Genomic DNA, 110,563 nt, shown 5'->3' on the forward strand with positions numbered 1-110,563 from the left:
ACGCGGTGGAGGGACCCCGAGCCTTCGTCGAGAAGCGTGAACCGAACTGGAAGTCGGTCTGACTTCGCTCCGTCGCTCGCACCCCCGCGAGGTGGGGCGACGCGGCCCCACCTCGCGACGAGCTGAGTAAGCGGCCGCTACACGAGACCGAAGAATGTCTTCGCGTTGGTGGACAGCACCTTGCGCTTGGTTTCCTCGTCCAGGCCCTCGGTCGCCTTGTTGGCGACCTCGGTGCTCCGTGGCCAGTTGGTGTCGTTGTGCGGGTAGTCGGTTTCGAACATGAGCTGGTCGGTCCCGACCAGATCGAGCAACCGGAACCCGACCGGATCGCCGAAGGTGGAGAACCAGATGCGGCCGGGCACTTGACTGCTCGGCGGTTCCGTCAGCAGGGGATGAATACCGCCCCAGGCCCGACGGTCGTCCCAGACCTCGTCGACTCGCTGCAGGTAGTAGGGGATCCAGCCCGCTTGCGCCTCGGCGAACGCGATCTTGAGCTTGGGGAACTGAATGAGCTTGGCGGAGAACAGCCAGTCGACGAGCGCGATGGTGCAGTTGACTGCCATCAGCGCGCTGGTGACCACATGCGGAGAGTCGGGGGAGGACTTGGTGAGCGTGGAACTCGATCCGATGTGCAGCATGATGCCCACCTGGTTTCGCTCGCAGGCGGCGAAGAAGGGGTCCCAGTAACCGCTGTGGATGGACGGCAGGTCGAGCCGGGCGGGCAGCTCGGAGAAGCAGATGGCGTGCATGCCCTTGGCCGCCACCCTTTCGACCTCCTTCGCGGCGAGTTCGACGTCCCACAGCGGGATGATGCCGAGCGGGATCAGCCGACCGTTGGAGCCACCAGCCCACTCGTCGATCTGGAAGTCGTTGTAAGCCTGAACGCAGAGCAGGGCGAGATCCTTGTCCTTGCCGTGCAGGAAGCGTTGGCCGCAGAAGCGGACGAGGGTATTGGGGAAGCAGGCCGAGGCCTCGATGCCTGCGATGTCCATGTCGGCGAGCCGGTCCGCCGGACGGAAACAACCCGGACGCATCTCGTCGTAGGTGATTGGGTCGGTGGCCATCTCGTCGATTTCGTAGCCTGCGGCCGCACTGATGAGCGGGATCGGGATGATCGCGTCTTCGTAGTGCCAGATGTCCGCGGCACGACCGTCGGTGTCCTCGATGAACACGACGTCGGTCGTGACGGTGGGATCCATGCGCCCTCGGGTGCGAACGATCCGCGGCCCGATGTCCCGGTAGCGCTCGGGCAGGCGGCTGGTCCACAGATCGGCCGGCTCCACCAGGTGGTCGTCCGGCGAGACGATGGGGATGTCTACGGTCAACGCTCTACTCCTTCAACATGGGCCTGTCGGCTTCGGTATGTGGCGCACTCATTTCCACAAGCGAGAATGACCGTTTCCAGGCTACCTCATGGGACGGTCGGCCGCGGCATCGCAATCCGGATCCGGATGAATTCCCAGAGGGAGACAGGACGCCCCTAGTGACGTGCCTGACACGTGCCAGTAATGACCGCCGCCATGGTCGAGGCACCGTATGCTGAAACATGCAATACCAAGAACGGACAATGGTCGTACTCGAAACAGGAGGCGGGGACTCGCGTGCCTGAGAATGCAGCCGAGCGGACAGAACCCACACCGGAGCCGCCGGATACGGAGTGGCAGGAGCGCACCGTCGAACGCAGGCTGAGTTCGGCGCGCGCGCGGGCCCTGGCCCATAGCTCCCGCTTCCTTGCCGCTGCACTGGAACTCGTTCAGGAGACGGGTCGCGTCGACTTCACCGTGCAGAATCTCGTCGACCGATCGAAGCTCAGCCTGCGGTCGTTCTACCAGCACTTCGACGGCAAAGACGAGCTCCTGCTCGCGCTCTACGAAAACCTGACCCGGCAGTTCATCGCCGACATCCGCCATGAGGTGGGGGAGGCGAAGGAGCCGTTGGGCCAGCTGGAGGCCTTCTGTCGCGGCTTCCTGGCGCGTGCCTCGGAGTCGCGGTTCGCCGGCGGGCACGTGGTGACGATCTACCACCTCGGCCTGGAGATCGACCGGCCCGCCGACTTCGACAAGTTCTGGCAGCCGCAGATGCGGTTGCTCACTCAGATCTTGACTGCGTGCATCAAAGCCCGCGTCGTGCGTCATGACCTCACCGCAGCCCAGCTGACCATGCTGCTCAATTCGACCCTGCAGTCCTTGTCGCAGATCGGTGTCGTGCACACCCGGATCGAGGGCGGCGAACTCAGCGAAGACGAGATGTGGTCGTGGTGCCTTCACGCGGTGAGTCCGTACCCGCCGGCAACCGAGCTGGCGAGCCGACGGACGCCCACTCGACGCAGCGTCAAGGCTGTGAAAGCGGTCAAGGCCGTCAAGTCCACCCCGCCACGGGCGAAGGCCGCTACATCGCGGAAGAAGTCAACGGGGTAGTCCGAGTCCGCGCTCGGCAATGATGGATCGTTGGATCTCGCTCGTGCCTGCGTAGATGGTGGTACCCAGTGAGAACCGCATGAGTTGCTCAAACCGTCCGTGCTGGGGAGCCGACGGGTCGAAGTAGCTCCGCAGCGCGTCCGCGCCCACGAGTTCGTTGATGTCCTGCGCGGCGCGTTCGAGCGCTTCGGTGCTGAACAGCTTGGACATCGGGCCCTCCGCGGTTGCAGTCAGGCCCTGCTCGCCCATCCAGACGCCGCGCCGTTCCAGCAGTGTCGATACCTCGAGATCCATTGCGACCCTGGCCAATCGGCGGCGCACGTCGGGATCGGCGAGGCGAGGTGTCGCGGTGTCATCGAGCGCCGTACTCGCCCACTGCTGTGCATGGTCCAAGAGTCGCGCGATGTGTTGGCCCCACCCCGACGCATGCTCGTGCTCCAGTGACAACAGCAGCACCTGCCATCCTCGGTCGACCTCGCCGATGCGCCACGTGTCGCTGATCCGAACGTCGGAATAGAACGTGATATTGGTGCGCTCGCCCGATAGCGTCCAGACTCCCTGCGCCTCCACGCCATGATCGCGTAGCGGCACCAGGAACATCGTGAGGCCTTTATGTTTGGCAACCGTGGGATCCGTGCGCGCCAACAGGAAGACATAGTCCGCGATGTGACCGTTCGTAGTGAACATCTTGGAGCCGTTGATGATCCAGTCATCGCCGGCTCGCACAGCGCGGGTTGCCGCGGCGGCAACGTCGGACCCGCACTCGGGCTCGGTGAACCCCAGCGCGATGGTGGTTTCGCCGCGGAGGGCACTCGCGAGGACCTGTTGGTGCAGGGGGGTGCCGATATCGTGAATGATCGCGGCGACCATCTTCGTCGTCTCGATCAGGTAGATGGGTGCTTCCGCGCGCATGAGTTCTTCGTGGAATGCCTGAAGCTCCATCGCGCTGCGCTGCTGGCCACCAAATTCTTCGGGATACTCGGGAGCCAGCCAGCCCTTGGCGGCGAGGCCTTTGGCGAATTCGGCGTCATGGGAGACGCCGGTGCGATAAACCCGTTCCTCGAGTTCGAGTGTCATCACGGTGTCGAGGTGGGCGCGTATCTCGGCGCGGAACTCCTCTGCCGCGGGGCCAAGTTGGAAGTCCATGTCAGCTACCGGACCGCTGCGGCGTCGTCGCCACGCACCGGTGGGCATTGCGGGGGAGGGGGTCAAAGCGCCGGCCGTTCATGAACCGTCCTAGGATCGTCGATGTCGAGAGTATCTATTCTCGTTTATGAGAGTGTAGTTTTGTCCCGAAGAGTCTCGACGAGGAGGGTCCATGTCAGTCGCGGAGCACGCAGCCACACCGTCGGCGGTGAATGCTCGGCAAGCTCGCCTGCCGAGTCCGATGCGCGCGTCCTGCGGCGCCCGACCGGTCGCGTAGTCATGGACCTTCGGCTGTCCGATGAGCAGCAGCAGCTGGTGGAGGCATTTCGGGCGCTGTACGCCCGGGAGTCCTCCTGCGAACGGGTGCGCGCGGCCGAGCCCACCGGATTCGACGCGACGTTGTGGCGAGTGCTGGTTGCCAGCGGTGTGGTGGAGATGGCCGTCGGCGAGGCCCACGGCGGCTGGCAAGCCTCCGACCTCGATCTCGCCCTCGTCGCCGAGCAGCACGGTCGCGCGGTGGCGGCCGCGCCGTTGATCGAGGCTCAGACCGCCGCCAAGTTGCTGGCTGGGTGCAGCGACGGTGGAAACCGGCCTGCGGCAGACACATTGGCGACAGCGCTGGCCGGGGAGACGTTGATCACGTTCGCGCCCCGGGCATCCCGCGGCGGCCGTCTCGAACTCCTACCTGCCGGCGCGGTGGCCGATGCAGCGGTGGCCATGGTGGGCGACCGAGTGGTGCTGGTCGAGCTGACTGAGAATCGAGTGCCGGTGGAGAACCTGGGCTCGATGCCGCTGGCCGACGTCGACGTGCCTCCTGGCGCCGCCGTACTGGCCGAGGGAGAGAAGGCGAGTCAGCTGTTCTCTGACGCGGTGGACCATTGGCTCCTGCTGACCGGTGCAGCGCTGGTCGGCATCGCCGCGCGTGCGGTCGAGCTGGGCGTTTCCTACGCTCAGCAGCGACACGCCTTCGGCAAGCCGATCGGGTCGTTCCAGGCGGTGTCCCACCCGCTCGCCGACAGCGCCACCGCGGTCGACGGTGCTCGCTTGTTGGCCTATCGGGCTGCCTGCGCGGTGGTAGACCAGCCGCAGCGGGCCAGTGAGCTCGCGGCGATGGCCTTCGTCTTCGGCTACGAGACAGCACGCGATGCCACCTACCGCAGCCTGCACATTCACGGCGGCTACGGCTTCATGATGGAACAGGACGTCCAGCTCTACTACCGGCGGGCCCGCGGCTGGGCCAACGTATTCGCCGAACCCGGCGCGGTGCTCGAGCGAGTGGCAGATCGGCGTTACGGCACCGTCGCGAGCTGACCGCAGCAGGGGCGTGCGCGCCACCCCTCCGGGAGCGCGATTCAGCGGGGGTCAAGGACCGCGAAACTCAGCGTCGCCCGCGCGGCACAGCGGTCGCCACCGACGTCGGTGACGTCGACGGCCACCACGACGAGACGTTTGCCCGCGCGCACGATGGTCGCCACGGCACGCGCCGGTCCTTCACGGATGGGAGCGAGGAAGTGGACGTTCATGTCCGAGGTCGCAACCTCCTGTCCGTCCTTCACGGTGTCGAGAGCCAGGCGCCCGGCGGCGACGTCGATCAACGTGGCTACCAGGCCGCCCTGCAGTGCCCCACGGGTATTGGCGAGATAGGGCCGGTTGTGCAGCTCTACCGTCAAGCTGCCTGGCGGGCCTTCCACGTCGTTGAAGGGGAGCCCCGCAAACAGGTGCTCCCCAGGCCCCAACGCCTCGGTGTCGATGGGTGGCGGCGTCATACGTCGGAGCGCACCTTGTCCTTGACCGACGCGACAATGGGAGGGGCCTCGCGCCAGTTGGGTACCCCGTGTGCTTCATCGCCGACGGCCAGGCCGTCTTCGCGGACCTCGGCCCAATGCGAGTGGTTCAGTTGGTGCAGCGTGAAACACGCCTGCAGCGCGTTGTTGAAGCCCATGTTGTCGACGGTTTGATTCACCGACTCCTTGATCAGCAGCGCGGCCATGGTGGGCACCTTCGCAATTCGTCGAGCCATCTCCAGCGTTCGGTCGGCGAGCTCGTCGCGTTTGAAGACCTTGCTCACCATGCCCAACTGATGGGCTTCGTGGATGTCGATCGAGTCGCTGGTCAACATGAGTTCCTTGGTGCGCCGCGGACCGAACTCCCACGGATGCCCGAAGTACTCCATCCCGCACATCCCGAGCCGGGTGCCCACCACGTCGGCGAAGCGCACCTCCTCGCTACCCACGATCAGGTCACACGCCCACATCAGCATCAGCCCCGCGGAGTACACGTCTCCGTGCACCTGGGCGATGGTGATCTTCCGCAGGTTGCGCCAGCGCATGGTGTTCTGGAAGAAGTAATGCCACTCCTGCAACATGCGGCCCTCGGCGCCATCCCGAGTGCCGCCGTTGATCGACCTCGTCGGGTGCTGCTGCGGGCCCGGGCTGTACTCGGCGACGGCCTGTTTGGAGCCGATGTCGTGCCCCGACGAGAACATCAAGCCCTCGCCGGCAAGAATGACCACCTTGACCGTGTCGTCGGCCTCGGCGCGCAGGAACGCATCGTCGAGTTCGACCAGCATTCCGCGGTTTTGGGCATTGCGTTGATCGGGCCGGTTGAGCAGGATGCGCACGATCGCCCCATCGTCGTATGACTCGTACGTCACGAATTCGTAGTCGCTCACAGCTCTCCTTCAGGCGTCGCCGCCGCTAGTGAGGTGGGGATGACATATTCATGCGGCCCGCAGTCGACGTCGCCGAGGGCCAACGCGGGACCGAAGGAATTTTTGCCAAAACACACCGTCGGGTACCTGCTCGAGAGTACCGTTCTCAAAGTCGGAAACGGTAATTTACGGAGGTCGCCATGACTGTTGCGCATCAGCTGCTAGCCGGGCTGCCGCATGTCGTCTGACGCACGGCCCCGCGTAATTCTCTGGGGCCCAGGTCACGTAGGCGTCACGGCGCTTCGCGCGCTCATCGAGCATCCCGGCCTAGAACTTGTCGGCGTGGTCGTTCACAGTGAGGAGAAACGTGGACGTGACGCGGGCGACCTCTGCGGGCTGCCCGATACCGGTGTGATCGCCTCCAGCGACATCGACGCCGCACTGGCCCTCGACGCCGACGCCGTCGCATATTTCGCCTCCGGCGACTTCCGCTATGAGGATGCGGGACAAGACATCGCCCGTTGCCTGCGTGCAGGCAGAAACGTGGTATCCACGGCTCTGGTCCCGATGTGCTACCCACCTGCGGCGGACAAGCCGACTTTACGGTTACTCGAGCAGGCCTGCGCGGATGGCCGGACCAGCTTCTACAACAGCGGTATCGACCCAGGCTGGACCAACGACGTCGTCCCGCTCGTGATCGCCGGTTTGAGCAATCGGGTCGACACGATCACGATGCTGGAAGTCCTTGACTACAAGGAAGTAAATCAGCCCGACGTCATGTTCGACTTGATGGGTTTCGGGCGCCCCGCGGACGCGCCCATTCCCATGAACGAAGCCCGCCTTGAACGATCATGGGGACCGGTGCTGCACATGCTCGCCGATGGTTTGGGGTTACCGCTTGAGTCCATCGTGACCACCATTGACCGGTGGATTACGCCGGAGCGCTACGAGGTATCGGCGGGCTGGATCGAGGCGGGCACGACCGGGGGGATCCGGTTCGAGCTGGCCGGCATGGTCAACGGGGAGAAGCGCATCGTCGTGGAGCACATCACCCGGATGGGCGAGCACGCCGCCCCCGAGTGGCCGCAGCACCCCTCTTCGCGGGGTGGCTACCGCATCATCGTCGAAGGAATGCCGACCTACACGCTGGATCTCGCGATCGAAGCCGAGGGTGACACGCTGTCCGGTCTCACCTACGGCTCGGTGAGCCGGCAGCTCAACAGCATTCCCGCGGTGGTCGCTGCCTCGCCGGGCGTACTTTCCTCATTTGACCTCCCGCTGATCACCGGTCCCGTGCGCGGCGGCAACTGGCGCGGAGTACTACCGCCCCGGGCAGGCTGATCACGTGCACACGAGGAAATTTTCGTGGAGCTAGGCCTGCGCGACGCGAAAGCGGTTGTCACGGGCGGTAGTAAGGGCATGGGCCTTGCCATCGCGGAGTGTTTCGCCGCAGAAGGTGCCTCGGTGGCCGTCATGGCGCGCGATCAGACCGCACTGGACGCCGCGGAAGAGCGGCTTCGAGAAGCTGGCGCACCCGACGTGCTGGCCATCAGCGTGGACATGTCCAGGGCTGAATCCATCCAAGCGGGATTCGCCACGGTCGCCGACAGCTGGGGCGAACTGAACGCGCTCGTCCATACGATCGGACCGTCCTCCGGCTACTTCGACGACCTCGATGACGCCGGGTGGCAGAAGGCATTCGACCTCGGGACGATGTCGGCCGTTCGCTCCGTTAGGGCGTCGCTGCCGCTGCTGCGTGCGGCGGACTGGGGCCGTATCGTGACCCTGTCGGCTCACTCGATCCAACGACAGAGTGCCCGGCTGGTCGCCTACACCGCATCCAAGGCCGCCCTGAGCAGCGTCACCAAGAACCTGGCCAGAAGCCTTGGCGCCGACGGCATCCTGGTCAACAGCATCTGCCCCGGGACCATCGTGACCGCAAGCTTCACCGAAACCCTCAAGGACGTCTTGGCCGCCGGTGGCTTGGACTCGGCCGATCCGCACGACGTCATGAGGTGGGTCGAGGACACCTTTCACCACGGCTGTGACATCGGCCGCGCGGGGCTGCCGGAGGAGATCGCGTCCATCACGACCTATCTCGCGTCTCAACGAAACGGATACGTCACCGGTGCGACGATCAACGTCGACGGGGGTTCGGACTTTGTCTGAGCTCGAGAAGCGATGAACGTTGTGACAAAACATCATTCGCCCGGCGGCGGGATCACACTGAAGGGACTCGACAGTTGACCTACCGAATCGTTCAGTGGACGACGGGCAACATCGGCAAGCGCTCGGTGCTGGCTGTGGTGGAGAATGTCGCGTTCGAATTGGTTGGATGCTATGCCTGGTCGGACGACAAGGTCGGCCGTGACGTCGGCGAGCTGTGTGGCATCGAGCCGCTGGGCGTCACGGCGACGAACGATGTCGATGCATTGCTCGCGCTGAAACCGGATTGCGTCGTCTACAACCCGATGTTCACGGATGTCGACGAGCTCGTGCGCATTCTCGCCGCGGGGGTCAACGTGGTCTCCACGACCGGCTTCATGACCGGCCACTGCCTCGGCGATGGTCGAGCGCGCATCATAGAGGCGTGCGAGCAGGGCGGCTCCACCATTTTCGGTAGCGGCATGAACCCGGGCTTCATTCAGCTGCTGGCGATCGTGTCTGCTGGGCTAAGCGACCGGGTGGACAAGATCACCATCGTCGAGTCCGCCGACAGCACCATCTACGATTCGCCCGCCACCGAAAAGCCAATGGGCTTCGGACAGCCCATCGACAATCCAGACCTGCCGGCGATCGCCGAGGAGGGCACCCGACTCTTCGGTGACGCCGTGATCCTGGTCGCTGACGCACTCGGCGTCGAGCTCGACGCCATCCGGTGTGAGGCCGAGTTCGCTCAGACCACCGAAGACCTCCACCTTCCGGGCGACTGGACCATCCGGAAGGGCTGTGTCGCGGCAATGGATGTCCGTTGGAAGGGCTTCCTCCGCGACCGAGACGTCATCGAGATCCGGATGCGTTGGCGCAAAGGCCAGTCGCTGGAACCGGATTGGCAGATACAGACGGGATACGTCGTGGAAGTGCAGGGCCGACCAACGGTGAAGTGCACACTTGATCTCCTCCCGCCGACGGACTTCACGGCCAAATCCTCGTCGGACTACTTGTTGTTGGGCTTGATCATGACCGCAGTGCCGGCCATCATCGCTATCCCGGCGGTCGTATCTGCCTCGCCCGGTATCGCGACCTACAACGATCTGGTACCGCTCCTTCCCCGCGGAGTGCTCCGCACTGGCTGAGGTGTCGGCCCAACCATCCTCTTGAAAGGGAGTGGGAAGCTTTGATGTGTCAACCTCCAGCGAGGGGCGGATCGTTCGGTCTTCGTTTCGATTTCCGCAACCCGGAGATCGCCGGCACGGCGATGGCCGACCGTTACGCCACCGCTCTGGAGATGGCAGAGTGGGCCGAACGACTCGGATGCACCGCGATCACCGTCTCCGAGCACCATGCTTCGGACGACGGGTACCTGCCTAGCCCGATTCCCATGCTCGCAGCGATGGCCGCGCGCACGACTAACGTCCGTCTTCTCATCGGCGCGTTGATCGCCCCGTTCTATGAGCCACTGCGGTTGGCCGAAGACATGGTGGTGCTCGACAACCTGAGCAGGGGTCGCGTCGACGTGATCGTCGGCGCAGGCTATGTGCGCGAAGAGTTCGCGATGTTCGACGTCCCGCTGAAGGAACGGGTCGAGCGGGTGACAGAAGCGATCACCACGATGAAGGCAGCGTTCACCGGCGAGCCCTTTGAATATCGCGGCCGCACAGTTCATGTCACGCCAGCGCCATTCCGTCCGGGCGGTCCCGCCATTCTGCTGGGCGGCAGCAGCGAGCCAGCCGCCCGGCGCGCCGCTCGCATCGCCGACGGGTTCATCCCCTCGATACCCGAGGTCTGGGAGTTCTATCGCGACGAGGTGCAGAAGCTCGGCCGGGCCGACCCCGGTCCCAGCCCAACCGGCGACAACCGGACGGTCGTGCTTGCCGAGGATCCCGAGAAGGGATGGGAGCAGATGGCGCCGTACTTCCTGCACGAGACCAACGCCTACGGTGCGTGGCAGGCCCAGGACGATCTCGCGGCGCCGTACCGCACCGTCGCCGACATCGACATCCTGCGGTCGACCGGGCGGTACCAGGTCCTGACACCAGAGCAGTTGACGGCCGAGATGAAAGCCTCTGGGAGGCCGTACGTCTCGCTGCATCCGATGTGCGGCGGCATGCCGATCGAGCTGGCGTGGGCGAGTCTGCACCTGTTCGAGCGCGAGGTACTGCCCGCGCTCGCCTAATCGACGTTCAGACGCGCAAACATTCGAGATAAGGAGCGATCAATGGATGACATCGAGGCCATCAAGCAACTCAAGGCCCGGTATTGCCGCATGCTGGATACCAAGGATTTCGACGGCTTGCGTCAGGTGTTCACCGACGACCTGGTGGTAGACACGACTGGATCGGGCGGCGTGGTGTACACCGGAGCGGACACCTTCATGGACTTTGTGACTACTCACTTGGCCCCGGCAGTGACCGTTCATCAGTGCCACACACCGGAGCTCACCATCGCGTCGCCAACTACCGCAACCGGGATCTGGGCGATGGAGGACCGCCTCCGTTTCCCCGACGGCGCGGAGATCAGCGGTTTCGGGCACTATCACGAGACCTACGAGAAAGTCGCAGCTGCGTGGCGCATCAAGACTTTGAGGTTAACGCGACTCCGCCAGGACTTCATTTCGGCATCCGCCGGGTGATTCCGCAGCGCTGGCCGCGATCCGCTACTTCTTGGTGGTTCGCGGAGCAAAGTGCACGCTGTCCGTTACCACCGTTGGGTTGTCCCGTGCCGCTGTTATCAGCGACACCAAGGTGTTGGCAACGTCTGCGGCGCTGGACATTTCCACTGGCACTTGGCCGTTCCGGGCCCAGCCGTCGTACAGCTCGGCGAGCAGCTCCTTGTCTGCGCCGCGAAGGATCTCCGTGTCAGCGGTGGGGCCGACGCTTACCCGAATGACTGGCAGATGGGGGTGCTCACACCGCCACGAATGCAGGATCTCGTCCAGGGCAGCCTTGCTCGCGCTGTAGGCCGCAACGCCAGCACGGGGCCTGCCCACCTCATCGCTTGACGCGATGAGAATCACTGCCTGATCGGACAGATACGGCAGGGCCGCGCGCATGACGAGGGCTGGGCCAACGGCGTTGACTGCGAACGCTTCTGCCCATGTGGTGGGCTCTATGTGCTCGACCCGAGCCAGTGGGACGACCGCGCTGGTGAAGACCACGGCGTCGATGCCGCCGAGGGTCTCGGCCGTGTCCCGAACGACCGTCTGAATGGCGTTGGGCGCCGAGACGTCGAGTTCGTGCGCCGATCCGTCGACTTCGGCTGCTAGCTGGGTCAAGAGGTCGATCCGACGCGCCGCCACGGCAACTCGCGCACCATGGGAGTGCGCGGCCATCGCGAACGCGCGCCCGATCCCGGACGATGCACCCACGATCAGTGTCCGTACGCCGTCCAATTGTCGTCGCTGATCACTCACTTCAAACACCTCGCCGCGACCCCTACGGGTAGCTAGGTCGTATGAATCGCCGATGGTCCGGCGCAGAAAGCGGTGCTTCCGCAAATGAGAATAGTAGTTTACGGGCGGTCGCGTTCTATTCCGGACAGCACCACGGACGGTCGGGAGCAGACGCCGAGCTCACCTGAGCGCCGAGCGGACCCCATCGGGCGGAGTGGCGCTGGTCGGTCGCTCAGCATCGCCATCCAAATGGACTCCGTGATCAGGTCCACCCCATCGTATTTCGAGGCACGTTCACGGCCTCCGATCGGCGCGTGCCACGTGAATGTCACAGGTCGTCCTCGATCCACCGACGTTCTGGAAAGCCGGTTGGCGCGACTTTGGGAGTTTCTCCTATCAATTTCGAGAACCATGCTTTGCTTGTCCTCTCGGGAACCTAGAGGTACCGTTTGCAGCTTCGAGAACCGATGTTCTCGCGAAGACCGCAGGAGGAGATGTATGGCGGCAATGCAAACGTGCTCGGCTCGCGGGTTCTGCCCGACGACGGGGGCGAGCACCGTCAGCAGGCTGAAAGTACCCACGGCCAATGGCGGTTAAAGGGCTGGAGCGCTGGACCCGAGGCAGCTCACTCGGCAAGGGCGTATCGGGTGCGATGGGTGCCGTCGGCGGACTGTTCTCGATGGGTTTGGACGCCGTGAAGTTCATCTTCGTGCGGCCGTTTCAGTGGCGGGAGTTCCTGGAGCAGTGCTGGTTCGTGGCGCGGGTGTCGTTGGCGCCGACGTTGTTGGTGGCGATTCCGTTCACCGTGTTGGTGAGCTTCACGCTGAACATCCTTCTTCGCGAGTTGGGGGCGGCTGACCTGTCCGGGGCCGGTGCGGCGTTCGGTGCGGTGACTCAGGTGGGTCCGATCGTGACGGTGCTGATCGTGGCCGGGGCGGGCGCCACGGCAATGTGCGCGGATCTGGGCTCGCGCACCATCCGTGAGGAGATCGACGCGATGGAGGTGCTGGGCATCAACCCGGTGCAGCGGTTGGTGACACCACGGATGTTGGCCTCCGGTCTGGTGGCGTTACTGCTGAACTCGCTGGTGGTGATCATCGGCATCCTGGGTGGCTACTTCTTCTCGGTGTTCGTCCAGGACGTCAATCCGGGTGCGTTCGCCGCGGGCATCACCCTCTTGACCGGGGTGCCCGAGGTGATCATCTCTTGCGTGAAGGCGTTGTTGTTCGGACTGATCGCCGGCCTGGTGGCGTGTTACCGCGGGTTGAGCATCACCGGCGGCGGCGCCAAGGCGGTGGGCAATGCGGTCAACGAGACGGTGGTGTTCGCGTTCATGGCGCTGTTCGTGGTCAATGTCGTGGTCACCGCCATCGGCATCCAGTTGACGGCGAATTAGGAGTCGGGCGCACCGTGGCACTACGAACTACCTATCCGCGAGCCTTCCGCGAGTTTGCGCGCCCTGTCGGGGTGTTGGGCCGCATCGGGGACCAGACGTTGTTCTTCGGCAAGGCCATCGGTGGCACACCGCACGCGGCGGTGCACTTCCGCAAGGAGCTCGTTCGCCTCATCGCCGAGATCAGCATGGGGGCAGGCGTTCTGGCGATGATTGGTGGAACCCTGGTCATCGTCGGGTTCTTGACCCTGGCCACCGGCGGGACGCTGGCGGTCCAGGGGTACAGCTCGTTGGGCAACATCGGCATCGAGGCGTTGACCGGGTTCCTGTCGGCGTTCATCAACGTGCGCATCGCGGCGCCCGTGATCGCGGGGATCGGGTTGGCCGCGACATTCGGTGCCGGGGTGACCGCACAGCTCGGTGCGATGCGGATCAACGAAGAGATCGATGCGTTGGAGTCGATGGGCATCCGGCCGATCGAGTACCTGGTCAGTACTCGCCTCATGGCAGGGATGATCGCGATCACCCCGCTGTACTCGATTGCGGTGGTCCTGTCCTTCCTGGCCAGCCGGTTCACCACGGTGGTGCTGTTCGGGCAGTCGGGTGGGCTCTATGACCACTACTTCACTACCTTCCTGAACCCGATCGACCTGCTGTGGTCATTCCTACAGGCGGCATTGATGGCGCTCACCATTCTGCTGATCCACACGTACCACGGCTATTTCGCATCGGGCGGCCCGTCTGGCGTCGGTGTCGCGGTCGGCAACTCGGTGCGAACCTCGCTCATCGTCGTCGTGTCGGTGACCCTTCTGGTGTCGCTTGCGGTCTACGGCTCCAACGGCAACTTCAACTTGTCGGGTTAGGAGAGAAATGACAGCGAACATGGGTCCAGGACCGATCCACCGGTCCGAAACCGCCAGCGCCGCAACCCCGATCGGGGCCGAACCGGGCGCCAACTTCGGTGCACGCGGATATGTCCGCCCGTTGGCGGGGCTCGGCACCGTCATCGTGCTCGGGCTGATCATCGCACTGGCCGTCGGCCTGTTCGCCGGCCGGTTCACCGAATCCGTGCCGGTGACCGTGTTGTCGCCACGCGCGGGCCTGGTGATGGATCCGGACGCCAAGGTGAAGCTGCACGGGGTAGAGGTGGGCAGGGTCGCCTCGATCGAGATGCGACCAGACGGCCAGGCCTCCATTCGCCTCGCCATGGATCCGTCGCAGTTGCCCATCATTCCCGCGAACACCGTCGTCGACATCGCCTCGACCACGATCTTCGGCTCCAAGTTCATTCGGTTGGTGCCGCCCGAAGACCCTTCGCCGCAACGGATGCACGCCGGGCAGATACTCGACGCCAAACACGTCACCGTCGAAATCAACACGGTATTCCAGCAACTCACGTCGGTGCTGGGATCGCTGCAGCCCGAGAAACTCAACGCGACTCTGAGTGCGCTCCAGCAGGGGTTCAACGGCCGCGGGCAGCAATTCGGTCAGACACTGTCGGACTTCAACGCGTTTCTGGCCAAGATCGAACCCGGTCTGCCGGCGCTGAGCCACGACCTCGACGTCGCTCCCCAAGTGTTCAACGCCTATGCCGACGCGGCGCCCGATCTGCTCAAGACCATGGACAACGCGACACGGGTGAGCCAGACGATCGTCGACGAACAGCAGAACCTCGACGCATTCCTGGTGAGCGCGATCGGCCTGGCCGACATCGGCAACGACGTGATAGGCGGGAACAGACAGGCTTTGACCGACGTCCTGCACCTCTTGGTGCCCACCACTGAGTTGCTCAACGAGTACCACGAGAACCTGAACTGCGGCCTCGCCGGAATGGTGCCGTTGTACTCGGCCGCACCGTTCCCCAACCCGGGTGCCATGGTCTCGATCAGCTTCACGTTGGGCCTGGAACGGTATCGGTATCCGGCCAACCTTCCCAAGGTCGCGGCAAAGGGCCCGCCGACGTGCGGTTCCCAGCTGCTTCCGAAGGTGCCGAACGAGACGAATCCGCCGTTCGTCGTCGCCGACATCGGTGCCAACCCTGCGCAATACGGCAATCAGGGCATCCTGCTCAACTCTGACGCCCTCAAACAAATGCTGTTCGGGCCGATCGACGGACCACCACGCAACTCCGCACAGATCGGACAACCGGGATGACCGGCTCACGTTCGACGATCGTTAAATTCGGCGTGTTCGCCGTGGCCATGGTGCTCCTGACCGGGGGCCTCTTCGCCACCTTCGCGCAGGTGCGCACCGGATCGACGACGGCCTATTCAGCGATCTTCACCGACGCGTCCAGGCTCAAGTCAGGAGACACCGTACGGGTTGCCGGCGTACGGGTGGGCACGGTGGACAAGGTCTCGTTCGCGCCCGGTCACAAAGTCCGGGTGACCTTCGACGCCGACCGCACGGTGGTCCTGACCACCGGGACCCGGGCCGCCGTCCGCTACCTCAACCTGGTGGGTGATCGCTATCTGGAGCTCATCGACGGCCCGGGGTCGACGCGGGTACTTCCGGCCGGTGCCGAGCTCTCGGTCGACCGCACCGAGCCTGCCTTGGACCTGGACCTTCTCCTAGGTGGGCTGAAACCCGTTGTCCAGGGCCTGAATCCGCAGGACGTCAATGCGCTCACCGGGTCGCTGGTGCAGATTCTGCAGGGGCAGGGCGGAACCCTGCAGTCCTTGCTGTCGAAGACCTCGTCGTTCTCGAGCGCGCTGGCCGACAACAACCAAGTAATCGAACAACTCATCGACGACCTCAACACGACGGTGGGCACGGTTTCCAAAGACGGGGCGCAGTTCTCGGGTGCGGTGGATCGTCTCGAGCAGCTCGTCACCGGCCTGTCCGCAGACCGCGATCCGATTGGCGACGCGATCACGTCCCTGAGCGCGGGAACCGCTTCACTCGCCGATCTGCTGGGCGACGTCCGGCCTCCGCTGAAAGGCATGGTGGAGCAGCTGAGCCGGATCGCCCCCTTGCTGGATCAGGACAAGGATCTCATCGACGTTGCGCTGCAGCGGGCTCCGGGCAACTACCGAAAGACGGTGCGGCCCGGCTCATACGGCAGCTTCATCAATTACTACATCTGCGGAATTCGAGTCCGCGCGACGGACCTTCAGGGCAGGACCGCGGTGTTCCCTTGGATCCAGCAAACTGAAGGCAGGTGTGCGGAGCCCGATGCTTAGATACCGCGGATCCAATCTCGTTCGGCCGGGCCTACTCGGCGTCGTGCTGATCATTCTCATCATCGCCGTGGGGCTTCAGCCCGAGAAGCTTTGGTCGTGGGCGACGTCACTTCGGTACCAGGCGCTCTTTACCGAGTCCGGCGGCATCGCCGTGGGCAATGAGGTGATCCTCTCGGGTATCAAGGTCGGTTCGGTGTCCGATGTGGCACTGCAGAAGGGCAAGGCGCTGGTGACCTTCACCGTCGCGGGGTCGGAACCGCTCGGGCCGGAAAGCACCGCGCACATCCGGACCGGCTCCTTGCTGGGCGAGCGGGTACTTGCGCTGGAGTCCGTTGGTAGCGGCAGGATGCGGCCTTCCGAGGTCATCCCCGTCTCACGGACGTCCTCGCCGTACTCGCTGACCCAGGCGGTCAGCGACTTCACGGCGAACACCGCAGGCACCAACACCGAAACGCTCAACCTGTCCCTGGACACCCTGTCGGACACCATCGACCAAATCGCACCGCAGCTGGGGCCGACTTTCGACAGCTTGAGCCGGCTGTCGCAGTCGCTCAACAGCCGCAATAGAACGCTCAGCGACCTGCTCAAGAGCGCCAGCGACGTCACCGGAATCCTTTCGGAGCGAAGCGAACAGGTCAACACACTCATCCTCAACGCCGACGACCTGCTCGGGGTGCTGGTGCAGCGCCGGCAGGCGATCGTCGATCTGCTGGCATACACCGCTGCCGTGGCCCAGCAGCTGACCGGCCTGGTGGCCGACAACGAGAAGCAACTCGCGCCGGCGCTGGAGAAGCTGAACTCGGTCACCGCGATGTTGGAGAAAAATCGCGACAACATCGCCAAGGCACTCCCGGGCCTGGCGAAGTACGAGATCACCCAGGGCGAGACCGTGGCCAACGGCTTCTACTACAACGCCTTCGCTTCGAACCTCCAGCCTGGGCAGCTGCTGCAGCCGTTCTTCGACTACGCATTCGGCTTCAGGAGGGGCACCAACGCTGGGCAACCTCCCGACAACGCAGGGCCACGGGCGGAATTGCCCCTGCCCTACAACGGAATTCCCGGAGGCTCACGATGACCCGGAAAAGACTGGCCCGCGGAGTAGCCGCAGTCCTGGCGGTTCTGCTTGCTGGCGGCGTGGTGCTGGTGATCCGGCAGACGTTCTTCGCGCCGATGACGATCACGGCGCTCTTCCCGAGCGCGACCGCGGTCTACCCAGGCGACGACGTACGAGTCTCCGGTGTCAAGGTCGGCACCATCGACTCCGTCCAAGCGCAGGGAACGCAGGCCAAGTTGACGATCGAAGTCGACCGCGACGTACCCGTCCCGGCAGACGCCAAGGCGATCATCGTCGCCCAGAACCTGGTTGCGGCGCGCTATGTCCAGCTCACACCGGCATACGAGTCGACCGGCCCGACGATGCGTGACGGCGCGGTGATCCCACTCGAACGCACCGCCGTACCCGTCGAGTGGGACGAGGTCAAAAGGCAACTGACAAGGCTGGCCACGGATCTCGGCCCACGAAGCGGCGTGTCGACCACCTCGATGGGACGGTTCATAAACAGCACCGCCGACGCGTTGGCCGGCAACGGCGACAAGCTACGGCAGACCTTGTCCCAGCTGTCCGGGGTCGGGCGCATCCTCTCCGACGGCAGCGGCAACATCGTCGACATCATCAAGAACCTGCAGATCTTCGTCACAGCACTCCGCGACAGCAACGAACAGATCGTCTCGTTCCAGAACCGGTTCGCCACACTGTCGAGCGTGCTGGACGGCAGCAGGTCCGATCTGGACGCGGCGCTGACCGAGCTGTCGTCCGCAGTCGGCGACGTACAGCGCTTCATCGCGGGGAGCCGTAACCAAACCTCCGAGCAGATTCAGCGACTGGGCAACGTCACCCAGAATCTCGTCGATCACCGCGCGGATCTCGAACAGGTCCTGCACGTGGCTGCGAACGCGTTCGCCAACGGCTACAACATTTACAACCCCGACACTGGTGACCTCGCGGGAACGTTCGTGCTCAACAACCTTTCACGTCCAACGGATTTGATCTGCGGGGCGATCGGAGCCGTCGAGAACGTGACCGCAACCGAATCGGGGAAGCTGTGTGCCCAGTATCTCGGTCCATTGTTGCGCATATTCAATTTCAACTATCTGCCGCTACCGCTCAACCCCTATCTGGCGAAGTCGATAGACCCGAACAACGTCCTCTACACCGATCCGGCACTGGCACCCGGGGGCTCAGGTGCGCCCCCGGGGCCGCCCGAGCTGCCACCGGCGGTGTCGGCGTATACCGGGCTGCTCGGCGATCCGTACCCGGCACCTGGACAAGAATCCGCACCATTCCCGCCGGGCCCCACCGCCCCGAGTCATCTGCCGGCATTCCCGTCACCTGCGTTGTTCCCCGGAGCGCCCATACCCGTGCCGTCGCCCATCTTGGGGCCTGCCCCGTCGGCGGTTCCCTCAGCCTCGACATTGCCGGAACTGCTGCTACCCGCCGAAACCGCACCGCCACCCGGTAATCCGAACGCCGGCGCACCGCAACCATCCGAAGGGACACCACCGTCATGATCGGCTGGATGATCGTGCGCCGAGTGCTCGTCGCCGGCTCTTGTGTCGCACTGACAGCGACGGGATGCGCATTCGACGGGGTGAACTCGTTGCCCCTGCCCGGTGCCGCCGGTCGCGGTCCCGGTGCGAACGTCTATCACGTCGAGATCGCGAATATCGCCACGCTGGAATCGAATTCGCCAGTGATGATCGACGATGTCATAGTCGGCAGCGTCCGCAAGATGGCGGCCAAAGACTGGCACGCCGACGTCGAGGTGTCGGTGAACCCCGACGTCGTGGTGCCGGCGAACGCAGTGGCCAGCGTGGGCCAGACCAGCCTGCTCGGGTCGATGCATCTGCAGCTCAATCCGCCGGTCGGTGAAGCACCGAGCGGACGCCTCCAGCCGGGCGCCACCATCCCCCTGAACCAATCGTCGACGTATCCGTCGACCGAGAAGACGCTGTCGTCACTGTCGGTGGTCGTCAACGGCGGCGGATTGGGACAGATCGGGGACATCATCCACAACTTCAACGCGGCACTTTCCGGTCACGAAGGTGACGCTCGCGAGCTGATCACCCGGCTGGACACCTTCGTCGGCACACTAGATGCACAGCGCGACAAGATCGTTGCGTCCATTCAGGGACTGAACCGGCTCGCCAGCACGTTGGCCGGGCAAAGCGACGTGATCACGCGGGCGCTGGACGGGATTCCGCCCGCGCTGGACGTCCTGATCAAGCAGCGACCGCGGATCACGACCGCACTGACCAAGCTCGGTGAGCTCAGCGCCACCGCTACCCGCCTAGTCAATGACTCTCAGGCTGACCTCGTCAAGAACCTCGAAGGCCTGGGGCCGACGATCAAAGCGCTCGCCGACCTCGGGCCAAACCTCGACCGCATATTGGCCTACACGACGACGTTCCCGTACACCCAGGACTACATCAACCGGGCCATCAGAGGCGACTACGTGAACATGTTCCTCGACCTCGATCTGACCGTTCCCCGGCTCAAACGGACCCTGTTCCTGGGGACCCGCTGGGGTCAAATGGGCGCACCGCTGGTGCCGGCGCCGGGGGAGCCGTGGCAGCTGAACTACACCTACGATCCGCTCGGTGTGCCAGTCGCGCCGCCGCCGCCGGACGCGCCACCGGCGGACGCTGCGCCGCCGCCGGACGCTGCACCGGCACCTGATACAACGCGACCGGCGGCGGTTGCCGGGCCCCCTGTGGCTGACCCGGCGCCGGGTGCAGACGACTCGCCGTCAGTCGGTGCTCCCGCGGTTGCCCCGACCACCGGTGGTGCGTAGATGCTGTCGCGATTGGTCCGAATCCAGCTGGCCATCTTCACGATTGCGTCGATCATCGGCGTGTGCGTAATGGCCTTCTATTACATGCAAGCACCGACCATGCTGGGCGTGGGCCGCGTCAACGTGAAGTTGGAGTTGCCCGCTTCGGGCGGCTTGTACCGGTTCAGCAACGTGACGTATCGGGGGGTGCAGATCGGTAAGGTCACCGCGCTGAGAGCCACCGCCGATGGCGCCGAAGCGACCCTGTCCCTGGACGCGTCGCCGGCGATACCGGCCGACTTGCGGGCCGAAGTGCGCAGCATCTCTGCAGTGGGCGAACAGTACGTGGACCTGTACCCACGCACCGACTCGCCACCGTACCTTCACGACGGCTCGGTCATCGCTGCACGCGACACCACGATCCCGCAGGAGGTCGGGCCGATGCTGGACCAGGTGAGCGCGCTGGTCGACAGCATTCCCGAAGGCAAGCTCAGCGGGTTGCTCGATGAGTCCTACAAGGGCTTCAACGGCGCCGGCTACGACTTGGGTTCGCTGTTCGACTCGGCATCACAGATCTCCGGCGACTTCAACGCGGCTGCTGACCAAACGCGAACCTTGATGGAGGACACCGGGCCCCTTCTGGACTCGCAGGCCGACACCGCCGACGCCATCAGGCAATGGTCACGTAGCCTCGCGGGCTTCACCGAGCAGGTCGCGATCAACGACCGGCAGGTGCGGACGCTGCTACAGGCCGGGCCCGGTGCCTTCAACGAGGTGTCGCGGCTGATGGATCAGGTCAAGCCGACGCTGCCGATCCTGCTCGCCAACCTCACCAGCATTGGCCAGGTCGGCCTCACGTACCACGACTCGATCCGCCAACTCTTGGTCTTGCTACCTCCGTACGTCGCCAGCCTGCAAGCCGGTGGGCCGAACAACAATGCGACGGGGATGGCCTTGGGTGAGTTCGGTATGTCGATCGGTGATCCGCCAGCGTGCACGACCGGTTTTCTGCCGCCGTCGCAATGGCGATCCCCGGCCGACCTCAGCGACATCGACACCCCGGACGGGCTCTACTGCAAACTGCCGCAAGACTCGCCGATCGCCGTTCGCGGTGCCCGCAACTACCCCTGCATTGGCGTGCCAGGGAAGCGGGCACCGACGGTCCAGATGTGCAACAGCGACAAGCCATTCGAACCGCTGGCGCAACGCCAGCACATGTTCGGCCCCTATCCGATCGATCCGAACCTGATTGGCCAGGGCATCCCACCCGATAGCCGGGTCAACCCCGGCGCGAACATCTACGGTCCGCTCGAGGGCACGCCACTGCCGCCGGGTGGTACGCCACTGCCTCCGGACGGCGGCACGGCCCCCGCACCGCCGGGGGCGCCGCCGCCCGTGCCAGCAGAGGTGCCGTTCCCCGTACCGATGGACGTGTTGCCGCCAGCCGGCCAGGACGGGGGCCCGCCCGCGGCCGCTCCGAGTTCGTTCACCACGCAGGGATCCGGCCCCGTTCCGTCGGTTGCCGCCGCTACCTACAACCCGAGCACCGGGCAGTATGCAACGCCGGACGGCGAAGTGTTCCGGCAAGCAGACCTAGTCGCATCCGGCGCCCCCAAGTCGTGGAAGGAATTGGTCCTACAGTGAATTGGGTGCGCCGACGGTGATGTCCGCGCTGACACTTCAAATTTGGCTTGCGCCAACTGATCCGGCGTCCGAAGTCACCGGTCACGCCCTAGGCGATCTTCTCCATCCGGAACGGCATCCTGATGACAAGTGACTTGTTTCTGCCACAGGCGCCACTGGGGCCAGTCGTGATGTCCTCACCGGCGAACGTCGTCCCCTCGGGGGTGGTCATCCCATTGGCGTCTACCGAATAGAACCGGAACAGCTGAACTGCGTCCGCTGCGGTGCCGTCCGGACAGGGTTCCCAGTTCGCGATGGTGCGCTTGGCGTACCACAGGCCGGTTGTCGTCTTGATCGGTGTACTCCAGCCATGGTCACTCGTCACGGTGCCGGTGCACTCAATGGAACTGGTACACGTGGTCGTGATCGTCCAGGTGCTCCGAACGGTGGCCTCGTCCTGATAGCGCTCACCCGTCTTCGCCCAGTCGCCGAGCGATGTGGCGACGTACGTGCCATTGAGTCCCCAGTCACCGTCTGACGCAAGGGCCGACGATGAGGTGACGAGACTGGCGGTTAGTCCGACCGTGGCCATCACCGCGGCTGCCGCCCCGCTTGTCCGCATCATCCTGCTCGCCCTTCATTCGATCGGTGCCTCGACCGCGCGACTCTCGAGATGTGTTGGCGCCATTGTCAATGGTGGGAGAATACCACCGTGTTCCAAACGGAATGATTGATTCTTTAGTTTGATAACGATGACTCTCACGTTACGGGTATATATGGATCGTTCGACCCGCCCGACTACGAGGGGATCCTGATGGCACGCACACAGCGTCGCTCGGAGAGCGAATCGTGGCCTTGAGGGTGGTGCACTGCGGCACGGGCAACATGGGTACGGTCGGACTGAAGTACCTACTCCAGCTTCCCGATCTCGAATTGGTCGGCCACTACGTATGGTCGCCCGGCAAGGTCGGGGTCGACTCCGGCTCGCTGTGCGGTCAACCCCCGACTGGCGTCATCACCACCAATGACTGGCAGGATCTCATTCGCCTCGATGCCGATTGCCTGGTCTACTTCGGCGATTCCATCGGTCGCGAGGAACAGGCGATCCAGGACGCGATCGCCTTCCTCGAGCGCGGGACGAACGTCGTGTCGTTCTCCGCCTTCGAGCTTGCTCATCCGGCGACGGCGCCCAACGAGCTGCGCGATCCGATCGAGGCAGCGTGCCGTGCCGGTAATTCGTCGATGTTCTTCACGGGTATCGATCCCGGCTGGGCGACGACGGACTTGGCCATCGCGGCGCTTGCCCCGGCCGGTCGGGTGGACTGTGTGCGGGTCCTTGAACTGGGCTGGTGGGGCAATTACACAGCGGAGTTCGTCTGCCGCGAGTACTTCGGCTTCGGCAAGCCGCCGGGGTTCCAGCCCATCCTGATGACCGGAGGGTTCCTCCAGAAGATGTGGGCGCCGACCCTGCAACAAATCACCGAAGCGCTGGGCGTGGAGATCGAGGGCTGGGAGACGTCCTATGAGACCGACTGCCTCGACCACGACACCGAAACCGGCTTCGGGACAGTATATGCGGGCACCGCCGCGGTCGTGCGTTTCGAACTACGTGCCATAGCCGGTGGACGGCCGATCGCCATCGTCGAGCACGTCGACGCCGTAGCGCGAGGGGCCGGCAACGACTGGAAGGCGCCGTTCGGCCCCTACGACGTAACCCACCGCGTCGAGATCGAAGGCGATCCGAGCTTCACCGTGGAGATCGGCTATCCGCCCGGGACTGGCACGGCTGCCAGCGTCATGCCGGTCCTGAACTCCATCCCGGCGGTGTGCGCCGCACGCCCGGGCCTCCTCGGGCCCCTCGACGTTCCGCGCTACTGGACGCGCAACGTCCGCGACATGGGAGGGAACTCATGAACTACGCATTCGACCCAGAGCTCGCCGCCGTCGCCGGGCTGATTCCGGACCTCGCGACGGTCGACATCCCGACCATGCGCGCCGTGACGGCTGAGATGTTCTCCTCGGCGATGGGCGAACTCGACCATTCCGGGTTGGACGTCCGCGACGAGCTAGTCCCCGGCGCCGCCGGCGATCCCGACGTGCGGCTGCGCATCTATACACCCGACCAACCGATGGGACCCGCAGCGGTCTACTACGTCCACGGCGGGGGCTTCATCATCGGTTCAATCGACATGTTCGACGGCGAGAGTGTGCGTCTCGCGCGACAACTCGGCGTCGTGGTGGTCAGCGTCGAATACCGAATGGCGCCCGAACATCCCTACCCTGCTGCGCTGGAAGACTGTTACGCCGGTCTGCAGTGGATGGCCGAGAACTCCGACACGCTCCACATCGATGCCAGCCGGATTGCGATCCACGGATCCAGCGCTGGCGGTGGCCTCTGTGCTGGGCTGACGTTGCTCGCCCGCGACCGCGGGGGCCCGTCGATCGCGTTTCAGGCCCTGGGTGTCCCCGAGCTCGATGATCGGCTCGAGACGGCCAGCATGCGGGCCTTCACGGACACGCCGATGTGGGCCCGACCCCAGGCCATCCTCAGTTGGGACGCCTATCTCGGTTCCGGACGGCGTGGCACGTCAGACATCCCGAGCTACGCGGCCCCGGCTCGCGCCACGGATCTGATCGGCTTGCCGCCCGCCTACATCTCGGTCATGGAGTTCGATCCGTTGCGCGATGAAGGAATCGCCTACGCCCAAGCGCTCATGAGCGCGGGTATCTCGGTGGAGTTACACGCCTATCCCGGAACGTTTCACGGCTCGGGCATCGTCGAGCAGGCCGCTGTGAGTCGCCGCGAGGCGGAAGAACTTCTCGTCGTCCTGCGCCGCGCCCTCAAGCTGTAGCTAGCCGTCCCTGCCTCGCGCGAACACATAGGAGCCCGTCGTAATCACCTTGTCCCCGGCTCCCTCATCGTGAATCCGTAGCCGTACCGCAACCGCTCCGTCGGCTCCGGCGAACGGTTCGCCATCGACGCGAAAGGGGCCGATCTTGCCGCGGGCCACGAACATCACGTGGGAGGAGACGCCCTGGAGGACGTCAGTGCCGGCGATGCGCGATGCGATGTCGCAGCCAGCCGTCTCCAAGAGGACGAACTGCGGTCCGATGTGCAGCGCCGCGTCCGGCGAGGCCAGCTCTTGCCTCAACTCGGGTAAGCCCCACACCCCGTCGTCCCTGCGATGTCCGCCAAACACCTGCCACAGCGGCGGCAGGTCGGCGGAGTCGCCGAGCTCGATGGCTTCAACGGCCATCTTCTCCAGACCGTCCGGTGGGACTCCGATGCTAATGCCCTGTCCCTCGGTGAGGGCCAGCACGCGATCACGCTGATCGGCGTCAACGATCCGTGATCGGCTGTAGGCCATCTGCCGGCCACGCCTGATCCCCTCTGACACGATCTCGATACGCGACACATCGCGACCGGCGTCCAATACCTGACAGCTATGGATGACGGGGTTGGGGACCGCTTCGAGATCGGTGATGTTGCCCCCCTCGGGGGAGGCGATTCCCAGCACGGCCAACAGGATTCCGCCCGCTGGATTGCGCATGTCGCGTCGGAGGATGACGGTCTCCTCGACCGGGCCGTCGTCTATTACCCCGAAGCGGCGGCCGATGTAGCGATAGCTCAAAAGCCCGCCCCAGCGTCGATCGAGTTCGGCTGCATATGCCTCGGGCTGGTCGGTCAGCTCGCGGATATCGCGCAACACAGTCCTCCGTCCGGTCGCCGGTCCCGGCCATCGTGCGCCGCTGCGGACAACTCCCCACCATGTGGCGCGTGACACACCGATTGATGAGAATGTATGTTCTTCTTATCGAGAATCATACTCCGTCCCACGTATGCGTCGGGCGATCTCTTTCGTCGACGGTCGCGGTGCCGCCCCTCTGCCCATCGCGGCGGGCAGCGAGAGAGGAAAGGGCATGACACGTAGGACGATGCGCCCATACGTGTTGGCGGCGAACTTCCGGGTCGCACAGCCGGACCGGGTGTGGACGGTGTTGCAGCGCTATTCAGAGAGTCTGGTGGATGTCGGCGCCGACTACGTCTGCCTCTTCCGGTCGACTCTCGATCCGCAACGGGTCCTCGTGACGATCGGCATCCACACCGAGCAACCGATCCTCAACCAATCGAGATCGCCCTACCTGCTCGATTGGTTCGACGCCATGGGTGTCGACGACGTCCCGGCCGTATTCATCGGTCGGTCGGTCGATCGATTCGAGATCGGCGGTGACCCGACGTCGCCCGCGCCCACGATCGTCGTCGCCGCAGTTACGCCTGTCGACGACGTGGTGACGTTCGTCAACCACGTAAGGCGTTCGACCGACGAGTTCCGTGCCGCCGGGATTCAAAGGACACTCGTCTATCGCGCTTTCGACGATGACGGCGAAGTGATGTTCTTGCAGCAACTGGTGGACAAGGACCACGCGCAACGCTGGGCACAGCGATCCGACGTCGCGGCAGAGTGGCTGGCCCAAGCCGGGATAGGCGCCTACCCACCAGTTTTCGTCGGGGAGTTGCAGCACATCGTGCGCTTCCCCGACTCGAGTTGGACGGAATCGCGCCGATGATCGTCTGCCTCTGCTTTGGGATCACCAACCACGTCGTCGTTGACGCCGTCAGGGCAGGAGCGTCGACGTCCAAGCAGGTCGCTCGGGATTGCGACGCGGGGTCGCAGTGTGGACGTTGTCGGCACACGATACGTGCGATCATCGACGGCGAAAGACGTGCCGAAGCGGCCGCCGATGACAGCACGAGGTCGTGACACCGAGCAACGCGGGATTGGACGGATGGCATATGCGTCGTCGGTGGCTAGCCATCTCTGGTAAAGATATTGCGGGACAGCATCTTTAACGACCAACCACACGGGTTGGGGAAGCGTCACGGCGACGAGATGAGTGCGGCGCGTGCTGGTTGCTTCGCCGGCACTGGGTCGTCGCATCAAGCACCAGGTGACGTAGTCGGGTGTTACCGGCAAGCCCGACCCAAGCCGAAGTGCACGAACGACTCGACCGACGCGACGCATTTGGGCGTTATCGGCGGTTCACCCTCGGCGGTAACGAGCCCTCCGAATTGTGGGCGTCGAGGTGCCACGCCCGATTCCGATCGACCGGGTTGCGAGGCCGCCACCATGCGGGCGTGACCGTGCACATTCATCATGAGCCCCATTTTGATGGCCTCGGCGGCAAGGGGGGTGCTGGCAGTACATGGATAAGCAGGCACTGCCACCGAGGCGCTGTCGCCTGTTCACTAGTGGATGTACCACAAATCCACGACCCTCTCGACGAGCCTGCAAAGAACAGGATAGGCAACTGAAATCATGAAGAAACTCACGCAGTATGCAATCACCGCCGCTGCCTCGGTCGCGACGGCCCTGGGTCTGGCGGCGCCTGCCATGGCCGCACCGAGTGGACCGTCCAATGCGCTGGAGACAGTGAAATCGCTTGAGGCCCAGGGATACAACGTAGTGACCAACAAACTTGGTAGCGCTCCGCTCGACCAGTCCGCGGTGATTGCGGTCCGCCAGGGACAGGACGTCACCCACCACGTCGCGCAGCCTGGGGAAGCCGGCGCCACAGAAGTTGTTCGCTACCGCACCGTCTACGTCGACATCGCCTGAGCACGACGCTGGAGTGGACTGCGCAATGCCGCGCAGCGACCCAGCCGCGCGGCACCACCGCAAGAAGAAACAGAACACCAACACAGAAGAAATTGAGCATCGGAGCTATTGATGAAGCACATCACGCTAGGCAAGTTGGACGTCTCCCGTATCGGTCTGGGCGCCATGTCGATGTCCGGCTTTTACAACGTCGGTGAGGGCAGCGAGGCCGAGTCGATCAGCACTATCCACCGGGCGTTGGAGCTGGGCGTCACCTTTCTCGACACGGCCGAGATCTACGGCCCTTTCCTCAACGAGGATCTGGTCGGTCGGGCCATCAAGGACCGCCGTGATCAGGTAGTTGTGGCGACGAAGTTCGGGCTAGTTTCGCATTCCGGGGGCGGGCCCGGCGTCCGCGACAGCAGTCCAGCCAACATCCGTACCGCGGTCGAGGGTTCTCTGACGCGGCTTGGCACCGATCGCATCGACCTGTACTACCAGCACCGGGTCGACCCGAATACGCCGATCGAGGACACCGTGGGCGCGGTTGCCGAGCTCGTGGCCGAGGGCAAGGTCCTCCACATCGGACTGTCCGAAGCCTCCGCCAATACGATTCGCCGGGCCCACGCCGTGCACCCGATCACCGCACTGCAGACCGAATACTCCCTGTGGACCCGCGACGTGGAGGCCGAGCTGCTGCCGCTGCTGCGCGGGCTGGGCATCGGTTTCGTTCCGTATTCGCCGCTGGGGCACGGATTCCTGACGGGCCAAATCCGTTCCGCCGCAGATATTTCCGACGACGACTGGCGCAAGACCAATCCACGCTTCGTCGGTGAGAACTTCGAACGCAATCTGCGGATCGTCGACGAGGTCAAGGCAGTCGCCGACGAGGCGGGTGCCACTCCGGCACAGATCGCGCTGGCATGGTTGCTCGCGCAGGGCAACGACATCGCCCCGATTCCCGGCACCAAGCGAGTTGCCCGAGTCGAGGAGAACACCGCCGCCGACGGCATCGAGCTCAGCGCCGAACAGATCGAGCGGCTCAACAACCTCACCCCCGCGGCTGGTGAACGCCACGAAGAAGGGGTTATGGCCGCCATCGAACGGTGACCTTGGCCTTCGTGCGCAGTCGCGGTGAGAGCGCGACTTAACGCGCCGAAGTCACGCGGGTGCCCGGAACCCGCAGCGCCTCCCACAACGGCGTGAATCCGGTCAGGACCTTGATCAATAGCGGCGCCGCCGTGGCGCTCCCCCCAACGTAAAGGCAAAAGATGATGATGCAGAAGCTGTTCCGACACATGACGAGGGTGCTCGCGCTGACGTTGAGCCTCGTGTTCGCGGTGCCCGCCGCGATGGCGTCGGCCGAACCATATGACCATGAGGAAGCCCGCAACCTGACGATCGTGCGCAACGGCATGGAGGCATGGCGCGACGGCACGGGTGGAATCATCGACTCGCTCGCCGACGACGCGACCTGGGACATCACGGGCAACGCGGTGACGTCGCGGATCTACACCAGCAAGGAGGACTTCCTTGCCAACGCCATCCGGCCGTTCAATGCGCGGTTGTCGACGCCGTTGGTTCCGACGACGGTGCGCGATTTATACGCCGACGGTGACACGGTGGTGGCATTCTTCGACGCCGAGGCCACCGCGCGCGACGGGCTGTCCTACCGCAACACCTATGCGTGGTTCCTGACATTCCGCGACGGCCGGATCGTGAAGGCGGCGTCGTTCTTCGACCCGATCGCGTTCAACGACCTTTGGCAACGGATCTCCCCGTAGCGATCTGAGTGCACGAGCCTGTTCTTGGCTACCTACCCGATTGGTATCGAATTCGTACCGAGGAGAAGCTCATGGGACCGTTGCCCGACCCGTCGCCCACCACCACCGCCGTCGTCACTGGCGCATCGTCCGGTATCGGCGCCGACATCGCGCGCGAACTCGCCTCTCGCGGTTATGGCGTCACCCTGGTCGCGCGCCGCGAGGATCGACTTCGCGACCTGGCCGAGGAACTCAACGACAACGAAGGGGTCCGCGTCGAGTTGATCGCCTGCGACGTCGCCGACCCTGAAGCGCGCACCGGCCTGTTCGACACCGTCGCCGACCGTGGGCTGACCGTCGACATCCTGGTCAACAACGCAGGCATCGGCACCGTCGGCCCGGTGGTCGAGTCCACGGTCGCCGACGAGATCGCCCAGGTGCGTGTGAACGTCGAAGCCGTTATCGACCTGACCACCCGCGCGGTTCAGCAGATGGTCCCGCGCGGTCGTGGCGCCATCCTCAACGTGGGTTCCACCGCCGGATTCCAACCGTTCCCCGGCCAGGCGGGCTATGCCGCAACCAAGGCGTTCGTGATCGCCTATACCGCGGGGGTCCGCGCCGAACTCGCAGGCACGGGGGTCACCGTCGCGACGCTCAACCCGGGGCCCGTGCACACCGAGTTCCTCGAGGTCGCGGGCATGGACCAACGCACGTTCGCGGAAGGCTTCCCCAAGTTCATGTGGATGCCGTCGCGGCAGGTGGCCAGAGTGGGTGTTGACGCGCTCGCGGGTGACCGCGGCTCAGTCATCGCGGGGCTGCCGAGCCGGTTGAGCACGCGGCTTTTTCAGGTCATCCCGAACCGTTTCCTCATGCCGCTACTGGTCAAGCAACACCCAGCGCTGAAGAACCGCGGTTCAACGAACTGACGCGCTCGACCTCGATGCATGTGTCAGCTCATAGGACCGAGTGGTGCCCTACACCGCTGATCCGTTGGAGCCCGCTGGATTTGGTCGCGCTCGTTAGAGAAGCTTGTCGAGTGTGATGGGTAGGTCGGTGATGCGTCGGCCGGTGGCGTTGAACACGGCGTTGGCGATGGCGGCGGGCACTCCGACGAAGACCAGCTCGGCGAGGCCCTTTACGCCGAGGGGGTCGGCGATGGTGTCTTCGGCGGGTAGGTAGGCGGCGTCGAGTGCGGTGACGTCGGCGTTGACGGGGACTAGGTAGTCGGACATGTTGGCGTTGAGGATTCGGCCGTCCCGGTGGTCGAGGTCGGTTGCCTCTAGTAGTGCCATGCCGATGCCGCCCACCATTCCGCCGATGGCTTGGCTGTGGGCCAGAAGGGGGTTGATGACTCGGCCCGCGTCATACACCCCGTACATGCGGCGGACCCGCGTGGTGCCGAGTTGTTCATCGACGGCAACTTCGGCGAAGACTGCGCCGAAACCGTGCATGGAGAACCCCTTAGCGGCCTCGTCGGGTGTCCAGGTCTGCTCGGCGTCGAGCGGCCCCCACCGACGGCGGCGTAGTAGGTCCTGATAGGACTCGCCGCGTCCCGGCTCGGTGGTGGCGTACATCCGGCCATCGGCCACGGAGACTTGTTCGGGGCGCAATCCATTGAGGGGAGATCCGGGGTCGACAATTGCGGTGCGGATGAATCGGTCGCGCAGCATCAGGCCCGTCTTCTGGACTGCGGAGCCGACACTGGCCATCGTCGTCGACCCTCCGTGCACGGGTGCCGGTGGCATCGTGGAATCGCCGAGGGCGAAGCGGACGCGGGCCAACGGCAATCCGAGTGCGTCGGCGGCGACCTGGGTCATCGAGGTATAGGTGCCCGGACCCATGTCGCCGGTCGCGGTTTGCACGTCGGCGGTGCCGTCGGGATTGATCCGTGCTGTCACGGTGCACGGGTTGACCAGGGTGTGATAGACCCCCGCTGCGGTACCCATGCCGATGAGCTGGTTACCGTCGCGGGTCGCGCGGGGTGTGGGATTGCGTTTCGTCCAGCCGAATGTGGCCGCGCCCTGCTGGAAGCAGTCGGTGAGTCGTCGTGTCGAGAACGGCTGGTCGGTGGAGGGGTCGCGCTCGGGTTCGTTGCGCAGCCTCAACTCGATGGGATCGATGTTGAGCCGGTGGGCGAGTTCGTCGATCGCGGATTCCAGGGCGAAGGCGCCGCTGGTGAGGCCGGGGCCACGCATGTAGGTAGGCGGATTGATGTCAAGGGGCACGACGCGATATGTCGAGCGCATGTTGGGTGAGCTGTACATGAATCGTGGGACCGCAGGCAGGTTGTCTTCGTAGCCGTCGTAACGCGAATTCTCGACCCGGGCTTCGTGAACGATCGTGTTGATGTGTCCGGACTGATCTGCCCCGATGGCCATCCGCTGCCGACTGGTGGAGCGGTAGCCAACGGTGCTGTAGTACTGCTTACGGGTCAATGCCAGCTTGACGGGACGGCGCATTTGCCGGGCCGCGAACGCGGCCAGGAGCTGATGGGGCCAGGTCTTGCCGGCGGAGCCGAACGCTCCGCCTATGAACGGCGAGATGATGTGGATCTGATCGACCGGAATGTCGAAGGCCGCGGAATAGGCGTCTAGCGCCCATGTGATGCTCTGCACCTTGTCCCACACGGTGAGCCGGTCGCCGTCCCAGCGGGCGATGGTAGCGGGGATTTCCATCGGGTTGTGGTTGTTGCGGGCGATCGAGTACTGCAGATCGGTGACGACCGGCGCGGCGCGTAGCGCGGCGTCGGCGTCACCGCGGGCATAGTCGGCCACCCGCGCCGTCTTCCCCGCTTCGGGCACTGCGTGCGGGGAGTCGATATCCGTCAGTGGTGGGATGCTACCGCTGTAGCGGACTTTCACTAGTGCCGCGCCGTGGGAGGCGGCTTCGAGCGTGGTCCCCACCACGATGGCCACCGGTTGCCCGAACGCCGCCAGCTGTTGGGGGTCGTAGGGCAGCGTCACCCCGGTGAAGTCGGTCAGTACCCGGAGCACATCGGGATGCCCAAGTGCCTCGTCGCTGTCCACACCGTCGACTCGCCCCCGCGCGACAGTGCTGCACACCAGCACTGCGTGCACCAGATCGGGGATGGGGTTGTCGGCGGCGTAGAGCGCTCGACCGGTGACCTTGAGTCGGCCGTCGACCCGGGTAATCGGCTGCCCCGACAGCGGTGCGGGGACAATGGGCTGCGTCATGTGCGTGCCGCCACGGTGGCCAGTTGTCTTTCGACCGTTCGCTTGATCAGGTCCAGCTTGAATCCGTTGCCGGAAAGCGGTCGTGCGCCGTCAGCCGCCAAAGACGCTGCAGTTCTCCACAACTCCGCGCTTACGGGCCGCCCAGCCAGTGCCCGCTCGACCGCGGGAAGTCGCCAGGGCACGGTCCCGACACCGCCGACAGCGACCCTCGCAGAGCGCACCAAGCCGCCGCGGATGTCCATGGCGACCGCCGCCGACGTCAGCGCGAATTCATAGGACTGTCTGTCGCGGACCTTCAGATAGCCCGATTTACGTGCTTCGGGGCTGACCGGGACTTCTATCCCGGTAATGAGCTGACCCGGACGAAGATTGTGCTCGCGATCGGGAGTGTCTGCTGGCTGCCGGAAGAAGTCGGCGATACGAATCATGTCTTGCCCGTTGACATCCCGTACGAGGATGGTTGCGTCCAGGGCAACGAGTGCCACCGCGAGGTCCGAAGGGTGGGTGGCCACACACGCATTGCTGGTACCGAAGATGGCGTGGGTGCGGTTGTGGCCGTCCACGGCCGAACAGCCCGCACCATGAGTGCGTCGGTTGCACGCCGCGGTGACGTCACGGAAGTATAGGCACCGGGGACGTTGCATGAGGTTGCCGCCGATGGACGCCATGTTCCTCAACTGCGCCGATGCGCTCAATTCGAGGGCTTCGGCGATGACCGGGAACTGCTCGCGCACACCAGGATGCGCGGCCAGGTCGGACATCCGGACCAGTGCTCCGACGCGTAGGACGTCGCGCTGCAGCTCGATCTGTCCGTACGGCAGCGCGTTGATGTCGACCACCGACTGCGGGCGTTCGACGGTCTCGCGCATCAGATCGATGAGGGTCGTGCCACCTGCGATGTACCGCGCCCCGGATGCGCCGGCTTCAAGCGCCGACACCTCGTCGGTGGCTTTGGTGAAGCTGAAGGGGAACATATTGGTTACGCCTCTTTCGCCGCGCTGGCGATGGCGTCGACGATGTTGGTGTACGCCCCGCAGCGACAGATGTTGCCGCTCATCCATTCCCGTATCTCGGCAGGGGATCCGGTGTGACCCTCCTTGATGCACCCGATGCCGGACATGAGCTGGCCCGGCGTGCAGTAACCGCACTGGAAACCGTCATTGTCGATGAACGCTTGCTGCAACGGATGCAGCTGACCGTTGCGCTCCAAGCCCTCGACGGTAACGATCTCGGCACCGTCGTGCATCACCGCCAGTGTCAGACACGATGTGACGCGTCGGTCGTCGACCAGAATGGTGCAGGCGCCGCATGCACCTTGGTCACAGCCCTTCTTCGTGCCGGTGAGGCCGGCCCGTTCGCGGAGCATGTCCAACAGCGAACTTCGGTTGTCGACGTCGATCTCGCGTTCTTCGCCGTTGATCCGCAGCCGGATGGCCGACGAACGAGCATCAGTGTCGGGTTCGCCGTCGCCGCATCCAGCGAGCAGCGAACTGGCCGCAATAGTTCCGCCGACTGCGATCGACCCACCGACAAAGGTGCGTCGATCCAATTCGAACCGGTGACCGGGACCTGCTGATGGCACTTCGTCTGACATGTCTCGCTTCCCTCCAGCTCATCTGACTGTGCGACACGTCTTGTCTTTGCCGCTTGGGTCGCAACCCTGTTGGGTAGAGCCACTTGTCGGGCACAGTGCATGGCGAATACCAGGCTCGGCGCCTAGCGGTCATGATCTGCGCCAGACCAAGGCAACCACGCCTGAGCACGGGGTGGGAGTGCCCGGTTATCCAGGTACTGGCAGTACCCCCATGTGGCGCCGATCAGTTCGCGTCAGGACAAGCCGAGTGCGTTGGCCACCGCGGCGAGGTAATCGATGTGTGCGTCAACGGTGTGGAACCCGTGACCCATCGTCGCGACCGAGGCATGCGTGCCACCGGCCTCCCGCCAACCGTCGATGTCGGCGAAGAGGTCCTCGCCGCGACGGAGCGCCACATACTCCGACCCGAACTCATCGACCGACCTACCGAGTTCTGCGACTCGTCGATACATGCGTTGCCTGGCGTCGATGGCGTTGTCGAAACCGCGGCCGCCGAAGAACATGAACCCATCCGCGAGTCGGGCGGCCCGCTCGTATGCTCGCTCGCCTGACCCGCCAAGCCAGATTGGAACTCCACCAGCCGGTTTCGGCATGAGCGCTGCTCTGTCTATGTGCTCGAAGCGCCCCGAGAAGTCCACGACAGGTTCGGTGAACAACTGGCGAAGCAGCACGATCTGCTCCTCCTGCCGTGCGCCTCGGGTCCGAAAGTCTTGTCCGAGGGCGTTGTACTCGACGTGATTCCAGCCCACACCCACGCCAAGGCGCAACCGGCCTCCCGACAGCAGGTCGACATCGGCGGCCTGCCGGGCAACCAGCGCTGTCTGGCGCTGCGGAAGGACCAAGACCCCAGTGGTGAAACCGATTCGATCCGTGATGCCAGCCAGGTAGGCGAACATCACGAACGGATCGTGGAACGGGTCGTGTTCGGTGTACGGGCCCGGCAGCTGCGGTGTTCGGTCGGCGTGGACGGCGCCGAGCACGTGGTCGTAGGCAACAAGATGGTCAAAGCCCAAATCCTCCACAGCTCTTCCGAACCGCCCGACTGCGTCAGGGTCTCCCCCGAGCTCGTTCTGCGGGTACACGGCACCAATCTTCATGGCTCTCAATCTCCTTTGATCTGCGCATTCGGCGCGTCCTATGAGCGATCGCCCCGGCAGCGGTCTAGTGCTCGGTCCCACCGCGCACCGACGAACTCCGCAGCATCCCGCAACACCGTCTGTCCGATGAGCACCACCCACTGTGGCGAGAAAACCATCATTGTGGTCGGCCACCGACGAGAAGTCTGCGGTATGAGCCGGATGCGAGGCCGGCGAGATCAGCAGCAGCACTGTGGCTCAACAGATTTGATCTCGCGGTGAAACTCTCGCGGCTGCCAGTTCGCGCCCGCCGAACCGCACTGCGGCGGTGGCGTCAAATCGTTCCATGCCTGCCAGTCAACGGCTTGCTGGTCGGGCGAGGAAGGGTCTGTTGATCCAGGTGCTGGCAGAACTCCCTTGCACTGCAAACCGACTGTCCGTTGAGGGTACGCACTAGCGGGCCCTACGATGCTGGCTCACCGCAAGGACGTCGCTAAAGTGTGGCTGCACCTTCTGACGTACGTGGGGCCGACCGAGGCTGGGCTTCCGTCGGTTAGCGCGTTGCTGGACGGCTCTGCTTGGTGCTGTGTGTGACTGCCCAGCTGGCCAGCACTTTCAGTGCGTCTTCGCTCGCCGAATTGGGTTCGGCGGCATAGACGAACATCGTCAAGCCAGGGTCGGACGGCAGTTCAAATGCCTCGAACTTCAGTTCGAGGTCGCCAACGACGGGGTGGTGCAGCTGTTTGGTCCCGCTGCGGTGGAGTCTCACGTCGTGCGTTGCCCACCGGGTACCGAATGTCTCGCTGCGAGTGGATAACTCACCGACCAGATTGGACAACTCCTTGTCATAGGGGTTGCGCCCGGCGGCGCCGCGCAGGTTCGCAACGACGGTGTCGGCGACGGCGTCCCACTCGGGGTAGAAGTTCTGAGAGCGGGGGTCAAGAAATACGAATCGAGCAATATTGGGGGCGTGACCAGGGTCGTCGAACAACTCGGCATGCATGGCGTGCCCAAGCTTGTTCGTCGCCACGATGTCCATTCGCTCATTGCGCACCCATGCCGGCGCGGAGATCATCGAGTCGAGCACGATCTGGACACCGGGTCGAACTTGCCGCGCGGGTGGGCGCCGCCGTCGCGGGGGGCTGCCACTGGCAGACTGCGCCAGATCGAAGAGGTGCGCACTCTCAGCCTCATCGAAGTGCAGAGCCTGTGCAACAGCGTTGAGCACACTCTCGGATACACCAGCGAGGTTGCCGCGTTCAAGTTGCGTGTAGTAATCGACGCTGACGCCGGCCAGCATCGCGACTTCCTCCCGGCGCAGACCAGGCACCCGCCGCTTCCTCACACCGGGTGCTAAGCCAACGTCCTCTGGCGCTAGCTTCGCCCTCCGGGAGGATAGGAATTCACGAACAGTGCTGCGATTATCCACACTCGTCACGGTAACCCGTTTCGGGTAGCCAAGCGAGGTACTGGCAGCCCACTCTTGGGGAGATCTGTTCACCGGAAGGCCTGGGCCGGGCCGATGACGGCTCTACCGTGCGGGTTCAGGTGGATATCGGTGCGGCGGAATGTGGTTCACGCGGCTAGGGAAGGCGAATCTCGGAAAGTCTTCCGGAACGGCACTATGTGCGACTCAATGCGAATGGGAGTCACCGAGCTAGCCTGCGGGGGCAGCGGCGGAGGCTAGCGGCTGTGCGGCTCCGCGTCGGGCGGTCATCAATCATCAATGCGCGCATAGCTGTCCACCGGGTAGGTCCTCGCCACGTTGTGCCGAAAGTTCAAGCAGCCGATCTGCGTGGCCTATGGCGCCCGTACTAGTTGCTCATTTTCCGCCGGAGATTTCATTGACATGCTGGGCTTCGGCTTCGTTCTGCGGGCTGGATTTCGGAATCTGTTGATCCAGTGTGGCCGCCCAGCTAGCGAGGAACGTCAAGGCGTCCTGCGATGGACTTTGGGGCTCGGCGCTGTAGATGGTGATGGTTAGGCCGCTGTCGGCGGAAAGGTCCAAGACCTCGAAGGCCAGCGTCAGGTCGCCAACGACCGGATGGTGAAAATGCTTCGCGCCGGCTCGATGCAGGCGAACGTTGTGGCGGGCCCAGCGATCTCGGAAGGTCTCGCTGCGGGTGGACAATTCCCCGACCAGATCCGACAGGTCGCGGTCATACGGATTGCGCCCGGCTGCGGTGCGCAACATGGCGACCACAGTGTCCGCGGCTTCATCCCACTGCGGATAGAGCGCCTTCGCTTCGGCGTTGAGGAAGCAGAACCGCGCCAAGTTCACCGGAGGGGACGGATCGGCGAACACCGGCGAGTAGAGGGCGCGTGCCAGCCGATTGCTGGACAGCACATCGAGCCGTTCGTTGACAACGATCGCCGGGAACTCGGTCATTCCATCGAGGATGCGTTGCACGACGGGACGAATCCGCTTATGCGAAGGTCGGCGACGGGTGCGAGGCGAGGGGTGAGCGGCGCGAGCCAGGTCATACAGATATGTGCGTTCGGCTTCGTCTAGTTGCAGTGCGCCTGCGATGGCATCGAGCACGCTGTCGGAGACGCCGGCGAGGTTGCCGCGTTCAAGTTGGGCGTAGTAGTCGGTGCTGACGCCGGCAAGTACGGCGACCTCCTCGCGGCGCAATCCGGGCACTCGCCGTTTGCCGTAACTGGCTAGACCGGCCTGCCCTGGGGTGATCCTGGCGCGTCGGGTCGCCAGGAAGTCGCGTACATCATTCCGAGAGTCCACGAACTCAGGTTACGTTCGCCCGCCGCGCGATGGGATGTGCCGTTGGTCCACGGATAGGCAGCCACTGTCATCGGCGTGGCGTCCGCGGTGTTCTGGGCTCAGATCACCGACAGCCCACTGGATTGACCCCGCCCAAACGATGCAGGCGATAGTCATTGTTCCGATCATCGTCGCGTGGCTTACGAAGCAGGTGAAGGGCTTGATGTGGTGGGATCCACGAATCGCGTCTCGGTCCAATCAGTAAGTGCGTCACGGTGTTTGATGCGCCATTCGCCATCAACCCGCGTATACCGGTCCTGGTACCGCATGAACCACACGTAGTCGGTTCCGTGGTGCTCGCCGCCGGCGGTCAAGTGATGTGCCACTCCGTAGACCTCGCCTGAGGCGGCGTCGCCCTCAACGACGAACTGCGCGTTGGCCACCAAGTGGAAGCTGTTCGTGCACATCCGAGGGATGATTCGATCGACGATCACGGCGAGCTCATCATGTCCCGTTCGCTCCATCGTGGGGTTCTCCGACTGTCCCGGAGGATAGGAACGAACGGTTGCATCGGGGTGGAACACCGCCAGGAACGCATCGCGGTTGCGACGGTCGATGGCGCTGGCATATGCGTACGAGAGATCCAGCAGTGCGTCCTTATCCGTCCTACCCGTGACAGCCATGGCGCCCCCGTGTTTTGTTGAGCCCCGCGGTGTCCATGGAGCGAGAACAGGCATTGTTAGTAGACGATCAAGAACCAATGTTTCTGCGCACCGTACGGTCAGGCCGTCAAGTCGGGCAGGTTGATGGTGCCGGAACGAATCGCCGCAGTGACGCCGCCGTCGACGAGCAGGTCAGTGCCGGTGACGAACGAAGACGCGGGTCCAAGGAGCCATTCCGCGGCGGCGGCGATGTCGTCGGCCGTGCCGAGACGCCGCAAGCCGGCATTGTCGGTCATCATCTGGATGAGACGCCCCGACTCACCGGCCAACTCTTGCCTCCCCATGTCTGTGGAAATGATCCCAGGGCTGATGGAATTGATCCGTGCCCTGCGAAGGCCCCAGGAGCTGGCCGCGGCTGACACGCGGATCTGATTGGCGCGCTTGGCGAATGGGTAGGCGTGTGCACCCGTAGGAAGGCGGGCGGGCGAACAAGCCTCGAGGTCGAGCAGCTCGTCGGCAGGCGTGCTCGCGAGTTGGAGCTCTACGCTGGGATCCAAGATGGGATTCATGTGGCCGGCCATGCTGGCGATCACGATTGCGGCGCCACCCGGCTCGATGATGCGACCGAACTCGTCGATGACGAGGGCGACGCCGAGGAGATCGACTGCCATGATCGATGCTGCAGAGGCCTGTTCGGGTGACAGGCCAGCAGTGTGCGCGACCGCAGTTACGCGGCCGACGGACGTCGCCAATTCCACCAAGGCTGCGATCGAGTTACGGGAAGTGACATCGACCTCGTGTGTGACAACGTGATGACCCTCGCGTTCGAGGGTCGCCGCCGTGGAGTCCAAGAGGCCTTGGTTGATGTCGGCAAGCACGATGACCCGGCCCGCCCCGACGCGGCGGGCAATGGCATGGCCCATGCCGCCGACGCCGATGACGACTAGGGCTTCCTCGCCAGTTGTTGGTGACGCCATGATCCTCGATCCATCGATGTCGGTTGTACCGGAAACAGCTGCTGCGCAGAACGATCGGACTCAGCGCTGGCGGGCTAGGTCACTCCGTGTGGCTGATCGCCTGGGCTAGCCGAGACCCGAAGGCAGCTACGTCGTCGCCGGTGCCTCTGTCGTGCTTGCTGAGCGCCTGGATGGTGACGTCATGGCCCTCAGCGGACTTGCGCAGCGCGCCGACCGTGGCCTGCTCGCGGCTGACGTGAGTGAACGGATCGAAGCTGTACCAGCGCATCGCGTTCTCGTAGGTCATCTTGTTGGTCTCGTCGTCGGTGACGTCGTTGGCGGTCAGCACCTCGTGCAACTGTTCGGGCGCATTGGGCCACATCGAATCGCTGTGCGGGTAGTCCGCCTCCCAGCAGATGTTGTCGATGCCGATGTCGTTGCGCAACTGAACGCCGACCGGATCGGAGATGAAACATGTCAGGAAGTGATCGCGGAACACCTCGCTGGGCTTCTGCTTGCCGAAGTCCTGACCCGTCCACGTCGAGTGCATCTCGTAGGTGCGGTCAGCCCGGTCGAGGAAATAGGGGATCCACCCGGTGCCACCCTCGGACAGCCCGATCTTCAAATCCTTGTATTTCTTGATCGGCTTGGACCACAACAGATCCGCCGCCGCCTGCACGATGTTCATCGGCTGCAGCGTGATCGTCACGTCCATCGGCGCATCGGGCGCGGTGATCGCCAGCCGGCCCGAGGACCCGATGTGCACGTTCATCACGGTGTCGGTGTCCACCAACGCCTCCCACAGCGGCGTCCAGTAGTCGTCGTGGAAGCTCGGGTAGCCCATCGCTGACGGATTCTCGCTGAACGTCAGCGCATGTACGCCCTTCGCCGACACCCGCCGCACCTCGGCCGCGCACAACTCCGCATCCCAGATCACTGGCAACGCCATCGGGATGAACCGCGCCGGATACGCGCCGCACCACTCGTCGATGTGCCAGTCGTTGTAGGCCCGAACCAACGCCAGTGAAAACTCCGAATCCTCGGTGGCGAACAGTCGACCCGCGAAACCCGGGAAGGACGGGAAGCACATCGAACCCAGGATCCCGCCGGCGTTCATGTCCTTGACCCGTTCGTCGACCTGGTAGCAGCCCGGCCGGATCTCGTCGAGCCCCTGTGGTTCCAGCCCGTACTCCTCTTTGGGCCGACCTGCCACCGCGTTGAGCGCGACGTTAGGAATGACGATGTCGCGGAACTGCCAGGTGTCCGACCCGTCTGGGTTGTGCACCAACCTCGGCGCGTCGTCCTGGTACTTCGCCGGCAGATGATTCTTGAACATGTCGGGCGGCTCAACGATGTGGTCGTCCACGCTGATCAAGATCATGTCGTCCTTGTTCACGATCGTTCCTTTCCAAGGGGCGGCGGTCTATGGAGGCACGCCCTGGTGTCGGCCTGATCCGAGACCGGATGGCAAGATGCATTCACACTAATCGAGAATCAGCGTTCCGCAATGCGCGCAGGACGTACGCCCTGCGCGGCGGCGGTCACCTCAGCTGCCCGTCCAGCGCGGCGGGCGTTTCTCGGAGAACGCAATCGCCCCCTCCTTGGCGTCGTTCGACGTCAACACGGGCTTGAAGATCCTCCACTGCTCGCGAAACATCGCATCGGGATGCCACCCGCGGGATTCGGAGATGATCTGTTTGGAGGCGGCAACCGCGAGCGGGCTGTTGGCGGTGATCTGTGCCGCCAGCGCCAGCGCGGCCTCCACGGTGGTGCCCGGCTCGACCACAGCGTTGACCAGACCCAGGTCGTAGGCCCTGGTTGCAGCAAGATTGCCGCCAGTCAACGCCAGCTCCATGGCGATCGCATACGGGATGCGTTGTGGCAGCCGCAGCAATCCACCACCGCCGGCGATGAGTCCGCGCTTGACTTCCGGAATGCCGAACACGGCGTCGGTGGCTGCCACGATCAGGTCGGTGGCCAGCACCATCTCCGCGCCGCCGGCGAGCGCGTAGCCCTCGACGGCGGCGATCACCGGCTTCACCGGCGGCCGTTCGGTGAAGCCCATGCCGCGACCTCGGACCACGACATTCTCGCCGCGGGCGAACGCCTTGAGGTCCATGCCGGAGCTGAACGTTCCCCCCGCTCCAGTCAGCACCGCTACTGACAAACCTGCATCGTCGTCCAGTCGGTCCATCGCATCGGCCAGGCCCTGGCTGACCGCTGCGTTGACGGCGTTCTTTGCATGCGGCCGGTTGATGGTGATCAGCAGTATTCGATCATGCTGCGCTACAAGGACTTCCGGGTCATCGCTCATATCGTCCCAAGCTCCTCGACAGCCTTGGTCGCCGCCGCCACGATTTCAATCTGCACAAGCGTAAAGGTACGGTGCCGGTTTGTGGAAATAAACACTCTCTTTTCAGAGAGCAGACTTTCGCATAGGATGTGCCGATGCTCTCCGTCCCCGAATCGGGCGTGGCCATGCCGCGGAGGCAGGTGCCGTTCATGCGGTTCGAGGTCGATGCGCCCATCAAACGTCGATCGACGTGACGCAGACGATCGCCTGTAAGACCACTAGCGCGACCCCGAACGCAGCGGTGAAAAGCGGTTGGGGACAACGTCAACTCCCATGTGCCGTGGTGGTCAGCATCGAGTCCCGGTCGGCCCGGTCGAGCAGACGTACTTTGCGTCCGCACTCTCCGCGGGCTCAACTTCGAGAAGGAGATGGCAAGGTGCTCAACGTTCGGTGTACCCGAGTGGCCCGACCACGTGCATCGGTCGAGGTGGGACCTCCGGCGCCCCGTTCGGCAGGCGAACCGACATGACCGTGGCATCGTCCGCCGGCCAGCCCGCGAGCACGTCCCCGCCACCGTCGAGTGCGGCGCTCAACCGCCGGGCTGCCGAGGGCGCGGAAACGCGGATGCTGATCAACGGGTGGCTATGCGAATCGGGGTCAGGAGCTCGATTCGACAACGTCAGCCCGGCCACTGGTCAGGTCCTCGGGTGGACCTCCGCTGCGTCCGCCGATGACATGGACGCAGCGATCGCGGCTGCGCGTAAGGCCTTTGACACCACCACGTGGTCGACGGACCGATCGTTGCGCCAGCGATGCCTCCGGCAGCTCCAGTTTGCGCTGGAGCGCGAGCGGGAAAAGCTACGCGACGAGATCATCGCCGAGGGCGGTGCACCGCTGATGACGACGACGATGGCTCAACTGGATTGGCCGCTGTCGGACGCGCTGACTGGCCCCGCCGAGTTGATCGACCGCTTCGGCTGGGAGCGCGACCTCGGTCCCGGCACCACCATGGGTGGTCACAATCGGCGGCGCGTCTACAAGGAGCCCATCGGTGTGGTCGCGGCGATCGCGCCGTGGAACTTCCCATTCGAGATCGTGCTGAACAAACTTGGCCAGGCGTTGGCCACGGGCAACACGGTGATCGTGAAGCCCGATTCCAACACGCCATGGAGTTCCACGAGGATCGGGCGGCTGATCGCCGCGCACACCGACATCCCACCAGGTGTCGTCAACGTCGTGCCCACTCCGGACAACGCGGTCGCCCAGCGGCTCGTCACCGACCCGCGCGTGGACATGATCTCGTTCACCGGGTCTCCGGAGGTGGGGCGGTTGATCGGAGAAAAGGGCGCTCAAACCTACAAACGGGTCTTCCTCGAACTCGGCGGCAAGTCGGCGATGGTCGTCCTCGACGACGCCGATCTCGACACCGTCGTCCCCAGGGCCGCACAGGTGTGCATGCACGCCGGTCAAGGCTGCGGGATCAACACCAGGGCGCTGGTGCCGCGCCGCATGTACGACGAGTACGTCGACAAGGCAGCGGCCATGTTCAACCACATCAGTGCGGGTGACCCAGCACGACCCGACACGGTATTGGGCCCGGTGATCAACGCCACCCAGCAAGCCCGGATCCTGGGATTCATCGATCGCGCCCGCGCCGGCGGAGCGGAGATCGCCGTCGGTGGCACCGCCCCGCGGGACCTCGATGCCGCACTCGCAGGCGGAACCTACGTGTCTCCCACACTCGTCGTCGGTATCGACAACTCCTTCGAAATCGCTCGGCGCGAGGTCTTCGGCCCGGTCCTTGTCGTGTTGCCCTACGACGACGACGAGGAGGCGCTGGCCATCGCCAATGACAGCGACTACGGACTGTCGGGGTCGGTGTACTCACACTCGCCAGAACGCGCGCTGGCCTTCGCCAAGCGGATGCGCACCGGGTCGGTGAACGTCAACAATGGCCTGTTCTACGGAGCCGACGCGCCCTACGGGGGATACAAGACCAGCGGCGTCGGCCGCCAGAACGGCATCGAAGGTTTCGAGCAACACCTGGAGACCAAGGTCATCGGATACGGGTGATCACCGCCTCGAACAACGCGCGGTCAGTATCGAGACACGACGAACAAGGAGCGGACATGGGCAGAATGGCCGGCAAGGTGGCAGTGGTCAGCGGAGCGGCACGCGGACAAGGGCGCTCGCATGCTCGCATGCTCGCCGCCGAGGGCGCAGACATCATCGCTATCGACATATGCGCAGACATCGCCACCAACGAATATCCGTTGGCCCGTCCGGAGGATCTCGACGAGACCGCCCGTCTGGTGGAAAAGGAGGGCCGCACCGCCATCACGGCGATCGCCGACGTGCGCGACCGCGTGGCGCTGTCGGAGGCCATCGACCGGGCAGTCGACGAGCTCGGACATCTCGACGTGGTGGTCGCCAACGCAGGCATCGCTCCGTTGAGTTCTCCAGAGGCACAGGCCTGGGTCGATGCGGTCGATGTCGACTTGATCGGCGTCATGAATCTGATTCACGTCAGCCTCAAGCATCTTCAGTCGGGCTCATCGGTTATCGCGACCGGATCCCTCGCTGCCTATCTGTCGATGATGCGCAGCGATGGCGGCGGTCCCTCGGGCGGTGCGGGCTATCAGTTCTCGAAGCAGGTCATCGCCCACTACGTCAATGACCTGGCACTGACATTGGCGCCGAACGGGATTCGGGTCAATGCCCTGCACCCCACCAATGTGAACACCGACATGCTGCAGAGTCCGCCGATGTACCGGGCGTTTCGGCCCGACCTGACCGATCCCACCCGTGCCGACGCCGAGCTGGCGTTTCCCGTGATGAACGCGATGTCGATTCCCTATGTCGAGCCAGAGGATGTCAGCGAGCTGGTGCTGTTCTTGGCCTCGGATGCGTCCCGCTACCTCACCGGCCAGCAAATCAAGATTGACGCCGGAGGCTATCTCAAGAAGGTGCCCTGGTCGGGGACGTAATCACCGCGAGTACGTCCCCATCGGTCGAAAGTTGCACCGTAGGGCGGTGTTAGCGACGGGGCGGCGCGGATCTCCGCATCGTGGGGCGAGCGGCGGGAAGTGACGTATCCAACAGACAGGCCTGAGATGAGCTTTGCATTACTAGTGCGGAACTGGCATTCTCGTATAGTGCCAACGCCAGTTACCCAAGGGGCATCCGTTGCCCGGTCAGTTCGCCGGATCGCCGTTTCGGCGGTCCGCCGCGGTACCTCACGGTCGGCCCAGGGAGATCCGCGAGTGTGCGGGCACTGCCAGCCGAGGTGGACGTCGTGATCGACGGTCAGGTGGCCAGGGCTGGCGGTGATGACGGTGGGCGTGTCGTGGTTGTCACGGGCGCCTCGTCGGGGATCGGGCTTGCGACCGCCGAGCAGCTGGCGCTGTCCGGCCACCGCGTCGTGCTCGGCGCCCGTCGCACCGAGGTGTGCGAGGAGGTAGCGGCGAAGCTGCGGGTCCGAGGCGCATCTGCCGTTGCAATCGCGCTGGATTTGGCAGATGAGTCATCAATAAGTCGGTTCGTGTCGCGCGTCCAAGACGACCTCGGCCCAGTCGATGTGTTGGTGTCCAATGCAGGTAACTCTTTTCCTGACCCGTCGACCAACACAGACCAGGCGCGGCTCCGAGAGTCTCTCGCGGTCAATTTCATGGGACCCCAGCACCTGGTGTCCCACGCGCTGCCGGCGATGATCGAAGCCGGGCGCGGTGACCTCGTCTTTGTGAGTTCGCAAGTGGTTGGGGGAGTCCCGAGGCGGTGGATGAGCGCGTACTCGGCGTCCAAGCATGCTCTTGAAGCCTGGATTGACGTGCTGCAGGCCGAATTGGAGGGCACCGGAGTGCGGTCATCGGTTGTGCGGCCGGGGCCCACTCGCACTGAACAGGGGACTAACTGGAGTGCCGAAGAGATGCAGTTGATGATGTCCGGTTGGCATGGACAGAGCGGCGTCCGAAATACCGAAGCGCTGCAGCCCGAGGACGTGGCGCAGGTAATCGCGTCAGTCGTCGAGCTGCCCGAGAACGTGCACATGAAGCTCGTCGAAGTCGTTCCGTCGATACCACGCAAGGCGGCGGCCCAAGGATGACTGTCGATCGAGTGATGAGCGGGGTACGGGTACTCGAGGTCGCGGCGTGGACGTTCGTGCCCGCGGCGGGCGCGGTGCTCGCCGAGTGGGGCGCAGAGGTCATCAAGGTCGAGCCCCGCGTCGGTGGCGATCCCCAGCGGGGCCTGGTCACCATGGGCCTGGTGGATCCCGGCGGCGCGGTCAACTACATGATCGAACTGCCCAACCGCGGGAAGAAGTCCATTGCGGTCGATCTGACCACAGAAGGTGGGCGCCAGGTCATCCTCGACCTCGCCAAGACCTGCGACGTGTTCCTCACCAGCTACCTGCCGAGCCGCCGCAAGCGCTTCGGCATCGACGTGGACGACATCCTCGCGGTGAATCCCAACATCGTCTACGTGCGGGGATCCGGTCACGGCCCGCAGGGCCCTGACGCCGATCAGCCGGGCTATGACGGCGTTTCGTTCTGGTCGAGGGGCGGGATCGCCGACGCGATCACTCCCGAAGGGGCCGGACCGGGTCGGCCCCCCCCCGCCGTCGGCGGGTTTCGCGGAGGAATGACGATAGCGGGTGGGATCGCCGCGGCACTGTACAAACGTAAAGCGACCGGCGAGGGGTCGGTCGTCGATGTCTCTCTGCTGGGGCTGGCCGCCTGGACCATCGGTCCGGATGTGTCCATCAGCCAGCTTCACGGTGGCGCGGCGGCGCCCCAGTTCGAGCATGTCGACGCGCCCAATCCGCTGGTCGGCAACTACCGCACGAAGGACGACCGCTACGTCACATTGATGATGCTGCAGGGCGATCGGTTCTTTCCCGAGTTCATGAACATCATCGGGCGCCCCGACCTCATCGATGACGACCGCTTCGCTGAAGCCGGGCCCAGGTTCGACAATCGAGTTGCGCTCATCGCCATCCTTGACGAGGAGTTCGCCGCGCGAACACTCGCTGAGTGGCGCGATGTCCTCGGCCCGCTTTCGGGAGCATGGGGCATCCTGCAAACCCCCGGCGAACTCCGCACCGACCCGGCTATTGTCGCCAACGGCTACATTGCAACGGCCGCCACCATGGGTGGGGTGTCCTACGAGCTGCCCGTGAATCCGGTGCAGTTCAACGAATTCCACGTAGTTCCCACCGGCGCGCCAGAGCACGGTCAGCACACCGAGGAGGTGTTGCTTGACGCCGGGATGGACTGGGACGTGATCGAGCGCTATAAGGAGACGGGAGCGATTGGATGACCACACCACGCGGCGTGATTGAAGGTGGCCCACTGGAATTCGACCCCTTCTCCGATGATTTCTTCGACAGCCCGTACGGCACCTACCGCCGGCTGCGCGACGAAGCGCCGGTCTATCACAACACCAAATATGACTTCTGGGCGTTGTCCCGCTACGACGACGTCGCGCCGGCGTTGAAGGACTTTGCGACGTACTCGTCGGCCATGGGCGCCACGATGGACATGATCAAAGATCCGGAGCGGTCCATACAGCGGTCGAAAGCGATCATCATGCTGGACCCGCCCGAGCACGATTTGATGCGCAAGTTGGTGAACAAGGTCTTCACTCCTCGGGCGATGGCGTCGATGGAATCGATGATCCGCCAAACGATTCAGGATGTCGCCGCTACCTTGGATCCTTCGTCATTCGATGTCGTGGCCGACTTCTCGGCGCTGTTTCCGGTCGAGATCATCACGACGATGCTGGGGGTGCCAGCAGAGCACCGCCAGCAGATCCGGCTATGGAACGACAAGATCCTCGAGCGCAAGCGCGGTTCGATCCATACCACCCCCGAAGGGATGGAAGCGTCGACCGCGACGGGAATGTTCTACTACCAACTCATCCAGCAGCGCCGAGAGCATCCGCAGGACGACATGATCAGCCGTTTGATCGAGGTAGAGATCGAGCGCGACGGTCAGGTAGTGAAGCTCGATGACGCCGAAATCGCATCATTCACAACGCTGCTCGGCGGCGCCGGTGCCGAGACGGTCACCAAGCTGATCGGCAACGCGGCGGTGATCTTCGCGGACAATCCGGGCGAGTGGCAGAAGCTACGAGCCGACCGCAGCAAGATTCCGGCAGCCATTGAAGAACTACTTCGGTACGAGGGACCTTCCCAGTACAACGTGCGATACAGCATGCGGGAGGTGACGTTGCACGACACCACCATCCCCGCAGGCTCAGCGGTGATGCTGATCAACGGCTCGGCCAATCGCGACGAGCGCATTTTTCCCGATCCAGATCGGTTCGACATCGACCGTGACCGAAAGTTCGGCCTCAACCTGGCTTTCGGTTACGGAATCCACAGCTGTCTCGGCGCGGCGCTTGCGCGGTTGGAGAGTCGGATCGCCCTGGAAATCCTGCTCGACCTCATCCCCGAGTATCAGGTCGACCGCTCGGGTCTACGCCGGGTCGAGATGTCCAACGTGTGCGGTTGGTCGAACGTGCCGGTGCGCGCCGACCGCTGACGTCGCTCCTGGGCCTATGACTCCGCCACCATCCTGATCCGCACCTCCGGGGCGACTCCGTCCCGCGACACCTCTTCGAACCCGAGCCGTCGGTACAACCGATATGCCCGTCGATTGACGTCGAGCACACTGAGAGCTACGTGCTTGCCGTCGGCGCGGGCCTGGTCGAGGAGGTCGCGGATTAGCCGACCCCCGATGCCGCGGCTCTGGTGGTCGGGTTGCAGTTCGATCAGCCCGAGGAAGAGCTCGTCGTCGCGTTCTTCGACGTCGAGCCTGCCGACGTCGACGCCGTCCACCACTATGACGCGCACCTGTTCCATCACCAGATTCCTTGTCAGATAGGCACGTTGGACTCCGTCGTCCCAACCCCAGATCTTGCTCACATACGGACCCAACGATGCTTCATGCAGCGTGAACAAGAACTCGACGTCGTGCGCGGTCGCGGGGCGCAAGGAGATGTGGTCCATACCTAGAGCCTGATGCCGTCGGGCGGGGAACGGCAACCGAATTCGGCAGTGCGATTACTTTCGGTACGCCGCATGGTCCATACACACATGACCACAGACACGATGATCGTGACAACCATCATTGACGCACCCGCTGACACGGTATTCGGCGTACTCGCCGACCCGGCGACGCACGCGGCGATCGACGGCACCGGCTGGGTGCGGGAATCGCTCGACGGCAAGCCGATCGAGGAATCCGACCAGGTGTTTCGCATGGGGATGTATTTCCTCAACCCCAACGAGCCCGAAAACTTCTACGAAGTCGCCAACAAGGTGGTCGTCTTCGACCCGCCGCATGCCATTGCGTGGGAGCCCGGCCAGGACGGACCCAACGGTTGGCTCACGGCTGGCGGCTGGATCTGGCGCTACGACCTCGCGCCGGTCAGCGAGGCCCAGACCGAGGTGACGCTCACCTACGACTGGTCGGCGACGTCGCAGGAAGTGCGTGACGAGATTCAGTTCCCGCCATTCCCGGTCACTCACCTGGAGAACTCGCTGGGCCACCTCGCCGAACTCGCCGAGGGCCGCTAACCGCGCAGCGAGCGGACCGCTTCGATGCGCGCGGTGATCTGTTCGGAGTTCGCGGCCGCGAGCACCGGGCCGCCGCAGATCCTGCGCAACTCGTTGTGAATCCACCCGTGCGGCTTGCCCGTTCGGTGATGGGCCAGCATCACCAGCGCGTTGAGCTCGCGGCGTAGCTCGCGCAACTGACCATGGGTGGTCGAGACCACCGGCAGGGTGCCGCCCGCGGCGGTCCGCTTGTCCAGTTGCTCTTCCTGCCTGCGCCGCAACAGATCTCGCATCTGCGTGGCATCCAACAGGCCCGGGATGCCGAGATAGTCGGCCTCCTCGTCGCTGCCTGCCGGGGTCGCGGTGCCGAACGACGAGCCGTCGAAGATCACCTGGTCGAGTTCGGCGTCGGCGCCCAGCATCTCGAAGCCGTTGTCCAGCTCGCTCGGCTCGGACTTCTGCTTCTCTTCGTATTCCTCGAACTCATCGCCCTGCGACTCGCGGTGCGGCTTGCCGAGGACGTGGTTGCGCTGCGCTTCGAGCTCGCTGGCCAGCAGCAGGAGGTTCGGTACCGAGGGCAGGAAGATGCTGGCCGTCTCACCGGGCCTGCGCGACCGCACGAATCGGCCGATCGCCTGGGCGAAGAACAGTGGGGTCGACGCGCTGGTGGCATACACGCCCACTGTCAGGCGCGGCACGTCGACGCCTTCGGACACCATGCGCACCGCGACCAGCCACCGACTGGTGCCCTCGGAGAACTTCGTGATGCGGTCCGAAGAACCCTTGTCGTCCGAGAGCACCAGAGTCGGCGGCTCACCCGTGAGCTCCGTCAAGAGCTTGGCGTAGGCCCTGGCCGCCGTCTGGTCGGAGGCGATGATCATGCCGCCCGCGTCGGGCACGTGCTGCCGCTTCTGCTCCAGCCGGGTGTCGGCCGCCGCGATCACCGCGGGCATCCACTCGCCGGCGGGGTTCAATGCGGTACGCCAGGCGCGCGCGGTGTGTTCGGCGGTCAGCGGCTCACCCAAGCGCGCGGCGTGTTCCTCGCCCGCGCTGTCCCGCCATCGCGACTCACCGGAGTAGGCGAGGAACACGACCGGTCGCACGACGCCGTCGGCGAGCGCGTCGGCGTAGCCGTAGGTGTGGTCGGCCTGTGAGCGCTCTAGCCCGTCGGGTCCGCGTTCGTAGGTGACGAAGGGGATGGGGCTGTCGTCGCTGCGGAACGGTGTGCCGGTCAACGCGAGTCGACGGGTCGCGTCGCCGAACGCCTCCCGGATCGCGTCGCCCCAACTCTTGGCGTCCCCGCCGTGATGGATCTCGTCGAACACCACCAGCGTCTTGCGGTTCTCGGTGCGCACGCGGTGTCGGCCGGGGTGGCTGGCCACCTGGGCATAGGTGACGACGACGCCGTGGTACTCGTCGGAGTTCTGCGCCGACGAATTGCTGAACTTGGGATCGAGCGACATGCCGACGGTCGCGGCAGCCTGCGCCCACTGGACCTTGAGGTGCTCGGTGGGCACGACGACGGTGATCCGCTCGACCACGCCCTCGGCGAGCAGCTCCCCGGCGATCCGCAGCGCGAATGCCGTCTTGCCTGCTCCTGGGGTTGCCACCGCGAGAAAGTCGCGTGGCGCCGCCGTCAGATACCGCACCAAAGCCCGACGTTGCCAGCCCCGCAACGCCTGGGTGCTGGGCGCTGCGTAAGCCCGCACCCGACGACTCCTATCTGGTCGAAGGGCAGTCTAGGGCAAGGGGATTCACGTGTGCATCATGGCGCCGCGTGTCGCGCATGTCGCGCGTGTCGGCTGCGGTCCCGTCCAGAGGTTTGCCACCGGCTTGACAAGCTGCGGCCAGGCTCGGCCCCTAACCTGCGCGCATGCCCAACAGGAGAATCTTCCTGGCGGCGCTGGCCGGGACCGCTGCCGCGTTGGGTAGCGGAGTCCGTATCCCGGTCGCCGCCGCCGCTCCGACGGCTGCCGACCCCGGTGACGTCGCAGCGCGCTACGCCAACCGGCAGCCCACCCAATGGGGCATGGCGCTGCCCGGGATCGCGACGACGTTCGCCACCACGGGCCGCCAGCTCGCGCTGACCTTCGACGCATGCGACCGGGCGTGCGACGACGCATTGTTGAACGTCCTGGAGCGCAACGCCGTCCCGGCGCTGCTGTTCGTATGCTCGAAGTGGATCGACGCGAACCGCGGCCGGACCGAGCAACTCGCCGCGAATCCGTTGTTCGACATCGGCAACCACGGGACGCGGCACGTTCCGCTATCGGTGACCGGACGGTCCGCCTACGGCATCGCCGGAACGAAGTCGGCGAACGAGGTCGTCGACGAAGTCTGGACCGAACAGACCCGACTCACCGCACTGACCGGCAAGCCGCCGGCCTTCTTCCGCACCGGCACGGCGCACTACGACGACGTCGCGGTGCAGATCGTTCACGACCTCGGCCTGATGCCCGTCGGCTTCTCGGTGAACGCCGACAACGGGGCGACGTCGCCTGCCGAGGCGGTCGGAGCGGCGATCAGTCGGGCGGCGGCGGGCTCGATCGTGCTGGCGCACATGAACCACCCCGAGTCGGGCACCGCGGCCGGGGTCGGTGCCGCGATCCCCGCGATGCTGTCGGCCGGGTGGCAGTTCGTTCCCGTGGCCGGCCAGTCGGTTCAGTAGCTCAGTCGACGAAGTGGTTGTCGTTGGCGACGAACCACGCCGCACGTTCCTCGTCGGTGAGCTCGTGCAGCTGGGCGAGGCCCTCGAAGTAGTGCTCGCGCGGTGCGCCTGGCGCGAACAGCATCAGGACCGAGGCGGGGTCGTCGGCGACGTTGCGGAAGCCGTGGATGCCGCCCGGCGGGACGTAGAGGAAGTCGCCCTGGCCGCTCTCGACCCAGTCGGTGCCGTCGTAGAGCTCCATGGTTCCCGACAGTACGAAGAAGGCCTCCGACATCGCGCGGTGGAAGTGCGGGCCTGGCCCGCCGCCCTTGGGTGCGATGTCGACGCGGTAGAGCCCGTAGTCGCCGTCGGTCTTCTGCTGGGTGGCCAGGTAGTGGTACTTCACCAGGCCGAAGGAGTCGTAGTCCGCCGGTGCGTCGCCGCGACGCAGGGTGGCACTGACCTCCGGCTCGTCTTTGGTGAAGCGCGGCGGGGGATAGGGCGGCACGATCAGCGACATCGGGTTCGACGATACGACGCGCGCCGGCGCTGAACTAGACGGGGAAGGTGACTCCGGTGAGTTCCTCCGACACCGTCCACAGCCTGCGTTGGACGTCGACGTCGTGGGACCGCTTGTTCGACGCGACGACCTCCGGGTAGCCGCCCAACTCCAGGAACCCGCTCGGGCCGTAGTACTGGCCGCCGACCGCCATGGGGTCGGTTGCGGCGCGCAGCGTCGGCAGCGCGCCCATGTCGGCACCCTGAACCTGTAGCGGGCTGAACGCGATCTGCACGAACCCGGGCACGTTGCGTCCCAGCTCGGAACGCGAGCTTCCGGGATGGGCGGCCAGCGCGCTGGTGCTCGTGTCGGTCAGTCGCCGCTGCAACTCGTAGGTGAACAGGAGGTTGGCCAGCTTGGCCTGCCCGTACGCGCCGGCCCGGCTGTAGCGGCGTTCGGACTGCAGGTCGTCGAAGCGGATGCGCCCGAACTTGTGCCCGTTGCTGCTGACGGTCACCACGCGTGAGTCGGGTGTGGACAGCAGCCGGTCCAAGAGCCTGCCGGTGAGCGCGAAGTGGCCGAGATGGTTGGTGCCGAACTGCAATTCGAAGCCGTCCTTCGTGGTCGACTTCGGCGTCATCATGACGCCCGCGTTGTTGATGAGCAGATCGATGCCGTCCAAAGCCGCGCGGAGTGCGTCGGCGGCTTCGGCGACCGAGGCGAGCGAGGTGAGGTCGAGTTCCTGGACCGAGACCTCGGCGCCCGGGTGGGCCCTGGTGATCAGATCTGCCGCGGCCTTGCCCTTGTCCAGGTTGCGCACCGCGAGGACGACGCGGGCTCCGCGCGCGGCCAGTGCGTCCGCGGTTTCGTAGCCGAGCCCGGTGTTCGCGCCGGTGATGACGGCGGTGCGGCCGGTCTGGTCGGGAATGTTGGCGACGGTCCAGCGAGTCATGGAAGCTCCTTAGTACGATGGATTCGGAACCTGCGCTCCGGTTGCCGTTAACTATACGGAACGCGCGCTCCGCTTTGTCAACTGGAAGGTTCGAGACGTGACCGAAACCGCACGACCGATGCGCGCCGACGCGGCCCGCAACCGGGCGCGTGTGCTCGCGGTCGCGTACGAGACGTTCGCCGCCGAGGGACTCGCGGTGCCGATCGACGAGATCGCGCGCCGCGCCGGCGTCGGGACGGGAACCATCTACCGGCACTTTCCTACGAAGGAAGCCCTGTTCGCGGCGGTCATCGACGATCGAGTGCGCAGCATCGTCGGCACCAGCAAGACGCTGCTGGCCGCTGATCCGGGCACGGCGCTGTTCGAGTTCCTGCGCGCGATGGTCCGCGCCGCCGAAACCGACCACGGCCTGGCCGACGCGCTCGTCGGGTACGGCATCGAGCTCGACGCCGCCACCTCCGGCGCCGAGGCGGCGTTCCTCGGGGTGCTCGATGACTTGCTGACGGCCGCCCAGCGGGCCGGCACCGTTCGCCCCGACGTGGGACCGGCCGAACTGAAGGCACTGCTGTCGCTCTGCAAGTCAACCCAGGGGTTCGGCGACGGCGTCGCGGACCGAGTGGCGAGCGTCGTGGTCGACGGACTGCGCGCTTCGCGGTAGGCCGACCTTGCACTCGCCCTGGTCGAGTGCTAAAAATGACATTGGCACTCGCGATCGGTGAGTGCTAGGTCGGGACGGTGAGGCTGGGGCCGCACCTGCGGGAGCACACCCAGTCGTCCGTCGCGGGCACTGATCCCGACTACAGACGTGCAATTCCCTAATTCGGAGGAATCACTTCGCAATGGCCAAGACAATTGCGTATGACGAAGAGGCCCGTCGCGGCCTCGAGCGGGGCCTCAATGCCCTCGCCGACGCGGTAAAGGTGACGTTGGGCCCCAAGGGCCGCAACGTCGTCCTGGAGAAGAAGTGGGGCGCCCCCACGATCACCAACGATGGTGTGTCCATCGCCAAGGAGATCGAGCTGGAGGATCCCTACGAGAAGATCGGCGCCGAGCTGGTCAAGGAAGTTGCCAAGAAGACTGACGACGTCGCGGGCGACGGCACCACCACCGCCACCGTGCTGGCTCAGGCCCTGGTTCGCGAGGGTCTGCGCAACGTTGCAGCCGGCGCCAACCCGCTCGGTCTGAAGCGCGGCATCGAGAAGGCCGTCGAGAAGATCACCGAGACGCTGCTGAAGTCGGCCAAGGAGGTCGAGACCAAGGAGCAGATCGCTGCCACCGCGGGCATCTCCGCAGGCGACCAGTCCATCGGCGACCTCATCGCCGAGGCGCTCGACAAGGTCGGCAACGAGGGTGTCATCACCGTCGAGGAGTCCAACACCTTCGGGCTTCAGCTGGAGCTCACCGAGGGCATGCGCTTCGACAAGGGCTACATCTCGGGCTACTTCGTCACCGACGCCGAGCGTCAGGAAGCGATCCTCGAGGATCCGTACATTCTGCTGGTCAGCTCCAAGGTGTCGACGGTCAAGGATCTGCTTCCCTTGCTGGAGAAGGTCATTCAGTCGGGTAAGCCGCTGCTGATCATCGCCGAGGACGTCGAGGGCGAGGCCCTGTCGACCCTGGTGGTCAACAAGATCCGTGGCACCTTCAAGTCCGTCGCCGTCAAGGCCCCGGGCTTCGGCGACCGTCGCAAGGCCATGCTGCAGGACATCGCGATCCTGACCGGTGGCCAGGTCGTCAGCGAAGAGGTCGGCCTCTCGCTGGAGACCGCTGACGTCTCCCTGCTGGGCCAGGCCCGCAAGGTCGTCATCACCAAGGACGAGACCACCATCGTCGAGGGCGCCGGTGACTCCGACGCCATCGCCGGCCGGGTGGCTCAGATCCGCGCCGAGATCGAGAACAGCGACTCCGACTACGACCGCGAGAAGCTGCAGGAGCGCCTGGCCAAGCTGGCCGGCGGTGTTGCGGTGATCAAGGCCGGGGCTGCCACCGAGGTGGAGCTCAAGGAGCGCAAGCACCGCATCGAGGACGCCGTTCGCAACGCGAAGGCCGCCGTCGAAGAGGGCATCGTCGCCGGTGGCGGCGTGGCGCTGCTGCAGGCCGCTCCGGCGCTGGACGAGCTCGAGCTCACCGGTGACGAGGCGACCGGCGCGAACATCGTGCGCGTCGCACTGTCGGCCCCGCTCAAGCAGATCGCCTTCAACGGTGGCCTGGAGCCGGGCGTCGTCGCGGAGAAGGTGTCGAACCTGCCCGCCGGACACGGCCTCAACGCCGCGACCGGTGAGTACGAGGACCTGCTGAAGGCCGGCGTCGCCGACCCGGTCAAGGTCACGCGTTCGGCGCTGCAGAACGCGGCGTCCATCGCGGCGCTGTTCCTCACCACCGAGGCCGTCGTCGCCGACAAGCCGGAGAAGGCGTCCGCTCCTGCGGGCGACCCGACCGGTGGCATGGGCGGCATGGACTTCTAAGTCCGACGCTTCAACGGGAAGGCCCGGTCTGCTTGCAGGCCGGGCCTTTTCGTTGTTCGGGTCACCGCTGCTGCATGACGGGGGGTTGCCCGTTGACGTTGGCTTGCGGCGTCTTGTAGTAGTTCGGGACCCTGTTGCGGTCGTAGGTCACATACGATCCGTCGGGGCGGAAGTACTTGCAGAGCTGGATGAGGTCCATCTTGTCCATCTGCTCCACGTACTGGTTAATCAGGACTGGGCCGTTGTATTCCTGCTGCACCGTAGTGGCGCAGTAGTGCTTGAAGGCTTCGTACGACTGCGCGGCCTGGGCGCCGGGCGCCAGGGTCAGTGCACCGACGGCGATGGCACCGGTGGCGACGACGAACTTGGCGGTGGTGGCGAGCCTGCTGGTCATGAGCTTCTCCTATCGGTCTTCGCGGCTCCCGTGAGCCACGTTCACCAGCTAGGAGCAGTCAGTGGTCCTGATTCCCTCACTTTTTTCGTGACTTTTTTCGACGAGTTTGTCCGCGACCTTCATCTCGCGTCGAGCGGCGCGCAGTCGTCGCCGCAACCGGAGGCCGTCGGTGATCAGCGTGAAACCGCCGCGTTCGCGCCTCGCAGATCATTCCGTAGTGCGCGCCGCCGTCGCCGAGCCCGACCACGACATCGTCCGCGTGGCGCTGTCGGCTCCGCTCAAGCAGATCGCCTTCGACGGTGGTCTCGATCCGGTGTCGTGGCCGAGTTCAGCCGTCTTCGAGGGGCACGCAGTCGTGCAGGCATCCGGTTGATGCGGCAGGGGAGTCCGGCGTCGCCTTCCGATGCAGCACCGCGCGACTCGGCGCTACTCGTAATGCTGCGCCGTCGGTGGTGAGCTCGCCCCGGCCGTCGACGATCAGCGTGTACCCGCCGGGTTCGCGAGGCGGCCAGACGAGGGTGACGTCGGGGTGCTGGGATGCGTTTCGGCGGGTGCTGTTGCCGACCCGTCCGACGTCGAAGGATCCGTCGGCGAACAGCGGGTCGACCGCGACCGTGTGGGCGTGGAAGTCGTCTCCGACGGTGATCAGGTACGCGAACGTGAAGTCGGCCAGCGCGTCGGCCAGCTGATCGAGATCGACCTTGACGCTCATGCAACGAGACTACGACCGCGCTCGGCGGAATGGGGGAGCGCAGGCGCACGTTAGTTTCTTGACATGGCGCTACCCACACCCACACCAACTACCACCGCCCTCGTCACCGGGGCGTCTTCGGGCATCGGCGCCGACCTTGCCCGTGAACTGGCCGCCCGCGGCCACGGTGTCACTCTGGTAGCGCGTCGTGAGGACAAGCTGCGCGAACTGGCCGACGAGCTCCGCGCGGCGGTCCGCGTCGAGGTGATCGCCTGCGACGTGGCCGATCCCAATGCGCGGGCGGTGCTATTCGACGAGGTCGAGCGCCGCGGGCTCACGGTCGACGTGCTGGTCAACAACGCGGGCATCGGCACCCTCGGGGCGGTCGCCGATTCGACCGTTGACCGCGAGATCGCCCAGGTACGCGTCAACGTCGAGGCCGTCATCGACCTGACGACGCGCGCCGTGCAGCAGATGGTGCCGCGCGGTCGTGGCGCCATCCTCAACGTCGGGTCGACGGCAGGCTTTCAGCCGTTCCCCGGGCAGGCCGGCTACGCCGCGACGAAGGCGTTCGTGATCGCCTATACCGAGGCGGTTCGCGCCGAGCTCGCGGGCACCGGGGTCACCGTCGCCACGCTCAACCCAGGCCCGGTGCGGACCGAGTTCCTGCAGTCGGCGGGCATGGACGAGCGCACGTTCGCCGAGGCGTTCCCGAAGTTCCTCTGGATGCCGTCACGCGACGTCGCGAAGGTGGGCGTCGACGCGCTCGAGCACGATCGCGGTAGCGTGATCGCCGGATTGCCAAGCCAAGTCAGCACGCGGCTTTTCCAGCTCATCCCGAATCGATTCTTGATGCCGCTACTGGTCAAGCAGCACCCCGCCTTGAAGCGACGTTAGCGGGCCGACGGCCAGGCCCGCATCCAGCCCTCGACGGGCAGCGCGAGCCCGTTGCACAGCGTGCAGATGGTCCGATACCAGCCGACGGCGATCAGCAATTCGATCCGTTGCTCGTCATCGAGGCTGCGGCCCAACGCATTCCACGTGGTGTCCACCCAGGACCCGGTTCGTTCCAGTTCATCGACGGCGTCGATCAGCACGCGTTCGTCGTCCGTCCACTCCGCGCCGTCGCCGGTGACCAGCGCGTCGCACTCGTCGTCGGACACCCCCGCGATGGGTCCCCAGAACGCGGCCTGACCGCCCCATTCGTAGGCGCATCCGACCAGCGCGCAGATCCGCAGGATCGCGATGGTGCGCACGCGCGGCGGCAGCTGCGTGTCGACGTACAGCGCCTCGCCGAGCTTGCGGAGTTTGGCCGCCAGCGCGGGATGTCTTTGCAGGCACCGGACAAGCAGCAGCGGTTCGTATGTCCGGTCGGGGTGACCCCAGCTGGTGATGCCTGCGGCGTCCTCGTCGCTCCAAGGCGGTGCCAGCGGCGCGACCCGCGTCACGCAGGCGCCGCCTGACGCCCGCGCACCAGCTTTCCGGGCCGTGCGTCGGTAGGAATGCCGTGCTCGGCGATGACCTCGCCGGACACGATGGTCGCGACGTAGCCGTCCGCCGTCTGGTCGAGCCGCCGGCCACCGCCGGGCAGGTCGTGGGCGATGACGGGCCGATGCAGGCGCAGCGCGTCGTGGTCGATGACGTTGAGGTCGGCCTTGAAGCCGACCGCGATGCGGCCCCGGTCGGCCAGCCCCGCGACCCGGGCCGGGGCCGACGTGAGCTCGCGCACCGCCTCGGACACCGACAGCCGACCGGACGCGCGGTCGCGGGCCCAATGCTCCAGCATGTACGTGGGAAAGCTTGCGTCGCAAATCATTCCGTAGTGCGCGCCGCCGTCGCCGAGGCCGAGCACGACGTCGTCGCGACGCAGCAGTTCGGCTACCGTGTCCAGCGAGCCGTCGCGAAAGTTGGCCAGCGTGATGAGCAGCATGGCGTGCCCGTCGTCATCGAGCATGCGGTCGTACGCCTCCTCGAGTGGGCTCACGCCACGTGCCTTGGCCCTGGCTCCGATGCTCTCCGAGCGGGCGGGCTCGTAGTTCGGCGGGTCGCCCAGCGGGAACATCCAGTCCCATGCTTGGGTCGCGAACATGAGTGGATGCCCGTCGCTGGCCGGCGTGTCCGACAGAATGCGTTCGCGCACTTCGGGTTTGCGCAGCTCGACGACCCGTTCGGCCAGCGGCAGATGGGCGAGCGCGCGGTAGCTCGGGTACAGGACGAACGGGTTGCCGGACAGTTCGAGTCCGATCACCAGGCCGATGGGTCGGGGGAAGACCTGCGCGGTGATGTCGCCACCCGCGGCGTTGGCCTTCTCGACCATGTTCAGTCCGTCGACGAAGAACGGGTCGCCCATGTTGCCGATCGCGAGCGTGAACGTCACCGGTAGCCCGACGTCCTCGGCGACGTCGAACACCGTCTGCAGCGCCGGCCCGTAGTCACCTGCGACGAGGTCGGGCACGAACTGAATGAGGCCGCCACCCGCGTCCTTGACGCCCTGCGCGATGGCTTCGATCTCGGCGTGGCCAGCTTCGAAAGACGGTATCGGATGGCCACTTTCGCTCTTGTGCAGGGTCAGCCGCGACGACGCGAAGCCGAGTGCGCCGACCTGCACGGCCTCCGCGGCAAGCTTGCGCATCAAGGCCAGGTCCTCGGCGGTGGCGGGTTCGCGGTCGACGCCACGCTGGCCCATCACGTAGACCCGAAGGGGGGAGTGGGGTAGGAACGCGGCGACGTCGATGTCCCGGTGTCGGCCGTCCAACGCGTCGAGGAACTCGGGGAACGTCTCCCACGTCCACGGCAGCCCGTCGACCATGACGACGCCGGGGATGTCCTCGACGCCGGCCATCAGGTCGACGAGCGTCTCGTGGTCGTCCGGGCGGCACGGCGCGAAGCCAACGCCACAGTTGCCCATCACCGCGGTCGTCACGCCGTGCGCCGACGACGGCGTGAGGCGGTCCGACCAGATGGCCTGGCCGTCGTAGTGGGTGTGCAGGTCGACGAAACCGGGCGTGACGAGCAAGCCCGTCGCGTCGAGCTCGCGTTCGGCGGTGCCCTCGACCGTCCCGACCGCCGCGATGAGTCCGTCGGCGATCGCTACGTCCCCGACGAAGGGCTCACCGCCGAGCCCGTCGACGATCGTGCCGTTGCGAATGATCAATTCGTAGGCCATCTCCTGAATGTACGACCGTGTCGGGCACCCATGCCAGGATGGGCCCGTGATCGACCACTTCGGAATCATCTGTACCGACTACGAGACGTCGAAGACGTTCTACGACAAGGTCCTGGGGGTGCTGGGCTACTCCCGACAGATGGACGTCGGCCCCGCCATCGGCTACGGCCGCGACGGCAAGCCGGACTTCTGGCTCGAGGACAGCATGGGCAGGCCGGCAGGAGACGGCATCCACTTCGCATTCCAGGCCGCCGACGTCGACGCGGTCAAGGCCTTCCACGACGCGGCGCTGGAACTAGGCGCCGAGTCCTTGCATGCGCCGCGGATCTTCCCCGAATATCACCCGAACTACTACGGGGCGTTCGTGCGCGATCCCAACGGCAACAACGTCGAGGCCGTGTTCCATCGAGCCTCGCCCGACAGTTAGAGCTGCGACGCGTACCGGTCGCGCAGCGACTCCCAGCCGACCGCCAACGCGTCGGGTCCGACGATCCGCTTGTCGTCACCGCCGTCGAGTACGGGTTCGAGCACGTCGAGACAGACGTGCCAGCCCGCCGCGCTCATGGCCGCGGGATCGGGCTCGGCCATCGACTGTTCGAGGGTGAGCACACAACCGGTGTCGGTGTCGGTCAGCTTCCACCGCAACACGTTTGGGCCCCAGCGGTGAACGAGCACGTGTGGTGCGTCGACAGACAACACCTCGCCGTCGACGGGCTCGTCGCCGGGCTGCTCCCTGACTAGGCGCGCCCCGACGGCGTCGAAGGCCGCGTCGGGCACGACGGGCGACCAGCGCGCCAACCGTGCCGGGTCCGTCAGCCACGGCCACACCACTGCGGCCGGGTGGCGCAGGCGGCGCGACATCGTCAGCACCCATGTTCCGTCCCGGTGTTCGAGGGTCGCGTCCAGGCTCATGATTGCTCCTCGTCTATTAGTCGGGTCAGCTGGTCGAGGCTCATCGCCCACTTGCGGTGGAACGGCGTCACCCAGGCCAGCACTTCTGGTAGCGGATCGGACGCCAGGTGGTACACCCGCCGCTTGCCGTCGACCTCGACGTCCACCGCGCCCGCGTCGCGCAGCACCGCCAGGTGCTTCGACGCCAGCGGTTGCGAGATGTCAAGCCGCGCAACGAGAGTGCCGACGTCGGTACCGCCCGACCGCAAGGCGTCGAGGATGCGACGTCGGGTGGGGTCGGCGATGACGGTGAAGGCGTCCACCCCCGTTATATAACCAGAAAAACATATGATTGGCAAGGCATGTGAGCCTGTCGGAGCGCAGGCGTAACTTTGGCGAACATGGCCGCCTCCGATTCCGACGCCGTCCGCGAACTGCTCCGCGACTCCTTCACACGCGTCATCGAACACGTCGACGACGTCACCGACGGGCTCACCGATGAGGTGTCGTTCTACCGTCCGACGCCAGAGGCCAACAGCATCGCCTGGCTGGTCTGGCACAGCGCGCGCCAGCACGATGTCCAACTGTGCGACATCGCAGGTACCGAGCAGGTGTGGTTTCGCGACGGCTGGGTCGACCGGTTCGGCCTCGACCTCCCGCGGGACGCCATGGGATATGGCCACACGCCCGATGAGGTCGCCAAGGTGCGCGCGTCGGCCGACCTGCTCTCCGGGTACTACCACGCCGTACACCGGGTGACGCTCGAATACGTCGCGTCGGTGACGCCCGACGAGTTGGCCCGCATCGTCGACACCCGCTGGACGCCCGCAGTCACCGCGAGCGTGCGGCTCGTCAGCATCATCGACGACAGCGCCCAACACCTCGGAACGGCCGCCTACCTGCGCGGCGTCGCACCCGCTGAATGACGACCGCCACCCGCTGGTGGCCGTTGGCCGGACTGGCAGGGCTCGTCGCGCTCGGGCTTGCGGTGGGCACGGGCTCGACACCGCTGGACGACTGGTTCAAGCACACGGGTGGGGCCAACGCCTACCTCGGCTGGCTGTTGTTCTTCACCGACGGCCGCGTCGTGGTGGCCGCGTGGGCGATCGTGTTGATAGTGGCGCTGGTGCGAAGGCGCCGCAGGCTCGCGATCGTCATCGTCGCGACGCCACTGATCGCGGTCGCCGCGGCCAGGATCTGCAAGTGGCTGTTCGGCAGGTACAGCGGCGACCAACTCGCCTACCCGAGCGGGCACACGACGCTGGCGGTCGTCGTGCTCGGGCTGGCGGTCCTGGTGGTCGGAGTGACGACGTGGTCGGTCGTGGCGGCCGCGGTGGTGGCGGTGCTCGGGATGTTGGGCCAGGGCGTCACCTACCACTACTTCACCGACACCGTCGGCGCGCTGTTCCTCGGCACCGCGCTGGTATGCCTGGCGGCAACGGCCGCCGGACTTGACAGGTGTCAACCCCGCTGCGATCTGCGTCACAGTGGCGGCTAGCATGGGGTCATGACAGCTACGCCCGAACTGGCCGCCTCCGACACGGCCACCATCAACAACCCCGCCACCGGTGCGGTGGCAGGAACGGTGCGCTGGACCGACCCTGCCGACGTGCCCCGCATCGCCGCCGGACTGCGGCAGGCGCAGCGCGAGTGGGAGGCGCGCGGCGCCAAGGGTCGTGCGAAGGTGCTGGCCCGCTTCGCCGTCTGGATGGGCGAGCACCGCGACGAGATCGAGGCGCTGCTGATCAAGGAGACCGGCAAGTCGGCCACCGATGCGGCGCAAGAGGTTCCGCTGCTCATCATGATCGCGTCGTACTACATCAAGACCATGGAGAAGGCACTGGAGCCGGAGTCTCGGCCGGCGTCGCTGCCCTTCCTGAACATCAAGAAGGTCACCGTCCACTACCGGCCACGCCCGGTCGTCGCCATCGTCGCGCCGTGGAACTACCCCGTCGCCAATCTGCTGATGGACGGCATCGCCGCGCTGGCGGCAGGCTGTGCGGTGCTGCTCAAGCCGTCGGAACGCACTCCGCTGACCGCCGAGCTGTTGCTGCGCGGCTGGATCGACTCCGGCGCCCCCGAGGTCATGGCGATCGTGCAGGGCGCCCGCGAGGCCGTCGAGGCCGTCGTCGACAACGCCGACTACGTCCAGTTCACCGGCTCGTCGGCGACGGGCGCCAAGGTGGCGGAGCGCGCGGCGCGGCGGCTCACGCCGATCAGCCTGGAACTCGGCGGCAAGGACCCGATGATCGTGCTCGACGACGCCGACGTCGACCTGGCCGCGCACGCCGCGGTGTGGGGTGCGTTCTTCAACGCGGGCCAGACGTGCGTGTCGGTCGAGCGGGTGTACGTGCTCGAGTCGGTGTACGACCAGTTCGTCGCCGCGGTCGTCAAGGACGTCGAGAACCTGAAGATGGGTGCGGGCGAGGGTCACGACTTCGGCGCGCTCATCGACGACACCCAGGTGGCCGTGGCGGAGCGCCACGTCGCCGACGCCGTCGCGAAGGGCGCCAAGGTGCTGGCCGGTGGCAAGCGTCCGGCCGGGCCGGGCAGCTTCTACGAGCCCACCGTGCTCGTCGACGTCGACCACTCGATGGCCGCCATGATGGAGGAGACCTTCGGCCCGACGCTGCCGATCATGAAGGTGTCCTCCGTCGCCGAGGCTGTGCGACTGGCCAACGACAGCCCGTACGGCCTGAGTGCGTCGGTGTTCTCGAAGGACATCGGGCGGGCGAAAGACGTTGCCGTCGAACTCGATTGCGGTGCCGTCAACATCAACGACGTGATCTCCAACCTGATGTGCACCACCGCGCCGATGGGTGGCTGGAAGACGTCGGGCATCGGCGCTCGCTTCGGCGGCGCCGACGGGGTGCGCAAGTTCTGTCGTCTGGAAACGGTCGTGGCGCCGCGCACCAGCGTTGGCGCGGGCGGCAACTACTACAACAACTCGCTCAAGGCCATGAAGCGGATGAACACCATGATGACGAAGGTGGCGCTCATCCGGCCCAAGCGCGTCGCCAAGTAGCGCCAAGGGCCGTCGCCGAGACTGCTGACAGATCGCGAAATCGTCGAGTTTCACGATCTGTGCGCAGTTTCGGCGTGGGGAGCGCGGCTCGGTAACTCGGGCGGAGCCGCGCTACCTTCCGTTCACCCTGACGTCACCCTCGCGTACGGGTACCTCGCTACGTTCTGTCCGTGACCGCGCTCAAGGGGACCGAGTTCTACACCGTCCGCGACGATGACGACGACGACCCGGTGCTGGTGCACCACCCCAGCGGATCGGACGTCGACACCTGGCGCGAGGGCTACCCGTACGAGGAACGCATGTCGCGCCACGAGTACGAGGAGCAGAAGCGGCTGCTCCAGATCGAGTTGCTGAAGCTGCAGGTGTGGAGCCAGGCCAACGGGCTGCGGCACGTCATCGTGTTCGAGGGGCGCGACGCGGCAGGCAAGGGCGGCACGATCAAGCGGTTCATGGAGCACCTCAACCCGCGCGGCGCCCGCGTCGTCGCGCTGGAGAAGCCCACCGATCGCGAGCGCACCCAGTGGTACTTCCAGCGCTACGTCAACCACCTGCCCGCCGCCGGTGAGCTCGTGCTGTTCGACCGGTCCTGGTACAACCGTGCAGGCGTCGAGCGGGTGATGGGCTACTGCACGCCCGACCAGCACGCCGAGTTCATTCGCCAGGCACCGCTCTTCGAGCAGATGCTGGTCAATGACGGCATCAGCCTCACCAAGCTGTGGTTCTCGGTCACGCAGGCCGAGCAGTTCACCCGCTTCACCATTCGCCAGGTCGACCCGGTGCGCCAGTGGAAGCTGTCTCCGACGGACCTCGCGTCGCTGGACAAGTGGGAGGCCTACACCTCGGCCAAGGAAGACATGTTCGAGCTCACCGACACCGACGTCGCGCCATGGACGGTGGTCAAGAGCAACGACAAGAAGCGCGCCCGCATCAACGCCATGCGCTACGTGCTCGGTAAGTTCGACTACGACAACAAGGACCGCGAGGTGGTCGCCACAGCCGATCCCCTCATCGTGGGACGCGCGCTGACCGACTGACGCGTCCAGACAGGAGGACGCGCCCGTGCGGTTCGTGGCGACCCTGCTGTTCTGGCTGATCACGACCGCGGCGCTGGCAGTGGCAGTGCCCACGATGTGGGCGCAGCACACCATCGTCGACCGCAACGGATACTCGGCCTTCGCAGCGTCGGCCGCCAAGGACCCAAACCTGCAGCAGGCGATGGCCGCGGAGCTGACGAGCCAATTGGTGATGCTCGCGGCCAACTCCGGTTTCGACGTCAACGAGAACCTCTTCAGCGGAGCGGCCACCGCGTACACCCGCAGTTCTGCCTTCCCCGGTCAGTTCGCACTGGCCAACCAGCTCGTGCACCGCTACATGTTCACCGAAGCGGTTCAGCAGACCGATTCATCGGGACGTTGGCAGCTCGATCTGTCACCGATGTTGTCCGACAGTTCGTTCAAGCAGACGCTCCAGGACTTCGGTATCCAGCCGCCGTCGACGTTGACCATCCCGCTGACCGAGAACGTGTCGGAGTCGTTGCGCCCCGGACAGCTTCGTCAGGCTACGAAGTGGGGGCCGTGGGTGAGCGTCGGCTCGGCCATCGTCGCCGGAGTGTTCGCGCTGCTCACCATCGCCGCGGCCAAGAAGCGCGGCAAAGCGCTTGCTGCGCTGGGCGTTTCGGCGTTGTTGGTCGGCGCATCGGGGTGGGCCGCCATCGAGGTGTTGCGCGGCCGGATCAACCAGGGCCTCGACGCCACCAACGGTGACATCCGTCAACTCGCCGCGGCGATGGTGGACCATGCCATCGGCAGCCTGCACTTCTGGCTCAACCTGACGCTGGCCGCAGGCGCGGGGCTGGTGCTGCTCGGGGTGCTCGCCGCGATGTTGGGCGGGCTGGGCCGGCGGAGGGTCATCGAGCCGGTCGAGCGCTGAGCTGGGGCATGCGGATCACCGCCCCGACCACTGGGGTGCCCGACGCTCGAAGAACGCGCTGACTCCTTCCTGGAGGTCGGCCGAGTTTCTCACCGTGTCCACGGCACGGGCCGTCGCCGCCCACCCGGCCTCGTCCGCCGGGTCGAACTGCGCGGCGATTCCTGCGAGCACCGCCTGCACCGCGACAGGACCGGACCGGCAGACATCCTGGGCCAGCGTCATCGCCACCTCCAGCGCGGCGCCGGGCGCCGCAACCTCGTTGACCACGCCGAACGCATGTGCCCGCTCAGCCGTCAACTCGGCGCCGGTGATCATCAGCTGCTTGGCGACGTGCACCGGTAGCGCGCGGATGGCCCGGAACAGGGCACCGGACGACGGGATCAGTCCGCGCCGGGATTCCGGCAGCCCGAACCGGGCCGTCGTCGACGCCACGATCAGGTCGCAGGCTAGGGCGATCTCGAAGCCACCCCCGAGGCAGGGGCCCTCGACCGCGGCGATCAGCGGCTTGCGTCGTCGCCGTCGGATCAGCCCGTACTCACCTCCCCGTTCGGTTCGGGCGTCGGCGCCGTCACGCAGATCGGTACCCGCACTGAACACGTCGGTGGTACCGGTCAGCACGCCTACCCAGAGCTCGTCGTCGTCATCGAGCGTGTCCAGCGCGGCGCTGATGCCGAACGCCAATTCGCGGTTGACGGCGTTGCGCTTCTCCGGTCGCTGCATCGAGATCACCAGAATCCGGTCCCGCCGCTGTACGTCCACGATCATGGGGCGCACCTTGCCATTGCGGCTTCGGGGTGTAAAGCTCGAGGTCGATGCGACGTGTCGTCGGCAGGTGCCAGCCGACCCGTCGAGTAGCCCGAAAGGCCAAGTCATGCCCTTCGTTTCGGACATCGCCGGACCGCAGCAGCCGGTCGCGGCGTGGCCGCCGCTGCGCCCGGGCATGGTGCGCCGGACCAGCACGATCGACACCCATCCGGACGGCCAGGGCGCGGCCTTCGTCGAACTACGCGCCAGGGATGTGCAAACCGACGCATCCGGTGCGGTGCACGTGGTCGAGGACGTCGTCGTGCGGGCCCATCTCGCCGACCGGGTGATCGACGACATCAGCGGCGACGACGCTCGGCTGAGCCAGTTGCGCGGGGTTCGCGTTGGGCCAGGCTTTCGCGCGAAGATCAGCGCGCTGCTCGGGCCCGACGTCGAACGGGCGACGCCGCTGCACCTGCTGCTGGACGACTGGGTCGGCGCAAACCTGGTGTCGGGGTACGGCATTCAGCATGCCGCCATCACCAACGGCGTCGAGGAGAAGATGGCCGACGTCGTCGCCGATCACCTCGCGGGCATCTGCTCGGGTTTCGCGCCCGACGCGGCCGTCGTCGACTTCACCCGGCGCAACCTGCTCATGCCGTGTGTGCACGGGCCGGTCGCTCCACCGCTACCGCGGGACGTTGCGATGCATCCCACGGAACCGCTTCGCGCCCATGGCATGCGACGCGCGCGCAGGCTGGACGTGAGCCCGACGGACGGCGTCTTCGACGCGCACTTCCGGGACAGCCACGTCGACGGTCAGGGCGCCGAGACCATCGTCCACGAGTACACCGTCGCTGGCGAGGTCGACCTCGCGTCGCGCACCATTACGCGCGTTGATGCCGCCGCTCGCGTGCTGCCGTGGCAAGAGTGCCCCGGCGCGCTCGGTAGCGCAGCGCGGGTGGTTGGAATGACGTTGGGAGAGTTGCGCAATCGGATCCGAACCGAGTTCGTCGGCATCTCGACGTGCACCCACCTCAACGACACGCTGCGCTCGTTGGGTGACATCGGTGCGCTCATCGACGTCCACGAGGAGTCGATCGAGGCGCCCGTTTAGCGGGCTTGGCCTTGGCGAGTCCGGCGGCGACCTCGAGCTCGCGCAGGGCGGGTTCGACGAGGTCGGCCAATTCGTCGATGTCGGAGGCGATCTCGGGAGTGGTGATGAATCCGAAGTCGACTGAACCGCAATAGCTGAAGCAGGTGACGTTCAGCGCGACGTCGAACAGCAGTGGACCAAGGGGCATCAGGCTCTCGACCCTCGCGCCACAGAGGTAGAGCGGAAAGTTGGGTCCGGGCACGTTCGAGATGACGACGTTCATCGGCGAGACGCTGCGGCCGATCCCGCTGGCGGCATAGGCGCGTGACGCCAACGCCAGAAGTCCCGGCGGCGTCGTCTCCGTATAACCCATGATCTGATGTGCGGTAAGGGCTTTGGCCATCTCCTTGGCGCCCTGGGTGTATGTGTAGATGGCCTTGATGCGCTCGCCCGCGTCGGCGATGTCGGACGCGAGCACCACCGTCATCGCCGAGACCTGATTGCCGACGGCGTTGTCGGCATCGGAGCGGGTGGATACCGGCACCTGCGAGACCAACGACTTCTCCGGAAGTTCCTTGCGCTGCTTTAGGTACTCGCGCATGGCTCCCGAGACGAGGGCCAGCACGACGTCGTTGAGCTTGACGCCGTAGGCCTCCTTGACCGCCTTGACCCGGTCGAGCGGCACCCTGGCCCCCGCGACCCGGCGGTGAGGTGAAATGGTCGAGTTGAAGCGAACATTCGGGGAGTCGAAGTACCGTGGCGGTTTGTTCTCGATGTTGCGAACGGCGATCTGTTGACGAACCGTCTGCTCCACCAGGCGCATGATGCGATACGGCGTCTTGACCCCGAGGTTGATCAACCCGTTGACGAAGCGCAGTTCGGGCCGCGGCAGGTCGACCCCGACCAGTGACCGATCGACGTCGACGGCGGGTGCGCGTGGCTCCGGCGTGACGTCGAACAGGATCTCGGTGAGGCCTGCGCCGGACACCCCGTCGACGACGGCGTGGTGCATCTTCGTCACGATCGCGACGCGACCGTTGTCGAGCCCCTCGATGAACCACAGCTCCCACAGCGGTTTGGACCGGTCGAGCTTGTACGACATCAGCCGTCCGACGAGCTCGTCGAACTCCTTGCGACCGCCCGGCGACGGGACGCCGATTCGCCGGATGTGAAAGTCGATGTCGAGGTCTTCGTCCTCGACGAACCACGGTCGGTCCATCCCCATCGGGGAGCCCGACACCCGCCATCTCAGCTGCGGCAGTTCGGGCAACCGGCTGGCGACCAAGTCGCGGACCGCGTCGAAGCTGAAGTTCGGAGCATCCGTGGGGTCGCATACCGCCGATGCACCGATGTGCATGTGCCAGCTCGTGGTTTCAGCGGACCAGAAGGCCGAGTCGACGCTCGACAGCCTGCTCATTTCAGGAAGGGTACGGACCCGCGCGGCAGCGCGACGCAGAATGCGCTGGAGGTCTGAGAGTGACGCGGCCTGCACCCGGGGGACGTCTCCAGTGAGAGTTACGGTAAAACTCTCGGTAGGAAGCGTCGTCGAAGGTGCGGAGGGATGCGTTGGTCGACCAAGGGGTCACGTCGGAGGCTTACTTCGCGTACGACGGCGACCGGTTCATCCCGAGCCGGTTTGCCAAGGGCGGATGGGGTGAATCGCTCAGCGGCCACGTCGTCGGCGGGCTGCTGGGCTGGGCGGTCGAGGGCGCGGTCGACGATCCGGAGTGGCAACCCGCACGGCTCACCGTCGACCTTCCGCGGCCGACCGCTCTCGAACCGATCGAGGTGCGCACCCGCGTGCTGCGCGACGGCCGGCGCCTGCGGCTAGTGGAGGCCACGCTCAATCAGCGTGGTACCGAAGTCGCCCGCGCGAGCGCATTGTTCCTCCGCCGATGCGAGCAACCCGCAGGGGAGGTGTGGTCGCAGGAGGTATCGATGCCACCCATTCCGCCCGAGGAGGAAGTCGCTGACGCAGCCTTGTTCGTCCGAACCTACGGCTGGGGCGCCCCCGTTCAGAATCCGGAATCCGGGTGGGTCGGGGAAACAGGGGCGAAGTACACGTGGTTGCACCTCGTGCAGCAGCTGGTCGACGGCCAACCGCTGACTGCGTTTACCCGCGCCGCGATGGCCGGGGACATCACGGCATCCCTGGCGAATTGGGGGACGGGAGGCCTGGAGTTCATCAACGCCGACTACACGGTGACGTTGAGCCGACTGCCAGAAGGGCCGGTGCTTGGCCTGGCGTCGCACAGTCACTACAGCGATGCCGGCGTGGCCACCGGATCGGCGACGCTCGTCGACGCACGCGGCCCCGTCGGGACGTGCGTAGCCGTCGCATTGGCGCACTCGGGTTTTCGTCCCCCGTCGCCCTAGGGCTCGATTACGTTCGACGGATCCGGGCGCCGCTCCGGCGGCGCCTGGCTGTAGTCGCCCCAAGGACCGTCGCGGCGCTCGACGGCCGCGCGCACCCCGTCGGTGGACGCAACGTCGATGAACGCCAATGCTTCTGGAGTGTTGCGCATCAGCCCGTCGAGGATGCCGCCAAGCGTCTGCGTCGACGCCAGCCCCATGTTCTCGTAGGCCTGGTTGACCATCATCTTCTGAGCCTGTAACTGCGACAAGGGAATCCGAGCCAGGCCCGCAGCGACTTCGGCCACGCGGGCCTCCAGCCGCTCGAACGGCACTGACTCGTTGATCAGTTCCACCGCGGCGGCCTCCTTGCCGGTGAACGGCTCCCCGGTCAGGGCGTGCCACTTGGCCTTGGCCAGGCTCAGCCGGTAGAGCCACATGCCGGACAGGTAGGCGCCCCACATCCGGCTGTACGGGGTGCCGATGACGGCGTCGTCGCTGGCGATGACGATGTCGGCGCACAGCGCGTAATCGCTCGCCCCGCCCACGCACCAGCCGTGCACCTGCGCGATGACGGGTTTGGTGGCGCGCCAGATCGCCATGAACTTCGGCGTCGGGCCGGTCGCCCGACCGGACACCATCGCGAAGTCCTTGCCCGGATCCCAGCGGCCGTCGGTGTTCATCGCGTCGCCCCAGTGCTCGAACCCGCCGCCGAAGTCGAATCCGCCGGAGAACGAGCGGCCCGCTCCGCGCAGCACGATGACCTTGACGTTCGGATCGCGTTCGGCCAGCCCGATGGCGGCCTCGAGCTCGTCGGGCATCGGCGGGACGATGGTGTTGAGGTGCTCGGGCCGGTTGAGCGTGATGGTCGCGACGGGCGGCTCCGTCGTGTAGAGCACGGTTTCGAAGGCTTGCGTCATGTAGCGCAGTCTGCCTGGTTCGGCGCCGCCGGTGACCGATCGATCCAAAAGCAGCCCGCTACTAGTCACCCTTACCGTAAGTTCATCGACATGTTGCGCATCGTGCAGTGGGCCACCGGTAGCGTCGGCCGCCACGCCGTCGCCGCCATCGCCGACCACCCCGAACTCGAGCTCGTCGGCGCGTTCGTCTACAGCGACGCCAAGGCCGGTCGCGATGTCGGTGAACTCTGTGGCATCGGCGACGTCGGCGTCGTCGCGACAAAGGATCCCGACGAGATCCTCGCGTTGGACGCCGACTGCGTGCTCTACATGCCGCAGGGCGAAATGAACCCGATGGGAGCGCTCGACGACATCTGCCGGCTGCTGGCATCGGGCAAGAACGTGGTCTCCACGGCGGTGACGGCGTTGATCTACCCGGCCAGCATGGGCTCTGGCGTGGTCGACAAGTTGGAGGCTGCCTGCGCGAAGGGCGGGAGTTCGTTTCACGCCACGGGCATCGAACCTGGTTGGGCGGCAGAGGTTTTACCGCTGACGATGTCGGGTTTGTTTGGGCGAATCGACTCACTACTAGTGCAGGAACTCCTCGACTACACCACCTACGACAGCGCCGACATGCTGTTCGACATCATGGGCTTCGGCATGGCGCCCGACGCACCCGTGCCGCTGGCCGATCCCGTGCTTGCCGGTTCGACGTTCAGGGCCTCGCTGATGTTGGTGGCCGACGGGCTCGGCGCCGCCATCGACGACTTCGACTACGACCGGCAGGTCGCCGTCGCCGACGAGCCGTTCGACGTGAAGGCGGGCCGCATCGAGGCGGGAACCGTTTCGGCACAACGGTTCAGCTGCACCGCGATCATCGGCGGAAGGCCCGCACTGACCATCGAGCACATCACCAGGCTCGGCGACGAACAGGCGCCCGAGTGGCCGACCGGTCGCGGCTGGAAGGTGACGGTGGAGGGCCGGCCGTCGATGGTGCTCGAGTCCCGCATCGCCACGCACGGCGAGGACGAGACGGAACAGGGCTGCCTGGGCACCGCGATGCACGCCGTCCACGCGATCGCGCCGGTGTGCGCCGCGGCGCCGGGCATCCGCACCTTCCTCGACCTGCCGACGATCATGGGCCGAGGAGTACTCGGCTAGCACTTCGCGTCGACGTACACCGTCATCGAGACGACCTGGCTCATCGGATCCCTCTGGGCGCCGGGAAAGCCGGAGTCGTAGCGCGAGTACGTCTGACCTTCGCGCACACCGGTCACCGTGCACTCCGAAAGCGGTTGCGTGCCGGTCCGGTTGACGATCACGGTATTGCCGCGCGCCTGCAACTGCATGACGATGTCGGAGGCGTTCGACGGGCTGACGGGCGCCGCGTTGGCGGTCCCGGCGAATGCCAGTCCTGCGGCGATGATGGCGGTTCCTGCGACGGTGGTCAGGACGGTCTTCATGGTTCCTACTTTCGGGTCGGTTGCGACACCGTGTGGCGCGCTTGTGAATTGGTAGTGCGCCGACCCGGGCTCTCCGTTACGCCGAATTAACGCCAATCCTTGAAGGCGGACATGAGTCGACTCCGAAATGCCGGATCCAGTTCGTCGAACGGGACCTTGCCGACGGTCGACACGGTGGCCCGGAACTGCTGCAGGTAGTTCTCGCAGCCGTCGCACTCGAGTAGGTGTACGTCGAACCGCGCTCGCTGGTCCAGGTCGAGGGAGCCGTCGAGGTACGCCGTCACGAGCTCGACGAGCTCGTTGCAGTCCATTGGTCCGGTAGTCACGTCGTTTCCTTCAGGTAGTCCTCGAGGACCTGCCGTACTGCGGCCCGGCCTCGATGTAGCAGCACGCGTTGATTGGCGACGCTGACGTCGAGCAGTGCGCAGACCTCAGCGGAGTCGAGTCCCAGCATGTCGCGCATCGTCACGACGACGCGTTGACGTTCGGGGAGTTTGTCGAGTTCCCGGCGGGCCAGCGCGATCAGCTCGTCGCCGAGCACTGACCCCTCTGGTGTATCGGGAAACGCGGACGGGACCTCGGTGGGGCGCCAGTGACCGGGGTACGGATCGTCGGCGTCGCGAAAGCGGGCCGGATCGACGGTGCCACCGGTGAACGCCATGACGGCCACGTCCGAGTCCCGCCGCTCTCGCACCCCCCGGCGCTTGGCGATGTTGATGAGCACCGTGAACAGCCAAGTGCGCAAGGATGATCGGCCCTCGAACGAGCCAATCCCCTTGAGCAGGGCGATCCACGTCTCCTGCACGACCTCTTCGGCGATCTCGCGGCTGGGCACGTAGCCACGTGCCACCCGCAGCATCGCCGGGGTGTGGCGGTCGACGAGTTCGGCGAAGGCTGACTCGTCACGGTCCTTCAGCGCGGCGACCAGCGCCGCCTCGTCCTCCGCCGTCCTAGTCATGACGATCAAGAGCGTAGTCCCTCAGCGGTACTCGGGGTTCGCGAAATCGTAGCGACAACCCGCATCCCATCCCGTGCGCAGGTTTCCGTAGGCCGGGACCCCGCCGGCGGCGCGCAACATCCGCGCGAAGTGCATGAGGTTCCACGTCATGAACGTGGTGTTCCGGTTGGTGAAGTCGTTCTCCGGCCCCCCGGACCCTGAGTCGAGGTACGACGGACCCGGGCCCGCCTCGCCGATCCAGCCGGCATCCGCCTGAGGCGGGATGGTGTAGCCGATGTGCTGCAGGGTGTACAGCACGTTCTGGGCGCAGTGCTTCACGCCGTCCTCGTTGCCGGTAATAAGGCACCCGCCGACCCGGCCGTAGTACAGGTACTGGCCGGCCGTGTTCAGTAGGTGCGAGCCGCCGTAGAGCCGCTCGTGCACCTTCTTCATGACGGAACTGTTGTCGCCCAACCAGATCGGTCCCGCCAGCACCAAGATGTCGGCGGCTAGCACCTGCTCGAAGATCGGTGGCCAGTCGTCGGTGGCCGACCCGTGTTCGCGCATGTCGGGCCACACGCCGGTGGCGATGTCGTGGTCGACGGCGCGCACCACGTCGACGTCGATGCCGTGGGCCGTCATGATCCTCGACGAGACGTCGATCAGGCCTTGGGTGTTGCTGGGCTCGGGCGACGGCTTGAGCGTGCAGTTGATGAATAGCGCCCGCAGCCCGGAGAAGTCCGACGACTCAGACACGACGGCCCGCCGCGCCGCGCAGCGCGTCGCCCAGCGTCCACACCGCAATACCAAGCAGTGCAACGTCTTTGATCAGGAACTGGCCGGTGGACGACAGAATGGGAAATCCGCCCGCGGAGGCCTCACCGATGCCCGGCGTGGTGAACAGGAAGCTGATCGTCGCCAGGAAGAGCCCGATGGCGATCACGCTGCCGACGGCCGACACCTTGGGCCACCACGGCTTGACCGCGAGCAGCACCGCCGTCGCCACTTCGAGGACGCCGAGCAGGGTGGAGAACGTCGTCACGGAGAACACGTCGTACATCCAGCTCATGAACGGGCTGTTTGCGACGAGGGGTTCGATGCCCTGCGCCTCGTAGGCGGTGAACTTCAGCAGGCCGATCCAGCCGATGACGACGACGAGGCCGTAGCGGGCGAGCGGGCCCCCGAGTCGCGTGACGGCAGACTCGACTGCGTGGAATCCCTGGGTGTGTTCGTTGACCGTGGTCATGTGCATCCTTCCGACGAATTTGGGATCGTTCGAATGTGCAGTGCTCCGAGATCGGCCAACCGTTACAGGCCGCGGCTACTCGGCCAGCATCCGCCACAGGAACTCGTAGGTCAGCGCCGCCTTGAACGCAGCCTGCGAGTTGTCGGCGGCGCCACCGTGGCCGCCTTCGATGTTCTCGTAGTAGTAGACCCGGTGGCCGAGTTCTTCGAGCGCCGCGGCCATCTTGCGCGCGTGGCCAGGATGCACGCGGTCGTCGCGGGTGGACGTGGTGAACAGCACCGGTGGGTAACGCTTCTCGGCCGAGATGTTTTGGTAGGGAGAGTATTTCGAGATGAACTCCCAGTCGTCGGGATCGTCGGGATTCCCATACTCGGCGACCCACGACGCGCCAGCCAGCAGCAGGTGAAAGCGCCGCATGTCGAGCAGCGGAACGCTACACACCAACGCCCCGAACAGCTCCGGGTACTTCGTCAGCATGACGCCCATGAGCAGACCGCCATTGCTGCCGCCCATGGCACCGAGCCGGTCCACCGTCGTGATGCCGCGGTCGACGAGATCGCTTGCCACGGCGGCGAAGTCCTCGTACACCAGGTGGCGACCCTCTCGCAGGGTCTGGGTGTGCCACGTCGGCCCGTACTCGCCGCCGCCGCGGATGTTGGCCAGCACGTACGTGCCACCCCTTGCCAGCCACAGCGATCCGACGACGCCGCCGTAGCCGGGGGTCATCGAGTTCTGGAAGCCGCCGTATCCGTACAGCAGGGTCGGCCCCGGCCCGTTGTCCCGTGACCGCCCGACGACGAAGTAAGGGATGGCGGTGCCGTCGGCCGACGTCGCGAAGTGCTGTGCGACGTCGATGCCCTCGGAGTCGAAGAACTCCTGCGCCGACTTGAGTTGGGTGAGCTCGCCGCCTGCCGTGCCGTACAGCAGGCGCGATGGGTTGGTGAATCCACTCGAGTCGTAGAAGACCTCGTCGCCCTCGTCGTCGACGTCGACCACGACGGTGGTGGCTGCCGGCGGGATGTCGCGGGCCGGTTCGGACTGCCATGTTCCGGGCGTGACGATGTGCACCTCGGTCGAGACGTCGCGCAACGTCACCACCACCAGCTTGCTCAGCGTCCAGCCGTAGTGGTTCAGGCAGGTGTGCGGATCCGGCTCGAATACGACGTGCAGTTCGCGGCCGCCGGAAAGGAAGTCCTCGAAGGTGGTCGCCAGTAGCGCACCTGCCGCGTACGTGGTGTCACCGACGGTCCAGTCGGTGCGCAATTCGATCAACATCCATTCGCGGTGAAGCGAGATGGACGCGTCCGAGGGCACCTCGATGTGGATCAGTTCGCCGTCGCGCACCTCGTAGCGGGTGCGGTGGTAGAAGTCGGTCCACCGCCCGAGCCGGAAGTGCTCGTAGCCGGGTGTCCGGTCGACGCCTGCGATGACGCGGACGTCGGTCGGTTCGGCGGTGAAGATCGTCTCCGCGGCGTCCAGCGGTTGCCCGCGCCGCCAGCGCTTGGCGATGCGCGGGTACCCCGACTCGGTCATCGAGCCGTCGCCGAAGTCGGTGCACACCAGCAGCGTGTCCTCGTCCTCCCACGACGTGCTCGACTTGGCCTCGGGCAGCTGGAAACCGCCGTCGACGAATTGCCGTGTGATCATGTCGAATTCGCGCAACACCGCGGCGTCCGCGCCGCCGCGCGAGAGCGTCACCATCGCCCGCGTGCGCTCCGGGTAGATGACGTCGGCGCCGCCCCACACCCAGTTCTCGCCCTCGGCCGCCGCCAACGCGTCGAGGTCGAGCACGACGTCCCAGTCCGGGTTGTCGGTGCGGTAACTCTCCAGCGTGGTCCGTCGCCAGAGCCCCTTCGGGTGCTCGGCGTCCTTCCAATAGTTGTAGAGGTGGTCGCCGCGGCGGCGGGTGTATGGGATGCGGGTGTCGGTGTCGAGCACCTCCAGCGCTTCGGCGCGCATCCGTTCGAAGCGCTCGCCGGAGAACGTGGCCACCGTCGGCTCATTGTGTCGTCGCACCCAGTCCAGGGCGTCCTCGCCGGTGACGTCTTCGAGCCAGAGTTTGGGGTCGTCGTCCACGAAAGCATTGTGGCCTGCGAGCGTAGTGTGAGCTCCGTTACACCGACCACAAGTCAGGGAGTCACGCAATGACCGTGTACGCACGTCCGGGTACCGCAGACGCCTCGATGGCCTACGAATCGCGGTACGCCAATTTCATCGGCGGGGAGTGGGTAGCACCCGTCGGCGGCGAATACTTCGAAAATCTGACCCCGGTGACGGGCCAGCCGTTTTGTGAGATCCCGCGGTCCACCGAAGTCGACGTCGAGTTGGCGTTGGATGCCGCCCACGCCGCGGCGCCGGGGTGGGGTAAGACCGCGCCGGCCGAGCGGGCCGTGATCTTGAACAAGATCGCTGATCGCATCGAGGCGAATCTGGAGTCGATCGCGTTGGCCGAGTCGTGGGACAACGGCAAACCGATCCGCGAGACGCTGGCCGCCGACATCCCGTTGGCGGTGGATCACTTCCGCTACTTCGCCGGCGCGATCCGGGCGCAGGAGGGCTCACTGAGCCAGGTCGACGAGGACACGGTGGCCTATCACTTCCACGAACCGCTCGGTGTGGTGGGGCAGATCATTCCGTGGAACTTCCCGATCCTGATGGCCACCTGGAAGCTGGCGCCGGCGTTGGCGGCCGGCAACTGTGTGGTGCTCAAGCCGGCCGAGCAGACCCCGGCCTCGATCCTGTATCTGATGTCGTTGATCGGCGATCTGCTACCCGCGGGCGTTTTGAACGTGGTCAACGGTTTCGGCGTGGAGGCGGGCAAGCCGCTGGCGAGCTCGAATCGGATCGCGAAGATCGCGTTCACCGGGGAGACCACCACCGGCCGGTTGATCATGCAATATGCGTCGCAGAACCTGATCCCGGTGACGTTGGAGCTCGGTGGCAAGAGCCCCAACATCTTCTTCTCCGACGTGATGGCCGCCGGCGATGACTTCCAGGACAAGGCCCTGGAGGGGTTCACCATGTTCGCGCTGAATCAGGGCGAGGTGTGCACGTGCCCGTCCCGGTCGCTGATTCAGGCCGACGTCTACGACGAATTCCTCGAGTTGGCCGCGATCCGCACCAAGGCGGTGCGCCAGGGCGATCCGTTGGACACCGAGACGATGATCGGGTCGCAAGCCTCCAATGATCAGTTGGAGAAGGTGTTGTCCTACATCGAGATCGGCAAGGACGAAGGCGCGAGGATCGTCACGGGTGGGGAGCGCGCCGAACTCGGCGGGGATCTGTCCGGGGGCTATTACGTGCAGCCGACCATCTTCACCGGGCACAACAAGATGCGGATCTTCCAGGAGGAGATCTTCGGACCCGTGGTCGCGGTCACCTCGTTCACCGACTACGACGACGCGATCGCCCAAGCCAACGACACCCTCTACGGGTTGGGTGCCGGGGTGTGGTCACGTGACGGCAACACCGCGTATCGGGCCGGACGTGACATCAAGGCCGGCCGGGTGTGGACCAACTGCTACCACGCCTACCCCGCACACGCGGCGTTCGGCGGCTACAAGCAATCCGGCATCGGGCGCGAGAACCACAAGATGATGCTCGATCACTACCAACAAACCAAGAACCTGCTCGTCTCCTACACCAACAAGGCCCAAGGCTTCTTCTAATGCCCGACGTCCCCAGTCGGGCGTTGGTCACCGCATCCGCCGCGGACCTACTGGAGAAGCTGCAGAAACGCCACGGCGCGTTGATGTTTCACCAGTCCGGTGGCTGCTGCGACGGCTCGTCGCCGATGTGTTATCCGGACGGTGAGTTCATCGTCGGCGACCGCGACGTGCTGCTGGCGATCCTCGACGTCGGGGACGGTGTGCCGGTGTGGATATCCGGTTCGCAGTTCGAGACGTGGAAGCACACGCAGCTGGTCATCGACGTGGTGCCCGGCCGCGGCGGCGGGTTCAGCCTCGAAGCGCCCGAGGGCATGCGGTTCCTGTCGCGCGGGCGGGCGTTCAGCGAGACAGAGAACCGCGTGCTCGACGAGCACCCGCCCGTGACCGGCGTCGGCTACGAACGCGGCGAGCGGCCACCCGACACTGGCACGCACGTCGTCGCCGAAGCGGTGGATGCCTGCCCGATTCCCGCGGCCCGCATTGCGCACTAGCGGCGACTATTAGGGTGGACGCGTGACTCACTATGACGTCGTCGTTCTTGGAGCAGGCCCTGGCGGGTACGTCGCGGCCATTCGGGCCGCCCAACTCGGGCTGAACACCGCCATCGTCGAACCGAAGTACTGGGGCGGGGTCTGCCTCAACGTCGGTTGCATCCCGAGCAAGGCGCTGCTGCGCAACGCGGAGCTCGCCCACATCTTCAACAAGGAAGCCAAGCAGTTCGGCATCAGCGGGGAGGCGACGTTCGACTACGGCGTCGCGTTCGACCGCAGCCGCAAGGTCGCCGACGGCCGCGTGGCTGGCGTGCACTTCCTGATGAAGAAGAACAAGATCACCGAGATCCACGGCTACGGGAAGTTCACCGACGACCACACGCTGGCCGTCGACCTCAACGAAGGCGGCACCGAGACCGTCACGTTCGACAACGCCATCATCGCCACCGGCTCGTCCACTCGGCTGGTGCCCGGCACGTCGTTGAGTGAGAACGTCGTCACCTACGAGGAGCAGATCCTGTCGCGGGAGCTGCCCGGATCGATCGTGATCGCCGGCGCGGGCGCCATCGGCATGGAGTTCGCCTACGTGCTGAAGAACTACGGCGTCGACGTCACCATCGTCGAGTTCCTGCCGCGTGCGCTGCCCAACGAGGACGCCGAGGTCTCCAAGGAGATCGAGAAGCAGTACAAGAAGCTCGGCGTGAAGATCCTCACCGGCACCAAGGTCGAGTCGATCGTTGATGACGGAACACAGGTGACCGTCACCGTCAGCAAGGACGGCAAGACCGAGGAACTCAAGACCGACAAGGTGCTGCAGGCGATCGGCTTCGGACCCAACGTCGAGGGGTTCGGGTTGGAGTCGACGGGCGTCAAGCTCACTGACCGCAAGGCCATCGCCGTCGACGACTACCTGCGCACCAACGTGCCGCACATCTACTCCATCGGCGATGTCACCGGCTTGCTGCAGCTGGCCCACGTCGCCGAGGCACAAGGTGTCGTCGCCGCCGAAACCATCGCTGGCGCCGAGACTTTGGCGCTGGGCGACTACCGGATGATGCCTCGTGCGACGTTCTGCCAGCCGCAGGTGGCCAGCTTCGGGCTGACCGAGCAGCAGGCCCGCGACGAGGGCTACGACGTCAAGGTCGCCAAGTTCCCGTTCACGGCCAACGGCAAGGCGCACGGGCTGGGCGACCCCACCGGCTTCGTGAAGCTGGTCGCCGACGCCAAGTACGGGGAACTGCTCGGCGGGCACCTCATCGGCCCCGACGTCGCCGAGCTGCTGCCGGAGCTGACGCTGGCGCAGAAGTGGGACCTCACTGTCAACGAGCTCGCTCGCAACGTGCACACCCATCCCACGCTGTCCGAAGCGCTGCAGGAGTGCTTCCACGGCCTGGCCGGCCACATGATCAACTTCTAACACCTTGAGAGCCACGATCGTCGCCGGGCTCGGCGGGCTGGTGATCGGTCACGTGCTGTGGCTGGTCGGGATCAAGCTGGCCACCAACTCGCAGAGCGTCAGCTTCTGGGTGTTGGTGGTCGCGGGCATCAGCTTCGCGCTTGCGCTCGGCGGCGGCTTGTTCGGCTGGGTGTTCTACCGCCGCAAGGCCTTTGCCAAGGCGGCGTTCCTGTGGGGGTTGCCGATCTCCCCGCTGCTGTTCTCGGTGGCCGTGCTCGGCGTGACCTACCTGTAGGTCAGTCCGGGAAGTCCAGCGGGATCTTCAACGTGGCGATCGTCGCCGCCAAACCGTCGTATTGTGCTGTGAGCAAGCAGAATTCGATGAGCTGACGACGGTCGTACTGCGCGCTCATCGCGGCCCAGGTCTCCGCCGACATCGACCGGGTGATGACGAACTCGTCGGTCGCGGTGATCAGCACGCGCTGCCGGTCGGTCAGGCCCTCGGCATCGGGCCCCTCGAAGATCTTCGCTTGGGTCTCTGCGTTGATCCCGCGTGTCCTGGCCAGCCTGCGGTGCTGTTGGAGCTCGTATTCGCAGTTGCGCAGATGCCCCACGCGCAGGATCACCGTCTCGGCGTCCCTGCGGGAGAGCTTGCCGAACCCGAGCAGCAGCGCCGAGAAGGGCGCCCACAAGAGGAACAGCAGCCGGTGTTGGCCAATGACGTCGAACAGTGCGAACCTCGGCGCGCGGATGACGCGGGCGCCGGCCTTGGCGATGACCCAGTTGAGCGGACCCAACTCGCGGAAGTCGCCGGGCGGGATGCGGGCGGGGGCGGCATCTGGAGCGCTCATCTGAGCGAGTCTAGGGATGCTTCACGAGGTAGGGGGACACCGTGCTGCGGTGCTCGTCGAGATCGAGCGCGCGGCCAAGGGCGGGGAAGGCACGCTGCGGGCAGTTGTCGCGCTCGCACACGCGGCATCCGGCGCCGATGGGCGTCGCGACTTCGCCCGACAGGTCGAGGCCCTCTGAGTAGACGAGCCGGTTGGCGTGCCGGAGTTCGCACCCCAGCCCGATCGCGAACGTCTTGCCCGGCTGGCCGTACCGCGACGCACGCCGTTCGACGGTGCGCGCCACCCACATGTAGTGCCTACCGTCGGGCATCTGGGCGATCTGCACTCCGATCTTCCCAGGGTTGGCGAACGTCTCGTAGACGTTCCATAGCGGACAGGTGCCGCCGCTGGAGGAGAAGTGAAAACCGGTGGCGGACTGGCGTTTCGACATGTTGCCTGCCCGGTCGACGCGCACGAACGAGAGCGGCACCCCTCGCATCGAGGGGCGCTGCAACGTCGAGAGCCGGTGCGCGATCGTCTCGTAGGACACCGAGTAGAAGGCCGACAGCCGCTCCACGTCGTAGCGGAAGTTCTCGGCGACGTCGTGGAACTGGCCGTACGGCAGGATCGTCGCCGCGGCGAAGTAGTTGGCCAGCCCGAGCCGGGCCAGGGTGCGCGACTCGTCACTGGTGAAGTTGCCGTCGTCGACGAGGCCGTCGATCAGGTCGCCGAACTCGAGGTAGGCCAGTTCGGTGGCGAGCTTGAACACGTATTGCCCCGAGGACAGGTGGCCGCCGATCTGCAGCGTCTTCGTCTCGGGGTCGAACCGGTGCAGCACGGTGTCGCCGGGGTCGATGCGCGTGACGATGCGGACGTCGTGCACCGAGATCAGCCGGTTCGACAGGTCGCGGGCCAGCTCGGCGCGGTGCATCCGCATGCGAATGGTGAGCTCCTCGGCAGCGGTGTCGAGTTCGTGCAGGTAGTTCTGGCGCTCGTAGAAGTAGTCGCGCACCTCTTCGTGCGGCATCGTGATCGAGCCGCTGCCGCTGCCGTCGGAGAACCGCCCCTCGGTGGCGGCGGCCAGCTGTGCGGTGGTCAGCCGGTAGCGGCGGTGAAGGTTCACCAACGCCTTGGCCAAGTTCGGATGGGCACTGACGACGTCGGCGAGCTCGGACTGATCGACGTCGACGCCGATATCGCGGTCCATCGTGACCTCGCGGAGCTCGGCGACCAATCGGGTGTCGTCCTGTGAGGCGAAGAACGTCGCGTCGACGCCGAACACCTCGGTGATGCGGAGCAGCACTGCCACCGTCAGCGGACGGACGTCGTGCTCGATCTGGTTGAGGTAACTCGGGGAGATGTCGAGCTTCTGCGCGAGCGCCGCCTGGCTGAAGCCGCGTTCGCTACGAAGCTGGCGCACCCGCGACCCGACGAAGGTCTTTGCCACGTCAGCAAGCATAACGGGCTTGTGAAGACTACCTTCGCAGTCTTGGCATCGGTTCGAGCTATGGCAGTATCTCGAACCGTGAGCAGCACCGGTGAGGTCAGCGGCCCGGCGACAGGCCTGGCCAAGGCGATGATGCCCGTCCCCGATCCGCACCCCGACGTCTTCGACATTCAGTGGCCACTGCGCGTCGCCGACGTCGACCGCGAGGCTCGGCTGAAGTTCGACGCCGCGACGCGGCACATTCAGGACATCGGCTCGGACCAGCTGCGCGAGATGGGCTTCGAGGAGACGCACCCGCTTTGGATCGTGCGCCGCACCATGATCGATCTGATCAGGCCGATCGAGTTCAAGGACATGCTGCGCCTGCGCCGCTGGTGTTCGGGAACCTCGAACCGGTGGTGCGAGATGCGGGTGCGAATCGACGGGGTGCGCGGCGGCGGGTTGATGGAGTCCGAGGCATTCTGGATCAACATCAATCGGGAGACGCAGGGCCCCGCCCGCATCTCCGACGACTTCCTCGAGGGACTGCAGCGCACCACCGCCGTCGACCGGCTGAGGTGGAAGGCGTACCTGAAGGCGGGCAGCCGCGATGACGCTGCCGAGATCCGGGCCTACCCAGTCCGGGTCAGCGACATCGACATCTTCGACCACATGAACAATTCTGTGTACTGGAGCGTCGTCGAGGACTACCTCTCCACGCAGCCCGAACTGATGGCCTGGCCGCTGCGCGTCACGATCGAGCACGATCTCCCGGTCGCACTAGGGGACCAGTTGGAGATCATCAGGCACGTGTATCCGGCCGGCTCCACCGACAAGTTCGGCGCAGAGCTCACCGATCGGACTGTTACAACGCTCACATACGCGGTCGGCGACGAGACCAAAGCCGTCGCCAGCATCTTCTCGCTCTGAACCGATCCCGCTAACAGTACGAGCGTACTGACCTGCGAAAACCCGCTACTGGGCGGTAACTTCTGAACCGGTTCAGCTAGTGGTGGTCTTCGCAATCTTCGCAAGTAAACGATTGGCGTTGGCAAAAAATGGCACGGTAATCGACTGGACCTGCAGATATGCAGTGGTGCATGCTCGTAGTAGCACACCAGTGAAGCTGCGCCGACGTTAACAATTCATCCAAGGTCGACGCTCCCGCAGCGACGAACCGAAGGAGCACTGAATGTCCACCGTTGGCACGCCGAAGAGCCCCGAGCAGATCCAGCACGACTGGGACCACAACCCGCGCTGGAAGGGCATCACCCGCACCTACACGCCCAAGGACGTCGTCGCCCTGCAGGGCCACGTCGTCGAGGAGTCGACCCTGGCCCGCCGCGGCGCCGAGGTGCTCTGGGAGCAGCTGCACGACATGGAGTACGTCAACTCGCTTGGCGCGCTGACCGGCAACCAGGCCGTGCAGCAGGTCCGCGCCGGCCTCAAGGCCATCTACCTGTCCGGCTGGCAGGTCGCCGGTGACGCGAACCTGTCCGGCCACACCTACCCCGACCAGAGCCTGTACCCGGCCAACTCGGTGCCGCAGGTGGTCCGCCGGATCAACAATGCGCTGCTGCGCGCCGACCAGATCGCCAAGGTCGAGGGCGACCGGTCGGTCGAGAACTGGCTGGCCCCGATCGTCGCCGACGGTGAGGCGGGCTTCGGTGGCGCGCTGAACGTCTACGAGCTGCAGAAGGCCATGATCGCCGCGGGTGTCGCCGGTTCGCACTGGGAGGACCAGCTGGCGTCGGAGAAGAAGTGCGGCCACCTCGGTGGCAAGGTGCTGATCCCCACGCAGCAGCACATCCGCACGCTGACCTCCGCCCGCCTCGCATCCGACGTCGCCGACGTGCCGACGGTCGTCATCGCCCGTACCGACGCCGAGGCCGCCACGCTGATCACCTCCGACGTGGACGAGCGCGATCAGCCGTTCATCACCGGTGAGCGCACCAAGGAAGGCTTCTACTTCGTCAAGAACGGCCTCGAGCCGTGCATCGCCCGCGCCAAGTCCTACGCGCCGTACTCCGACCTCATCTGGATGGAGACCGGCACCCCGGACCTGGAGCTGGCCAAGAAGTTCGCCGAGGGCGTCAAGAGCGAGTTCCCGGACCAGATGCTGGCCTACAACTGCTCGCCGTCGTTCAACTGGAAGCAGCACCTGGACGACGCGACCATCGCGAAGTTCCAGAACGAGCTCGGCGCGATGGGCTTCAAGTTCCAGTTCATCACCCTCGCGGGCTTCCACGCCCTGAACTACTCGATGTTCGATCTGGCCCACGGTTACGCCCGCAACCAGATGAGCGCCTACGTGGAGCTCCAGGAGCGCGAGTTCGCCGCCGAGGAGCGCGGCTACACCGCGACGAAGCACCAGCGCGAGGTCGGCGCGGGCTACTTCGACCGGATCGCCACCACCGTGGATCCCACCTCGTCGACTACCGCGCTCGCGGGCTCGACCGAAGAGGGCCAGTTCCACTGAGTTGATGAGTTGACAGCGCAGGCCCCGCTCGGGTTTCTTGAGCGGGGCCTGTCGCTATGCAGAGGAGCTTTGAGTGAGCATCGAACGAGTGGGCGTCATCGGCGCCGGGCAAATGGGCGCGGGCATCGCCGAGGTTTCGGCCAAGGCCGGTGCCGACGTTCGCGTCTACGAACCCACCGAGAAGCTCACGGAAGCCGGTCGGAAGCGCATCACTGCGTCGCTGGAACGGGCCGTCAGCAAGGGCAAGCTGGACGCGGCCGAGCGTGACGCCACACTGGCCCGGCTGTCGTTCACCACCACGCTTGCCGATCTCTCCGATCGCCAGCTGGTGATCGAGGCGATCGTCGAGGACGAGGCCGTCAAGGCGAAGGTGTTCGCCGAGCTCGACGAGGTCATCACCGACCCCGACGCCGTGCTGGCGTCGAATACGTCGAGCATTCCGATCATGAAGATCGCTGCGGCGACAAAGAATCCGGGCCGCGTGCTGGGGCTGCACTTCTTCAACCCGGTGCCCGTGCTGCCGCTGGTCGAGTTGGTCAGCACGCTCGTCACCACCGACGAGGCCGCCGCGCGGGTCGAACAGTTCGCCAGCGCCGTGCTCGGCAAGCAGGTGGTTCGCTGCTCGGACCGCTCCGGGTTCGTGGTCAACGCCCTGCTGGTGCCGTACCTGTTGTCGGCCATTCGCATGGCGGAGGCAGGCGTCGCCACGGTCGAGGACATCGACACCGCCGTCGTCGCGGGCCTGTCGCATCCAATGGGGCCGCTGAAGCTATCCGACCTGATCGGACTCGACACGCTGAAGCTGATCGCGGACAAGATGTTCGACGAGTTCAAGGAGCCGCTCTACGGGCCGCCGCCGCTCCTGCAGCGCATGGTCGAAGCGGGTCAGCTAGGCAAGAAGTCGGGCCGGGGCTTCTATTCCTACTGAGTTGCTGCAGCTGCCACTAGTTAAGCTACTTTGCCGCCAGGTAATTAGCTAAGCTACCTATGGTAGGGTCGGGAGGTCCGTGTCCGGGGGACGTGTGGGTCAGAAATTCTGTTGCGCCCCGCCCCCCGGCCGTCCTGATTTTGGACGTCCACGAGGGATAGTTGTCATATGTCACAGGTTGAGTCCGAGCTGTCGCCGTTCTACGAAGAGTCGCAGTCGATCTACGACATTTCGGACGACTTCTTCGCTTTGTTCCTAGGCCCGACCATGGGCTACACCTGTGCCTACTTCGAGCGCGACGACATGACGCTGGAAGAAGCGCAAGTCGCCAAGTTCGATCTCGCGCTCTCGAAGCTCGACCTTTCGCCCGGCATGACGCTGCTCGACATCGGGTGTGGGTGGGGTGGCGCGCTGAAACTGGCCCTGGAGAAGTACGACGTCAACGTCATCGGCATCACGCTGAGCCGTAATCAGTTCGAATACAGTTCCGCGAAGCTGGGAGGCGTTTCGTCGGCGCGCTCGGTGGACGTGCGGCTGCAGGGCTGGGAAGAGTTCGACGAACCGGTCGATCGAATCGTGTCGATCGGCGCGTTCGAGGCGTTCAAGAAGGAACGCTACGGCGCGTTCTTCGACAAGGCGCACCGCATCCTTCCCGACGACGGCCGCATGCTGCTGCACACGATCCTGGCGCACACGCAGAAGTTCTTCCGCGAGAACGGCATCGCCGTGACGATCAGTGATCTGAAGTTCATGCAGTTCATTGGCAAGGAGATCTTCCCGGGTGGCGAGCTCCCGGCCACGGAGGACATCGAGGCGCTGGCGGCGGATTCGGGCTTCACGTTGGCCCGCACCCATCTGCTGCGCCCGCACTACGCCCGCACCCTCGACATGTGGGCAGAGAATCTGGAGCGCAACAAGGCCGAGGCGATCGCCATCACCGACGACGAGGTCTACGACCGCTACATGCGGTATCTGACTGGTTGCGCGGACTTCTTCCGGCGCGGCATCACCAACGTCGGTCAGTTCACCCTGGTCAAGTAGCGTCAGCTACTGGCCAGCCGCTTCTTCTCCGCCTCGACGTCGAAATCAGCTGGCGGCCAAGACAAGTCGAGCCCCTCGAGCGCCTCGATCAGCAGTTCGGTGATCGCCAGCCGTGAATACCACTTCCGGTCGCAGGGTACGACGTGCCACGGCGCGTACTCGGTCGAGGTGCGATCCAGCACCGCCTGGTAGGCCTCCTGGTACTTGGGCCACAGGAGCCGCTCGTCGATGTCGGCTGGGTTGTACTTCCAGTACTTGTCGGGGCGCTCGAGCCGTTCGGCCAGCCGCGCCTTCTGCTCGTCGAGGGAGACGAACATCGCGACCTTGATGATCGTCGTCCCACCGTCGACGAGTTCCTTCTCGAATGCGTTGATCTCGTCGTACCTGGCCCCCCACACCTCGGGCGGCACCAGCTCGTGCACCCGCACGATCAGCACGTCCTCGTAGTGCGAGCGGTCGAACACGCCGATGTGTCCCGCCGTGGGCAGTGCATTGCGGATCCGCCACAGGTAGTGGTGGGCGAGTTCCTCCGCCGTGGGCTTGCCGAAGCTGGTGTAGCGGATACCCTGCGGATTACCCGCTCCCACAACGTGTTTGACGATTCCGCCCTTGCCCGCGGTATCCATGCCCTGCAGCACCAACAGGATCGAGCGCGTGTCGCCCGAGCGGCTGTTGGCGTACAACCTCTCCTGCAGTTCGGCGAACCGCTCGTTGCGCTGCGCCTGCAGATCGGGGGCGTCGCTCTTGGACCCCTTGAACCCGGGGGTGGCGTTGGTCTTGATGTCCGACACCCGCTCGCCCGGCTTGAACTCGAGATGGATGTGCGGTTCGTGCGTCCACAACGACGGCAGCTCGGTGTCACTCATCCGATCAGTCAAGCAGTTGCGGCGGCACCACCGGAGACGGATGCGGCATCGCGTTGAACTTCTCCAGTGAGCCGCCCGCCTCGACGATGCCGCGCAAGGCGTTCCACGACAGCATCGTCAGGTAGTCGATCAAGTCATCCTTGGGCATCCGCGGATTCGACATCCACGAGTGGGTGGACAGTTGCACACCGCCGACGATCATGAACGCCCATGGCTCGGCGCCGTGGGTGTCCATGTCCTCCTGTGCCATCCGGCGGCGCAGCATCACGCCCAGCATGCGCGCGATGATCTGCTCGGAGTCCGCGACCGCCTTGCTCTTGCTCGCCGAGCTGTTCGCCATCACGAATGGGTAGATCTCGGGCTCGGCGGCGACGGTGTCGACGTACACCCGAATGATCTCCCGGGTGAGGGCGTAGCCGTCGAGATTCGATACGAGGGCGGCGGCCATGTTGGGGATCAGCGTGGTCTGCGCGAAACGCATCATCACGGCGGTCGTCAGGTCGTTCTTGTCGACGAAGTAGCGGTAGAGCACCGTCTTGCTGACGCCGATCTCGGCCGCGATCTCGTCCATGCTGACGTTGCTGCCGCGTTGGCGGATGGCCTCTAGGGTGCCGTCGACCAACTCATTGCGCCGGTCGACTTTGTGCTGATGCCAGCGTCGCTTGCGCCCGTCGGTCTTGATGACGCTGGCGGGGGTCTGTTGTGCCACTTTCGTCGTGTCCCGTTCCCTAGTCCCCTTGATAATACGGCCGAACACGCGCGCCGCAGCTCCGGCGGACTGCCGCCGCGCGAACAAGGGATGATGGAGGCGTGTCACACCGACCTTCCGCGCAAGCGCGGCCGAGCCTCGCCGAGTCGTTCGCGGGTGCCGACAGCGTTGCTGACGCCGAACGAGCGCGCGGATTGCGGCGGATGAAACTCGTCGCGCTGAGCTTCCTGCTCGGTGCGACGGTGATCTTCCTGGTGTGTACGTGGGCGCAGTCCCGCGGTGCGGCCGACTGGGTGGGCTACGTGCGCGCGGCCGCTGAAGCGGGCATGGTGGGCGCGCTCGCCGACTGGTTCGCGGTCACCGCGCTGTTCAAGCATCCGCTCGGCATCCCGATCCCGCACACGGCGATCATCAAGCGCAAGAAGGATCAGCTGGGCGAGGGGCTCGGCACCTTCGTCCGCGAGAACTTCATGTCGGCGGAGGTCGTCGAGACCAAGCTGCGCGATGCCGAGGTCGCCGGTCGGATCGGCAAGTGGCTGTCGGAGCGGGCGCACGCGGAGCGAGTGGCCGCGGAGGCGTCGACGGTGCTACAGGTGCTGGTCGAGATGCTGCGCGACGAGGACGTCCAGCAGGTGTTGGACCGGATGATCGTCAAGCGCATCGCCGAACCGCAATGGGGACCGCCGATCGGACGGGTGTTGACCTCGCTGCTGGAGGAGCACCGCCAGGAGGCGCTGCTTCAGCTGCTGGCCGACCGCGCGTTCCAGTGGTCGCTGAACGCCGGCGACACCATCGAGCGGGTCATCGAGCGCGACTCGCCCTCTTGGTCACCGCGCTGGGTCGACAGCCTGATCGGCGACCGCATCCACCGCGAGCTGATGGACTTCACCGACAAGGTGCGCCGCAACCCCGACCACGAACTTCGTCGCTCGGCCACCAAGTTCCTGTTCGAGTTCGCCGACGATCTGCAAAACGACGAGGCAACGGTCGCGCGGGCCGAGAAGGTCAAGGAACAGATCATGGCGCGCGAGGAGGTCGCGAAGGCGGCCGAGACGGCCTGGACCGCCGCCAAGCGCATCCTGCTGGAATCGGTCGAAGACCCGTCGTCGGCCCTGCGGGCGCGGATCGCCGATTCCGTCATTCACATCGGCGAGTCGCTGCGCGACGACTCCGACTTGCGCGACAAGGTCGACAACTGGATCGTCAGGGCGGCCCAACACCTCGTCTCGCAGTATGGGACGGAGATCACAGCGATCATCACCGAAACCATCGAACGCTGGGACGCCGACGAGGCCAGCCGCCGCATCGAATTGCACGTCGGCCGTGACCTGCAGTTCATTCGGATCAACGGCACCGTGGTCGGTTCGCTGGCCGGCCTGATCATCTATTCGATAGCCCAACTACTCTTCTGACCTGCGCTAGCTAGTGCTTGCAAAAGCTAGCACCCCGTCGTACGGTTGATTTCGAAGCCAACCGGTTACTGACGAAAAGGGGGTCATGCATGTCTCAAGACGAGAACCTTGCGGCTGTCGTGACCAACGCCGCTCAGGACATCGGTGGCTTCATCCGGGCGCAGCGCGAAGCTGCGCAAGTCTCGGTGCGGCAACTGGCCGAGAAGGCAGGGGTGAGCAACCCCTACCTCAGCCAGATCGAGCGGGGGCTACGCAAGCCGTCGGCCGATGTGCTGAGCCAGATCGCGAAGGCGCTTCGGCTCTCCGCCGAGGTGCTCTACGTCCGGGCCGGGATTCTCGAGCCCAGCGAGCCCAGTGAGGTTCGGGACGCGGTCATCGCCGACACCGCGATCACCGAGCGGCAGAAGCAGGTGCTGCTCGACATCTACACGTCGTTTGTCGACCAGAACGTCTCCGCAGCCGCCCCGGCGGTGACTTCGGAGGCAGCCGCTCCGGCGGCGACGGTCGACGAAGCGTTGGCCATCGAGACCACCGAGGAGCCCGCCACTGACTGACGACCGCTCCACCGTTGCACCAACCAACACCTGAGAAATCAACGAAGAAATTCACTGAGAAAGGAATCACCATGGCCGAGAAGAACCAGCCGACAATCGAAGACCTGAAGGCCCCGTTGCTTGCCGCCGTCGGAGCCGCCGACCTGGCGCTCGCCACGGTCAACGAGATCGTGCTCACCCTGCGCGAGCGCGCCGAAGAGGCCCGCACCGAGGCCGGCACGCGGGTCGAGGAGCGCCGTGCGCGCCTGACCAAGCTGCAGGAAGAGCTGCCGACCCAGTTCGGCGAGCTGCGCGAAAAGCTGAGCAGCGACGAGCTGCGCAAGGCTGCCGAGGGTTATGCCGACGCCGCCACCGCGCAGTACAACAAGCTCGTCGAGCGTGGCGAGGAGGCGCTCGCGCGCATCCGCAGCACGCCCGCGATCGAAGAGGCCGCGAGCCGCGTCGAGAGCGTGACCGACCAGGCCGTCGAGCTGACGCAGGACGCGCTGGGCACCGTGGCCAGCCAGACCCGCGCCGTCGGTGAGCGCGCCGCCAAGCTGGTTGGCGTCGAGCTGCCGAAGAAGGCCGCGAAGGCCGCCGCACCGGTGAAGAAGGCCGCTGCCAAGGCGCCGGCGAAGAAGGCCCCCGCCAAGAAGGCTCCGGCCAAGAAGGCGCCGGCCAAGAAGGTCACCCAGAAGTAGCTCGACACGAGCTAGTTCGCATAAGGGGACGTACCCCGCATAGGCTTGGAGCGTGCAGCTTCAATACCTTGCGGAGTACGTCCTCTTTGGTATTCACCTCGTCGTCCTCGCCGTGTCGGTCTACGCCCTGATTCACGCCGCGCTTCAGCGCACCGATGCGTATCCGGCGGCGGGCAAGATGACCAAGAACGCGTGGATGGCCATCCTCGGTGGCGCCGTCCTCATCTCGTTCATCACCAACATCATCGGGCTCGGCATCACCGGCGTCGCGATCGCCGCGGTGGCCGCAGGCGTGTACCTCGTCGACGTCCGGCCGAAGGTGCTCGAAGTCCAGGGAAAGTCGCGATAGTCCGTGCGCCGCTTGCTCGTTGCCGTCGCGTGGGCGGTTGGACTGCTGCTGGCCCCCGCCGGGACCGCAGCTGCGAACCCGATCCCAGCGCCGCCGTACGTCGATCACACCGAATGGGTGCACTGGGGTGACCTGTCCAGCCTGCGCGTCTATCCGACGCCTGCGGGCCGCGACGCGTCCGGCCGCCCCGGCGCCGCTGCCGACGAAGCGTGGGCCGAGGTGCTCGCGTCGGCGCCCGACGCCGCCATCCCCGGTATGCGTGAGCAGTTCATGTGCCACTGGAACGGCGCCGAATTCGTCGCACCCGGCAAGACCAGCTGGAACCTCGAGCCGTGGCGGCCCGAGGTCGACGCCACCCAGATGATGGCCGCCGGCTGCAACCCTGGCGGCACCGAAGAACCGTTCTGATGCCGACCTGGACGCGCGACCACGTCGCCGCGCTCGTCGATCACACGCTGCTCAAACCCGAAGCCACCGACGTCGACGTCAGGTTCCTGGTGCAGGAGGCCGAAGACCTCGGCGTGTATGCGGTGTGCGTCTCCCCATCGATGGTCCCCGTGGTGCGGTTGGCCGGCGGGGTGGGCGTCGTCACCGCCACCGTCGTGGGATTCCCTTCAGGCAAACACGTTTCGGCGATCAAGGCGCAAGAGGCCCGGCTCGCGGTCGAATCGGGCGCGGAGGAGGTCGACATGGTCATCGACGTCGGCGCCGCCATCGCCGGTGACGTCGAGGCCGTGCGTGCCGACGTGGCCGCCGTCCGGGAAGCGGTTCCGAACGCGGTGCTCAAGGTGATCGTCGAATCGGCCGCCCTGCTCGACCTCGCCGGGGAGCAGACGCTCGTCGACGTGTGCCGCGCCGCGGCCGACGCGGAAGCCGACTTCGTGAAGACCTCGACGGGGTTTCATCCCGCCGGCGGGGCATCCGTACGCGCCGTCGAGGTGATGGCCGCCGCCGTCGGCCCACTCGTCGGAGTCAAGGCCAGCGGAGGCATCCGGACCGCCACCGACGCCATCGCCATGCTCGACGCGGGTGCGACGAGGCTCGGGCTGTCGGGGACGCGCGCCGTCCTCGACGGGCTCGCGTGACTTCGGCGCGCTAACAGCCCGTGAGCGGGCAAAAGCGCGCCGAAATCGCAGGGAAACGGGGTCAGAGCCCGGCGAAGCAGGGATCCTCTCCGCCCGCCGGAATGGTCGCGTTCTGCGTGGAGAACTTGCTGATGACGCCCGTGTCGGTGACCTCAACGCTGTCGGCGTGGATGCCGAGCGGGTAGTTCTTGGTCAACTGCGAGCTGAACAGGTCGAGCGCGGGCTGCACCGTCTCCCGCGGCAGTGTGAAGCCCAGCCCGGTGAGCTGCTGAACTTCGAGCGAGATGCCGCCGTCGGTGACCCCAGGCTTGGCGATGATGCTGCCGAGGGCGCCCTGGAGTTCGATGGTGCCGTCCGACGGGTTCGCCGTCACTCCGGTGACGAAGCTGCCGATGAGCGGGATCGAGTTCTGGATCGTCTGCTTGATGCCCTCAGCGGACCAGGTGATGGTGGCGTCCAACGACCCGATGGTGCCGTTGGAGTTGCCGTTTTTCGAGATCCGGACGTCGTCGATCTCGATCTCGGCCTTCATGCCCTTGGCATCGCGAATCTGGTTGCCGGCGGTGGTGATTGAGATGTTGCCGTAGTGCTTCGTCAAGTGCTGAATGAGGAACGGGCTGGCGCCGAAGGAGGCCGACGCACTGTCCTGCACGACGCACGCCGTCGCCGCTGCCACCACTTCGTTGGCGCGGTGGCGGGCGTAGAGCTCGGCGCCGACGAGCCCCGCGACGGCCAGGGCCAGCACGATGACGACGACAAGCACGATCGACAGCGGGTCGCGGAAGAGGCGCTTGACGAACGAACCCTTGGCGGGCGGCGGGCCGTCACCGCCACCAGGCGCGGCCGGGGGAATCTGCTCCGGCGTCGCGCGCGGCGCCTGCTGGGTCGTCGGCTCGGAGCCCTGGGGGAACTGCAGGGTCGCCGGATCCGGGTACTGCCCGCGCTGCGGGAGTTGCTGCGTCGGGGGGTCGCCGGCCGGGGGCGGTGGCGTGGGCGGCTGGTGCGGCGGGCGAGCCCAGGGATCGGTCACCCCAGCGATTGTGCCCTACCGGATTGGGCGAACACGGTGCGGTTGCGCAGCACGGCGATGCTGTCACGTGCGGGGTCGACGGTGTCGAGGTCGAGGTCGGCGATGAGCAGCTCCGGGTCAGAGCCTGCCGCGGCCCACACCTCGCCGGTGGGGGAGCTCACCAGAGAGCCGCCGACGCCCGTCGGGCCGACGGCGGCGAGCTCCTCGCCGGGGTAGGGCTGGTCGACCGCCGCGACGATGCTGGTGGAGTCGAGTGCGCGGGCTCTGGCCAGCAGTGTCCACTGCTCGAGCTTTCCCGGTCCGGATGCGAACGATGCGTGCACCGTGATGACCTGGGCTCCGCGCTCGGCCAGCTCGACGTAGAGCTCGGGGAAGCGGATGTCATAGCAGGTGGTCAAGCCGACGGCGACACCGTCGACCGTGATGATCACGGGTTCGGAACCCGGTGCGACGGTGCGTGATTCGGTGAATCCGAAGGCGTCGTAGAGGTGGATCTTGTGATAGTGCGCTTCGACTCCCGGACCTGTGGCGATCAGCGTGTTGGTGACGCGGCCGTCGTCGCTCGGGCAGAACATGCCCGCTACCACCACCACGCCGAAGCGCGCCGCGATGGCGCGCACGCCCGTGGCCCACGGTCCGTCGAGCGGCTCGGCGATGGGCTCGAGTGGAACCCCGAAGCGGCACATCGTCGCCTCGGGGAACAGCACCAGGCGCGCGCCCGCGTCGGCGGCCCTGCGGGTGAAGTCCTCGACCAGCCCGAGGTTGGCGGTCGGGTCGGCGCTGGAGGTCAACTGCGCGAGGGCAATCCGCATGCCCAAAAGCCTACTGCGGTGCGACGAAGTCCCACGGGACGGAGAGCACGCCGTCGCGCATCCTCCGCCGGGGCGGCTCGACGGGGACGCCGTCCGCAGCGAGCAGTTGGAGCATCGCCCGCCAGCGCACCCGCGGGCCGAAGACACCGTGTCCGGCGGCGCTGGCCCAGGCCCGGTCGGCGGCGCTGAGCAACCGGTGAATGCGCTGACCGGGCACGTTGTGGTGGATCAGCACCTTGGGTAGCCGCTCGGCGAGGTCCGACGGGCGCTCGATGGCGAACGGATCGCACGCCAGCACCAGGCTGATCGGGCCGTGCTGGTCCAGTACCACCCAGCAGCAGTGCCTGCCCAGTTCGTCGCACGTGCCGTCGATGATCAGCCCGCCGGGCGCCAATCGGGCCTGCATCAGCGCCCAGGCGTTGGCCACGTCGTCGACGTGATACTGCCGCAGCACGTTGAACGCGCGCACCAGAACCGGTGCCAAACCGGCCAATTCGAAACCGCCGAGCGCGAATTCGACGTCGGGCGGCGCGGCGGATCGTGCGGTCGCGACCCGTTCGGGATGGATCTCGAGACCCACCACGCGGATGTCCGGGCGCACCGAGCGCAGCCGTGCCGACAGTTCCAGCGTCGTGACCGGCAGTGCGCCGTAGCCGAGGTCGACGACGACGGGGTCGGCGGCGGCCAGTAGCGCTGAGCGCACGCGTGGGGCGTGTACCAACCAGCGATCGCTGCGGCGCAACCGGTTGTACCCCGTGGTGCCACGCGTTAGCTGGCCCACGGGACTACCCATGGCCAGGCATTTTAGTGGCCAAGCGGGCGATCGCCGCGATCCACGCCGAGGGTGTGCGGTTACGGGTTGTCCAGCATCCATTCGGTGGTGAAGCGTTGCTCGGCGATCAGCAGGTCGACCAGCTGGTTGCCGATGAAGTTCTCGACCTTGCCCCCGACCAGCGGGATGCGCACCTCCACGGTGGCCTTGAACTGCAGCCGGGCCCCGTTGCCCTCCGGAGTCAGCACAGCGCTGCCGTCCAGGGTCGCAGGAGCACCGGTAATGGACCCCTTGACCACCGCGGACGCCTGCCCGTCGATGACCGGGCCCCAGGTTTCCTCGCGGACGAAACTCAAGTCACCGTGGTGGAACTGGGTCACCACACCGGGCAGTCGATCAGCCCTCAGCGTTTGCGTCGTCACGACGTCCACGCCCCCGTCGGCGGTGGCCTCCATCGCATCCAGCGTCGTCTTGTCCGCCCCGGAACCCGCCAGCCGCGCCAGCCAGTACCGCTCATCGCTGAATGCCCGGTAGACCTGTTCGACAGAGCCCTCGTACTCGGCTGCCATGTCGAAGGAACGCGGCATAGTCATTCACGCTACCGTTACCGCCCGTGGTCGGATCGGATATGGGGGACGCGGCGGTCCAGGAGTCGGTCCCGCTCGCGCCGCTGACCACCCTGCGCATCGGACCCGTCGCGCGCAGGCTGATCACCTGCGACAGCACCGAACAAGTCGTGGCCGCGCTGCGTGCGCTTCCCTTCGGCGATCCCACCGACGTACTGGTGCTGGCGGGCGGCTCCAACGTCGTGATCGCCGACGACCTGACGGATCTCACCGTGGTCCTGCTGGCCAACACCGAGATCACCGTCGACGGACACGTACTGCGTGCCGAGGCCGGGGCGCTGTGGGACGACGTGGTCGTCACCGCTCTGGCGTACGGGCTCGGTGGGTTGGAGTGCCTGTCCGGGATTCCCGGCTCTGCGGGCGCGACGCCCGTGCAGAACGTCGGCGCGTACGGCGCCGAGGTGGCCGACACCATCAGCCGGGTCCGACTGCTCGACCGGCGCACGGGCGAGGACCGCTGGGCCGCTCCCGACGAGTTGGGCTTCGGCTACCGGCACAGCGTGCTGAGACACTCCGATGCCGCGGTGGTGCTCGAGGTCGAATTCGCCCTCGACGCAACGGGACTCAGTGCACCGGTGCGCTATGGCGAGCTGAGCCGGGCGCTCGGCGTCGAGCCAGGTGACCGGGCGGATCCAAACCGGGTGCGCGAGACCGTGCTCAAGCTGCGGGCGGGCAAGGGCATGGTGCTCGACGCAGGCGACCACGACACGTGGAGCGTTGGGTCGTTCTTCACCAATCCCGTCGTCGCGCCCGAGGTGCTGGAGCGGCTGCGCGCCCGCCACGCGGACGTGCCCAACTACCCGGCTCCGGACGGCGTGAAGCTGGCCGCGGGCTGGCTAGTGGAGCGCGCAGGGTTCGCCAAGGGCTTCCCTGGTGATGGGGCTTCGGCCCGGTTGTCGACCAAGCATGCGCTGGCTGTGACCAATCGAGGCGAAGCGACAACCGCAGACGTATTGGCCCTGGCCAGGACGGTGCGCGACGGGGTCCGCGAGGTGTTCGGGATCGAACTCACCCCCGAACCAATTCTGATTGGCTGCCGTCTCTAGGTACCCTCGGAACACGTGAGCATCAACCGGCGACAAGCGCTGACCGCCATCGCGGTGGGCGCCTCCGGTGTGCTCGCCGCGTGCGCCGGTAAGTCGATCACCGGATCCGACGCGACGAAGGCGTCAGATGAGCCCACGGCACCGGCGATCACCTTCAAGCCCGCCAACGCGACCACCGACGTGGCGCCGACGGCACCCATCGGGCTCGACATCGACAACGGATGGTTCCAGCGCGTCACACTGACCAACCCCGAAGGCCGACCGGTCGCGGGTTTCGTCAACCGCGACCGCACGTCCTTCTCCACCACCGAACCGCTCGGCTACGGCGTCGAGTACACCTGGGGCGGCTCGGCGGTCGGCCGCGACGGCAAGCCGATGGCGCTCGCGGGCAGCTTCACCACGGTGACCCCGCAGAACCAGGTCAACGGCCAGTTCCAGCTGGCCGACGGGCAGACCGTCGGCGTCGCCGCGCCGGTCATCATGCAGTTCGACGCCTCGATCACCGACAAGGCTTCCGTCGAGCGCGCCCTGGTGGTGACCACGACCCCGCCCGTCGAGGGCAGCTGGGCCTGGCTGCCCGACGAGGTCGGCGGCTCGCGCGCCCACTGGCGCACCCGCGACTACTACCCACCCGGCACCAAGGTCCACGTCGCGGCCAACCTGTACGGAATCCCGTTCGGCGACGGTGCATTCGGCGCACAGGACCTGACGCTGGACTTCGAGATCGGGCGCCGCCAGGTGGTCAAGGCCGAGGCGTCGTCGCACCAGATCGAGGTCATCACCGACGCGGGCGTCATCATGACGCTGCCCTGCAGCTACGGCGAGGCCGACCAGCCGCGCAACGTCACCCGCAGCGGCATCCACGTCGTGACCGAGAGGTACGAGGACTTCTACATGTCCAACCCGGCCGCCGGATATAGCAACGTGCACGAGCGGTTCGCGGTCCGGATCTCCAACAACGGCGAGTTCATCCACGCCAATCCGAACAGTGCCGGCGCTCAGGGCAACACCAACGTCACCAACGGCTGCATCAACCTGTCGACCGCGGACGCCGAGCAGTACTTCAACACCGCGATCTACGGCGACCCCGTCGAGGTCACCGGCACCTCGATCGAACTGTCGTACTCCGACGGCGACATCTGGGACTGGGCCGTCGACTGGTCGGAGTGGAAGTCCATGTCGGCGATCACGCCGCAGGCCTCGCCGATGAACATCCCCAGCAATGCGCCCGCGACCCCCACCGACGCGCCGACGCTGTCCGGGACGCCCACGACCACCCCGCCGAGCCCAGCTACTTCGGCTCCGGGCGGGTGAACTTCCGCGTTGCGGTGGCCTGATCGCGCGGCCGGATGACGATGTGGTCGAGGTTGACGTGGCCGGGCAGCGACGCCACGTACCCGATCACGTCGGCGACGTCGGCGCCCGTCAGCGGTGTCATTCCCGTGTAGACCGCATCCGCCCGGGCCGCATCGCCCTCGAAGCGGACGAGCGAGAACTCCGTCTCCACCATTCCCGGGGCAATCTCCGTGAGCCGCACCGGCTTTCCCAACAACTCGCCGCGCAGCGTCTGGTGCAGCGCCGCCTGGCCATGCTTGGCGGCCGTGTATCCGGCTCCGCCGTCGTAGATCTCGAACGCCGCGATGGACGTGACCGTGACGATGAGCCCGTCGCCGGACGCGATGAGCTTGGGAAGCAACGCCCTGGTCACGCGCAGGGTGCCGATGACGTTGGTCTCCCACATCCAGCGCCAGTTGTCGAGGTCGGCGTCGGCGACGGGTTCCAGACCCTTGGCCCCGCCCGCGTTGTTGACCAGCACGTCGACCCGGTCGAGTTGCGCCGCCAAGGCGTCGACCGCGGCGGCGTCAGTGACGTCCGCCACAATCGCCGTCCCACCCACCTCGTCGGCGACCGCCTTCACCCGGTCTTCACGGCGGGCCACGCAGACCACGTGAAAGCCAAGTCCGGCAAGGGTTTTCGCGGTGGCTTCGCCGATTCCTGAGCTGGCGCCGGTGACGACCGCGACCCGCTGATGTGCTTGCAGTGCCGTCATATGCCCGACTTTAGTTGGCGTGCTAAATTCTTTTCGTGTCTACCCGTCAGGCTGCCCGCATCGCCGTTCGGCGTGCGTGTTGTTGTCGCGCATCCCTTCGCGCCTGACTGACCGCGGACCACATCCCGTCCTGCTGAGTCGTTCGGCGCGGCCCTAGAGCCCCTGCCGACAACTCCCCAAGGACACCCCCGTGAGCGCTCCCACCCTTCGCCCCACTTCAACCGGCCTCGCCCGGAAACGGACCGGCGCGACCGCCGCACGGGCCGACTCGCCCCAGGCCAAGCGGCTGCTGCTGGCCCGTCACCACGTCGTCGCGCCATCGCTGAAGGTCGCCGAGGCGGCCGCCGGTTCGGTATTCGGTGCCGCCCGGCTCCGCGGGCCGATCGCCAGGGACAGCATCGCAGGAGTCACCGGACTCTCGATCGCCACGGTGAACCGCCAGGTCACCGCCCTGCTCGACGCCGGAGTGCTCCGCGAGCGGGCCGACCTGGCGGTCTCCGGAGCCATCGGCAGGCCACGCGTCCCCGTCGAGGTCAACCACGAACCATTCCTCACCCTCGGCATCCACATCGGCGCCCGAACCACCAGCATCGTGGCGACCGACCTGCTCGGCCGGACGCTCGACGTGGTCGAGATGCCGACGCCGCAGGGCGCTCAGAACGCCGCGCTGGCCTCGCTCGCCGACAGCGCCCGCCGCTACCTGAGCCGCTGGCACCGCCGCAAGCCGCTCTGGGTCGGAGTTGCCGCGGGCGGCGTGATCGACACCGCCACCGGGTACTTCGACCACGCCCGGCTCGGCTGGGTGGATGCGCCCGTCGGGCCCGTGCTCGCCGAGGCGCTCGGGCTGCCCGTCTCGGTGGCCTCTCACGTCGACGCGATGGCGGGCGCCGAGCTGTTGCTCGGGGTGCGCCGCTCCAACACGCCGACGGCCACCAGCCTCTACGTGTACGCCCGCGAGACCGTCGGCTACGCGCTGTCGATCGGCGGCCGGGTGCACTCGCCCGCCAGCGGACCCGGCACCATCGCCGCCCTGCCCGCTCAGTCCGAACTGCTCGGGAACACCGGCCAACTGGAGTCGACGGTCAGCGACGAAGCCGTGCTGAGCGCGGCCCGCAGGTTGCGGATCGTCCCGGCCGACGGCCCGACGTCCACCATCGCGGGCGTACTGCGCGCTGCCCGGCAGGGCAACGACGGCGCGGCGGCCCTGCTGGCGGAGCGGGCCCGCGTGCTTGGCCAGGCCGTCGCGATGCTGCGCGACATGCTCAACCCCGACGACCTCGTCGTTGGCGGGCAGGCGTTCACCGAGTACCCCGAGGGCATGGAGCTCGTCGAGGCCGCGTTCGCGGAACGTTCGGTGCTCGCGCCGCGCGACATCCGCGTGACGGCGTTCGGCAACCGGGTGCAGGAGGCCGGTGCCGGGGTGGTGTCCCTCGGCGGGCTCTACGCCGACCCGGTCGGTGCGATGCGGCGCGCTCAGCGCTCGGAGTCGACGGCCTGACCTGCCAAGAGCCCGGCGACCGCTGAGCACTGCCGGCGCAGTGCAAGGATGGATTGGTGCGCGTCGCCGTCTTGTCCGTCCACACCTCACCGTTGGCTCAGCCGGGTACCGGTGACGCGGGCGGGATGAACGTCTACGTGCTGCAGAGCGCGCTCGAACTGGCACGCCGCGGCGTCGAGGTTGAGATCTTCACCAGGGCGACGTCGTCCACCGACAAGCCGGTCGTCCGGGTGGCCCCCGGAGTGCTGGTGCGCAACGTCGTCGCGGGCCCGTTCGAGGGGCTGGACAAGCACGACCTGCCCACCCAGCTGTGCGCGTTCACCGCCGGGGTGTTGCGCGCCGAGGCCAACCACGAGCCCGGGTACTACGACATCGTGCACTCGCATTACTGGCTGTCCGGCCAGGTGGGCTGGCTGGCCCGCGACCGCTGGGCCGTGCCGCTGGTGCACACGGCGCACACGCTCGCCGCGGTGAAGAACGCCACGCTGGCCGAGGGGGACTCGCCGGAGCCACCGCTGCGGGCCGTCGGCGAGCAGCAGGTGGTCGACGAAGCAGACCGGCTCATCGTGAACACCGAAGACGAAGCGCACCAACTGATTTCGCTGCACCACGCGGACCCCGACCGCATCGACGTCGTGCACCCCGGCGTCGACCTGACCACCTTCACGCCCGGTGACAAGCACGCTGCGCGCGTCGCGCTCGGGCTTGACCCCGAGCACAAACTGGTCGCGTTCGTCGGTCGCATCCAACCGCTCAAGGCGCCCGACGTCCTGCTGCGGGCCGCCGCCAAGCTGCCCGACGTGCGCGTGGTCGTCGTTGGCGGCCCGTCCGGCTCTGGTCTCGCGACCCCCGACGGGTTGGTTCGGCTCGCCGACGAACTGGGCATCTCCGACCGGGTGACGTTCCTGCCCCCACAGCCGCGCGAGCAGCTGGCCAACGTGTACCGCGCCGCCGACGTGGTCGCGGTGCCGAGCCACTCGGAGTCATTCGGACTGGTCGCCGTGGAGGCGCAGGCGTGTGGCACGCCGGTGGTGGCCGCCGCCGTCGGCGGACTGCCCGTGGCCGTGCGCGACGGCGTCAGTGGGGTGCTGGTCGCGGGCCACGACATCGATGACTGGGCCGCCGCCATCGCGGGCGTGTTCGAGCGGGGCCCGGAGACGATGAGCGCCGCGGCAGTCGAGCACGCGGCAACCTTCTCCTGGGCGCACACCGTCGACGGGCTGCTGGCCAGCTATGGGCACGCGATCACCGACTACCGGGCCCGTCATCCGCGGGACGTCCCCGCGCGGCGCAATGGACGCCGGTTCTCGCTGCGGCGCGGCGTCCGAGCATGAGCCAGTCCGGCGACGCGGCGCAGGCCGCGCATCGGCTCATCGAGCACGCCGCCAAGGAGCAGGAGCTCGACTACGCGCTGCACCCGAGCGAGTCCGGCGGGCTGCCCGGCATCGTCGTCGCGCTGCCCGGCGAGCGGCGCCTGATCACCAATACGATCCTGTCCGTCAGTGCGCACGGGGTGCGCGTCGAGGCGTTCATCTGCCGCAAGCCCGAGGAGAACTCCGAGGGCGTCTACCGCTACCTGCTGCGGCGCAACCGCAAGATGTACGGGTTGGCCTACACCCTCGACAACCTCGGCGACATCTACCTCGTCGGCCGCATGTCGTTGCATTCGGTGACGCCCGAGGAGCTCGACCGCATTTTTGGGCAAGTTGTCGACGCCGTCGACAGGGACTTCAACACCTTGCTGGAATTGGGTTTTCGCACCAGCATCCAGAAGGAGTGGAAGTGGCGGGTCTCGCGCGGTGAGTCGCTGAAGAACCTCGAGGCGTTCGAGCACCTGATCGGCGACGACTCCGACGACTGATTCGCGTGCGGGATAGGCTCTAGCCCATGGCGACCCTGGTGCTGCTCCGTCACGGCGAGAGCGAATGGAATGCGCTCAATCTGTTCACCGGCTGGGTGGACGTCGACCTGACGGACAAGGGCAGAGCCGAGGCCGCTCGCGGTGGTCAGCTGCTCGTCGAGCAGGGCGTGCTGCCGGACGTGCTGTACACCTCGCTGCTGCGGCGGGCCATCACCACCGCGAACCTAGCCCTGGACAAGGCCGACCGGCTGTGGATCCCGGTGCATCGCGACTGGCGGCTCAACGAGCGCCACTACGGTGCGCTGCAGGGCCTGGACAAGGCCGCGACCAAGGAAAAATACGGCGACGAGCAGTTCATGGCCTGGCGACGCAGCTACGACACGCCGCCGCCGCCGATCGAGAAGGGCACCAAGTACAGCCAGGACGCCGACCCGCGCTACGCCGACATCGGCGGCGGCCCGCTGACGGAGTGTCTCGCCGACGTGGTGGCCAGGTTCGTGCCGTACTACGAGCAGACCATCGTTCCGGAATTGCAGGCCGACAAGACGGTGCTGATCGCCGCGCACGGCAACTCGCTGCGTGCGCTGGTGAAGTACCTCGACGGCATGTCCGACGAGGACGTCGTCAGCCTGAACATCCCCACCGGCATCCCGTTGCTCTACGACCTCGACGCCGACCTGAAGCCCAAGGTCACGGGCGGGGTGTACCTGGACCCCGACGCCGCGGCGGCGGGTGCGGCGGCGGTCGCCGCTCAGGGTGCGAAGTAAACCCGGTGAAACGTCGCTGATGGCCCTGCACAGGCGAATTGTTGGTGAACTCGGATGAACGCCGGCCAAACTCCTGTGTTTGGGTGTGTGACTTGTACCGATTTGGCCGCACGCTGCTGGGATGACGTTCACCGGAAACGTACGATTTGCCTGTGAGTGTGCTATCCGCACTGCTTGTGGTGGCAGTCGTGGCGCTTCTCGCGCTGGCGGCGGGTGCGGTGATCGGGATCGGGATCGCGCCTCGGCTAGCCGAACGCCGCCGGCGGCGTTCCGTCGACCAGGACGGCATCACCGTTTCGCAGATGTTGCAGCACATCGTGTCGCTGGCTCCGGTGGGGATCGTGGTCGTCGATACCTATCGTGACGTCGTCTACACCAACGACCGGGCCCGCGAGCTGGGGCTGGTCCGTGGCCAATTGCTCGACGACCGGGCCTGGACCGCCGCCCAGCGCACGCTGGCGACCGGTGAGGACTTCGAGGTCGACCTGGCCCCCGTCAAGAAGCAGAACCCCGGTCGGTCGGGGCTGTCGGTGCGGGGTCACGTGCGCTTGCTCACCGAGGACGACCGCCGCTTCGCCGTCGTCTACGTCGACGACCAGTCCGAACACGCGAGGATGGAAGCGACTCGCAGGGATTTCGTCGCCAACGTCAGCCACGAGTTGAAGACGCCGGTGGGCGCCATGGGCGTGCTCGCCGAGGCGTTATTGGCCTCCACCGATGACGCCGTGACGGTCGGCCGCTTCGCCGAGATGATGGTCACCGAGTCGAACCGGCTGGCCAACATGGTGGGCGAGCTCATCGAACTGTCGCGGCTCCAAGGCGCCGAGCCGCTCCCCAACCTGGATTCCGTCGACGTCGACACCGTGGTGGCCGAAGCGCTGTCGCGCTACAAGGTGGCCGCCGACAACGCCGACATCGAGGTCACCACCGACGCCCCGACGGGGTACCGGGTGCTCGGCGATCAGCCACTGTTGGTCAGCGCGCTCGCCAACCTGGTTTCGAACGCAATCGCATACTCGCCCAACGGTTCTCCGGTTTCGATCAGCCGGCGCAGGCGCGGCGACAACATCGAGATCGCCGTTACCGACCGCGGTATCGGCATCGCGCGGGCCGACCAGGAGCGCGTGTTCGAACGGTTCTTCCGCGTCGACAAGGCGCGTTCCCGGGCCACAGGCGGCACCGGGCTCGGGTTGGCCATCGTCAAGCACGTCGCGGCCAACCACAACGGATCCATCCGGCTGTGGAGTCAGCCGGGCACCGGGTCGACGTTCACTCTGTCGATACCGGCGTACCCCGACACCGATGACGAATCGGACGAACGGTCGGATGACCAATGAGGAGGGCCCTGAACCAATGACCAGTGTGCTGATCGTGGAGGACGAGGAGTCCCTGGCCGATCCCCTGGCATTCCTGCTGCGCAAGGAGGGGTTCGAAGCGACGGTCGTCGCGGACGGCCCCTCGGCCTTGGCCGAGTTCGAGCGCTCCGGCGCCGATATCGTGCTGCTGGACTTGATGCTGCCGGGAATGAGCGGTACTGACGTCTGCAAACAGCTGCGTTCGCGCTCGAGCGTGCCTGTGATCATGGTCACTGCCCGGGACAGTGAGATCGACAAGGTGGTCGGGCTGGAGCTCGGGGCCGACGACTACGTCACCAAGCCGTACTCGGCGCGCGAGCTGATCGCCCGCATTCGCGCGGTGCTGCGTCGCGGTGCCGACAACGACGACTCCGGCATCGGAGACGGGGTGCTGGAGGCCGGACCCGTGCGCATGGACGTCGAACGTCACATCGTCTCGGTCAACAGCGAACCGATCACGTTGCCGCTCAAGGAGTTCGACCTGCTCGAATACCTCATGCGCAACAGCGGCCGGGTGCTGACGCGCGGCCAGCTCATCGACCGCGTGTGGGGCGCTGACTATGTGGGCGACACCAAGACGCTCGACGTCCACGTGAAGCGGCTCCGCAGCAAGATCGAAGCGGACCCCGCAAACCCGGTCCATCTCGTCACGGTGCGGGGGCTGGGCTACAAGCTGGAGGGCTAACTCGCAAAAACTCCCGAGAGTGCAAATCTAGCAACGCTCGCGGACTTAGCCACAACTTGCTACTGTGGCCTCTCGTAGGCACGTGTGTTTGGCGTTCGATTGGCGTCGGGCCCGCGTGCGATCGGGAGAGAAGCAAAGGCCCCACCAATGCCGTGCCGTGTGTGTGAGTCGGATCGCCTGCTGAGCGTGCTGGACCTCGGCGCCACGCCGCCGTGCGAGAAGCTGCTCGATCAGGACGCATTGGACCTGGTAGAGGCCACGTACCCACTGCATCTGAGGGTCTGCGAGAACTGCCTTCTGCTGCAGCTGCCCGCGCTCATCACGCCCGAGGACACGTTCACCGAGTACGGGTACTTCTCGTCGTTCTCCGATAGCTGGGTGGCGCACGCCGGCCGCTTCGTCGGCACGTGCGTCGAACGGCTCGACCTGAACGCAGATTCGTTTGTCGTCGAAGTTGCCAGCAACGACGGTTACCTTCTCAAGCACGTGGTCGACGCGGGCGTTCGTTGTCTGGGCATCGAGCCGTCGGTCAACGTCGGTGCCGCCGCCGTGGAGCGCGGCGTGCCCACCCTCACCGCGTTCCTGGACGAGGCGACGGGCAACGCGGTCCGGGCCGAGCACGGGCCGGCCGACCTCGTCGTCGCCAACAACGTCTACGCCCACATCCCCGACGTGCTCGGATTCACCCGCGGACTGCGGGCGCTGCTCGCCGATGACGGATGGCTCTCGATCGAGGTGCATCACGCCCTCAACCTGGTGGCGCTGGCCCAGTTCGACACGATCTACCACGAGCACTTCCAGTACTACACCGTGGCGTCGGCCACTACGGCGCTCGCCACCGCGGGCCTGACGGTCGTCGACGTCGAGACGATTCCCACCCACGGCGGGTCGATCCGGTTGTGGGCCAGGCCCAATGGCTCGGCAGGCGACCCGAGCCGCCGGGTCGCCGACGTACTCGCCGTCGAGGCCGAGGCCGGGCTGCACGACGTCACCGGTTACGTCGGCCTTCGCGCCCGGGTCGAACGACAGCGCCAGGAGCTGCTGCGGTTCCTGCTCGACTGCCGCGCGGACGGCAAGCGCGTCGTCGGTTACGGCGCACCGGGCAAGGGCAACACCCTGCTGAACTACTGCGGCATTCGCACCGACCTCATCGAGTACCTCGTCGACCGAAACCCGTACAAGCACGGCAAGTTCACGCCTGGCGCGCGGTTGCCCATCCATTCGGTCGACCGCTTGGACAAGGACCGGCCGGACGTCATCGTCGTGCTGCCGTGGAACCTCGAGGCCGAGCTCACCGCACAACTGGCCTACACCGCCGAATGGGGCGCCCAGCTGGTGTACCCGCTACCCGAGCTGCACGTCGTGAACCCAGGGAAGGCACCCTCATGAAGGTCGTACTGTTCTGTGGCGGTTACGGAATGCGCATGCGCAACGGGGACGACGACACCATCCCCAAGCCGATGCAGATGATCGGCTCCCGTCCACTGATCTGGCACGTCATGCGCTACTACGCGCACTTCGGGCACACGGACTTCATCCTGTGCCTCGGATACGGCGCGACGCACATCAAGAACTACTTCCTGACCTATCAGGAGTCGGTGTCAAACGACTTCGTGATCCGCGGCGGCAAGGTCGAACTGCTGCAGTCCGACATCAGCGACTGGTCGATCACGTTCGTCGACACCGGGCCGGAGTCCCCGATCGGGGAGCGGCTGCGTCGGGTCAAGCAGTTCGTCGAGGGAGAGGAGTACTTCCTGGCCAACTACTCCGACGTGCTCACCGACGCCCCCATGAACGACATCATCGACGAGGTCAAGGAATCCGGCGCCGCAGCGTCCATGCTGATCGTGCCGCCACAGTCGTCGTTCCACTGTGTGGACATCACCGACAGCGGCGCCATCACCGGTATCACTCCGGTGTCGCACCTGCCGATCTGGGAGAACGGCGGATACTTCGTGTTGTCCAGCGACGTGCTCGACATGCTCACCGAGGACTGTGATCTCGTCGAGGACGTGTGCGGCAAGCTCGCCGTACAGGGTCGCCTGCACGGGCACAAGCACCTCGGCTTCTGGAAGCCCGCCGACACGTTCAAGGAACGGGCGGACCTCGAAGCCGCGTACAAGCGCGGCGACCGGCCGTGGATGCTGTGGGAGCACGCGAAGCCTGCGGTCGACAAGGTGCCGGTGGAGGTCGCTGCGTCGTGATCGGTTTGCGCACAGGCGAACTCGCCGAGATCGCCGTGCTTGGTGCGCATTGTGACGACATCGCGATCGGAATGGGCGGCACGCTGCTCACTCTGGCCCGCGCACATCGCGGGCTGCGGGTGCACGCCCTGGTGCTCAGCGGGGGCGGCACCGAGCGCGAAGCCGAGGAGCGGGCGGCACTGTCCGAGTTCTGCCCCGACGCCGTCGTCACGGCGACGGTGCTCGACGTGCCCGATGGCCGCGCGCCGCAGCACTGGGATCGAATCAAGGACGCGTTGAGCGCGTTTCGCCAGTCGTGCGATCCCGACGTGGTGTTCGCCACCCAGCGTCGCGACGCGCATCAGGACCACCGCGCGTTGGCAGAGCTGGTGCCGACGGAGTTCCGTGACCACCTGACCCTTGGTTACGAGATCCTCAAGTGGGAGACCGACACTCCCACCCCGAATGTGTTCTCCCCGTTGGACGTCGCTACCGCGGAGGAGAAGGTGAAGCTTCTGCACGCGCACTACCCGTCGCAGGTCGGACGGGACTGGTTCGACGACTTGTCCTTCCTGGGGCTGTCGCGGCTGCGCGGCGTGCAGTGTCGTAGTCCGCACGCCGAGGCGTTCGTGGTGGACAAGTTGACGATGAACTTTGGAGGAACGACATGACGCAGCGAGTCTTGGTCACAGGACACCAGGGTTACCTCGGCACCATCATGGTGCCCATCCTGCGTGCGGCGGGTCACGACGTCGTCGGGCTCGACAACGGCTACTTCGCGGACTGCGTGCTCGGGCCGGAGCCCGACGACCCGCCGGGGCTGCCTGTCGACCTGCGCGACGTGACGGTCGAGCAGCTGGAGGGCTTCGACGCCGTGGTGCACCTCGCGGCGCTGTCCAACGACCCGCTCGGCGCGCTCGAGCCGGAGCTCACCTTCGACATCAACCACCACGCGTCGGTGCGGTTGGCCCGGCTGGCCAAGGACGCTGGCGTCGCGCGGTTCCTCTACGCGTCGACGTGTTCGGTGTACGGGGCGGCGGGTGACGGGCTTGTCGACGAGAACGCCGAACTGCACCCCATCACGCCGTACGCCATCAGCAAGGTGCGTGTCGAGGACGACGTCGCGGCCATGGCGGATTCGGGCTTCACACCCGTGTTCCTGCGCAACGCAACGGCTTTCGGATTCTCGCCGCGGTTGCGCGCGGACATCGTGCTGAACAATCTGGTGGGCCATGCCGTGCTGAGCGGGGTCGTGCGGGTGCTGTCCGACGGCACCCCCTGGCGGCCGCTGGTGCACGCCGTCGACATCGCGCGCGCGTTCGCGAGGTGCCTCGACGCGCCCGCCGAACTGATCTCCTGCCGCGCGTACAACGTGGGCACCGAGGCCAACAACGTCACCGTCGCCGAGATCGCGAACGCCGTCTGCGACACGGTGCCGAACTCGGAACTGCTGATCACCGGGGAGAGCGGCGCCGATCCGCGGTCCTACCGCGTGGACTTCAGCCGAGCCCGCGCCGAACTCGGGTTCGAGGCGATCTGGACAGTCCCCGATGGGGCGGCCGAGCTGTATGCCGGTTACACCGCGCTCGGACTGACCAGGAACGACTTCGAGCAACGCTTCACCCGGCTCGCCCGACTCGAGGCGCTGCGGGCCGAGGGCGGGCTCGACGAGACGATGCGGCGTGTCAGCGCAGCAGTGTGACGAGCTGCGCCCAGCTGCCCGCCGCGCGGTCGCGCGCCGACATCGTGCTCACTGGCAGCGGCCACGCGATGGACAGGTCGGGGTCGTCATAGGCGACGGCGAGATCCTCGGCGGGGTCGTGTGGGCGGTCGATGCGGTAGCACACGTCGGCCGTCTCGGTCAGCGCCTGGAATCCATGCAGCAGCCCCGGTGGCACGTACAGATGCCGAAACTCGTTGTCGTCGAGCGTGAACGCCTCGTGCTGACCGAACGTCGGCGAATCCGGCCGGGCGTCCACCAGGACGTCGAGCACGGCTCCGTTGGCGCACCGCACCAGTTTGGCCTCGCCCCGCCCGCCGCGCCCGTGCATGCCGCGGATGACGCCCATGCCCGAACGCGACTGGGAATCCTGGACGAACGTCGCGGACGTGCCTGGCACGCCGATCCAGGCGTCGAACAGCTCGGCATCGAAGGTCCGGGTGAACAGTCCACGCTCGTCGAAGAACGGTTCCGGCGTCAGTACGGCGACCCCGGCGAGCCTTGTCTGCTCGATGCGCACGCGGACATGGTCGCATGACGAGGAGGAAAAGGGGCTCGAGTTGCCGGGCATGCGGAAACGATGAGCTATACCGCGTGCTCGATCTCGGCAACGTGCCTGCCGCCGACGACTTCCCGCCCGTCGACCAACCCGTTGAGCTCGCGGAGACGACGCACCCGCTCGCGATGGACCTTTGCGCCGACTGCGGGTTGGCGCAGCTCGCCGACGACGACACCGTCACCTCCGAACCCCGCGCCGTCGAACCGCAGGCGTTGCGCGACCAGGCGCGCGACGCCGTCGCCCGCGTGGCCGCCTCGGGATGGCTGAGGGGGGAAACGGTGCGGGAGTTCGGAAGTCCGCACGGCGGCAGCTGGCTCGAAATGTTGGCGCAGAGTGACATCACGCCAGTGCCGGGGGTCGCCGACATCGTGCTGGACTGCTTCGGCATCATGCACGAGCCCGACCAACGAGGCGCGTTCGCGCAGCGGGCGGCCGCGACGGCGCCGGGCGGGGTGCTGTTGTTGCAGTACCACTCACTGGCCACCATCGTCGGGCAGGGCCAGTGGAATGCGTTGCGGCACGGACACTTCGCCTACTATTCGCTCCCCGCCGTGACGCGCCTGCTCGCGGACTCGGGCATGCGCCCGGTGACCGCCTGGGAGTTTGGCCTGTACGGAGGCACCACGCTGCTGGCCGCGGTGCACGATGACGACGAGCGCACTGCCGAACCCGTCATCGCCCAGCTGAGCGCAGCGGAGGTCGAGATGCTGGACCCGGTGACGGTGGGCACCCTGCAGGCCGCCGCCGACGGTCACGCCCTTGCGCTGCGGTCGTACCTTGAGCATCAGCGGATCGCGGGACGTCGGGTATTCGGTTACGGGGCGGCCTCGCGGGCCGTTGCATTGTTCGCGCGGGCGGGGCTGGACCACCACCTGCTCTCGGCCGTCGCCGACGCGTCACCCGCCAAGCAGGGGCGTCGCATGCCGGGCACCGACATTGCCATCATTTCGCCGGACGCGCTGGTCGCAGCCGGTCCCGACGAGGTCGTGCTTACGCTATCCGATCTGTTGCCAGAGGTGTCGGCGCGGCTGCCGGAGCTTGCGGGTCGATGGGTGACCGACGATTGGATCGCCAAGCAGACCGGC

General features: G+C 66.0%; 118 protein-coding genes (3 of these 118 running past the window's edge). 71 read left to right on the forward strand and 47 right to left on the reverse strand.

Annotated features, from left to right (window positions below; genetic code table 11):
* Window positions 1-62, forward strand: partial view of an enoyl-CoA hydratase/isomerase family protein gene (locus tag SLQ33_RS08255; RefSeq protein WP_319453817.1) — the 3' end only. The gene continues 769 nt to the left of window position 1, outside the view; only the last 62 of its 831 coding nucleotides appear in the window; its start codon lies beyond the left edge, outside the window; it ends in the stop codon at window positions 60-62.
* Between the two features lie 75 nt (window positions 63-137).
* On the opposite strand, the gene SLQ33_RS08260 is transcribed toward SLQ33_RS08255, so the two are convergent.
* Window positions 138-1,325, reverse strand: coding sequence for an amidohydrolase family protein (locus SLQ33_RS08260; protein WP_319453339.1), 1,188 nt, complete (start codon window positions 1,323-1,325; stop codon window positions 138-140).
* Between the two features lie 276 nt (window positions 1,326-1,601).
* Between SLQ33_RS08260 and SLQ33_RS08265 the strand changes: the two genes are divergently transcribed.
* A complete protein-coding gene (locus SLQ33_RS08265) occupies window positions 1,602-2,417 on the forward strand; it encodes a TetR/AcrR family transcriptional regulator (RefSeq protein WP_319453340.1) in 816 nt (271 codons plus the stop codon).
* On the opposite strand, the gene SLQ33_RS08270 is transcribed toward SLQ33_RS08265, so the two are convergent.
* On the reverse strand, window positions 2,406-3,563 hold the full coding sequence (locus tag SLQ33_RS08270; RefSeq protein WP_319453341.1) for an acyl-CoA dehydrogenase family protein: 1,158 nt from the start codon (window positions 3,561-3,563) through the stop codon (window positions 2,406-2,408). The genes SLQ33_RS08265 and SLQ33_RS08270 overlap by 12 nt on opposite strands.
* 279 nt (window positions 3,564-3,842) lie before the next feature.
* On the opposite strand from SLQ33_RS08270, the gene SLQ33_RS08275 reads away from it, so the two are divergent.
* Entirely contained in the window at window positions 3,843-4,874 is a 1,032-nt protein-coding gene (locus SLQ33_RS08275) for an acyl-CoA dehydrogenase family protein (RefSeq protein WP_319453342.1), read from the forward strand.
* A 41-nt stretch (window positions 4,875-4,915) separates the two neighbouring features.
* Here the strand turns inward: SLQ33_RS08275 and SLQ33_RS08280 are convergent, their stop codons facing one another.
* On the reverse strand, window positions 4,916-5,329 hold the full coding sequence (locus SLQ33_RS08280) for a PaaI family thioesterase (RefSeq protein ID WP_319453343.1): 414 nt from the start codon (window positions 5,327-5,329) through the stop codon (window positions 4,916-4,918).
* Window positions 5,326-6,234: an enoyl-CoA hydratase gene (locus tag SLQ33_RS08285; RefSeq protein ID WP_319453344.1), complete on the reverse strand. Its 909-nt coding sequence runs from the start codon at window positions 6,232-6,234 to the stop codon at window positions 5,326-5,328. The genes SLQ33_RS08280 and SLQ33_RS08285 overlap by 4 nt, the downstream gene beginning before the upstream one ends.
* Window positions 6,235-6,450: 216 nt before the next feature.
* Between SLQ33_RS08285 and SLQ33_RS08290 the strand changes: the two genes are divergently transcribed.
* From SLQ33_RS08290 to SLQ33_RS08310, 5 genes are all read left to right on the forward strand, one after another.
* Window positions 6,451-7,554 (forward strand): dihydrodipicolinate reductase, encoded by a 1,104-nt coding sequence (locus tag SLQ33_RS08290; RefSeq protein WP_319453345.1) that lies wholly within the window; start codon window positions 6,451-6,453, stop codon window positions 7,552-7,554.
* Window positions 7,555-7,578: 24 nt separating this feature from the next.
* Entirely contained in the window at window positions 7,579-8,382 is an 804-nt protein-coding gene (locus SLQ33_RS08295; protein WP_319453346.1) for an SDR family NAD(P)-dependent oxidoreductase, read from the forward strand.
* 74 nt (window positions 8,383-8,456) lie between these two features.
* Entirely contained in the window at window positions 8,457-9,509 is a 1,053-nt protein-coding gene (locus tag SLQ33_RS08300) for a dihydrodipicolinate reductase (protein ID WP_319453347.1), read from the forward strand.
* 44 nt (window positions 9,510-9,553) lie between these two features.
* Window positions 9,554-10,549, forward strand: coding sequence for an LLM class flavin-dependent oxidoreductase (locus SLQ33_RS08305; protein WP_319453348.1), 996 nt, complete (start codon window positions 9,554-9,556; stop codon window positions 10,547-10,549).
* Window positions 10,550-10,591: 42 nt separating this feature from the next.
* On the forward strand, window positions 10,592-11,005 hold the full coding sequence (locus SLQ33_RS08310) for a nuclear transport factor 2 family protein (protein ID WP_319453349.1): 414 nt from the start codon (window positions 10,592-10,594) through the stop codon (window positions 11,003-11,005).
* Window positions 11,006-11,029: 24 nt separating this feature from the next.
* On the opposite strand, the gene SLQ33_RS08315 is transcribed toward SLQ33_RS08310, so the two are convergent.
* The gene (locus SLQ33_RS08315; RefSeq protein WP_319453350.1) at window positions 11,030-11,785 is read right to left on the reverse strand and encodes an SDR family oxidoreductase; all 756 of its coding nucleotides are present in this window, start codon (window positions 11,783-11,785) and stop codon (window positions 11,030-11,032) included.
* 565 nt (window positions 11,786-12,350) lie between these two features.
* On the opposite strand from SLQ33_RS08315, the gene SLQ33_RS08320 reads away from it, so the two are divergent.
* Genes SLQ33_RS08320 through SLQ33_RS08355 form a run of 8 tightly spaced genes read left to right on the forward strand, consistent with a single transcriptional unit; the run spans window position 12,351 to window position 21,813 of the window.
* Window positions 12,351-13,160: an ABC transporter permease gene (locus SLQ33_RS08320; RefSeq protein ID WP_319453351.1), complete on the forward strand. Its 810-nt coding sequence runs from the start codon at window positions 12,351-12,353 to the stop codon at window positions 13,158-13,160.
* 14 nt (window positions 13,161-13,174) lie between these two features.
* Window positions 13,175-14,020, forward strand: a complete 846-nt coding sequence (locus SLQ33_RS08325) for an ABC transporter permease (protein WP_319453352.1) — start codon at window positions 13,175-13,177, stop codon at window positions 14,018-14,020.
* Window positions 14,021-14,027: 7 nt separating this feature from the next.
* On the forward strand, window positions 14,028-15,311 hold the full coding sequence (locus SLQ33_RS08330) for an MCE family protein (RefSeq protein ID WP_319453353.1): 1,284 nt from the start codon (window positions 14,028-14,030) through the stop codon (window positions 15,309-15,311).
* Window positions 15,308-16,339, forward strand: coding sequence for an MCE family protein (locus tag SLQ33_RS08335; RefSeq protein ID WP_319453354.1), 1,032 nt, complete (start codon window positions 15,308-15,310; stop codon window positions 16,337-16,339). The genes SLQ33_RS08330 and SLQ33_RS08335 overlap by 4 nt, the downstream gene beginning before the upstream one ends.
* On the forward strand, window positions 16,332-17,414 hold the full coding sequence (locus SLQ33_RS08340; protein ID WP_319453355.1) for an MCE family protein: 1,083 nt from the start codon (window positions 16,332-16,334) through the stop codon (window positions 17,412-17,414). Before SLQ33_RS08335 ends, SLQ33_RS08340 begins: the two co-directional genes overlap by 8 nt.
* Window positions 17,411-18,907: an MCE family protein gene (locus SLQ33_RS08345; protein WP_319453356.1), complete on the forward strand. Its 1,497-nt coding sequence runs from the start codon at window positions 17,411-17,413 to the stop codon at window positions 18,905-18,907. The genes SLQ33_RS08340 and SLQ33_RS08345 overlap by 4 nt, the downstream gene beginning before the upstream one ends.
* Window positions 18,904-20,190, forward strand: a complete 1,287-nt coding sequence (locus SLQ33_RS08350; protein ID WP_413467611.1) for an MCE family protein — start codon at window positions 18,904-18,906, stop codon at window positions 20,188-20,190. Before SLQ33_RS08345 ends, SLQ33_RS08350 begins: the two co-directional genes overlap by 4 nt.
* The gene (locus tag SLQ33_RS08355) at window positions 20,191-21,813 is read left to right on the forward strand and encodes an MlaD family protein (protein WP_319453358.1); all 1,623 of its coding nucleotides are present in this window, start codon (window positions 20,191-20,193) and stop codon (window positions 21,811-21,813) included.
* A gap of 88 nt (window positions 21,814-21,901) precedes the next feature.
* Here the strand turns inward: SLQ33_RS08355 and SLQ33_RS08360 are convergent, their stop codons facing one another.
* Window positions 21,902-22,417, reverse strand: a complete 516-nt coding sequence (locus SLQ33_RS08360) for a hypothetical protein (RefSeq protein WP_319453359.1) — start codon at window positions 22,415-22,417, stop codon at window positions 21,902-21,904.
* A gap of 224 nt (window positions 22,418-22,641) precedes the next feature.
* Here SLQ33_RS08360 and SLQ33_RS08365 point away from each other — a divergent pair, with 224 nt between their 5' ends.
* A complete protein-coding gene (locus SLQ33_RS08365) occupies window positions 22,642-23,706 on the forward strand; it encodes a dihydrodipicolinate reductase (protein WP_319453360.1) in 1,065 nt (354 codons plus the stop codon).
* Window positions 23,703-24,644, forward strand: a complete 942-nt coding sequence (locus SLQ33_RS08370; protein ID WP_319453361.1) for an alpha/beta hydrolase — start codon at window positions 23,703-23,705, stop codon at window positions 24,642-24,644. Before SLQ33_RS08365 ends, SLQ33_RS08370 begins: the two co-directional genes overlap by 4 nt.
* Here SLQ33_RS08370 and SLQ33_RS08375 read toward each other — a convergent pair whose 3' ends face one another.
* Window positions 24,645-25,502, reverse strand: coding sequence for a hypothetical protein (locus tag SLQ33_RS08375; RefSeq protein ID WP_319453362.1), 858 nt, complete (start codon window positions 25,500-25,502; stop codon window positions 24,645-24,647). It lies immediately after the preceding gene.
* Between the two features lie 211 nt (window positions 25,503-25,713).
* Here SLQ33_RS08375 and SLQ33_RS08380 point away from each other — a divergent pair, with 211 nt between their 5' ends.
* The 6 genes from SLQ33_RS08380 to SLQ33_RS08405 all read left to right on the forward strand — a co-directional run bounded on the left by SLQ33_RS08380 (window position 25,714) and on the right by SLQ33_RS08405 (window position 30,078).
* Window positions 25,714-26,361, forward strand: a complete 648-nt coding sequence (locus SLQ33_RS08380) for a fatty-acid--CoA ligase (RefSeq protein WP_319453363.1) — start codon at window positions 25,714-25,716, stop codon at window positions 26,359-26,361.
* Complete coding sequence (locus SLQ33_RS08385) at window positions 26,358-26,555, forward strand: bacterioferritin-associated ferredoxin (RefSeq protein WP_319453364.1); 198 nt, start codon at window positions 26,358-26,360, stop codon at window positions 26,553-26,555. Before SLQ33_RS08380 ends, SLQ33_RS08385 begins: the two co-directional genes overlap by 4 nt.
* A gap of 555 nt (window positions 26,556-27,110) precedes the next feature.
* Complete coding sequence (locus SLQ33_RS08390) at window positions 27,111-27,410, forward strand: hypothetical protein (RefSeq protein ID WP_319453365.1); 300 nt, start codon at window positions 27,111-27,113, stop codon at window positions 27,408-27,410.
* Between the two features lie 111 nt (window positions 27,411-27,521).
* On the forward strand, window positions 27,522-28,499 hold the full coding sequence (locus tag SLQ33_RS08395; protein ID WP_319453366.1) for an aldo/keto reductase: 978 nt from the start codon (window positions 27,522-27,524) through the stop codon (window positions 28,497-28,499).
* A 161-nt stretch (window positions 28,500-28,660) separates the two neighbouring features.
* Window positions 28,661-29,173 (forward strand): nuclear transport factor 2 family protein, encoded by a 513-nt coding sequence (locus tag SLQ33_RS08400; protein ID WP_319453367.1) that lies wholly within the window; start codon window positions 28,661-28,663, stop codon window positions 29,171-29,173.
* Window positions 29,174-29,244: 71 nt separating this feature from the next.
* Window positions 29,245-30,078, forward strand: a complete 834-nt coding sequence (locus SLQ33_RS08405) for an SDR family oxidoreductase (RefSeq protein ID WP_319453368.1) — start codon at window positions 29,245-29,247, stop codon at window positions 30,076-30,078.
* Window positions 30,079-30,171: 93 nt separating this feature from the next.
* On the opposite strand, the gene SLQ33_RS08410 is transcribed toward SLQ33_RS08405, so the two are convergent.
* The 10 genes from SLQ33_RS08410 to SLQ33_RS08455 form a co-directional block, all read right to left on the reverse strand.
* Window positions 30,172-32,346 (reverse strand): xanthine dehydrogenase family protein molybdopterin-binding subunit, encoded by a 2,175-nt coding sequence (locus tag SLQ33_RS08410; protein WP_319453369.1) that lies wholly within the window; start codon window positions 32,344-32,346, stop codon window positions 30,172-30,174.
* On the reverse strand, window positions 32,343-33,320 hold the full coding sequence (locus tag SLQ33_RS08415) for a xanthine dehydrogenase family protein subunit M (protein WP_319453370.1): 978 nt from the start codon (window positions 33,318-33,320) through the stop codon (window positions 32,343-32,345). The genes SLQ33_RS08410 and SLQ33_RS08415 overlap by 4 nt, the downstream gene beginning before the upstream one ends.
* A gap of 5 nt (window positions 33,321-33,325) precedes the next feature.
* Window positions 33,326-33,940 (reverse strand): (2Fe-2S)-binding protein, encoded by a 615-nt coding sequence (locus SLQ33_RS08420; RefSeq protein ID WP_319453371.1) that lies wholly within the window; start codon window positions 33,938-33,940, stop codon window positions 33,326-33,328.
* Between the two features lie 233 nt (window positions 33,941-34,173).
* Window positions 34,174-35,037, reverse strand: a complete 864-nt coding sequence (locus SLQ33_RS08425) for an LLM class F420-dependent oxidoreductase (protein WP_319453372.1) — start codon at window positions 35,035-35,037, stop codon at window positions 34,174-34,176.
* A gap of 532 nt (window positions 35,038-35,569) precedes the next feature.
* Window positions 35,570-36,445: a helix-turn-helix transcriptional regulator gene (locus tag SLQ33_RS08430; RefSeq protein WP_319453373.1), complete on the reverse strand. Its 876-nt coding sequence runs from the start codon at window positions 36,443-36,445 to the stop codon at window positions 35,570-35,572.
* A gap of 393 nt (window positions 36,446-36,838) precedes the next feature.
* A complete protein-coding gene (locus SLQ33_RS08435; RefSeq protein ID WP_319453374.1) occupies window positions 36,839-37,756 on the reverse strand; it encodes a helix-turn-helix transcriptional regulator in 918 nt (305 codons plus the stop codon).
* A 179-nt stretch (window positions 37,757-37,935) separates the two neighbouring features.
* Window positions 37,936-38,418 (reverse strand): nuclear transport factor 2 family protein, encoded by a 483-nt coding sequence (locus tag SLQ33_RS08440; RefSeq protein ID WP_319453375.1) that lies wholly within the window; start codon window positions 38,416-38,418, stop codon window positions 37,936-37,938.
* Window positions 38,419-38,516: 98 nt separating this feature from the next.
* Complete coding sequence (locus SLQ33_RS08445; protein WP_319453376.1) at window positions 38,517-39,374, reverse strand: SDR family oxidoreductase; 858 nt, start codon at window positions 39,372-39,374, stop codon at window positions 38,517-38,519.
* 79 nt (window positions 39,375-39,453) lie between these two features.
* Entirely contained in the window at window positions 39,454-40,749 is a 1,296-nt protein-coding gene (locus SLQ33_RS08450) for an amidohydrolase family protein (RefSeq protein ID WP_319453377.1), read from the reverse strand.
* Window positions 40,750-40,899: 150 nt separating this feature from the next.
* Entirely contained in the window at window positions 40,900-41,667 is a 768-nt protein-coding gene (locus SLQ33_RS08455) for a crotonase/enoyl-CoA hydratase family protein (RefSeq protein WP_319453378.1), read from the reverse strand.
* A gap of 504 nt (window positions 41,668-42,171) precedes the next feature.
* Here SLQ33_RS08455 and SLQ33_RS08460 point away from each other — a divergent pair.
* The 5 genes from SLQ33_RS08460 to SLQ33_RS08480 all read left to right on the forward strand — a co-directional run bounded on the left by SLQ33_RS08460 (window position 42,172) and on the right by SLQ33_RS08480 (window position 48,188).
* On the forward strand, window positions 42,172-43,719 hold the full coding sequence (locus SLQ33_RS08460) for an aldehyde dehydrogenase family protein (RefSeq protein ID WP_319453379.1): 1,548 nt from the start codon (window positions 42,172-42,174) through the stop codon (window positions 43,717-43,719).
* A 56-nt stretch (window positions 43,720-43,775) separates the two neighbouring features.
* Window positions 43,776-44,633, forward strand: coding sequence for a mycofactocin-coupled SDR family oxidoreductase (locus SLQ33_RS08465; protein WP_319453380.1), 858 nt, complete (start codon window positions 43,776-43,778; stop codon window positions 44,631-44,633).
* Window positions 44,634-44,911: 278 nt separating this feature from the next.
* Window positions 44,912-45,748: an SDR family NAD(P)-dependent oxidoreductase gene (locus SLQ33_RS08470; protein WP_319453381.1), complete on the forward strand. Its 837-nt coding sequence runs from the start codon at window positions 44,912-44,914 to the stop codon at window positions 45,746-45,748.
* Complete coding sequence (locus SLQ33_RS08475) at window positions 45,745-46,962, forward strand: CoA transferase (protein WP_319453382.1); 1,218 nt, start codon at window positions 45,745-45,747, stop codon at window positions 46,960-46,962. The genes SLQ33_RS08470 and SLQ33_RS08475 overlap by 4 nt, the downstream gene beginning before the upstream one ends.
* Window positions 46,959-48,188 (forward strand): cytochrome P450, encoded by a 1,230-nt coding sequence (locus tag SLQ33_RS08480; protein ID WP_319453383.1) that lies wholly within the window; start codon window positions 46,959-46,961, stop codon window positions 48,186-48,188. Before SLQ33_RS08475 ends, SLQ33_RS08480 begins: the two co-directional genes overlap by 4 nt.
* A 14-nt stretch (window positions 48,189-48,202) precedes the next feature.
* Here SLQ33_RS08480 and SLQ33_RS08485 read toward each other — a convergent pair whose 3' ends face one another.
* On the reverse strand, window positions 48,203-48,655 hold the full coding sequence (locus SLQ33_RS08485; protein ID WP_319453384.1) for a GNAT family N-acetyltransferase: 453 nt from the start codon (window positions 48,653-48,655) through the stop codon (window positions 48,203-48,205).
* Between the two features lie 87 nt (window positions 48,656-48,742).
* Here SLQ33_RS08485 and SLQ33_RS08490 point away from each other — a divergent pair, with 87 nt between their 5' ends.
* On the forward strand, window positions 48,743-49,225 hold the full coding sequence (locus SLQ33_RS08490) for a polyketide cyclase (protein ID WP_319453385.1): 483 nt from the start codon (window positions 48,743-48,745) through the stop codon (window positions 49,223-49,225).
* On the opposite strand, the gene SLQ33_RS08495 is transcribed toward SLQ33_RS08490, so the two are convergent.
* Window positions 49,222-50,913: a DEAD/DEAH box helicase gene (locus tag SLQ33_RS08495; RefSeq protein ID WP_319453386.1), complete on the reverse strand. Its 1,692-nt coding sequence runs from the start codon at window positions 50,911-50,913 to the stop codon at window positions 49,222-49,224. The genes SLQ33_RS08490 and SLQ33_RS08495 overlap by 4 nt on opposite strands.
* A 164-nt stretch (window positions 50,914-51,077) precedes the next feature.
* Here SLQ33_RS08495 and SLQ33_RS08500 point away from each other — a divergent pair, with 164 nt between their 5' ends.
* Window positions 51,078-51,872 carry a polysaccharide deacetylase family protein gene (locus SLQ33_RS08500; protein ID WP_319453387.1) on the forward strand — a complete coding sequence of 265 codons (795 nt, stop codon included), beginning with the start codon at window positions 51,078-51,080 and terminating at the stop codon, window positions 51,870-51,872.
* Window position 51,873: 1 nt separating this feature from the next.
* On the opposite strand, the gene SLQ33_RS08505 is transcribed toward SLQ33_RS08500, so the two are convergent.
* Window positions 51,874-52,371, reverse strand: coding sequence for a cupin domain-containing protein (locus SLQ33_RS08505; RefSeq protein WP_319453388.1), 498 nt, complete (start codon window positions 52,369-52,371; stop codon window positions 51,874-51,876).
* A 34-nt stretch (window positions 52,372-52,405) separates the two neighbouring features.
* Window positions 52,406-53,302: an SDR family NAD(P)-dependent oxidoreductase gene (locus SLQ33_RS08510; protein WP_319453389.1), complete on the reverse strand. Its 897-nt coding sequence runs from the start codon at window positions 53,300-53,302 to the stop codon at window positions 52,406-52,408.
* Between the two features lie 97 nt (window positions 53,303-53,399).
* Between SLQ33_RS08510 and SLQ33_RS08515 the strand changes: the two genes are divergently transcribed.
* Both SLQ33_RS08515 and groL read left to right on the forward strand, forming a co-directional pair.
* Window positions 53,400-53,960 (forward strand): helix-turn-helix domain-containing protein, encoded by a 561-nt coding sequence (locus SLQ33_RS08515; protein WP_319453390.1) that lies wholly within the window; start codon window positions 53,400-53,402, stop codon window positions 53,958-53,960.
* A gap of 181 nt (window positions 53,961-54,141) precedes the next feature.
* Entirely contained in the window at window positions 54,142-55,767 is a 1,626-nt protein-coding gene (groL, locus tag SLQ33_RS08520) for a chaperonin GroEL (protein WP_319453391.1), read from the forward strand.
* A gap of 61 nt (window positions 55,768-55,828) precedes the next feature.
* Here groL and SLQ33_RS08525 read toward each other — a convergent pair whose 3' ends face one another.
* A complete protein-coding gene (locus tag SLQ33_RS08525; protein WP_319453392.1) occupies window positions 55,829-56,161 on the reverse strand; it encodes a hypothetical protein in 333 nt (110 codons plus the stop codon).
* 217 nt (window positions 56,162-56,378) lie between these two features.
* On the opposite strand from SLQ33_RS08525, the gene SLQ33_RS08530 reads away from it, so the two are divergent.
* Complete coding sequence (locus SLQ33_RS08530; RefSeq protein WP_319453393.1) at window positions 56,379-56,534, forward strand: hypothetical protein; 156 nt, start codon at window positions 56,379-56,381, stop codon at window positions 56,532-56,534.
* Here the strand turns inward: SLQ33_RS08530 and SLQ33_RS08535 are convergent.
* Window positions 56,490-56,873, reverse strand: a complete 384-nt coding sequence (locus SLQ33_RS08535) for a pyridoxamine 5'-phosphate oxidase family protein (RefSeq protein WP_319453394.1) — start codon at window positions 56,871-56,873, stop codon at window positions 56,490-56,492. The genes SLQ33_RS08530 and SLQ33_RS08535 overlap by 45 nt on opposite strands.
* A gap of 63 nt (window positions 56,874-56,936) precedes the next feature.
* On the opposite strand from SLQ33_RS08535, the gene SLQ33_RS08540 reads away from it, so the two are divergent.
* Window positions 56,937-57,749, forward strand: coding sequence for an SDR family oxidoreductase (locus tag SLQ33_RS08540; protein WP_319453395.1), 813 nt, complete (start codon window positions 56,937-56,939; stop codon window positions 57,747-57,749).
* On the opposite strand, the gene SLQ33_RS08545 is transcribed toward SLQ33_RS08540, so the two are convergent.
* Complete coding sequence (locus tag SLQ33_RS08545; RefSeq protein ID WP_319453396.1) at window positions 57,746-58,300, reverse strand: carboxymuconolactone decarboxylase family protein; 555 nt, start codon at window positions 58,298-58,300, stop codon at window positions 57,746-57,748. The genes SLQ33_RS08540 and SLQ33_RS08545 overlap by 4 nt on opposite strands.
* The gene (locus SLQ33_RS08550; RefSeq protein WP_319453397.1) at window positions 58,297-60,018 is read right to left on the reverse strand and encodes an N-acyl-D-amino-acid deacylase family protein; all 1,722 of its coding nucleotides are present in this window, start codon (window positions 60,016-60,018) and stop codon (window positions 58,297-58,299) included. Before SLQ33_RS08550 ends, SLQ33_RS08545 begins: the two co-directional genes overlap by 4 nt.
* A gap of 46 nt (window positions 60,019-60,064) precedes the next feature.
* Here SLQ33_RS08550 and SLQ33_RS08555 point away from each other — a divergent pair, with 46 nt between their 5' ends.
* Window positions 60,065-60,445, forward strand: a complete 381-nt coding sequence (locus SLQ33_RS08555) for a VOC family protein (RefSeq protein WP_319453398.1) — start codon at window positions 60,065-60,067, stop codon at window positions 60,443-60,445.
* Here the strand turns inward: SLQ33_RS08555 and SLQ33_RS08560 are convergent.
* Complete coding sequence (locus SLQ33_RS08560; RefSeq protein WP_319453818.1) at window positions 60,442-60,879, reverse strand: SRPBCC domain-containing protein; 438 nt, start codon at window positions 60,877-60,879, stop codon at window positions 60,442-60,444. The genes SLQ33_RS08555 and SLQ33_RS08560 overlap by 4 nt on opposite strands.
* A 47-nt stretch (window positions 60,880-60,926) precedes the next feature.
* Complete coding sequence (locus tag SLQ33_RS08565; RefSeq protein WP_319453399.1) at window positions 60,927-61,232, reverse strand: metalloregulator ArsR/SmtB family transcription factor; 306 nt, start codon at window positions 61,230-61,232, stop codon at window positions 60,927-60,929.
* Window positions 61,233-61,310: 78 nt separating this feature from the next.
* Between SLQ33_RS08565 and SLQ33_RS08570 the strand changes: the two genes are divergently transcribed.
* From SLQ33_RS08570 to SLQ33_RS08590, 5 genes are all read left to right on the forward strand, one after another.
* Complete coding sequence (locus SLQ33_RS08570; RefSeq protein ID WP_319453400.1) at window positions 61,311-61,835, forward strand: mycothiol transferase; 525 nt, start codon at window positions 61,311-61,313, stop codon at window positions 61,833-61,835.
* Entirely contained in the window at window positions 61,832-62,407 is a 576-nt protein-coding gene (locus tag SLQ33_RS08575; protein ID WP_319453401.1) for a PA-phosphatase, read from the forward strand. Before SLQ33_RS08570 ends, SLQ33_RS08575 begins: the two co-directional genes overlap by 4 nt.
* 9 nt (window positions 62,408-62,416) lie before the next feature.
* Entirely contained in the window at window positions 62,417-63,934 is a 1,518-nt protein-coding gene (locus tag SLQ33_RS08580) for an aldehyde dehydrogenase family protein (protein WP_319453402.1), read from the forward strand.
* 170 nt (window positions 63,935-64,104) lie between these two features.
* The gene (ppk2, locus tag SLQ33_RS08585; protein WP_319453403.1) at window positions 64,105-64,968 is read left to right on the forward strand and encodes a polyphosphate kinase 2; all 864 of its coding nucleotides are present in this window, start codon (window positions 64,105-64,107) and stop codon (window positions 64,966-64,968) included.
* Window positions 64,969-64,993: 25 nt separating this feature from the next.
* Complete coding sequence (locus SLQ33_RS08590) at window positions 64,994-65,863, forward strand: hypothetical protein (RefSeq protein WP_319453404.1); 870 nt, start codon at window positions 64,994-64,996, stop codon at window positions 65,861-65,863.
* 15 nt (window positions 65,864-65,878) lie between these two features.
* On the opposite strand, the gene SLQ33_RS08595 is transcribed toward SLQ33_RS08590, so the two are convergent.
* Window positions 65,879-66,628, reverse strand: a complete 750-nt coding sequence (locus SLQ33_RS08595) for an enoyl-CoA hydratase-related protein (RefSeq protein WP_319453405.1) — start codon at window positions 66,626-66,628, stop codon at window positions 65,879-65,881.
* Between the two features lie 106 nt (window positions 66,629-66,734).
* Between SLQ33_RS08595 and SLQ33_RS08600 the strand changes: the two genes are divergently transcribed.
* A complete protein-coding gene (locus SLQ33_RS08600; protein WP_319453406.1) occupies window positions 66,735-67,724 on the forward strand; it encodes a DUF2889 domain-containing protein in 990 nt (329 codons plus the stop codon).
* Here the strand turns inward: SLQ33_RS08600 and SLQ33_RS08605 are convergent.
* Entirely contained in the window at window positions 67,684-69,120 is a 1,437-nt protein-coding gene (locus SLQ33_RS08605; protein WP_319453407.1) for a wax ester/triacylglycerol synthase family O-acyltransferase, read from the reverse strand. The genes SLQ33_RS08600 and SLQ33_RS08605 overlap by 41 nt on opposite strands.
* A gap of 134 nt (window positions 69,121-69,254) precedes the next feature.
* Between SLQ33_RS08605 and SLQ33_RS08610 the strand changes: the two genes are divergently transcribed.
* The gene (locus SLQ33_RS08610; RefSeq protein ID WP_413467612.1) at window positions 69,255-70,079 is read left to right on the forward strand and encodes a thioesterase family protein; all 825 of its coding nucleotides are present in this window, start codon (window positions 69,255-69,257) and stop codon (window positions 70,077-70,079) included.
* Here SLQ33_RS08610 and SLQ33_RS08615 read toward each other — a convergent pair.
* Window positions 70,076-70,975 (reverse strand): crotonase/enoyl-CoA hydratase family protein, encoded by a 900-nt coding sequence (locus tag SLQ33_RS08615; RefSeq protein ID WP_319453408.1) that lies wholly within the window; start codon window positions 70,973-70,975, stop codon window positions 70,076-70,078. The genes SLQ33_RS08610 and SLQ33_RS08615 overlap by 4 nt on opposite strands.
* Before the next feature lie 90 nt (window positions 70,976-71,065).
* Here SLQ33_RS08615 and SLQ33_RS08620 point away from each other — a divergent pair, with 90 nt between their 5' ends.
* Entirely contained in the window at window positions 71,066-72,115 is a 1,050-nt protein-coding gene (locus tag SLQ33_RS08620) for a dihydrodipicolinate reductase (RefSeq protein WP_319453409.1), read from the forward strand.
* Here SLQ33_RS08620 and SLQ33_RS08625 read toward each other — a convergent pair.
* The 6 genes from SLQ33_RS08625 to SLQ33_RS08650 all read right to left on the reverse strand — a co-directional run bounded on the left by SLQ33_RS08625 (window position 72,112) and on the right by SLQ33_RS08650 (window position 76,676).
* Complete coding sequence (locus SLQ33_RS08625) at window positions 72,112-72,417, reverse strand: hypothetical protein (RefSeq protein ID WP_319453410.1); 306 nt, start codon at window positions 72,415-72,417, stop codon at window positions 72,112-72,114. The genes SLQ33_RS08620 and SLQ33_RS08625 overlap by 4 nt on opposite strands.
* Before the next feature lie 86 nt (window positions 72,418-72,503).
* Window positions 72,504-72,728: an anti-sigma factor family protein gene (locus SLQ33_RS08630; protein ID WP_319453820.1), complete on the reverse strand. Its 225-nt coding sequence runs from the start codon at window positions 72,726-72,728 to the stop codon at window positions 72,504-72,506.
* An 11-nt stretch (window positions 72,729-72,739) separates the two neighbouring features.
* On the reverse strand, window positions 72,740-73,375 hold the full coding sequence (locus SLQ33_RS08635) for an RNA polymerase sigma factor (RefSeq protein WP_319453411.1): 636 nt from the start codon (window positions 73,373-73,375) through the stop codon (window positions 72,740-72,742).
* Between the two features lie 21 nt (window positions 73,376-73,396).
* Window positions 73,397-74,110 carry a flavodoxin family protein gene (locus SLQ33_RS08640; RefSeq protein ID WP_319453412.1) on the reverse strand — a complete coding sequence of 238 codons (714 nt, stop codon included), beginning with the start codon at window positions 74,108-74,110 and terminating at the stop codon, window positions 73,397-73,399.
* On the reverse strand, window positions 74,103-74,600 hold the full coding sequence (locus SLQ33_RS08645) for a YkgB family protein (RefSeq protein WP_319453413.1): 498 nt from the start codon (window positions 74,598-74,600) through the stop codon (window positions 74,103-74,105). The genes SLQ33_RS08640 and SLQ33_RS08645 overlap by 8 nt, the downstream gene beginning before the upstream one ends.
* A gap of 75 nt (window positions 74,601-74,675) precedes the next feature.
* Window positions 74,676-76,676, reverse strand: a complete 2,001-nt coding sequence (locus SLQ33_RS08650; RefSeq protein WP_319453414.1) for a prolyl oligopeptidase family serine peptidase — start codon at window positions 76,674-76,676, stop codon at window positions 74,676-74,678.
* A 68-nt stretch (window positions 76,677-76,744) separates the two neighbouring features.
* Between SLQ33_RS08650 and adh the strand changes: the two genes are divergently transcribed.
* From adh to SLQ33_RS08670, 4 genes are read left to right on the forward strand one after another with little or no spacing between them, the layout of a single operon-like run.
* Window positions 76,745-78,268, forward strand: a complete 1,524-nt coding sequence (adh, locus tag SLQ33_RS08655) for an aldehyde dehydrogenase (RefSeq protein ID WP_319453415.1) — start codon at window positions 76,745-76,747, stop codon at window positions 78,266-78,268.
* A complete protein-coding gene (locus SLQ33_RS08660) occupies window positions 78,268-78,759 on the forward strand; it encodes a DUF779 domain-containing protein (protein WP_319453416.1) in 492 nt (163 codons plus the stop codon). Before adh ends, SLQ33_RS08660 begins: the two co-directional genes overlap by 1 nt.
* A gap of 22 nt (window positions 78,760-78,781) precedes the next feature.
* Window positions 78,782-80,176 (forward strand): dihydrolipoyl dehydrogenase, encoded by a 1,395-nt coding sequence (lpdA, locus tag SLQ33_RS08665; protein ID WP_319453417.1) that lies wholly within the window; start codon window positions 78,782-78,784, stop codon window positions 80,174-80,176.
* A gap of 4 nt (window positions 80,177-80,180) precedes the next feature.
* Window positions 80,181-80,450 carry a hypothetical protein gene (locus SLQ33_RS08670; RefSeq protein WP_319453418.1) on the forward strand — a complete coding sequence of 90 codons (270 nt, stop codon included), beginning with the start codon at window positions 80,181-80,183 and terminating at the stop codon, window positions 80,448-80,450.
* A 1-nt stretch (window position 80,451) separates the two neighbouring features.
* Here the strand turns inward: SLQ33_RS08670 and SLQ33_RS08675 are convergent, their stop codons facing one another.
* Together SLQ33_RS08675 and ramB are read right to left on the reverse strand one after the other, a co-directional pair.
* A complete protein-coding gene (locus tag SLQ33_RS08675) occupies window positions 80,452-81,006 on the reverse strand; it encodes a carboxymuconolactone decarboxylase family protein (RefSeq protein ID WP_319453419.1) in 555 nt (184 codons plus the stop codon).
* Window positions 81,007-81,016: 10 nt separating this feature from the next.
* Window positions 81,017-82,432, reverse strand: coding sequence for an acetate metabolism transcriptional regulator RamB (gene ramB / locus SLQ33_RS08680; RefSeq protein ID WP_319453420.1), 1,416 nt, complete (start codon window positions 82,430-82,432; stop codon window positions 81,017-81,019).
* 129 nt (window positions 82,433-82,561) lie between these two features.
* Between ramB and SLQ33_RS08685 the strand changes: the two genes are divergently transcribed.
* From SLQ33_RS08685 to SLQ33_RS08700, 4 genes are all read left to right on the forward strand, one after another.
* Window positions 82,562-83,341: an acyl-[acyl-carrier-protein] thioesterase gene (locus tag SLQ33_RS08685; RefSeq protein WP_319453821.1), complete on the forward strand. Its 780-nt coding sequence runs from the start codon at window positions 82,562-82,564 to the stop codon at window positions 83,339-83,341.
* A gap of 262 nt (window positions 83,342-83,603) precedes the next feature.
* Window positions 83,604-84,890 carry an isocitrate lyase gene (aceA, locus tag SLQ33_RS08690; RefSeq protein ID WP_319453421.1) on the forward strand — a complete coding sequence of 429 codons (1,287 nt, stop codon included), beginning with the start codon at window positions 83,604-83,606 and terminating at the stop codon, window positions 84,888-84,890.
* A gap of 73 nt (window positions 84,891-84,963) precedes the next feature.
* Complete coding sequence (locus tag SLQ33_RS08695; RefSeq protein ID WP_319453422.1) at window positions 84,964-85,818, forward strand: 3-hydroxybutyryl-CoA dehydrogenase; 855 nt, start codon at window positions 84,964-84,966, stop codon at window positions 85,816-85,818.
* Between the two features lie 168 nt (window positions 85,819-85,986).
* A complete protein-coding gene (locus SLQ33_RS08700) occupies window positions 85,987-86,859 on the forward strand; it encodes a cyclopropane mycolic acid synthase family methyltransferase (protein ID WP_319453423.1) in 873 nt (290 codons plus the stop codon).
* A 2-nt stretch (window positions 86,860-86,861) separates the two neighbouring features.
* Here SLQ33_RS08700 and SLQ33_RS08705 read toward each other — a convergent pair whose 3' ends face one another.
* Window positions 86,862-87,725, reverse strand: coding sequence for a polyphosphate kinase 2 family protein (locus SLQ33_RS08705; protein WP_319453424.1), 864 nt, complete (start codon window positions 87,723-87,725; stop codon window positions 86,862-86,864).
* 4 nt (window positions 87,726-87,729) lie between these two features.
* The gene (locus tag SLQ33_RS08710) at window positions 87,730-88,434 is read right to left on the reverse strand and encodes a TetR/AcrR family transcriptional regulator (RefSeq protein WP_319453425.1); all 705 of its coding nucleotides are present in this window, start codon (window positions 88,432-88,434) and stop codon (window positions 87,730-87,732) included.
* 101 nt (window positions 88,435-88,535) lie between these two features.
* Here SLQ33_RS08710 and SLQ33_RS08715 point away from each other — a divergent pair, with 101 nt between their 5' ends.
* The 6 genes from SLQ33_RS08715 (at window position 88,536) to deoC (ending at window position 92,514) form a co-directional block, all read left to right on the forward strand.
* The gene (locus SLQ33_RS08715; protein WP_319453426.1) at window positions 88,536-89,846 is read left to right on the forward strand and encodes a DUF445 domain-containing protein; all 1,311 of its coding nucleotides are present in this window, start codon (window positions 88,536-88,538) and stop codon (window positions 89,844-89,846) included.
* 89 nt (window positions 89,847-89,935) lie between these two features.
* Entirely contained in the window at window positions 89,936-90,400 is a 465-nt protein-coding gene (locus tag SLQ33_RS08720) for a helix-turn-helix transcriptional regulator (RefSeq protein WP_319453427.1), read from the forward strand.
* 71 nt (window positions 90,401-90,471) lie between these two features.
* On the forward strand, window positions 90,472-91,080 hold the full coding sequence (locus tag SLQ33_RS33590; protein WP_413467613.1) for a heparin-binding hemagglutinin: 609 nt from the start codon (window positions 90,472-90,474) through the stop codon (window positions 91,078-91,080).
* Window positions 91,081-91,132: 52 nt separating this feature from the next.
* Entirely contained in the window at window positions 91,133-91,429 is a 297-nt protein-coding gene (locus tag SLQ33_RS08730) for a DUF2516 family protein (protein WP_319453428.1), read from the forward strand.
* A 3-nt stretch (window positions 91,430-91,432) separates the two neighbouring features.
* On the forward strand, window positions 91,433-91,837 hold the full coding sequence (locus SLQ33_RS08735; protein WP_319453429.1) for a DUF2599 domain-containing protein: 405 nt from the start codon (window positions 91,433-91,435) through the stop codon (window positions 91,835-91,837).
* Complete coding sequence (gene deoC, locus SLQ33_RS08740) at window positions 91,837-92,514, forward strand: deoxyribose-phosphate aldolase (RefSeq protein ID WP_319453430.1); 678 nt, start codon at window positions 91,837-91,839, stop codon at window positions 92,512-92,514. The genes SLQ33_RS08735 and deoC overlap by 1 nt, the downstream gene beginning before the upstream one ends.
* Window positions 92,515-92,575: 61 nt before the next feature.
* On the opposite strand, the gene SLQ33_RS08745 is transcribed toward deoC, so the two are convergent.
* Genes SLQ33_RS08745 through SLQ33_RS08760 form a run of 4 tightly spaced genes read right to left on the reverse strand, consistent with a single transcriptional unit; the run spans window position 92,576 to window position 95,715 of the window.
* Entirely contained in the window at window positions 92,576-93,544 is a 969-nt protein-coding gene (locus SLQ33_RS08745) for a DUF2993 domain-containing protein (protein WP_319453431.1), read from the reverse strand.
* Complete coding sequence (locus tag SLQ33_RS08750) at window positions 93,541-94,356, reverse strand: carbon-nitrogen hydrolase family protein (RefSeq protein WP_319453432.1); 816 nt, start codon at window positions 94,354-94,356, stop codon at window positions 93,541-93,543. Before SLQ33_RS08750 ends, SLQ33_RS08745 begins: the two co-directional genes overlap by 4 nt.
* A 10-nt stretch (window positions 94,357-94,366) precedes the next feature.
* Entirely contained in the window at window positions 94,367-95,149 is a 783-nt protein-coding gene (locus tag SLQ33_RS08755) for a class I SAM-dependent methyltransferase (RefSeq protein ID WP_319453433.1), read from the reverse strand.
* Between the two features lie 59 nt (window positions 95,150-95,208).
* Window positions 95,209-95,715, reverse strand: a complete 507-nt coding sequence (locus SLQ33_RS08760; RefSeq protein ID WP_319453434.1) for a DUF2505 domain-containing protein — start codon at window positions 95,713-95,715, stop codon at window positions 95,209-95,211.
* A gap of 41 nt (window positions 95,716-95,756) precedes the next feature.
* On the opposite strand from SLQ33_RS08760, the gene SLQ33_RS08765 reads away from it, so the two are divergent.
* On the forward strand, window positions 95,757-96,800 hold the full coding sequence (locus SLQ33_RS08765; protein ID WP_413467627.1) for a UDP-N-acetylmuramate dehydrogenase: 1,044 nt from the start codon (window positions 95,757-95,759) through the stop codon (window positions 96,798-96,800).
* A gap of 15 nt (window positions 96,801-96,815) precedes the next feature.
* Window positions 96,816-98,114: a L,D-transpeptidase gene (locus SLQ33_RS08770; RefSeq protein WP_413467614.1), complete on the forward strand. Its 1,299-nt coding sequence runs from the start codon at window positions 96,816-96,818 to the stop codon at window positions 98,112-98,114.
* Here SLQ33_RS08770 and SLQ33_RS08775 read toward each other — a convergent pair.
* Entirely contained in the window at window positions 98,092-98,850 is a 759-nt protein-coding gene (locus tag SLQ33_RS08775; RefSeq protein WP_319453436.1) for an SDR family oxidoreductase, read from the reverse strand. The genes SLQ33_RS08770 and SLQ33_RS08775 overlap by 23 nt on opposite strands.
* Window positions 98,851-99,040: 190 nt before the next feature.
* Here SLQ33_RS08775 and SLQ33_RS08780 point away from each other — a divergent pair, with 190 nt between their 5' ends.
* The 10 genes from SLQ33_RS08780 to SLQ33_RS08825 all read left to right on the forward strand — a co-directional run bounded on the left by SLQ33_RS08780 (window position 99,041) and on the right by SLQ33_RS08825 (window position 108,901).
* On the forward strand, window positions 99,041-100,348 hold the full coding sequence (locus SLQ33_RS08780) for an ROK family protein (RefSeq protein WP_413467615.1): 1,308 nt from the start codon (window positions 99,041-99,043) through the stop codon (window positions 100,346-100,348).
* 29 nt (window positions 100,349-100,377) lie between these two features.
* Window positions 100,378-101,682 (forward strand): D-inositol-3-phosphate glycosyltransferase, encoded by a 1,305-nt coding sequence (gene mshA / locus SLQ33_RS08785; RefSeq protein ID WP_319453824.1) that lies wholly within the window; start codon window positions 100,378-100,380, stop codon window positions 101,680-101,682.
* On the forward strand, window positions 101,679-102,209 hold the full coding sequence (locus tag SLQ33_RS08790; RefSeq protein WP_319453437.1) for a YbjN domain-containing protein: 531 nt from the start codon (window positions 101,679-101,681) through the stop codon (window positions 102,207-102,209). Before mshA ends, SLQ33_RS08790 begins: the two co-directional genes overlap by 4 nt.
* Window positions 102,210-102,235: 26 nt before the next feature.
* A complete protein-coding gene (locus tag SLQ33_RS08795; RefSeq protein ID WP_319453438.1) occupies window positions 102,236-102,976 on the forward strand; it encodes a phosphoglyceromutase in 741 nt (246 codons plus the stop codon).
* A gap of 152 nt (window positions 102,977-103,128) precedes the next feature.
* Window positions 103,129-104,313, forward strand: a complete 1,185-nt coding sequence (locus SLQ33_RS08800; protein WP_319453439.1) for a sensor histidine kinase — start codon at window positions 103,129-103,131, stop codon at window positions 104,311-104,313.
* Between the two features lie 16 nt (window positions 104,314-104,329).
* A complete protein-coding gene (gene regX, locus SLQ33_RS08805) occupies window positions 104,330-105,016 on the forward strand; it encodes a two-component sensory transduction protein RegX (protein WP_319453440.1) in 687 nt (228 codons plus the stop codon).
* 147 nt (window positions 105,017-105,163) lie between these two features.
* Entirely contained in the window at window positions 105,164-106,405 is a 1,242-nt protein-coding gene (locus SLQ33_RS08810; RefSeq protein ID WP_319453441.1) for a class I SAM-dependent methyltransferase, read from the forward strand.
* Window positions 106,402-107,220 carry a glucose-1-phosphate cytidylyltransferase gene (locus SLQ33_RS08815; protein ID WP_319453442.1) on the forward strand — a complete coding sequence of 273 codons (819 nt, stop codon included), beginning with the start codon at window positions 106,402-106,404 and terminating at the stop codon, window positions 107,218-107,220. The genes SLQ33_RS08810 and SLQ33_RS08815 overlap by 4 nt, the downstream gene beginning before the upstream one ends.
* Window positions 107,217-107,870, forward strand: a complete 654-nt coding sequence (locus tag SLQ33_RS08820) for a PIG-L deacetylase family protein (protein WP_319453443.1) — start codon at window positions 107,217-107,219, stop codon at window positions 107,868-107,870. Before SLQ33_RS08815 ends, SLQ33_RS08820 begins: the two co-directional genes overlap by 4 nt.
* Window positions 107,867-108,901 carry an SDR family oxidoreductase gene (locus tag SLQ33_RS08825; protein ID WP_319453444.1) on the forward strand — a complete coding sequence of 345 codons (1,035 nt, stop codon included), beginning with the start codon at window positions 107,867-107,869 and terminating at the stop codon, window positions 108,899-108,901. Before SLQ33_RS08820 ends, SLQ33_RS08825 begins: the two co-directional genes overlap by 4 nt.
* Here SLQ33_RS08825 and SLQ33_RS08830 read toward each other — a convergent pair.
* Window positions 108,885-109,439, reverse strand: coding sequence for a dTDP-4-dehydrorhamnose 3,5-epimerase family protein (locus SLQ33_RS08830; RefSeq protein ID WP_319453445.1), 555 nt, complete (start codon window positions 109,437-109,439; stop codon window positions 108,885-108,887). The two genes, SLQ33_RS08825 and SLQ33_RS08830, sit on opposite strands and share 17 nt — an antisense overlap.
* 14 nt (window positions 109,440-109,453) lie before the next feature.
* On the opposite strand from SLQ33_RS08830, the gene SLQ33_RS08835 reads away from it, so the two are divergent.
* On the forward strand, window positions 109,454-110,563 hold the 5' portion of the coding sequence (locus SLQ33_RS08835; RefSeq protein ID WP_319453446.1) for a methyltransferase domain-containing protein. Its footprint extends 3 nt past the window's final position; only the first 1,110 of its 1,113 coding nucleotides appear in the window; it begins with the start codon at window positions 109,454-109,456; the stop codon falls past the right edge of the window.
* Window positions 110,469-110,563: the 3' portion of a glycosyltransferase family 2 protein gene (locus SLQ33_RS08840; protein ID WP_319453447.1), read on the reverse strand. It continues 811 nt past the right edge of the window; only the last 95 of its 906 coding nucleotides appear in the window; its start codon lies beyond the right edge, outside the window; it ends in the stop codon at window positions 110,469-110,471. The genes SLQ33_RS08835 and SLQ33_RS08840 overlap by 98 nt on opposite strands.

It is taken from the genome of Mycobacterium sp. RTGN6 (assembly GCF_033804605.1).
Classification (GTDB): Bacteria; Actinomycetota; Actinomycetes; order Mycobacteriales; family Mycobacteriaceae; genus Mycobacterium.

What these genes read in the sequence shown, in the direction of transcription:
- SLQ33_RS08270 (WP_319453341.1), bottom strand. Translation starts at nt 3,563, where the DNA reads ATGGACTTCCAACTTGGCCCCGCGGCAGAGGAGTTCCGCGCCGAGATA.
- SLQ33_RS08275 (WP_319453342.1), top strand. Translation starts at nt 3,843, where the DNA reads ATGGACCTTCGGCTGTCCGATGAGCAGCAGCAGCTGGTGGAGGCATTT.
- SLQ33_RS08280 (WP_319453343.1), bottom strand. Translation starts at nt 5,329, where the DNA reads ATGACGCCGCCACCCATCGACACCGAGGCGTTGGGGCCTGGGGAGCAC.
- SLQ33_RS08290 (WP_319453345.1), top strand. Translation starts at nt 6,451, where the DNA reads ATGTCGTCTGACGCACGGCCCCGCGTAATTCTCTGGGGCCCAGGTCAC.
- SLQ33_RS08305 (WP_319453348.1), top strand. Translation starts at nt 9,554, where the DNA reads ATGTGTCAACCTCCAGCGAGGGGCGGATCGTTCGGTCTTCGTTTCGAT.
- SLQ33_RS08310 (WP_319453349.1), top strand. Translation starts at nt 10,592, where the DNA reads ATGGATGACATCGAGGCCATCAAGCAACTCAAGGCCCGGTATTGCCGC.
- SLQ33_RS08320 (WP_319453351.1), top strand. Translation starts at nt 12,351, where the DNA reads ATGGCGGTTAAAGGGCTGGAGCGCTGGACCCGAGGCAGCTCACTCGGC.
- SLQ33_RS08330 (WP_319453353.1), top strand. Translation starts at nt 14,028, where the DNA reads ATGACAGCGAACATGGGTCCAGGACCGATCCACCGGTCCGAAACCGCC.
- SLQ33_RS08335 (WP_319453354.1), top strand. Translation starts at nt 15,308, where the DNA reads ATGACCGGCTCACGTTCGACGATCGTTAAATTCGGCGTGTTCGCCGTG.
- SLQ33_RS08340 (WP_319453355.1), top strand. Translation starts at nt 16,332, where the DNA reads ATGCTTAGATACCGCGGATCCAATCTCGTTCGGCCGGGCCTACTCGGC.
- SLQ33_RS08345 (WP_319453356.1), top strand. Translation starts at nt 17,411, where the DNA reads ATGACCCGGAAAAGACTGGCCCGCGGAGTAGCCGCAGTCCTGGCGGTT.
- SLQ33_RS08350 (WP_413467611.1), top strand. Translation starts at nt 18,904, where the DNA reads ATGATCGGCTGGATGATCGTGCGCCGAGTGCTCGTCGCCGGCTCTTGT.
- SLQ33_RS08355 (WP_319453358.1), top strand. Translation starts at nt 20,191, where the DNA reads ATGCTGTCGCGATTGGTCCGAATCCAGCTGGCCATCTTCACGATTGCG.
- SLQ33_RS08360 (WP_319453359.1), bottom strand. Translation starts at nt 22,417, where the DNA reads ATGATGCGGACAAGCGGGGCGGCAGCCGCGGTGATGGCCACGGTCGGA.
- SLQ33_RS08370 (WP_319453361.1), top strand. Translation starts at nt 23,703, where the DNA reads ATGAACTACGCATTCGACCCAGAGCTCGCCGCCGTCGCCGGGCTGATT.
- SLQ33_RS08380 (WP_319453363.1), top strand. Translation starts at nt 25,714, where the DNA reads ATGACACGTAGGACGATGCGCCCATACGTGTTGGCGGCGAACTTCCGG.
- SLQ33_RS08385 (WP_319453364.1), top strand. Translation starts at nt 26,358, where the DNA reads ATGATCGTCTGCCTCTGCTTTGGGATCACCAACCACGTCGTCGTTGAC.
- SLQ33_RS08390 (WP_319453365.1), top strand. Translation starts at nt 27,111, where the DNA reads ATGAAGAAACTCACGCAGTATGCAATCACCGCCGCTGCCTCGGTCGCG.
- SLQ33_RS08395 (WP_319453366.1), top strand. Translation starts at nt 27,522, where the DNA reads ATGAAGCACATCACGCTAGGCAAGTTGGACGTCTCCCGTATCGGTCTG.
- SLQ33_RS08400 (WP_319453367.1), top strand. Translation starts at nt 28,661, where the DNA reads ATGATGATGCAGAAGCTGTTCCGACACATGACGAGGGTGCTCGCGCTG.
- SLQ33_RS08405 (WP_319453368.1), top strand. Translation starts at nt 29,245, where the DNA reads ATGGGACCGTTGCCCGACCCGTCGCCCACCACCACCGCCGTCGTCACT.
- SLQ33_RS08410 (WP_319453369.1), bottom strand. Translation starts at nt 32,346, where the DNA reads ATGACGCAGCCCATTGTCCCCGCACCGCTGTCGGGGCAGCCGATTACC.
- SLQ33_RS08415 (WP_319453370.1), bottom strand. Translation starts at nt 33,320, where the DNA reads ATGTTCCCCTTCAGCTTCACCAAAGCCACCGACGAGGTGTCGGCGCTT.
- SLQ33_RS08420 (WP_319453371.1), bottom strand. Translation starts at nt 33,940, where the DNA reads ATGTCAGACGAAGTGCCATCAGCAGGTCCCGGTCACCGGTTCGAATTG.
- SLQ33_RS08425 (WP_319453372.1), bottom strand. Translation starts at nt 35,037, where the DNA reads ATGAAGATTGGTGCCGTGTACCCGCAGAACGAGCTCGGGGGAGACCCT.
- SLQ33_RS08440 (WP_319453375.1), bottom strand. Translation starts at nt 38,418, where the DNA reads ATGGCTGTCACGGGTAGGACGGATAAGGACGCACTGCTGGATCTCTCG.
- SLQ33_RS08445 (WP_319453376.1), bottom strand. Translation starts at nt 39,374, where the DNA reads ATGGCGTCACCAACAACTGGCGAGGAAGCCCTAGTCGTCATCGGCGTC.
- SLQ33_RS08455 (WP_319453378.1), bottom strand. Translation starts at nt 41,667, where the DNA reads ATGAGCGATGACCCGGAAGTCCTTGTAGCGCAGCATGATCGAATACTG.
- SLQ33_RS08460 (WP_319453379.1), top strand. Translation starts at nt 42,172, where the DNA reads ATGACCGTGGCATCGTCCGCCGGCCAGCCCGCGAGCACGTCCCCGCCA.
- SLQ33_RS08465 (WP_319453380.1), top strand. Translation starts at nt 43,776, where the DNA reads ATGGGCAGAATGGCCGGCAAGGTGGCAGTGGTCAGCGGAGCGGCACGC.
- SLQ33_RS08475 (WP_319453382.1), top strand. Translation starts at nt 45,745, where the DNA reads ATGACTGTCGATCGAGTGATGAGCGGGGTACGGGTACTCGAGGTCGCG.
- SLQ33_RS08480 (WP_319453383.1), top strand. Translation starts at nt 46,959, where the DNA reads ATGACCACACCACGCGGCGTGATTGAAGGTGGCCCACTGGAATTCGAC.
- SLQ33_RS08485 (WP_319453384.1), bottom strand. Translation starts at nt 48,655, where the DNA reads ATGGACCACATCTCCTTGCGCCCCGCGACCGCGCACGACGTCGAGTTC.
- SLQ33_RS08490 (WP_319453385.1), top strand. Translation starts at nt 48,743, where the DNA reads ATGACCACAGACACGATGATCGTGACAACCATCATTGACGCACCCGCT.
- SLQ33_RS08500 (WP_319453387.1), top strand. Translation starts at nt 51,078, where the DNA reads ATGCCCAACAGGAGAATCTTCCTGGCGGCGCTGGCCGGGACCGCTGCC.
- SLQ33_RS08505 (WP_319453388.1), bottom strand. Translation starts at nt 52,371, where the DNA reads ATGTCGCTGATCGTGCCGCCCTATCCCCCGCCGCGCTTCACCAAAGAC.
- SLQ33_RS08510 (WP_319453389.1), bottom strand. Translation starts at nt 53,302, where the DNA reads ATGACTCGCTGGACCGTCGCCAACATTCCCGACCAGACCGGCCGCACC.
- groL (WP_319453391.1), top strand. Translation starts at nt 54,142, where the DNA reads ATGGCCAAGACAATTGCGTATGACGAAGAGGCCCGTCGCGGCCTCGAG.
- SLQ33_RS08525 (WP_319453392.1), bottom strand. Translation starts at nt 56,161, where the DNA reads ATGACCAGCAGGCTCGCCACCACCGCCAAGTTCGTCGTCGCCACCGGT.
- SLQ33_RS08535 (WP_319453394.1), bottom strand. Translation starts at nt 56,873, where the DNA reads ATGAGCGTCAAGGTCGATCTCGATCAGCTGGCCGACGCGCTGGCCGAC.
- SLQ33_RS08540 (WP_319453395.1), top strand. Translation starts at nt 56,937, where the DNA reads ATGGCGCTACCCACACCCACACCAACTACCACCGCCCTCGTCACCGGG.
- SLQ33_RS08550 (WP_319453397.1), bottom strand. Translation starts at nt 60,018, where the DNA reads ATGGCCTACGAATTGATCATTCGCAACGGCACGATCGTCGACGGGCTC.
- SLQ33_RS08560 (WP_319453818.1), bottom strand. Translation starts at nt 60,879, where the DNA reads ATGTCGCGCCGCCTGCGCCACCCGGCCGCAGTGGTGTGGCCGTGGCTG.
- SLQ33_RS08570 (WP_319453400.1), top strand. Translation starts at nt 61,311, where the DNA reads ATGGCCGCCTCCGATTCCGACGCCGTCCGCGAACTGCTCCGCGACTCC.
- SLQ33_RS08575 (WP_319453401.1), top strand. Translation starts at nt 61,832, where the DNA reads ATGACGACCGCCACCCGCTGGTGGCCGTTGGCCGGACTGGCAGGGCTC.
- SLQ33_RS08580 (WP_319453402.1), top strand. Translation starts at nt 62,417, where the DNA reads ATGACAGCTACGCCCGAACTGGCCGCCTCCGACACGGCCACCATCAAC.
- SLQ33_RS08595 (WP_319453405.1), bottom strand. Translation starts at nt 66,628, where the DNA reads ATGATCGTGGACGTACAGCGGCGGGACCGGATTCTGGTGATCTCGATG.
- SLQ33_RS08600 (WP_319453406.1), top strand. Translation starts at nt 66,735, where the DNA reads ATGCCCTTCGTTTCGGACATCGCCGGACCGCAGCAGCCGGTCGCGGCG.
- SLQ33_RS08605 (WP_319453407.1), bottom strand. Translation starts at nt 69,120, where the DNA reads ATGAGCAGGCTGTCGAGCGTCGACTCGGCCTTCTGGTCCGCTGAAACC.
- SLQ33_RS08615 (WP_319453408.1), bottom strand. Translation starts at nt 70,975, where the DNA reads ATGACGCAAGCCTTCGAAACCGTGCTCTACACGACGGAGCCGCCCGTC.
- SLQ33_RS08620 (WP_319453409.1), top strand. Translation starts at nt 71,066, where the DNA reads ATGTTGCGCATCGTGCAGTGGGCCACCGGTAGCGTCGGCCGCCACGCC.
- SLQ33_RS08625 (WP_319453410.1), bottom strand. Translation starts at nt 72,417, where the DNA reads ATGAAGACCGTCCTGACCACCGTCGCAGGAACCGCCATCATCGCCGCA.
- SLQ33_RS08630 (WP_319453820.1), bottom strand. Translation starts at nt 72,728, where the DNA reads ATGGACTGCAACGAGCTCGTCGAGCTCGTGACGGCGTACCTCGACGGC.
- SLQ33_RS08635 (WP_319453411.1), bottom strand. Translation starts at nt 73,375, where the DNA reads ATGACTAGGACGGCGGAGGACGAGGCGGCGCTGGTCGCCGCGCTGAAG.
- SLQ33_RS08645 (WP_319453413.1), bottom strand. Translation starts at nt 74,600, where the DNA reads ATGACCACGGTCAACGAACACACCCAGGGATTCCACGCAGTCGAGTCT.
- adh (WP_319453415.1), top strand. Translation starts at nt 76,745, where the DNA reads ATGACCGTGTACGCACGTCCGGGTACCGCAGACGCCTCGATGGCCTAC.
- SLQ33_RS08660 (WP_319453416.1), top strand. Translation starts at nt 78,268, where the DNA reads ATGCCCGACGTCCCCAGTCGGGCGTTGGTCACCGCATCCGCCGCGGAC.
- SLQ33_RS08675 (WP_319453419.1), bottom strand. Translation starts at nt 81,006, where the DNA reads ATGAGCGCTCCAGATGCCGCCCCCGCCCGCATCCCGCCCGGCGACTTC.
- SLQ33_RS08685 (WP_319453821.1), top strand. Translation starts at nt 82,562, where the DNA reads ATGATGCCCGTCCCCGATCCGCACCCCGACGTCTTCGACATTCAGTGG.
- aceA (WP_319453421.1), top strand. Translation starts at nt 83,604, where the DNA reads ATGTCCACCGTTGGCACGCCGAAGAGCCCCGAGCAGATCCAGCACGAC.
- SLQ33_RS08700 (WP_319453423.1), top strand. Translation starts at nt 85,987, where the DNA reads ATGTCACAGGTTGAGTCCGAGCTGTCGCCGTTCTACGAAGAGTCGCAG.
- SLQ33_RS08705 (WP_319453424.1), bottom strand. Translation starts at nt 87,725, where the DNA reads ATGAGTGACACCGAGCTGCCGTCGTTGTGGACGCACGAACCGCACATC.
- SLQ33_RS08720 (WP_319453427.1), top strand. Translation starts at nt 89,936, where the DNA reads ATGTCTCAAGACGAGAACCTTGCGGCTGTCGTGACCAACGCCGCTCAG.
- SLQ33_RS33590 (WP_413467613.1), top strand. Translation starts at nt 90,472, where the DNA reads ATGGCCGAGAAGAACCAGCCGACAATCGAAGACCTGAAGGCCCCGTTG.
- deoC (WP_319453430.1), top strand. Translation starts at nt 91,837, where the DNA reads ATGCCGACCTGGACGCGCGACCACGTCGCCGCGCTCGTCGATCACACG.
- SLQ33_RS08750 (WP_319453432.1), bottom strand. Translation starts at nt 94,356, where the DNA reads ATGCGGATTGCCCTCGCGCAGTTGACCTCCAGCGCCGACCCGACCGCC.
- SLQ33_RS08755 (WP_319453433.1), bottom strand. Translation starts at nt 95,149, where the DNA reads ATGGGTAGTCCCGTGGGCCAGCTAACGCGTGGCACCACGGGGTACAAC.
- SLQ33_RS08760 (WP_319453434.1), bottom strand. Translation starts at nt 95,715, where the DNA reads ATGCCGCGTTCCTTCGACATGGCAGCCGAGTACGAGGGCTCTGTCGAA.
- SLQ33_RS08765 (WP_413467627.1), top strand. Translation starts at nt 95,757, where the DNA reads ATGGGGGACGCGGCGGTCCAGGAGTCGGTCCCGCTCGCGCCGCTGACC.
- SLQ33_RS08775 (WP_319453436.1), bottom strand. Translation starts at nt 98,850, where the DNA reads ATGACGGCACTGCAAGCACATCAGCGGGTCGCGGTCGTCACCGGCGCC.
- SLQ33_RS08790 (WP_319453437.1), top strand. Translation starts at nt 101,679, where the DNA reads ATGAGCCAGTCCGGCGACGCGGCGCAGGCCGCGCATCGGCTCATCGAG.
- SLQ33_RS08795 (WP_319453438.1), top strand. Translation starts at nt 102,236, where the DNA reads ATGGCGACCCTGGTGCTGCTCCGTCACGGCGAGAGCGAATGGAATGCG.
- regX (WP_319453440.1), top strand. Translation starts at nt 104,330, where the DNA reads ATGACCAGTGTGCTGATCGTGGAGGACGAGGAGTCCCTGGCCGATCCC.
- SLQ33_RS08810 (WP_319453441.1), top strand. Translation starts at nt 105,164, where the DNA reads ATGCCGTGCCGTGTGTGTGAGTCGGATCGCCTGCTGAGCGTGCTGGAC.
- SLQ33_RS08815 (WP_319453442.1), top strand. Translation starts at nt 106,402, where the DNA reads ATGAAGGTCGTACTGTTCTGTGGCGGTTACGGAATGCGCATGCGCAAC.
- SLQ33_RS08825 (WP_319453444.1), top strand. Translation starts at nt 107,867, where the DNA reads ATGACGCAGCGAGTCTTGGTCACAGGACACCAGGGTTACCTCGGCACC.